Here is a 111064-nt window from a genome sequence, read left to right as displayed (position 1 = left end):
CTGCATCATCGGCAACACGGTACGCAACAACCTGTTTCAGGGAAGCGATCCCACAGGCAAGCGCCTGCGCATCAAGGGGGTTTCCTGTCAGGTCATCGGCGCTTTGGCGACACGTGGCCAGGGGGGCTTTGGCGATCAGGACGATGTCGTCGTCATGCCGATCAAGTTCGTCCAGCGCCGCTTCACCGGCGACCGCGACATCAGCCAGATCATGATCGCGGTGGACGACGCTTATGACACCTCCACGGTGCAGGCGAGCCTGGAGGAACTGATGCGCGAACGGCGCAAGGTGAAGCCGGGGGCGGACGATAATTTCAACGTCTTCGATACCAAGCAGATCAGCGACACGCTGACCGGCACGACCACCATCCTGACGCAGATCGTCGCGGCGGTTGCGGCCATTTCCCTGCTGGTGGGCGGGATCGGCATCATGAACATCATGCTGGTTTCGGTGACTGAGCGCACGCGAGAAATTGGCATCCGCCTCGCCATCGGCGCTGTCGCGCGGGAGGTGCTGATGCAGTTCCTGGTGGAAGCCATCGTTCTCTCCTGCCTGGGCGGGCTGATCGGCCTGATCCTCGCGCTGATCGCGTCGATTGTCATTGCGCCGCTGATGCAGGTGCCTTTCATCTTCGATGTGAAGGTGAACATGATCGCCTTCCTCTTTTCAGCGGCGATCGGCGTCGTGTTCGGCTATTTCCCGGCGCGGCGGGCAGCGGCGCTCAATCCGATCGACGCGCTGCGGCACGAATAGGCGCTGTTACAATTTCAGACAGTTGAACCGTCTCACCGGCACAAGCTTGCGACAAGTCCGGCCTAAATCTGTCTTCAACGCCGAAGAAGGCGCGACAGATCAAGAGCAAAGGAGCAAGTGAGATGATCAAGAAACTGCTGATGAGCCTGGCCGCAACGGCGATGGTCGCAAGCCCCATGGTCGCCGCGCAGGCGCAGGCCGCGCCGCATCGCGAAGTGACCCGCGTCGTCCATCAAGGTCCGCACGGCCGCACCATAGTCAAGCATAAGGTGGTCAAGCACAAGACGGTCGTGCGCAAGAACGACTATCGCCGCTGGGGCAAGGGCCAGCGCTTCGACCGCCGCTATGCCCGCGATTATCGCGTGATCAACAATTATCGCGACTACCGCCTGAACGCCCCGCCGCGCGGTTATCACTGGGTCCGTTCCGGCAATGATGCGGTGCTGGTCGCGATCACCAGCGGCATCATCGGCGCGGTTATAGGCAGCGCCATCCGCTAAGGCTTCGACCGAGCGGCCAGAAAGCGCCCCGGGGACCTCTCTCCCTCCGGGGCGCTTCATGATCCATATCAAACATAATGTTTAAACCGTTGAGGGTTAGAAACCGGGCAAGGGGCTCGATATTTTCCGGGAAGCAACATGTCCTTGTATCAGATCATGTATATCAGCAGCGCAACAGGCGCCGTCTCACCCAGCCAGTGCGCGACGATCGCACAAGCTGCCTCGCAAAGGAACAGTGGCGAGGACGTGACCGGATTGCTGCTCTACAACGGCAAGCGCTTTCTCCAGGTGCTTGAAGGGCCAAAGGACAATGTCGAGCGGATCTATAACCGGATCGGGCTTGATGCCCGCCACCGGGGGCTCGTGATGCTGCGCAAGCAGGAAATCGATGCCCGTGAGTTCGGTGAATGGGGCATGGCCTATGACGACCCCTTCCGTCCTTCCGAGCCTTTGAAGCACAAGGTCGCCGCGTTGCTCGACAGGGCGGGAGCCTCCACGCGGGCGCATTTTATCGGCACTGCCGAGATGCATCGCAACTGAGAAGTCTTCCTTGCCAACCCGGCGCATTTCCGCCATAGGCGCCGCTTCGCGTGGGCCGGGGTGACTCGGATGCCGCGCGGATGAATGCTTGAGACGACAGCCGGAGGGGCGTTCCACATGGGGTGGGCGTCAGCGATCGGCCAACAGATGAGGCAATACCCATGGCTCTTTATGAGCATGTGTTCCTTGCGCGCCAGGACCTGGCACAGGCGCAGGTGGACGCGCTGGCGGAAACCGCCACCAAGATCGTCGAGGATAATGCTGGCAAGGTGACCAAGGTGGAAACCTGGGGCCTGCGCAGCCTCGCCTACAAGATCGCCAAGAACCGCAAGGCTCACTATGTGATGCTGAACATCGACGCCCCTGCTGGTGTCGTCGCGGAACTGGAGCGCCAGACGCAGATCAACGAAGACATCATCCGCTACATGACCGTCAAGGTCGATGAGCTGGAAACCGGCCCGTCGGTGATGATGCGCAAGCAGGAACGCGCCGAGCGCGGTCCGCGCGGTGATCGTGGTGACCGTGGTCCTCGCGAAGATCGTGGCCCGCGCCGCGACCGCGATGAAGCCCCGGCTGGCGAATAAGGAGATCTGAACAATGGCACGCCCGTTTTTCCGCCGCCGCAAGAGCTGCCCCTTCGCCGCCAAGGATGCGCCGAAGATCGATTATAAGGACGTCCGTCTGCTGCAGGGCTTCGTGTCCGAGCGCGGCAAGATCGTCCCCAGCCGCATCACTGCGGTGTCCGCCAAGAAGCAGCGTGAGTTGGCCCAGGCCATCAAGCGCGCCCGTCACCTGGGCCTGCTGCCCTACATCGTGAAGTGAGGGAGTAAGACTCATGGAAATCATTCTCCTCGAACGGATCGAGAAGCTGGGCGCCATCGGTGACATCGTCACCGTGAAGGACGGTTACGCGCGTAACTTCCTGCTGCCCAACAAGAAGGCGCTGCGCTCCAACAACGCCAACAAGAAGGTCTTCGAAGCCAACCGCGCGAAGATCGAAGCCGACAACGCCGCCCGCCGCGGCGACGCTGAAAAGGCTGCCGAAGGCGTCAATGGCAAGCAGATCGTCCTGATCCGCCAGTCGTCGAACGCTGGGCACCTCTACGGCTCGGTCGCGGTTCGCGACGTCGTCGAGGCGCTGCAGGCCGATGGCATCACCAACGTCACCAAGGCGATGGTCGTGCTGGAACGTCCGATCAAGACGCTCGGCGTATTCGACGTCAAGGTCGCGCTGCACCCCGAAGTCGCCGTCACCATTCAGGTGAACGTTGCCCGCTCGCCGGAAGAAGCTGATCTGCAGGCGCAGGGCGTCGACGTGATGGCCGACCTGTTCGAAAAGGACGAGGCTGGCTTCACCGAAGAGTATGATCCGAACGCGGAACCCGGCGAAATCGCCGTGGAAGCGGAAGAAGCTCCGGCTGAAGAAGCCTGAGTTTTTCTCACCGGACCAAAAAGAAAGCCGCCCCTCACCGGGCGGCTTTTTTGTTAGGTAGTTGATTGCTGGATGTTGCGATCCTGCTGGCGCGTCACGCCTATTATTTACATAACTAAACCCGTTCGGGCAGGCTCAAGGCCAACGATCGCATGGGAGAAAATTCAACCCACGCGCCCGCCTGATAGCGCTTCAATAATCGATGCGGATCTGCACCTGCGAGACATCGACGCCTGCGTGTTTCGCGACTTCCCGCTTCGCTGAGTCGATGACATCATGAAGCTGCTGACCCAGACGGGCATTGCCCGCCCCTGCGGGACCATGCGACGGCGCGACCGCCTCACCCAAAAGCAATTGCTGCTCGGTCAGGCCGAATGCCTGGGCGAGGGCAATCAGGCTCCTTCGCCGGGGCATGGTTTTGCCCACTTCCCACGCCCACAGCGACGGCTTACTGAAACCCGTCAACTTGGACAACGCTTCCCGGCTAAGGCCGCGTTCGCGGCGCAACCGGCGCAGACGCGCAGGAAACATTTCAGGACCTTGCGCATCGGCGGCATGGTCGATCGGCCTGCCATTGCTGCGCACCGTGCTGCGAAGCCGGGTCGCACTGACAGCGGCTTGGGGGAGCGCCTCATCGAAACGGCATCCAAATAGCGGTTCATCCTGCCAAACGACGCGGGCGGAGACGGAACCCGCTTCGGGCAGGGACAAAAGCACGCCTTGGCCAAGTTGCAGTTTTGAGCTGGTTTCAATCAGCATCCCCGCCGTGGAGATATCGTGAACCACGACGTCGGCTGATCCCTCACCCAGTGCTTCGGCCACCTCAAGGCGAATGGGCCAACGAATATCGGCGCGCTTGTCGCCGGGTTCGGGGGATTGCTCCATGATCGGATCGATAGCCATGCTATGATACTCGCATTTAATGGGTTTAAAGCAAGTTAATGCCTGAAGCGGGGTTGGACCGATCCGGGCCATTCTTCCCTGCCCCGTTCTGTTCAATCGTCATTCCGTACCCGGATGAAAATAAGCCCCCTTTCCTCCTTACCCTATCCTGCTCTATGGCGAAGGCCATATTTCCGAAGGGGACCGACAACTTGATCCTAGACCTTGCCGCCGCGGCTTCGGGCGCCATTCGTTTCGATCAGCTGGGGCTGAGCCCGGTCGCGCTCGACCTCGGCTTCTTCACGCTCAAATGGTACAGCCTCGCCTATCTGGCAGGCATATTGATCGGCTACTGGTATCTGCTGAAACTCATCGCCCAGCCGGGTTCCCCCATGGCGCGGCGGCATGCCGACGACATGATATTCTATGCAACGCTCGGCATCATCATCGGCGGGCGGCTGGCCTATGTCTTCTTCTACCAGCCCGAAATCCTGCGCAATCCGCTCGACATCTTCAAACTGTGGAACGGCGGCATGTCCTTCCATGGCGGGGCGGCTGGCGTGTCGCTGGGCATCCTCTACATGGCGCGGAAGGAAAAGCTGTCATGGCTGCGCATCCATGATTTCGTCGCCTGCTGCGTACCCTTCGGGCTGTTTTTCGGCCGCCTCGCCAACTTCGTGAATGGCGAGCTGTGGGGCAAGGAGACGGACGTGCCGTGGGCGATGATCTTCCCGACCGGCGGCCCCTTCCCCCGCCATCCGAGCCAGCTTTACGAAGCCTTTTTCGAAGGCATCATACTCTTCCTCATCCTTGCCTTCGCCTTCTGGAAGACGCGCGCCCGCTACAAGCCGGGAATGCTCGTGGGGATTTTCCTGCTCGGTTACGGCATATTCCGTTTCGGCGTGGAATATTTCCGCGAAGCTGACGCGCAGCTGATGGAATTTGCAGCGCGCACCGGCCTTCACATGGGCCAGTGGCTGTGCGTGCCGATGATCCTCGGCGGACTGTACCTGATCGCAACCGCGAAGGGCCGCCGCGTTCGCGTGGAGCCAATCGCGGGGAGCGCGAGTGTCAGCTGAACCGCTGACCCTCGCCCAGCGGCTGGCACGGCAGATTGATGCCGGGGGGCCGATCTCGGTCGCGCATTATATGGCCGAGGCGAACCAGCATTATTACGGCACGCGCGATCCTCTGGGTGCGGCAGGCGATTTCACCACCGCGCCGGAGATCAGCCAGATGTTCGGCGAACTGGTCGGCCTGTGCCTGGCAGACCTGTGGATGCGATCCGGCAGCCGCCCCAACGCACTTTATGTTGAGCTTGGTCCGGGGCGCGGCACCCTGGCGTCCGATGCACTGCGCGCCATGGGCAGCGCGGGATTAACGCCCCAACCGCATTTCGTCGAAACCAGCCCAACACTGCGCGAGCGGCAACGCGCGCTCGTCCCGAACGCCTTCCACCATGACAGCGTCGGCGCCTTGCCGGACAATGCGCCGCTGCTCGTCGTTGCGAACGAGTTTTTCGACGCCCTGCCTGTCCGCCAGATCATCCGTTCGGGCGAAGAATGGCGCGAGCGTGTCGTCATCTGCCCTGATGACACCGACTCGAACCGTTTTGAGGCCGTGCCGGGCTATCGGCGGGTCGAATCGAGCATTCCCGCCATCGCGGCGGACGCTCCCGACGGGGCGATCATTGAAATACCGCTGGCTGGGACCGCTATCGCGCTGGAACTGGCGCAGCGGATCGCGCGGCAGGGCGGCGCCGCGATCATCATCGACTATGGCTATGAAGGTCCAGCGATCGGCGACACCTTGCAGGCCGTGCGCGAACACCAGTTTGCGGACCCTTTCCTGGAACCGGGCGAAAGCGATCTTACCACCCATGTCGATTTCACCATGATCGGCAATATGGCGCGGCAGGCGGGCCTGCGAGTGTTGGGGCCGGTGAACCAGGGTGAGTTGCTGCGAAAGCTAGGCATTGACGCGCGGGCGGATCAGCTCGCGCGCACATCCCCCGCACGGGCGGCAGAGGTGGAGGCTGCGCGGCTGCGGCTGACTGCCGATGACGCCATGGGGACGCTGTTCAAAGCGATGGCCTGGGTGCATCCGGATTGGGCGGAACCGGCGGGATTTGAGAGGTAAGATCCGTCGCTCGGCTTCGATCGAAACCGGCGAAGGCTGGAAAACCACTCTTCCTCAATCTTCCTGATGATAACGGCTCAACCGGCGGATGAAGCCGATAAGGCCTGTCTGGCGGCTGCGTTTCATGCGCTCTGCATGAAGGATCGTCTGGACCCGCCTGAAGCAATCCTCCGCATCGACATTGCAGAGAACATAATCATAGCCGTCCCAATGCGCGATTTCATTGGCGGCGCGGGACATGCGGCCTTCGATTACTTCCTCACTGTCGGTCGCACGGCCACGCAGGCGGCGTTCCAGCTCTTCCATCGAGGGAGGAAGGATGAACACGCGCACGACATCGCCCCCGGCGATCTGGTGCAGCTGCTGAGCGCCCTGCCAGTCAATGTCGAAAAGTACGTCGCGGCCGCTCTTCAACATCGCCTCGACAGGCGCGCGCGGCGTACCGTAGCGCTGACCAAAGACGTGCGCCCATTCGAGAAATTCATGCTCCGCCGTCATCCGGCGAAATTCCTCCAGATCGACGAAATGATAGTCCTTGCCGTCCACTTCGCCCGGACGCATCGGCCGCGTGGTAGCGGAAACGGACATGGCAAGGTCCGACTCAGCAGCCAGAAGCTTGCGCGCGATGGTGGATTTGCCCGCGCCAGAAGGCGAGGAAAGAACGAAGAGCACGCCACGCCGCTTGAAATCGGGCGCCTCAATAGGGATGCTGTCGGCCATGGCCGCTAGTGACGCCGTGGAACGCGTTTGGCAAGAGGCCGTGAAGGGGGACGATCGTTGAGACGAAAGGCACTACGCAACCGCCGGGGCTTCATTGCCGCCGGGATCATCCTACTGCTGACCTGCGCGCTGCTGTTCCTGATGGCGCGGCCACCCATCTGCACTTGCGGCCATGTCGAGCTATGGCATGGCGCACTGGACAGCGGCAACAGCCAGCATATCGCCGATTGGTACAGCCTCAGCCACGTAATCCACGGCTTCCTCTTCTACGCAGGGGCGTGGGCGTTGATGCGGCGGCAACCGATTGGTCCACGTTTTGCGCTGGCGGTGCTGGTCGAATCCGTGTGGGAGATATTGGAGAACTCGCCGATCATCATCGACCGCTACCGCGCGGCGACGATCGCTTTGGGCTATAGCGGCGACACCATCCTGAATTCGATGAGCGATATAGGCATGATGGCGCTCGGCTTCCTCTTCGCGGCCCGCGCGCCGGTCGCCGTGACGATATGCGCTGGCATCGCATTGGAAATCATCGCGCTAGTGGCGATCCGCGACAATCTGACGCTCAACGTGCTGATGCTGGCTTGGCCGATTGAAGCGATAAAAAGCTGGCAGTTGGCCCTTTAGGCCTTTTTCGTGCGGGCTTCGGTGATCGGCACCGGTTCGTTGCTAAGATCAGGCAGCGCCTTCACCGCACGTTTGCGATCGACTTCGCGCTTCGTCTCATAGGCTTTGCCCGCCAGATAAGCGCCGGTGACGAACAGCGCGCCCATCGGATAGCGCATGATCAACCGCTTGGCGCCCATGCCCGCGATAAGTCCGACCACGCCCTTCTTTCCGGTAGCCGCAGCGACGCGCGCAGCGACGACGGCCGCGCCCAGGCGTGCCGTCTTTCGCAGCAGCCCTGCCTTGCGCGGCGGGCGGACGGTGACAAGCGGCTGTTTGGACGTGATCTTCTTCATATGGCGATCAATGTATCGCAGGACGGGCGGTTCCGCCAGTTCACACCATATTTTCCGGCCGGACCAGCCGATCAAAACTTTCCTCATCGATCAGGCCAAGCGCAAGGCCCGCTTCCTTGAGCGTGAGCCCTTCTGCATGCGCATGCTTCGCGATCTTCGCGGCGTTGTCATAGCCGATCTCGGGCGCGAGGGCGGTGACCAGCATCAGCGACCTGTCGACCAGTTCGGCAATACGCTTCTCGTTCGCCTCCAGCCCCTCGACACAGCGTTCGGCAAAGCTGTCCATGCCCACGCTCAGCAGATGGATCGAACGCAGGACGGCAGCGCCGATCATCGGTTTGAAGACATTCAATTCCAGATGTCCCTGAAGGCCGCCGACCGTGATGGCCTGATGATTGCCGATCACTTGGCTCGCCACCATGGTCAGCATCTCGCACTGGGTCGGATTGACCTTGCCGGGCATGATCGAACTGCCCGGTTCATTGGCGGGAAGGTCGAGTTCGCCAAGCCCGGAACGCGGCCCGCTGCCAAGCAGGCGAATGTCGTTCGCGATCTTGGTGAGTGCGACGGCCAGCGTGGCGAGGGTCGAGGAGAGATGGACCAGCGGATCGTTGGAGGCAAGCGCTTCGAACTTGTTATCCGCCGTGCGAAACGGCAGGCCGGTGATCGCCGCAATCTCCCTTGCCATGGCGACGTCAAAGCCCTCGGGCGCGTTCAACCCCGTGCCCACGGCGGTTCCCCCCTGAGCCAGCGCCATCATCCCGTGCATGACGGCAGGCTCGATCCGATTGCGACAGCGGTACAGCTGATGCGCGTAGCCCGAAAATTCCTGCCCCAGCGTCAGCGGTGTCGCATCCTGAAGATGGGTCCGGCCGATCTTCACGATGCCATCCCAGGCCCGCGCTTTATCCTCCAGAGCCTTATGGAGCCGGTCGATCGCGGGGAAGAGTTGCTCCATCGCGGCGCGCGCGGCGGCGATGTGAAGCGCGGTGGGAAAGCTATCGTTGGACGACTGCCTCATATTTACATGATCGTTCGGATGAACGGGTGACTTGCCCCCCCGCTTGCCTGTCAGCGCTTCATTGGCGATGCCCGCGATCACCTCATTGACGTTCATGTTCGATTGAGTGCCGCTGCCCGTCTGCCAGATGACGAGCGGGAATTGGTCGTCATGATCCCCCGCGATCACTCGGGCGGAGGCCGCCTCTATCGCCTCGGCCAGTTCCGGCGCCAATCCTTCCGCGCGATTGACCCGCGCAGCAGCCTGTTTGACGATGGCGAGAGCGTGGATAATCCCGATCGGCATGCGCTCCATCGCGCCGAAGGGAAAATTTTCGATGCTGCGCTGGGTCTGCGCGCCCCAATAGGCGCTTGCGGGCACCTCTATGGCGCCGATGCTGTCGGTTTCCGTGCGGCTTTCCATGCAAAGGCTCCCGGAACATAAGGTCAGGTAGCCAATCTGGGAGGTCGGGCGGCTGTCCGCCAGCCCTTATTTCTTCTTGCCGAAATCCACCGTCACGACGTTGGAGCCGTCTTCGGTCGTGACCAGCGGCGCGTCATTCTCCGCTTCCTCATGCGGTTCGGGCAATCCGTCCGACTGCACCTGGAACTGGAGCGCGAAATTCACCGCAGGATCCACGAAGGCCGTGATGGCGGCAAAGGGTATGACAAGATGCGACGCAACCTGATTGAATGTCAGGCTGACTTCGAACCCGTCGCTGCTGACTTTCAGATCCCAGAATTTATTCTGAAGGACGATCGTCATCTCATCCGGGAACCGTTCCACCAATTGCTTGGGGATCACGACTCCGGGAGCCTGCGTTTTGAACGTGATGTAGAAATGATGCGAACCCGGCAGACCGCCGGAATGCTCGACCTCGCCCAGCACGCGGCCGACCACGGCACGCAGCGCCTCCTGCACGATTTCGTCGTAGGGAATCAGGCTGTCAGGCAAGTCGTCGCTCATCCCCCATTGTCCTAACGGCGCGGCGCGGCTGGTCAAGTGCGCCCCGCACATGCAACGCCACATTGCATGCCACCACCACTTCGGTATAGGGCGCAGCCATGCGCACGGCCGAAATTCACCGCAACACTGCGGAAACGCAGATCGACGTGACCGTCAATCTCGACGGAACGGGGATCTATACCGTCTCCACCGGCATCGGCTTCCTCGATCACATGATCGAGCAGCTGTCGCGCCACTCGCTGATCGACATGACGGTCAGCACGGTCGGCGACCTGCATGTCGATCAGCATCACACGACCGAGGATACGGCAATCGCCATCGGCGAGGCTGTGGCTAAGGCCTTGGGCGACAAGCGCGGCATCACCCGTTATGGCAGCGTCTATTCGCCGATGGACGAGACGCTTTCGCGCGTGTCACTCGACATTTCTGGCCGTCCCTGGCTGGTGTTCAACGCGCCCTTCACGGTCCAGCGCCTCGGCGAATGGGATACCGAGATGATCGAACACTGGTTCCACAGCTTCGCGCAGGCTGCCGGGATCACGCTGCACGTCGAAAATCTCTATGGCAGCAACAATCACCACATCGTCGAAAGCTGCTTCAAGGGCCTCGCCCGCGCGCTGCGGCAGGCGGTGGAGATCGACCCACGCAAGGCGGACGCCATCCCGTCCACCAAGGGGATGTTGTGACTGCGCTAGCCCTCATCGATTACGGCGCAGGCAACCTTCATTCGGTCCACAATGCCCTGCGCAAGGCGGGGGCGGAGGATGCCGTCATCACCGCTGATCCTGAGGTAGTGGCGAAGGCGGACCGCATCGTCCTGCCGGGCGTAGGCGCCTTTCGCGCGTGTATGGATGCGCTGTCCGCCATTCCGGGCATGATCGGCGCGATGAACGAGGCAGTGGGCCAGCGCGGCACGCCTTTCCTTGGCGTGTGCGTGGGTATGCAGTTGCTCGCAGACGCGGGCGAGGAGTTCGGACGGCATGAAGGTCTGGGCTGGATTCCCGGGACTGTTCGGCGGATCGAGCCGACCGATCCCGCGATCAAAGTGCCACATATGGGCTGGAACAAGGTCGTGCTGAACGGGACGCCGCCGCTGTTGGAAACCGGCGAGGCCTATTTCCTGCACAGCTATCATTTCGAAGCGGACAATCCCGCCCATGTCGCCGCCACCACCGATCATGGCGGCCCGCTGGTGGCCGCCGTCGCTCGCGACACGATCATCGGTTGCCAATTCCATCCGGAAAAGAGCCAGACCTATGGCCTTTCCTTCCTTTCCCGTTTCCTGAAGTGGCGTCCGTGACCCCGCTTCGTCGCCCGTTCGGATATTGATATGAGCCTGATCGTCTTTCCCGCAATCGACCTCAAAGGCGGACAGGTCGTCCGCCTGGCCGAAGGCGACATGAACCGCGCCACCGTCTATGGCGACGACCCCGCCGCGCAGGCGCTGATCTTCGCGGAGGCAGGGGCCGAGCATCTGCATGTCGTGGACCTCGACGGCAGCTTTGCTGGCCATGCGGTCAATGCCGAAGCGGTAGAGCGCATCGTCGAAGCCTTTCCCGGCCATGTCCAGCTAGGCGGCGGCATCCGCAATCGCGAGGCTGTGGAGCGCTGGTTCGACCTTGGCGTATCACGCATCGTCATCGGCACCGCTGCGCTCAAGGACCCGGCCTTCGTCAAGGCGGCCGCGCGCGACTTCCCCGGCGGCATCGTGGTTGCCGTCGATGCACGGGATGGTTTCGTCGCGACGGACGGCTGGGCGGAAAAGTCCGACATGCCCGTCGCGGACCTTGCTCGCCGGTTCGAGGATGCGGGCGTCGCCAGCCTGCTCTTCACGGACGTAGGCCGCGACGGCTTGCTCAAGGGCTGCAACATCGACGCGACCGTCGAGTTGGCGCGCGGCACGGACATACCCGTCATCGCCAGCGGAGGCGTGGCGGGAATCGCGGACATTCGCGTACTTAGCCTGCATGCAGACGAAGGCATCGAAGGCGTTATCACCGGCCGCGCGCTTTATGACGGACGGCTGGACCTGAAGGCAGCACTGGCGATCGCGAAGGCGGCGGCGTGACCGTCTGCACCCGCGTCATCCCTTGCCTGGACGTCGCCAATGGCCGCGTGGTCAAGGGCGTGAACTTTGTCGACCTGCGCGACGCGGGTGATCCGGTGGAACAGGCGCGGGTCTATGACGCGGCTGGCGCGGACGAGCTGTGCTTCCTAGACATCACCGCCACCCATGAGGCGCGCGGCACCATATTGGACGTGGTGCGCCGGACCGCCGAAGTCTGCTTCATGCCCGTCACCGTCGGCGGCGGCGTGCGCAGCCCGGAAGATGCGCGAGCCCTGCTGCTCGCGGGCGCAGACAAGGTGGCCGTAAACAGCGCCGCAGTGGCGCGCCCCGAAGTGGTGGCCGACATCGCCGACCGCTTCGGCAGTCAGTGCATCGTCGGATCGGTCGACGCCCGGCGCGTCGGCAACAACCGCTGGGAAATCTTCACCCATGGCGGTCGCAAGCCGACCGGCATCGACGCGGTCGAACATGCGGTAAGGCTGGCGCAACTCGGTGCGGGCGAACTGCTCGTCACTTCCATGGACGGGGACGGCACGAAACAGGGCTATGACCTCGCCCTCACCCGCACCATCGCCGATGCCGTGTCCGTTCCCGTTATCGCCAGCGGCGGTGTCGGCACGCTCCAGCATCTGGTCGAAGGCGTGATCGAAGGTCATGCCAGCGCGGTGCTGGCCGCCTCCATCTTCCACTTTGGCCAGCATACCGTAGCCGAAGCGCACCAGGCGCTTGCCGCTGCGGGCGTGCCCGTCCGTTCGCGATGAACAACTTTTCATTGACGCATCAGGCGGTGAAGGCTTGATGGACAGCATGCGCTCGACACTCTTCGATCTTGAAAAGACCATCCGGCAACGGCGGACAGCTGACCCGTCCCAATCCTATGTGGCGAAACTGACCGCACGAGGCCGGGGCAAGATCGCGCAGAAGGTCGGTGAAGAAGCCGTGGAGACGGTGATTGCCGCCATGGCATCCGATCGCGAAGGCGTGATCGGCGAAAGCGCGGATTTGCTGTTCCACCTGATGGTTCTGCTGGCGGACCTCGACATTCCGCTGGACGCCGTGTTCGACGAACTGGACCGCCGAGAAGGCGTATCCGGGATCGCGGAAAAGGCTGCCCGCCCGCGAGATTGATACATAGCCGGAAAGAAATCCTTCCATCGGCGTTTCCTGATCTGCCTCAAGGCAAACAGGGAGGACGACGGCATGGTAAGGACGATCGCGGGCGGCATATTGGGCGGCTTCGCTCTTTTCGTGATCCGCTTCCTCTTTTGGCAGACGCCGCTTAGCGCCCTCGCCTTTCACCGCACAGGTGAAGCCCCGGGGGCGAACCTTCAGGCAGCGCTCGCCCAATCTCTGACGCAGACCGGAACCGGCGTCTATATCGTCCCCGACCCGGCGACCGCGCAGGGCACGATCCTGTATGGCAAGGGACCGATTGCGACCATCTTCTACAACAATAGTGGCTTTCCGGTGACGGATAGTGCCGCGCTGATCGGCGGGCTCGTCCTGGCCCTGATCGCCGGGGTACTTATCGCCCTGGCGCTGAGATTCGCGGCGGCGGACTTCGGCAACCGGGCGCGCATTGCCCTGCTTTCCGCGCTCGCGGCCGTGCTGTGGTTGGACATAGGCCAAGCCGTCTTCAACCACGCGCATTGGGGATATAGTCTCTACCTCGCCTTCAGCGACTTCATCGCGCTGGCCGCTGCCGGACTAATCGCGGCTCGGCTGATCGTGACGGCTCCCGCCGCATCGGTTAACACTACGACGATGCACTAAGCCTCGTTTCCGCCTCTTCCGCCAGCCGGATCATGCAGGCGGCGTGACGCTCTGCCACCGCCATCCTGTCCTCACCATAGCCCCCACCCATGGTGCTGGCGAGCGGGATGCCCCGGCTACGGGCTTCCCGCATGACTGTGCGGTCCCGCTCTTGCAACCCCGCATCGCTCAGCGCCAATCGCCCCAGCCTGTCGTCAGCATGCGGATCGACACCGGCCTGGTACAGAATCAGGTCCGGGCCGAAGCTATCAAGCGTCTGGGGCAGCACCTCCATCAACGCCGCGAGATATTCGCCATCGCCCGCGCCGTCGGGAAGCGCCACGTCCAGCGACGATCGCATCTTGCGCACGGGGAAATTCTTCTCCGCATGGACGGACAGCGTGAAAACATCGTCCCGCCCCTCCATCAACTGCGCGGTGCCATCGCCCTGATGTACGTCGAGATCGAGAATCAACACCCGCCGCGCGTCCCCTTCCCCGATCAGGCGATTCGCCGCGATGGCCAGGTCATTGAACACGCAATAACCCGCCCCGCTGTCATAAAGCGCATGATGACTGCCGCCAGCCGCGTTGGCGGCATAGCCATGAACCATCGCCAGCTTTGCCGCGGCCCAGGTTCCACCGGGAGACAGCATCGACCGCCGCATCACCCGTTCATTCACCGCAAAACCGATCCGTCGTTCCTTTTCGGGCGGCACATTCAGACTGGCAACCTCTTCGACATAGGCGGCGGCGTGCACTGCTTCGATCCAGTCGCGGGGCATGATCGCGGGTTCATGGATGGTAAAGGCGGCGCCACTTACCCCAAGTGCTTCCATAACCAGCCCATATTTATCAAAACGAAAGCGGCTGCCGCCTGTGGCAGGGGAAACATAGGCAGGATGGTGAACGACGTGGAGCATCATCTTTTTTCCGCGATCATAAGTTTGAACGATGAGGGCTTTGCGCTATCTGGTCCAGCATGAACCGTCCCAATTTGATCCGTCTCAGCCTCAGTTCCCTCATGGGACTTGCCGCGACACCTGTGCTCGCGCAGCCGCCCGCTGTTGTGCCGACGCTGCCCGCGCCCGCTCCGCCGGTCATCGCGCCGCCCGCCGTGGTGACGCCGCCCCCGGTGCCGATCCCGGCTCCATCGGCCGCGCAGCAGGCTTGGCTCAACAACTGGCTGAAGGGCGGCGCTGAACAGGGCCTGATGGCGCGCAGCAAGGCGACCGGCGTTCTGAGTGGCGACGCGTTGGTCACCGCCGTTCTGGACAGGGCCAAGGCGCTCAGCACCGGCAGGGTCGATACCGCCGACTTCCTGGACATCTGGGCCTTGCGCCCGGCGGCCGTCGATCCGCGCCCCGGCCTTGCCCGCGCCATTGCCGAAGACCGCCTGCCGCAATGGGCGGCCACTCTCACGCCGCCCTATTCGGGTTATGAGGGACTGCGCCGGGGTCTTGCCACCTATGAGCAAATTCGTGACGCCGGGGGCTGGCCGGTTCTCGGCGCGAAATCCGCGCCCGACGCGGTGCGCAAACGCCTCGCCATCGAGGACAAGAGCGTTCAGCCCGACGAAAAGCTGTCCGACGCACTTCAGCGGGCGCAGCGCCGCTATGGGTTGAACCCCACCGGCCTGCTGGACGCCCGCACGCTGAAGGAACTCAACGTTCCAGTGGAGGAGCGCATCGCCGCCATCATGGCGAATATGGAACGCTGGCGCTGGATGCCGCGCCAGTTGCCGGTCAACCGCGTGCAGGTGAACATCGCCGCCGCCGTCCTCACGGTGTTCGAAGGCGACCAGCCCGTCACATCCATGCGAGCGGTCACCGGATCGCCGGACAATGCGACCCCGATGCTGACATCCAGCATCCATTCGATCGTCGTCAATCCGCCATGGAACGTCCCCTCCTCCATCGCAAAGAAGGAATTGTGGCCCAAGGGTCGCGCGGCTCTGCTGCGCCAGGGCTACAAGATCGTCGGCACGCCGGAGACGGGGGAGCGGATCGTTCAGCCAGCGGGTCCCGGCAGCGCGCTTGGGCGGTTGAAGTTCGACTTCAACAATCCCTTCGCCGTCTATCTGCACGACACGCCTGCCCGCGCGAAATTCTCAAGCTATGACCGGCTCGCCAGCCATGGCTGCATCCGGCTTGAAAAGCCCGTTCCGCTCGCGGAATTGATGCTGCAAAGCGACCCCAACCTCGCTGGCAAGGTGCAATCGCTGATCGACACCGGCAAGACGCAGCGCGTGCAATTGCCCAAGGAAGTCGCCGTTTACCTGCTTTACTGGACCGCCTTTGCCAGCAGCAACGGCACAATGAATTTCCGGTCTGACCCTTATGGCTGGGACAAGCTGCTCGCCCAGAAGATCGAGGCATCCAGCCGTCGGCTCGATCCCACTGCCGCCCCGGCGCCCACCATCGCATCGAAGGACTAAGACCCCATGCGCAAGATTGCCCTCGCCGCTCTCGTCGGCGCACTCGCCCTCTCCGCTTGCGGGAAAAAGGAAGAGCCAACGCCCGCGACCAACAACATGGTCGAACCTCCGGTTGAAAATGTGATCATCGAGGAACCGGAAGCTCCGCTGCCGCCAGCCAACAATGCTGCGCAAGCGCCGGAACCCGCGCCGCCGCCAAGCATTTCCGAGCAGCAGCAGATCCAGGACGATGCTGAAGCGACTGGCATGACCGCACGGCTGGACCAGTCGGCCGAGGGAAGCAATTCGACCAATTGAGCCGAAGGCTGGCCGCCTTCGGACGAATGGCGGCCGCCCATCTGTGCTCTGCCCTTTAAGCGGGCAAAGAGCTTTGCTATACTGCGATTCATGGATCGCCGTAGTTTTACGAAGGCCGCTTTAAGCGGACTCGCCTTTTCATTCCTAGCAGACAGCGCTGGACGCGCGGCCGTGACGGCCATGCCACAGCCTGCCGCGCCAGTGCCGCCCCCTGTCACCCCGCATCCGGTTACGCCTTTGGCGCAGCAACCCTATGCGCGGCTGCTGGACCGGGCAAAGGCAGCGCTGGACGAACATGCGCATATGTTCGAACTGCGCGACCGGATCGCGCTGGCCGATTTCAACGCCCCGTCGCGTGAGTTGCGCTTCCACATCGTCGATCTCGTCGGCGGTCATTCCAGTTCCTATCTGGTGGCTCACGGTCGCGGGTCCGATCCGGGACATTCCGGTTGGCTCCAGACTTTCTCCAACGAGCCCAATTCGCTCGCCAGTTCGGCTGGCGCCTACAAGACCGGACAAATTTACGAAGGACAGCATGGCCGCGCCATGCGGCTGGCAGGCCTCGATTCGCAGAACAACAATGCCGAGATGCGCGCCATCGTGATCCACGGCGCCGACTATGTGAGCGAAGACCATATCGCTTCATGGGGCAAGATTGGGCGCAGCGAAGGCTGCTTCGCCGTCGCCCGCCACATGTTGCCGCAACTGCTCGGGCTGCTTGGCCCGGGCCGCATGGTTTATGCGAACAAGCTCACGGCGATGGGGGCTTGAAGAGCCCCCCGCTCTATTCAATCAGCTTTTCCTAACCCCGTTCGCCCTGAGCCGGTCGAAGGGCTTTATTTCTTTTAAGAAAATGGAGGGCTTCGACAAGCTCAGCCCGAACGGGATTAAAAGGTGGTGCTGGTTAAATCCAACTCTGGTCTACCGCGCCACCAACTCGCAAAAGCGTCGGGCCATGGCGAACTCTTCCCGCCGTCTGGCTGATCGGGCGGCGGCTTCGGCATCCTCGCCCCACTGTTCGACTTCCCAGGCCTCATCTATTTCCGACGCGGTCCAGATCATATCCGCATCATGCCCGCCCTCGACGATCGCCAGGCCGCAGACCAGCGAACCCGAAAGGGCCACGAGCGTGGACAATCCCGCTAGCGTGAAAGGATCATAGGCTTTCACCGCCGCATCCAGCCGCTCCAAAGTCTCTGGCGGCTGATCGACCGGAATGATGCCTTGGGTCACGCGAAAGGTGACGTCATAACGCCGCCGCGCCCAGTCCAGCAGCGGGTCCCACGCCGCCGCCTCCCGCGACACCAGTTCCGCAGGCCCTTCGGCGCGGTAGCACAGCAGGTCGCTGGTCCCATAATTGGCAATGCCCGAAGCGAAGCTCTCGCGATTGGGCGCAATCTGGTCGATGGCCCCGTTGGCAAGGCCGGTGAACGGCATCGAGCGCGGATCGACCGTATCACCCTGCCCGCGCCACTCCTCGGCCACCGCCTCCGCCAACCCCACGGTCGGCAGGGCCAGCGCCGCGCGCGCGGGCGTTCGCACCGGACGCCCGTCCAGCTGTATCTCATGCCCAGCCTCGCCGGGAATCACCGCGACATCCTTATAGAAGCGCCTCATTGCGGAGGCCTCCGGAACAGGGCCAGCAGCAGACGCGGCACGATGATGAACTGGAACAGGCCGGCCAGCACGAATATCATGCCCATCGCCTTGGCCTTGCTGCCCTGCACCCAGCTAAAACGCTCCATCAGGATGAGGAAGCCGAACATCACAAGCAGGGCACCCGAAAGGCGGAACATGCCAAGCGCGAAGTGACGCTGGCGCGCGACCTTTTCAGGATCGACGGGAGGGGGAGGAAAATCGGTCATGCTGCGCGGATATGGTTCCTGAGTTCATCGCTGTCCATCGCCACGGCATGCGCGCCAGCCGCGATGAGATCGGCGGGCAGATGATAGCCCCAGCCGACCCCCAACGCCCTCGCTCCCGCGCTCAGCGCCATGTCGATGTCATAGCTGGTGTCGCCGATCATCACCGTCGTTTCCGGACTCGCGCCCGCTTCCGCCATGGCGGTCAGCAGCATGGACGGATGCGGCTTGGACGGATGCCGGTCCGCGGTCTGAAGCGTTACGAAATGCGCGTCGATGCCATGATGCGCCATGCAGAGGTTCAGCCCCCGATCCGACTTGCCCGTCGCCACGCCCAGCAGCCATCCGTCGGCATCCAGTTCCCGGATCAACGCGGCTATCCCCGGATACAGCGGCTCCGACACCGCATTATCGCGGCGCATCTGCTGGAAAGCGCGCTTGTAGCTTTCCGACAGATGGTCGTGGAAATCGGCCTCCGCTTCCGGCAGCAGCCGCGCGATCGCCAGCGGCAGTGACAGACCTACCACGGACAGGATGCTTGTGCGGTCGGGCGCTGTCAGCTTCTCGCCTTCAAAGGCCAGCGTCATCGCGGCACAGATGCTGTGCTGGCTATCGACCAGAGTGCCGTCGCAATCGAAAACGGCAAGGCGGTTGCTCATTTCTTGCGGGGACTCCCGCTACCGCCCGATCCGCGCGACCGCCGTTCCCCACGACGCTCCTTGCGCACTTGCTTGGCATGGGCGCGCGCCGCCTTCTTCTCATCCTCGCGGGTTGGTGCGCGGGCGATTTCCTCGTCCAGCGGCAGGTCGCCTGCGTTGATGTCGAAGCCCAGTGAGATCAAGCTCGCCGCGAAATGCTCGGGCAGGTCGGCACGCACATCGACCCGCCCACCATCGGGATGATCGACACGGATGCGGCGGGCGTGCAAATGCATCTTCCGACTGATCGAGCCAGACAGAAACGCTTCCTTGCCGCCATATTTGCCGTCGCCGACAATCGGATGCCCGATAGCCGCCATATGCACGCGCAACTGGTGCGTGCGGCCCGTATGCGGTTGCAGTTCGACCCAGGCGGCCCGGTTCCCCGCGCGTTCGATCACGCGGTAGCGCGAGCGGGCGGGCAGCCCCTCTTCCTCATCAACATGCATTTTCTCGCCGCCGGTGCCGGGCTGCTTGGCGATGGGCAGTTCGATCATGCCGTCATTGATTGAGGGCACGCCCATGACGATCGCCCAATAGACCTTGCGCGCGGTGCGGCTGGAAAAAGCCTTCGCGAAATAGGCCGCCGACCGAGCCGTGCGGGCAACCAGCAACGCGCCGGAGGTGTCCTTGTCCAACCGATGGACCAGCTTGGGCCGCTGATCCAGCTCATATTCCAAAGCATCGAGCAGGCCGTCGACATGCTCGTCGGTTTTGGTGCCGCCCTGCGTCGCCAGGCCCGGCGGCTTGTTGATGACGATCGCCTGCGCGTCGCGATGGATCACCATATTCTGTGCGAAACTGATCTGATCTTCGCTCAACTCCGGCCGGACGCGGCGCGGCTTGGTGGTCTCTACGGCTTTGGGTTCGGCAGGAGGGACGCGGATCAGCTGGCCCTCGGCCACGCGATCGCCGGGCGCAGCGCGCGCGCCATCGACCCGCAACTGGCCCGTGCGAGACCAGCGCGACACGCTGTTGAACCCGATGTCGGGCAAATGCCGTTGGAACCAGCGATCCAGCCGGATGCCGTCATCATCCGCCCCAACGCGGAACTGACGCACGTCCAGCGAAACGCCTTTCCCCGCAGCAGCAGCCTTGGGCGCAGCAACCTTGGGCGTTGCGGCCTTGGCCGGAGCAGGCTTGGCGGCCGTTTTCGCCAGTGACCTCGGCGCATCAGGCTTGCGCGCCCGCGCCGCCTTTGCGCCACCACGAGCGCGGCCGGGCGCGCCACCGCCGGGCTTGCCCCCACGCGAGGGACCGGAAGGCTTGCCGGGAGGACGCCCCTTCATGCCACGCTCCGCATCATGCCAAGGCCAAGGACCAGCGCGCCGACCGCCGCGATGACTGACAGGGCGGCATAGCTCATCGCCATGCCCAGCTGCCCGCGCTCGATCATCAGCACGGTTTCCAGGCTGAAGGAGGAGAAGGTAGTAAACCCGCCAAGCAGTCCCACCGCCAGCAACAGCCGCAGGGCCTCCCCCGATGCGCTGCCGAACCGCGCCAGCCAGCCCGCAAGCAGACCCATGGCAAAACCGCCCAGCACATTGGCGGCAAAGGTGCCCCAGGGCCACTGCACACCCGGCAGCATGTGACCGGCAAAGCGGCCCAGCTGGTAGCGTGCCAGCGCGCCAACCGCGCCGCCGCCCATGACAAGGAGGATATTGTTCATCCCGCCCGCCCTAGAGGCAAATCGCAGTAAAGAAAATGGCGGCGCGCGCCTTTCTGCGCGCTTACCGTCCCTTGTCGGCGATTATATCGACATTCGTCCGCCCGCCCGGCGCATCGGTGAAGACCAGCAGGAAGGCGGCGCCATCATCGGCGCGCGTGCCGCCAAGCACATGATCGCCGCCCATAACCGTGTGTTCAGCGTCAAACCCGGAACGCCGCGCCTGCGTATAATAGTAATCCATGACGTTCTGGCGGGGCACCGGCGTCACAAAAGTGGCCGCGCGCAGCGTGCAACCATTTTTGTCCGCGCCCGCCGCCTCCGTCAGTTTAGCGCCCGGATACACACCGAAGGGATCGGGCAGGCGGCTGGCCCACTGCATGCCATAGGCCAGCTGCTTGCGGCAGAAGACATTGCCGCCGGGCTTGTCCTGATCCTGCGCGGCGGCGGCCAGCGCAGCCGCCGGTTCCTTACCCTCACCTGCCGTTGGAGCAGGGGTCGCGAGCAGCTTGCCGCCCGCCAGCTTGACCGATTCGGCCAGTGCCTTGGCCGCGTCGCCCGTGAGCTTCGGCAAACCCGCAATGGCAGGGCGTCCGGATTGACCCATCAATTTGGGATCGACCGTGATCTTCCCACCCAATGCTTCCTGCAAGGCAGGGTCCACCGCATTGTTGGTCAGCTGGGCGTCGAGGGCGTTGAGATCAGCCTCCTTGCCCCCCTTCCCGCAACTCGCCAATGGCAGCGCGAGCAGCACGGCAAGGGTATAGACAGAACGGAAAGGCGGCATGGCTTAACTCCTTTGTAAACAAGAGGTGAATGTCAGGAGTTAATTTTTCGTTAGTGATTTTGGTAAATCGCTAATTTTTCCCATGCCATTAAGATAGGAATGGCATCCGCGCCCATCTTGCCTCCGGGCGGAACAAGGCCCATTTCATCGCGATGCTAAACGTCCTCTCGGTCCTGATCGGCCTTTTCGCCCTCCTGCTGATGATCCCGGCTTTCCTGCCGCTTCTGGGGATCGCCAATTGGCTGCTGGTGCCGATCGCACTGTTTGGCGCCGTGATCGGGATATTATCGACCCGTAACAGCGGCCGCAACCTGTGTCTCATCGTCGCGGCCATCGGCGCATTCCGCCTTTTCCTGGGCGGAGGCATTTTCTGAACCCGCATGATCAGCAGCTAAGGACTGGCCTGATCGCTGCGGTGGCGGCCTATGGCCTCTGGGGCCTGCTGCCCATCTTTTTCAAGCTGCTCCACGCCGTGACCCCGGTCGAGGTGGTGGCGCAGCGGGTCATATGGTCGCTCGTCCTGATCATCGGCGTACTCGCGGCACGGCGGAACCTGGGCGCGCTTGGGGCAGCATTGCGCGACAGGCGGATCGTCCTGCCCCTCGCCGCTTCCGCGCTGTTCATCGGCTTCAACTGGCTGGTCTATGTTTGGTCGGTCAATAACGGCCACGTCATCGCTGCCAGCCTTGGCTATTTCCTCAATCCACTGGTCAATGTGGCCCTTGGCGTTCTGGTGCTGAAGGAAAGACTGCGGCGTGGGCAGGCCATCGCCATCACGATCGCTGCGGTGGGTGTCGCCATCATGGCGGCGGCGGCCTTGACCACCCTGTGGATCAGCGTCGGTCTGGCGGTCAGCTTTGCCTTGTACGGCCTCGTCCGTAAATTGACCCCGGTTGCGCCGATGGTCGGGCTGGGCGCGGAAACGCTGCTGCTCGCGCCGCTCGCTCTTGCATATCTGCTATGGCTGTGGGGCCATGGTGGCATCAGCTTTGGGCAGGACAGCTATACCAGCAGCCTTCTGATCTTCTCGGGCGCCTTGACGACGGTGCCGCTGATCCTGTTCGCCATGGCTGCGCAGCGCCTGCCGCTTACGACGCTCGGCCTCATCCAATATCTCGCGCCCACGCTGCAATTCCTGTGCGGCGTACTGCTCTATGGCGAGAAACTGACGCAGGGCCAGATGATCAGCTTCGCGCTGATCTGGCTGGGCCTTATCCTGTTCGCAACCGACAGCCTCGCCGCCGCCCGCAAGAACAGGCTGGCGGCGGCGTAGGCCGGGGCGTTCAGGCGAACTCGGTCGCCTCGAAACGCACGGCTTCGCCCACCGCTTCATTGGCCAGCGTATCTTCCCACATGACCCGATTCCCGCGCACGATCGTCCCCACGGCCTTGCCGGTGAGGTCCATGCCTTCAAAGGGTGACCAATTGCAGCGTGAGGAGAGCCAATCGCTGCCCACCGTCCACCGCTTCTTGAGGTCCACCACTGTAAAGTCGGCATCATAGCCAAGCGCGATCCGCCCCTTGCCGACAAGCCCGAACACCCGCTGCGGCCCGGAAGAGGTCAGCTCGATAAACCGCCGCAGTGATAAACGCCCTTCCGCCACATGGTTGAGCAGCAACGGCACCAGCGTCTGGACGCCCGGCATGCCGCTGGGCGATCCGGGATAGGCTTTCGCTTTCTCCTCGATCGTATGCGGCGCATGGTCGCTGCCCAGCACATCGGGCACGCCCTGATTGAGCCAGTGCCACAGGCCGTCCCGGTGCGAGGCCGATCGGATCGGCGGGTTCATCTGCGCATAGGTGCCAAGCCGGGGATAGGCATCCTCCGCCGCCAGCGTCAGATGCTGCGGCGTCACTTCGCAAGTGGCGATATCCTTATGCCCGGCGATATATTCCAGCTCCGCAGGCGTCGTCACATGCAGGATATGGATGCGCCGACGCGCCTGACGGGCAAGACCAATGATCCGCTTCGTCGCGATCATTGCGCTTTCATCATCGCGCCACACAGGATGGGAGGAAGGATCGCCATCGACCCGCAAATCCTTGCGCGCATTCATCCGCGCCTCATCCTCGGCATGGATGGCGACGCGCCGCGTGCCGCTTGCCAATACACGCGACAGCGCCGCGTCATCATCCACCAGCAAACTGCCGGTCGATGCGCCCATGAAGATCTTCACCCCCGCTGTGCCGGGAATACGCTCCAGTTCCTTCAGCGCTTCGGCATTGTCCGCCGTCGCGCCGACATAAAAAGCATGGTCGCACCACATGCGATGGTGGGCGCGGGCCAGCTTGTCATGCACGCGTTCGGCGCTGTCCGTATTGGGGTTGGTGTTCGGCATCTCGAACACAGAAGTGATCCCGCCCAGCACGGCGGATCGGCTGCCTGATTCAAGGTCTTCCTTATGTTCAAGGCCCGGCTCGCGGAAATGCACCTGGCTGTCGATGCAGCCGGGCAGCACGTCCAGCCCCGTGCAGTCGATCACCTCGCCCGCATCGCCTAGCGAAGACCCGATCGCCACAACCTTGCCGCCGCGCACGCCGACATCGGTCTGCTCGGACCCCCCGGGCGTGTGGACAGTGCCGTTCTTCAGGATCAGGTCGAAATTCTGGGACATGATTGCTCGCCGCTTGGATATGATCGGCGTCTGTCCTACCTAAAGCCGATGACCGGCACCACCCTAACCGACCGCGCGCTACTCAGAATTTCAGGTGAGGAGGCGCGGTCCTTCCTGCAAGGCCTGCTGACCCGCGACGTCCTGACGCTCAAGGCGGACGAACCACGCTGGACCGGCCTGCTCACGCCGCAGGGCAAGGCACTGTACGACTTCATTCTATGGGCGGACGGCGACGATGTGCTGATCGATTGCGAGGTGGCACAGGCCGACGCGCTGGCCAAGCGGCTCACCCTCTACCGCCTGCGCCGTAAGGTGACGATTGCACGGGAGGATTCACTCGCGGTCCACTGGTCGCTCGCAGCCACTGACAAGCCCCTCGACCCGCGCCTCGCTAACCTCGGCCATCGCTGGCTCGCTCCGCCCGCGTCGGACGACGCCTCCGCCGCCTTCCGCGCGCACCGCCTGTCGCTCGGCGTTTTCGAAGGCGCGGATGAACTCGGCCAGGACCAAACGCTATGGCTGGAAACCAATGCAGGCGAACTGCATGGCGTCGACTTCGACAAGGGCTGCTATGTCGGTCAGGAAAACACCGCCCGCATGCATTATCGCAGCAAGGTGAACCGCCGCCTTGTCGCCGTGCCCTTGGCCAACGCTGACGAGAAACGCCAACGCGCCGCCCTCCCCGACCTTAACCTGTCCATCGAACTGCGCCGCGTCGAAGACATCGATCCCGCGACCCTGCCCCCATGGCTCGCCGCCGCGATCGCGGAGCAAGCTGCCGAATGAAGCACTTCCTGCTCGCCCTGCTCGGGGCTTTCGGCATCGCCGTACCCGCATGGGCCGACACTCCCTGGACGCTGGTCAAAGCCTATCCTCACGATCCCAAAGCCTTTACCGAGGGCCTCTTCTTCCATGACGGCGCCCTCTACGAAAGCACCGGGCTTGAAGGCCAATCGGAAATCCGCAAGGTCTCGCTTGAGGACGGCAAGGTCCTCGAAAGCCGCACCCTCGCGCCGCAATATTTCGGCGAAGGCATCGTCAACTGGAAAGACCGGCTGATCAGCCTGACCTGGCGCCATCGTCAGGGCTTCGTCTGGAAACTCAATGACTTCTCGCCCATTTCCCAGTTTCGCTATGAAGGCGAAGGCTGGGGCCTGACCCAGGACGGCCACCACCTCATCATGAGCGACGGCACATCGCAGCTTCGCTTCATCGACCCCGAAACGCTTGGCGAAACGCGCCGCATCACCGTGACCCTCCACGGACGTCCGATCGAGCGCCTGAACGAACTGGAATATGTGAAGGGCGAGCTATGGGCGAACATCTGGTATGACACGCGCATCGCCCGGATCGATCCCGCGACCGGCAATGTCATAGACTGGATCGACATAGCCCCCCTCATCCGGGAAAGCGGCGTCGCTGATAGCGAAGCTGTGCCCAACGGCATCGCCTATGACCAAAAGCGCGACCGCATCTTCGTCACGGGGAAATATTGGCCAAAGCTGTTTGAGATACGCCTGCAAAAGCAAAGCAGGGACGCGCGCTAACCGGCCGCCTTCTTGCGCCGCGTTTCCCATCCCTTCTTCGCCGCCGCAGATCGATCCGCCGCCGACCGCCCAGCCGAAGCGGCACCGCCCTTCCGACCGCCTTTGCGTGAAGAAACATGCGTGTCAGGCTTCCCGCGCCCCGACCCGGACTTGTTTCCGCCGCCAGATTCCTTGTTCACCGTCGCCCAGGCCCGCCGCTCCGCCTCCTTGCGGGAAACGCCGCGATCCTCATAGCCTTCCTCGATATGTTCGGCCTTACGCTTTTGCTTGTCGGTATAACTGCCCTTATCACCACGCGGCATGATCCATCTCCTGTCAGCAGTCCCCACACTGCCTTCCAACGATCATCCGGCCATCGCGTTCACAACGCTGCGCTTGCGTCACGAAACTGGCGGAACGGAAGCTGATGGGCGGGCGTTCCCCGGCTATGGAACAGCGCACCCTTATCGAACGGCTGGCCCGCCATCTCGCCGCGCAGGACCCCGATCAGTGGCAAGCGCACGTAGCCGACGCAGCCAGCATCCTCGCCATCATGAAGGACCCTGACCCTGCCATGCGCGAGGCGGGAGACGAAGCCCAATGGCGCGCTATGATCAACGCCGCGCTTCGGGAGCGTTGGGCGGTCACGACCCATCCCGGCGGCGACCATGCCGAACCCGGCACCGATGAAGAGGGCGAATTTTCCCTTCATCCCCATGGCGTTACCCAGGACCGTGCCGACTGGGTCCATGTTCATGACAGGCAGGAGACATCATCATGAAGGGGTTGCTGAAACTGGCATTTCTTGGCGGGCTGGGCGCTGTGGCTTGGCGTAGCTGGAAAGACCGGAAGGTCCAGGCCGGAATTGACGATCGCGCTCCGGTGGGATCGTCGGGGATCATCCGGGACGCCGGTCCCGCAGAACAGCATATCGCGCCAGGCGACTGGGACATGATTGACGAGCAGGTGGACGAATCCTTCCCGGCAAGCGATCCACCCGGCAACTATCGCGGCATCGCCTGACCTGCTCTGACCGGCGCGGTTGCTCCTGACCGGCCCGCACTCTATGAGGCGGGCCGGTAATCGGCCGGGTCGGCATTGACCTACAAAAGGGGAAATCCAGCAAATGCCTTCGGGTCTCATCGCGCTGCTCGACGACGTAGCGGGAATAGCCAAGCTCACAGCCACCTCCCTAGACGATGTTGCCGCAGCCGCAGGCAAGGCCGGGTCCAAGGCGGCCGGGGTGGTCATTGACGATGCGGCGGTGACGCCCCGCTATGTCATGGGGCTGACGCCGGATCGCGAGCTTCCGATCATCTGGAAGATCGCGCGCGGGTCGCTGCGCAACAAGCTGCTGTTCCTGCTGCCCGCCGCCCTGCTGCTGAGCGCTTTCGCTCCTTGGCTTCTCCCACCATTGCTGATGCTCGGCGGCGCATTCCTCTGCTTTGAGGCCGTCGAAAAGCTGCTGGAGGCAATTGAGGGCGGGCATGACGTCGCGCAGGAAGCGCTCGCCACCCACAGTTCACAGGAGCTGGAGGACCAGAAGGTCTCGGGCGCCATCCGCACCGACTTCATCCTTTCGGGCGAGATCATGGCGATCGCGCTCGGCACCGTGGCGGCAGAACCGCTTTGGGAACAGGCGCTGATCCTGATCGTGGTCGCGATCCTCATCACTGTAGGCGTCTATGGCGTCGTCGGCTTTATCGTAAAGATGGACGACATCGGCCTGCACCTCACCGACCGCCCGTCGCCAACAGCGCGCAGCGTGGGACGCGGGCTGGTTCATGCCATGCCGATCCTGATGAAGATCCTGTCCGTGGTTGGTACGGCCGCCATGTTGTGGGTCGGCGGCGGCCTGATCGTTCACGGGTTGCATGAGTTCCACTGGGATCTGATCCCCGGCGCCATCCACCATGTTGCGCAAAGCGTTGCGGCCACTGCCCCAGCCATCGGGCCTTTCCTGGATTGGACCATAACCGCGATCGGCGGCGCCATCGTCGGGCTGGTGATCGGCGGGATCATCGTTGCGGTGCTGCACCTGTTCAAAAAGCATTGAAGGACGCGACACGCCGGGCATTCGGCCAATGCAGAACTTAAGAACGCCCCAAACCCATTCCCCCTGGCGTGTAGAGGCCGTCGCCCTGCTCGCCCTTGCGCTGCCGATGATCGCGGGGAATGTCGCCTGGGCAGGGATAGCCGCGACCGACCTATTGCTGATCGGCCGTCTGGGCGCGCAAAGTGTGGCGGCGGGCGCGCTCGCCATCAACCTGTTCCAGACCCTGCTCATATTCGGCATGGGCCTTGTCACCGCCGCCGCGCCGCTGATCGCCAATGAACGTGGCCGCCGTCGCCATTCCGTCCGCGACGTGCGCCGCACGGTCCAACAGACGCTGCGCGCCGCCTTTTTCTTCGTACTGCCCGCCTGGGCACTGCTCTGGCATAGCGAAGCCATCCTTCTGGCCATGGGGCAACAGCCTGACCTTGCCCATCAGGCCGGAGTCATGATGCGCGGGCTGCAATGGGCGCTGCTTCCCTTCCTCGCCTTCTCGACGCTGCGCAATTTCATGTCGGCGCTGGAGCGGCCGGTCTGGGCCGTGGTCGTCATGCTGCTTGCCATACCCTTCAACCTCTTGGCGGGCTGGGTTCTGATCTTTGGCAAGCTGGGCATGCCAGCCCTTGGCCTACTGGGCGCGGGCCTCGCCAGCACCCTCTCCTCCTGTTTCCTTTTCTTGAGCCTTCTGGCGGTGATCCTGATCGACCGGCGCTTCCGCCGCTATCGGGTGATGGGTCGCTTCTGGACCGGCGACAGGGACCGGCATCGCGCCGTCTGGGCGCTCGGCCTGCCTATCGCGATCACAGTCGGTTTTGAAACCACCGTCTTCAACGCCTCGGCCATCCTCATGGGCCTCATCGGCCGCGATTCCCTCGCCGCGCATGCCGTCGCGATTCAGATCGCCGCGCTTCTATTCATGGTGCCCATGGGCATAGGTCAGGCGGCCACGGTACGAGTCGGCCTCGCTCAGGGGCGCGGCGATGCTGCCGAAATCGGACGCGCTGGCTGGCTCGCCCTCCTGCTGGGCTTCGGGTTCGCGCTGGCCGCCGCCATCCTGCTTATCACCGTGCCCCGTCTGCTGATCGGCGCCTTCCTCGACCTCACCGATCCCGCAAACGCTCGAACGGCGGCGCTGGCCGTCAGCTTCCTCGCCGTAGCCGCGCTGTTTCAACTGGTGGATGCCACACAGGCGGTCGCCGCCGGTGTTTTACGCGGCCTGCACGATACGAAGGTGCCGATGATCTTCGCGCTGATCGGCTACTGGATCATCGGCATGGGCGTGGGAACAGTCCTCGCTTTCCCGCTCGGGATGAATGGCCTCGGCATATGGTTGGGCCTCGCCAGCGGCCTTGGTGCGGTTGCGATGCTACTGCTCATACGCTGGACGATGCGGGAACGGCTGGGCCTCGTCAGCTCATCCTGAAAAGCGCCCGGATGCACTTTACGCCGATATTGCGGCGCACAAAGCAATTGAAGACAGCCTGCGAATCGGTAATGACGAAAATCATGACTGCCCCGACGACCATTTTCGAAGCCATCGCGCTTCAGAAATGCCTGAAGGCGACCTATAATAAATTGGTCGTCAAGCTGGCGCCCCACATCCTTTACACGCGCCATGATGAGATGTTCATCGACGCGGTGACGGTGGAACGCGAAGGCGGTCCACCGCGCGAACTGAAGCTTGGCACATTCAAGCTGGCGGGCCTCAACGACGTCACCGTGCTCGATGAGACGTTCGAGGCGATGTACGGCCTCTATAATGAAACCGACGACAAATATAAGGGCGTGACCCTCTTCGCCGTCGCGCCCGAAAGCGCAGTCGCCTGAGAGCCGACGGAGCGGCCCCGGCAGGCCGCTCCCTTCATTTCTTCAGCCGATAGCCGGTACGGAATACCCATCCGATAACCGCCAGGCACACCGCCAGCATCGCGGCGATGAACAACAGGCTGAACTCGATCCCCACGTCACCCCGGCCGAAAAAGGTCCAGCGGAAGCCCGACACCAGATAGACGATCGGGTTGAACAGCGTCACCGTACGCCACGGCTCGGGCAGCATATGCACCGAATAGAAAGCGCCGCCCAGAAAGGTCATGGGCATGATCAGCAGCAGCGGGATAACCTGCAATTGCTCAAAGCTCTGCGCCCAGATGCCCAGGATGAACCCGAACAGGCAGAAACTGATCGCGATCAGCACCATGAATGCCACCATGGCAATCGGATGCTCGACATGGACATCCACGAAAAGATGCGCCGTCACGAATATGATCATGCCCACGCTCAACGCCTTGGTCGCCGCCGCGCCGACATAGGCGATCACCGTTTCCGTCGCCGATACCGGGGCGGAAAGCAGCTCGTAAATGGTGCCCGCGAATTTGGGCATGTAGATGCCGAAGCTCGCGTTGAAGATGCTTTCAGTGAACATCGACATCATGATGAGGCCGGGCACGATGAACGCCGCATAGTCGATGCCGTCAATCTGCGTCATCCGCGACCCGATCGCGCCGCCGAATACTACAAAATACAGCGATGTCGTGATCACCGGCACCAGCAACCCGGTCAGCAATGTGCGGCTGAACCGGTGCAGTTCGAATTTGTAGATCGACCAGATCGCCCGATAATTAAAGCCGCTCATGCCGCCTTCTCCTGATGGACCAGGCTGACGAAAATATCCTCCAGGCTGCTCTGCTGCGTGTTGAGGTCCTTATAGCCTATGCCCAGGTCGCCCAGCGTCCGCAGTAATGACGAAACGCCGGTTCGCTCCGCTCGCGTATCGAAAATATACTCGATCTCGTGGCCATCGGACTTGAGCGACAAATCCCATTGGCCCAGTTCCGCCGGAAGCCGGTGCAGCGGCTGGTTAAGCGCCACGGTCAGGCTCTTCTTGCCCAGCTTCTTCATCAGCGCCGTCTTTTCCTCGACCAGGATCAGCTCCCCATTGTTGATCACGCCCACCCGGTCGGCCATTTCCTCGGCTTCCTCGATATAATGGGTGGTCAGAATGATGGTCACCCCGGTCTGCCGCAGCTCGCCGATCAGCTTCCACATGTCCCGGCGCAGTTCGACGTCCACGCCAGCGGTCGGCTCGTCCAGAAACAGCACGCGCGGTTCATGGCTCAGTGCCTTGGCGATCATAACGCGCCGCTTCATACCGCCGGACAGTTCCAGCATCTTATTGTTGCGCTTGTCCCAAAGCGACAGGTCGCGCAGCACCTTTTCGATATGCGCATCGTCGCGCGGCTTGCCGAACAGTCCACGGGAAAAGCGCACCGTGTCGATCACCCGCTCGAACGCGTCGGTGTGCAACTCCTGCGGAACCAGTCCGATCGCGGAGCGCGACCCGCGGTAGTCGCGCACGATGTCATGTCCGGCGACGGTCACTGTCCCACCGCTGGGCCGCACATTGCCGCAGATGATGGAGATCATCGTCGTCTTGCCCGCGCCATTGGGGCCTAGCAGGGCGAAAATCTCGCCCTCCTCAATCTCCAGATTGATGCCCTTAAGTGCCTGAAAACCCGATGCGTAGCTTTTCTTCAGCCCGGATACGGTAATGATGGACGCCATGCGCGCAAAAGCCCCTTTTTATCTGCACGCCAAGATAGGGGCGCCGGGTCCAAGCGCAACCGGCCTATTCGCCCTGGCGATGAAAGCGGAACACTGTTGCGGGTGGAAAATTGCGCACCGTCTGTCCCACGCGTGCGACTTCCAGATCCAGCGCATGCAGCACATCGCGGCTTACCGGCGGCCGCGTCGAATAGGTAAACTGGATAAAGCTGCCACCCGGCCGCAGCATGCGGAATGCTTCGGACAGAATGTCGGCGTGCATGTGGCGGTCCATCGCCAGCAGCGGCAGACCGCTTATCACCGTCTGATATTGTCCCGGCTCACCCGCCGCCGCCGTCGATACGATCTGCGCTGGCGTTTCCAGCACCGACACATGCGGAAAGTGCCGCCGCAACCCGCGCGCAAAGGCAGGGTTGATCTCCACCACCTCCAGTTTTTCAGGCGGCAGGCCAGTTTGAAGGATCGCACGGGTGAACACACCCGTGCCGCCACCCAATTCCATCACCCGGCCATCCAGCGGGTCGATATGGGCCACCATCAACCGGGCAAGATAGCGGCTGCTCGGCACCACCGAAGCGGTTTGGCGCGGCTTTTTCACCCAAGCGGCCAGGAAATCCAGATATTCCGTCGCCCGCGCCCGGAATTCGCTCCGGGGCATAGCGACTGCCCGGCCACGTTTGGACTTGTCATGCATGAGCGAAAGGTGACCAGGAACATGTCATCGCGACTCCCCTTAGCGAGCCTGAAGCGCGCCGTCGATTGGCTTTAACATGCCTTTAGATGGCAAATTTTTCACTTGTGCGGCGCGCATCGCGATTCCGGCTGGACCCGCCCTACAGTCTTGCGTGAACAAATATGTGATATCAGCCTGAAGGTGATCGGCTCAACATCCTGCTTCAGATCATTAAAGTCGAAAATACGCATTTATAATCAACATATTAGCTTGTTGCCGCAGGTTCATGCAACCTCCTCCAATATTAGCGGGTTGAGCAGCAAATCATTGTTTCGGAGGAGAATTATGCGCAAAGCCATTATCGCCCTGTCGGCCCTCTCGATGGCCATCCCTGTGTCCATGGCGGTCCCGACCGACGGGGTCAGCGCGCGGGAACATTACCGCTATCGTGAATGGCGTGGACGCGATGGCCGCACTTATTGCCGCAAGTCCAACGGCACGACCGGCCTTATCGTCGGCGGCGTTGGCGGTGCACTGCTCGGCCGCGCGATCGACACCCGCGGGGATCGCGCTACCGGCACGATTCTGGGCGCTGCTGGCGGCGCGCTCCTTGGCAAGGAAATCGATAGCAAGCGCCGCTGCCGCTAATCTGCCGATACACAAAAAGGGCGGCCTCAAAACAGAGGCCGCCCTTTTTCATATCCCTAAGAAACGGTCGGCTTATTCCGAAGCAGCTCCGCGAGCCTCTTCCACCTTGAACGCAACCGGCTGGCCGCCAGACACGCCGGACACCTTGCCGTTTTTGATCGCCAGGTTAAACGCAACGGCATCTGGATAACGACGGCCTGACACGAGCCGACCCGTCTTTGTGTCCTTCACCTGATAGACATAGGTGTAGCCTTCGTGGGTGAAGCGCTGCTTGCCTTCTTCCGCATGGGCGGGGGCAAGGGCAGCGGCGAGGGTGCCGACTGCACCGGTAAGAATGAATTTCGACAGCATTCGCATAGGTTTTCTCCTTGTGAATGCCGATCAAACACCTCTGCATTTCTGTTCTGTTGGTGTCGAACCTATGGGCCAGACACATGCGCGCAATCGCAAAAGGCGGATCACCAGTTGCACCCGACGCAACCGGCCATGCATCAAGCCTGCGACATCGCCACGATGTGACGGAACTGCGCCTCGGTCAGGGGGGACACTGACAGGCGCGACTGCCGCAGCATCACCATATCGGCCAACGCCGGGTCCGCCTTCATCGCCTTCAGCGTAACGGGCTTTTTCAGCTTTTCCTTCGGCGCGACATGCACCGCGATCCACTTGCCGCTATCGTCAGTGCTGTCGGGCGCGGCTTCCTCGACAATCTCCATGATACCGACTGCCTCCACACCAATATTGCTGTGGTAAAAGAGGGACAGGTCGCCCTTGCGCATCGCCTTCATGTGAAGCTGGGCGGCGTGGTTGCGAACACCATCCCACTCGGCCTTCCCTTTCCTGACCAGGTCGTCATAGGAAAAGGCATCGGGTTCCGATTTCATGAGCCAATAGTTCATGATCGCCTCCTTGCATCAGCCGCTTGGGCCGATCAAGGATCGGACGGCGCCAATTGACAGAAGGAAAGCCGAAACTTGCCGCACGCACCGCTGGAACAGGTTCCCCTGCTGTCCCTCACCGCGATGGCAAGGCAGAATTTTGCAACGGCGCTCGGCGATTCGTTCCGGCAATTCGGCTTCGCCATGGTGAAGGACCACGGCATGGATGCCACCCTGATCGATGATGGCTGGAGGCTCGCCCGCGCCTTCTTCGCCCTGCCGGAAGATGTAAAGCGCCGCTACGATGCCAGCAACAATGGCGGCCAGCGGGGCTACACAGCGTTCGGCCGGGAAATCGCCAAGGACGCGAGCGAGAATGACCTCAAAGAATTCTGGCATGTCGGCCGCGACTTACCCGCCGGACACCCCCTTGGCGCCACCATGCCGCCAAATATCTGGCCCCAAGAGATACCGGAATTTCAATCCACTTTAAGCCGTCTTTATGCAGAGTTCGACCGCATAGGCGCCCAACTTCTCGCCGCGATCGCCCTCTATCTCGACTTGCCCGAACATTGGTTCGACGACGCCATCGAAAACGGCAATTCGATCCTGCGCCTGCTGCACTACCCGCCAGTGTCGCCCGAAGCCCCCGGCATCCGCGCAGGCGCGCATGAGGATATAAACCTTATCACCCTGCTACTGGGCGCCGAGGAAGGCGGGCTGGAGATAAAGGACCGCCAGGGCAACTGGCTCCCCGTCGTACCGCCACCCGGCGCGCTGGCGATCAATGTCGGCGACATGCTCCAACGCCTGACCAACCACCGCCTGCGATCAACCAGCCACCGCGTCGTCAATCCTCCGCCGGAGCGGCGCGGCGTCGCGCGCTATTCCATGCCCTTCTTCCTGCACCTGCGGCCGGATTTCCTGATCGAACCGCTGCCGCAATGCGTGGACGCGGACCACCCGCGCCGAGACCCGCCGATAACCGCGCACGACTATCTGATCGAGCGCCTTCGCGAGATCGGGCTGGTGAAGGGCTGAACGCCCGTCAGCTCACTTACGCCACCGGCCCAGAGTAATGCCGATTTCCTCACCCTTCTCGCTCAACGCCAGCTTGATGATCTTAACTTCGACATGCAGCACCTTGTCATCCTGAAGGAAGATGGTGTCGATGATATGGTCCGCCACCGCTTCGATCAGCGTGAAATGCTGTCCTTCCGGCAATGCGCTCGTGGCGGCATGCTTCAGGTCCATATAATTTTTCGAACGGGATAACGGCGTATCCAGTTCATAATGATCGGCGACCTTCAACTGCGCGCGGATGGATATGCGCAGCGGTTGCGGCAGGTGGGTTTCTTCCGAATAGATGCCCGTCAGGACATCGACGTCCAGATGGTTAACCTCCAGCGTCAGAAAATCGTCAAATCCGCGGTCCATGGCTTTCCTGCTGCTGGCGATGGCCAGAATAGACTTTAATTTTGCGGAACAGGCGTTAATCCCGCCGCTCCGGCGCGGTCCATGCGCCATTGACGGCGGATCGGCAAGACGTGTCTCATATTGTGCCCCTCAACATCGTGGCGGAAGAGGCGATTGAGCAACTGCTCGACGCCGCCTTTGGCCCCGACAGGCACGGCCGCACCGCCTATCTGATCCGCGACGGCATGCCCTGGGTGCCTGAGTTGTCCTTCGGCATGATGGATGAACATGGCGAGCTGGCCGGTTCGCTCCAAAGCTGGCCGGTCGCGCTCACCCATGCCGACGGAACCCAGACACCGCTCATCATGGTCGGCCCGGTCGCCGTCTCCCCCACCCTTCAACGCACCGGTCATGGCCGCGCACTTATGGACGCGGTCGTCAATGCCGCTCGCGCCCACCATAGCGATCCGCTGATGATGATCGGCGATCCCGAATATTATGGCCGCTTCTGGGGCTTTTCCGCTGCATCCACGGGTGGCTGGACCTGCCCCGGCCCCTATGAGGCGCGCCGACTGCTCGCTCTTTCGGTCGATGGAGCCGCGATCGGTGGCGAAGGGATGCTTGGGCCGCGAATCACCACTCCGATGTGATTTCCCTTTTGCCTTCGGCGCCGCGCGATCCTATCTCGACGCCATGCCGATGGACCCGCCACCTGATCTTGCCAACCTGTCGCTGGCCGACATAGCCCGTCTGGCCGAGGAAAAGCGGCTGCCGCCCGTCGAAAAGTGGAATCCCGACCATTGCGGCGACAGCGAAATGCGCATCGCCCGCGACGGCACATGGTTTCATCAGGGTTCGCCGATCGGCCGCGAAGCCATGGTGCGCCTCTTCTCGACGATCCTGCGGCGTGAAAAGGACGGCTCTTATGTCCTTGTAACACCAGTTGAAAAACTCTCGATCGAAGTCGAGGACGCCCCCTTCCTCGCCGTCGAGCTGAAGAGCGAGAGTGAAGGCCGCGACCGCGCCCTCGCCTTTCGTCTCAACACGGGCGACCTTATCCCCGCAGGCCCCAAAAACCCGCTCGTCATTCGGGAAACGGCCGATGGCCCGCACCCCTATCTGCACGTGCGTGGCGGGCTTGAGGCGCTGGTCAATCGCAGCGTCTATTATGAGCTGATGAACCTCGCGCTGGACGAAGCAAGCGACCCGGTTGGCCTCTGGAGCAATGGCGCCTTCTACCCGCTGGACGGTTCCGCATGACCTTGGCCGACCGCGTCCGCGCCGCGCTTGCCGAAGGACATGCGCGCGAAGTCGGGATCATGCTATCGGACACACGCGATCCCCGCATCGACGGCGAACTCGTCCTTGCGCCCGCCGCCGTGCTCGTGGCCATCACTGACCGACCGGAACCCGGCCTTATCCTTACCGAGCGTGCGGCTTCCCTGCGCAAACATGCGGGGCAGATCGCCTTCCCCGGCGGCCGCGTCGATCAGGAAGACGCCAGCGAGATCGCCGGAGCGCTTCGGGAGGCGCACGAAGAAATCGGGCTACGCCCTGACATCGTGGATGTCATCGGCACGACCGACCGCTACCACACCTTCACCGGCTTCGACATTGTGCCCGTGCTGGGCGTCATCCCGGCCGACCTGCCGCTCACGCCCCAAGCGGACGAGGTCGCTGACTGGTTCGAACTGCCCCTATCCTTTGCGCTCGATCCGGCAAACCGCGTCAGCCATTCCGCCCATTATCAGGGTGTTGAACGACATTATTATGAAATAATGTGGAATGGCCGCCGTATCTGGGGCATCACCGCCGCCATACTCGCCAACCTGTCGCGGAGGCTTGATCTTGACCGCCTTATTGCCTGACGCCGATTGGCGCCACCGGCCGGGCCTTGACGGCCTGCTCGCCGCGTTGGGGGCGGAACAGGGTCTTGCCCGCTATGTCGGCGGCGCGGTGCGTGACGGACTGCTGGGGCTTCCCGTCAACGATCTCGACATCGCCACGGCGCTGGAGCCGCAAGAGGTGATGGAACGCCTGAAGGCCGCCGGGATCAAGGCTGTGCCCACCGGCATAGACCATGGCACGATCACGGCGGTGATCGGGGGCTGGCCGGTCGAAATCACCACCTTGCGCCGCGACGTCAGCACGGATGGCCGCCGTGCGACCATCGCCTACACCACCGACTGGCGAGAGGATGCTGCCCGTCGCGATTTCACCATCAATGCGCTGTACGCCGATCCCTATACCCATGAAGTGACCGACTTTTTCGGTGGCGTTGATGACCTGGCAGCAGGCCGCGTCCGCTTCATTGGCAGCGCGGCCGAGCGGATCGCGGAGGATCATCTGCGCATCCTGCGCTATTTCCGCTTCCTTGCCCGCTTCGGCCGCGACACACCGGATGAGCAGGCTTATGCCGCCTGCCGCACTGCCGCCAACAGCCTGATGGCCCTTTCGCGGGAGCGTATCGCTGATGAGCTGATGAAGCTCCTCGCCCTCCCCGATCCTTTCGCCTCGCTCCAATTGATGATCGAAGGCGGCATCCTCGTTCCCGTTCTTCCGGAGATCGACAGGGACGGACTTGCTCGACTAGCTCAGTTGATCGCGCGTGAAGCCGACGCTGGCATTCCGTACGCAGCGCTGCGCCGCCTGGCAGCCCTGCTTCCCCCCGACGCGCGCACCGCTGATGCCGTGGGCGCCCGCCTCAAACTGTCGAACAAGGCGCGAAAACGCCTCGTCCTCGCGCTGGAGCCCCATAAGGCGGCCCCATCGCTCAAGGCGCTCGCCTTCACCATCGGCGTCGAAGGTGCAATCGATCGTATCCTGCTCGATCCCATGGCCCCCCTCGACAGCATCGCCTCGCTCGAAGGCTGGACGCCGCCGCAACTCCCGATCGGCGGAGGCGCCCTGATCGCGCGCGGCCTTCCGCCCGGCCCCGAAGTCGCCAAGGCGCTGGGCGAGGTGCAGCGTATCTGGGTAGAAGAAGGTTTCCCGGAGGCAGGCCGGGTCGATCAGATCGCGGATCAGACCGTTTCGAAATTCCAACGCGCGCGCCAATAATCGAACGCGTCATTTTCGGGCATGGGGCGCGCGAAGTAAAAGCCCTGCCCGTGGCTGCATCCCATGGATTGCAGCGCATGGGCCAGTTCCTGCGTCTCCACGCCTTCAGCCGTGACATGCAGGTTCAGCGATTCGGCCAGCGACAGGATGGTGCGGACGATCGCCTGCTTGTCCTTGTCATCCAACATGTTGGACACAAAGCTGCGGTCGATCTTCAAAATGTCGATCGGCAGGCTGTGCAAGCTGGCAAGGTTGGAATAGCCCGTGCCGAAATCGTCCATGGCGATCGGCATTTGCAGGTCCTTCAACGCGACCAGCAGTTTCCGGGCCTTGTCCGGATCGGCGATGATCGCGCTTTCCGTCAGTTCGACGGTCAACCGCTTGCCCGACACGCCTGAATAGCGCAGCGCTTCCTCGAACATCGACGCCACATCATCGCGCGCCATCTGGATCGGCGACAGGTTCACATTGACCCCGACCGGCATTGCCTGTCCGAATTTCGCATCCCACCGGCTCAGCGCCTGCGCCGCCTCATAGGCCGCCCACCGGCCGAGAGGGGTGATGAGGCCGCTTTCCTCGGCCACGGCAATGAATTCGCACGGGGAAACATGGCCCAGTTCGGGGTCATTCCAGCGGGCGAGCGCTTCAAATCCGGTAATCTCCCCCGTCTGCAACTGGATGAGTGGCTGGTACGCCAAGGTAAGATCACCGTGTGTCAATGCGGTGCGCAGGCGGCTTTCGATGGAAAAGCGCCGCTGCGCTTCCTTCAGCACGCCGTTGCGATAGATTTCCACCTTGCCGCTACGCTTGGCGATCTTCACCGCCGCCTGTGCCTTGCGGATTATATCGTCGGGGTCATCGTCCAGGCTGGTCGCCAGAGCACATCCGATCGCACAGTCGACTCGAATTTGCAGATCGCTGAGGCGGATCGGCGAATTCAGCGCATCCCTTACCCTCTGTACGATATGAAGACAGTCGGACAAGCCATTGTTCAATCGAGCGAATATCGCAAAATCATTGCCGCCGATCCGCGCCAGCACATCGCCCTGCCGCAGGCTCGACTTCAAGCGCTTGGCAACCGTGATCAGCAGTTCATCGCCGGCCATCGGCCCCAGCGATTCGTTAACCCGGCTAAATCGGCTGAGATCGATCGCGATGATCCCGAACTGCGAATTTCTCGGCCATGGGGAATTGCGCAGCCGGTCATCGATCTCTTCGCCAAAACCCGTACGGTTTGGCAGCGCGGTCAGCCCGTCGGACAACAGCTCGCGACGCAGATTGCGTTCGGTCACGCGATCGCTAGTACGGTCCAGCGCTGTGAAGAGAATGAGGTGCGCCGCTTCGTCAGTCGAGGGCAGCAGCCCGGCGGTGCAGGAGAAATATTCCGGCCCTAAAGGACCATCACGCCGCAATTCAAACGTGGCGGAGACGCTTTCCGAAAGCGCAACCTTGATGATCCGTTCGCGCCAGTCCTTGCAATAAGGCGACTCGGCGCCGGTATCGCCCCTGTCCAGGAAACTGTGATAAAAAGTCTTGTTAACAGCAACGATCGACAAGTCATTGTCTTTTAAACACAACATGGCTGCGGCGTGGGGCACCGCCTCCAACCAATGCTCCATCTCCGCCAGGCAACGCAGATGCGTACGCTCGAACCTCGCGAGGAGGTTGTCGTCCAGCCTTTGACTTGGCCGAATACGCGCTGGCACCGTTTTCATGCCACCGGATTAGATACCAGTGGTAAATTTTCAGGAAATGACCCGATGTAATTTCAAGAAGATATCCGGCTTGTTATGCGATCGTCAAAATCGGTTGTCTCGCGGGAAGCCGACCGGCGGCATCCGCCCTGCCGCCCCGCGCGCCACACGCCACGGCGTCATGTCGGCCTCGGTTCGGATGCGCCCGCTCCCTCCGCCCATCGCCCAGCTCAGGCCATCGCTCATCCGGAAAGTGACGGCGTCCGACAGACCGCCATCGCGATAACGCTGCATCTGCACGCCCTGCCCGCGCGACATGCGCGGCATTTCGACCAGCGGGAACACCAGCAGCTTGCGATTCTCACCGACCACGGCGACGCTGTCCGCCTCTGCCCCGATGACGTGAACCACCGTCAAGCGCGAGCCCGGACGCACGTTCACCACCTGCTTGCCCTTGCGCGTCTCGGCAATGACATCCGCGACCGCCGCGACAAAGCCCCTGCCGTCCGACGCCGCCAGCAACAATTCGCTTCCTGTCTTCGCAGGGAACAGCGCCACGATGTCGCCTTGATCATCCATATCGACCAGCGACCGCACCGGATCGCCAAATCCGCGCCCGCCCGGCAACTTGTCCGCCCCCAGCGTGAATATGCGCCCGCTCGCCGTCGCCAGCAGCAGCTTGTCGGTCGTTTGCGCATGGAAAGCGATTTTCGGCCCGTCGCCTTCCTTAAACTTCAACGTGTCCGCCGAAGAAAGGTCGCGATGACCGCTCATCGCCCGTATCCAGCCGCGCTCCGACAGGATCACGGTGATCGGCTCGCGCTCGATCATCGCCTCCAGCGGAATTTCGCGCGCGGGCGCTGCTTCCTCCACCAAAGTCCGCCGCCTGCCGATATCGCTCTCTGGCGAATAGCGCTTGCGTAGTTCCGCCAGATCCTTTTTCAGCCGGTTGCGCTGACGGGTAGGACTCTCGACCAGCTTGGTAAGCTCATCCCGTTCCTTGAGCAGCCCCGCATGCTCGCGCCGCAGCTCCATCTCCTCCAGCTTGCGCAGCGAACGCAGCCGCATGTTGAGGATTGCTTCGGCCTGCCGGTCGTTCAGCCCAAACTCCTCCATCATCACTGCCTTGGGCTCATCCTCTGTCCGGATGATTTCGATCACCCGATCGAGGTTCAGATAGGCGATGATATAGCCGTCGAGCAGTTCGACCCGCGCGGCGATCTTGTCCAGCCGATGCTGCGCCCGCCGCACCAGCACGTCGATCTGGTGCTTCAGCCACTCGATCAACACCGGCTTCAGCCCCAGAACGCGCGGCGTCCGGCTCGCGTCCAGCACGTTGAGGTTCAGCGGAAAGCGGTTCTCCAGGTCAGTCAGCCGGAACAGGCTGTCCATCAGCACATCGGAATCGACCGTCCGTGCCCGCGGTTCCAGGACAATGCGGATCTCCGCGTCGCTCTCATCCCGTACATCCGCCAGTATCGGCAGCTTCTTGTCGTTGATCAGCGCCGCGATCTGCTCGATCAGCTTGGACTTCTGCACCTGGAAGGGGATTTGCGTGACCACTGCCACCCAGGTCCCGCGCCCGCCATCTTCCTTGTGCCAGCGCGCCCGCGTGCGGAACGATCCCCGCCCCGTCGCATAGGCTTCCGAAATGATGGAAGCGTTATCCACCAGCACGCCGCCGGTCGGGAAATCCGGCCCGCGCACGATCTGCATCAGCTCTGCATGTTCAGCGTCCGGATTTTCGATCAGCAGGCTCGCCGCATCGATCAGCTCTGCGACATTGTGCGGCGGAATGCTCGTCGCCATGCCGACCGCGATCCCGCTTGCGCCATTTGCCAGCAGGTTGGGGAAAAGGCCGGGGAAAACCTCCGGCTCTTCATCCTCGCCATTATAAGTGGGCCTGAACTCGACGGTCCCCTCGTCCAGCCCGGCCATCAAATCGGCCGCCGCCTGCGTCAGCCGCGCCTCGGTGTAGCGCATGGCGGCCGCATTATCGCCGTCGATATTGCCGAAATTGCCCTGCCCATCGACCAGAGGGGTGCGCAGCGAGAAATCCTGCGCCAACCGCACCATGGCGTCATAGACCGACGTATCGCCATGCGGGTGATATTTACCGATCACATCGCCCACGACGCGCGCGCATTTCTTATAAGAAGTCGTGTTACGCGCCGGATTGGCGACCAGCACATCCGGCGACGCCCCGCCCGGCTCCATCTTGAGCAGCCGCATCGCCCACAACAGACGCCGGTGCACCGGCTTCAATCCATCGCGCAGGTCAGGCAGCGACCGCGCCGTGATCGTGGAAAGCGCATAGACGAGGTAGCGCTGGGACAGCGCTTCGTCGAACGGGTGATCCTTGATAGCGTCGAACGGGTCGCGAAAATCGGTCATCGCGATCGGAATAGCAGCGCAACGACAAAACGGAAACGGGGATTACAGCCCCGAAAAATTCACCTCCTTCGCCCTCCGGGGCTTGCACATTCCCCGCCACGGGCCAATTTGCGCCCGTGTCCGATTCCAACCCACCTCCTGTCATCGCCCTCCCGCCGCCGCCTGCCTCGCTGCTGACCGGCGCGGCGCTGTTTCTCGACTTTGACGGCACCCTCGCGCCGATCGCCGCCACACCTGACGGCGTAGTCGTGGATGGCGACCTCCTCACCCTGCTCGGCGAATTGCGCGATGTGCTGCAAGGCCGTCTGGCAATCGTCAGCGGCCGGTCGATCGTCACCCTGCGCGATCTGGGGTTCGCCGACTTCCTGCTCGCCGGAACACACGGGCTGGAATTTGCCCAGCCCGGCGAACAGGTCGAAGCCGCCCCTCGTCGCCCGGCGGTCGATGATGCCGAAGCGGCCTTCCACAGCTTTGCGGAGGGCAAGCCCGGCATATTGGTCGAACGCAAATCGATCAGCGTCGGCCTGCACTTCCGCGGCGCCCCTCAATGGGGTGAGCAGGCGGGCGAACTGGCCCGCGACCTCGCCGCCAAACTTGGTCTCGCCGTGCAACCGGGCAAGATGCTGTTCGAACTGCGCCCCGGCGGCGCGGACAAGGGCAGCGCGGTCCACACGCTGATGGCGCGCACCCCCATGGCAGGTGGCCGCCCGCTCTTCATCGGCGACGATGTCACGGATGAGGAAGGCTTTGCCGCCGCCACCGAACTGGGCGGCGCGGGCATTCTGGTCGGCCCGCCCCGGACGACACTCGCCGCATTCTCTTTGGAACAGGTTGCCGCCGTCAGGCATTATCTCGCGCGGGGGGTCGTCCGGCCCGGCTGAGCCATGGCTGGCGCCCCCTTCGTTTGAACGAGCCAGGGGGGCAGACCGATAGTCAGGACCAGTACAACGCATTCCGCCGGAAACGAACGCACTCTCGATCTCTGGCCCATCGGCAATTGCCAGGCATCCGCGCTGATCGATCGCGCAGGGCGGATGATATGGGCGTGCGTGCCCCGCGTGGACGGGGACCCCGTCTTTTCCGCCCTACTCGACGACAAGAGCTGGGACGCGCCGGAAGCGCGCGGCTTCTGGGCGATTGAGCTGGAAAACTGCGTCAGCGTCGAACAACATTATATCCGTAACACGCCCATCCTCGTGACCCGCCTGACCGATGATCACGGCAATGCCATAGAGCTTTACGACTTCTGCCCGCGCCATCGCCATATGGGCCGCATGTACCGCCCGGTGGCGTTTGCTCGGATCGTCCGGCCTGTGGCTGGCAGCCCCCGCATCCGCGTGCGGCTCCGCCCGACCACGTCCTGGAATTCAGAAAGCGTGCCGATCAGCTATGGCTCAAACCATATTCGCCTAGTCCTGTCCTACATGGCGATGCGCATGTCGACCAACGCGCCCATCGGCCTCATTTCTCAGGAAAGCTGGTTCCGGCTCGAACATGACATGCACTTTTTCCTCGGGCCGGACGAAAGCTTTTCGGATGCGCTTCGCCCCGAAGTGGAGCGCATGCTGGACGACACCATCCATGAATGGCAGGTCTGGGTGCGCGGCCTCGCCATTCCCGCCGAATGGCAGGAAGCGGTCATTCGCTCGGCCATCACGCTAAAGCTTTGCCAGCATGAGGAAACCGGCGCGATCGTCGCGGCGCTGACCACCAGCATCCCGGAACATGCCGATTCAGGCCGCAACTGGGACTATCGCTACTGCTGGATACGCGACGCTTATTACACGGTGGAAGCGCTCAACCGCCTCGGCGCGCTCGACGTATTGGAAAGCTACCTCGTCTACCTTCGCAACATCGTCGATGGCGCAAAGGGCGGCCATATCCAGCCGCTCTATGACGTGCGCGGCAACGCCACGCTGGAGGAACGCGAGGCGCAGAACCTTCCGGGCTATCGCGGCATGGGGCCGGTTCGCGTCGGCAACGCCGCCTATTCCCAGATTCAGCATGATGCCTATGGCCAGATCGTCCTGTCCTCGGTTCAGGGCTTCATTGATCAGCGCCTGCTCCGCATGGCGGGCATGTCCGACTTCGAATCCTTGGAAGCAGTCGGCGAACGCGCATGGTCGGTCTATGACCAGCCCGACGCTGGCCTGTGGGAACTGCGCACCCGCGCTCATGTGCACAGCTATAGCGCGGTGATGTGCTGGGCCGCCTGCGACCGCCTCGCCCATGCCGCCGCCGCGTTGGACCTGCCCGAGCGGGAGGTTTATTGGCGCGAACGGGCCGAGATCATGAAGGCCCGCATCCTGCAATCGGCCTGGCGCAGCGGCAGCAACGCCATCTCCGCCAATTTCGAGGATGATGCCCGCGACGCCTCGCTGCTTCAGCTTCTGGACCTGCGCTTCCTGACCGCCGACAATCCGATGTTCGTCGGTACGTTGAAGGCACTGGAAAAGGATCTCCGCCGGGGCAACGACATGCTTCGTTACAGCACACCGGATGATTTCGGGGAGCCCGTCACCGCCTTCAACGTGTGCACCTTCTGGCTGATAGAGGCCCTGCACCGCACCGGCCGCACGGAAGAAGCACGGCTGCTGTTTGAAGAAATGCTGTCCCGCCGCACCGCCGCCGGGCTGCTGTCGGAGGATATCGATCCCGCGACAGGGGAATTGTGGGGCAATTATCCCCAGACCTACTCATTGGTCGGCATCATCAACTGCGCCGTTCTGCTGAGCAAGCCGTGGAGCGTGATGCGATGAGCCGCCTGATAGTCATTTCCAACCGAGTCAGCAGACCCAACAAATCCGGCAATCAGGGCGGCCTTGCCGTCGCCTTGTCGCAAGCGCTGCGGGAAAGCCGGGGCATCTGGGTAGGCTGGTCCGGCGAAATCACCGAAAATTTCACCGGCCATATCGGCTTCTCCGAAGATGAAGGCGTCAAGACGGCAACGATCGACCTCGAAGAACAGGACGTCGATGAATATTATAACGGCTATGCCAACAAGACGCTCTGGCCGCTTTTCCATTTCCGCATCGATCTGGCCGAATATGCCCGTGATTTCGAAGGCGGCTATAACCGCGTCAACCACCGCTTCGCCGACACGACCAGCCCGTTGATCGAGCCCGAAGACATCATCTGGGTGCAGGATTATCACATGATCCCGCTCGGCCAGATGTTGCGGGACAAGGGGCATAACAACCGGATGGGCTTCTTCCTCCACATCCCATGGCCGCCCACCCGCCTACTCGTGTCCCTGCCCCATCATACCAAGTTGGTGCAGACATTGTTCGCCTATGACGTCATCGGTTTCCATACGGAAGAATGGCTCGAATCCTTCCGCCACTATGTAGAGCGGGAGATGAACGGGACGGTAAATGGCGACTTCGTCACGCTGGGCGACCGCACGATTCAGGCGATCGCCTGCCCCATAGGCATCAACGCGCAGGAATTTTCCAACGCCGCCGTCAGTGAACCCGCGAAAAAGATGTTCGAACAGGTCCGCCGCTCATTGCAGGACCGCGCGATGATCGTGGGCGTGGACCGGCTCGACTACAGCAAGGGGCTGGAGGAAAGATTCAGCGGCTATGCCCGCTTCCTCAAGGACCATCCCGAACATCATCGCAAGGTGGTCCTGACGCAAATCGCCCCGCCGTCGCGGGGGGAAGTGGAAAGCTACCAGCACATTCGCTCGACGCTCGACGCCACCGCCGGGCGCATCAACGGCGAATATAGCGACGTGGACTGGACCCCGATCCGCTATGTGAATCAGGGCTATCCGCGCGACAAGCTGGCGGGCATCTACCGCGCCGCCCGCATCGGCCTCGTCACCCCCTTGCGCGACGGCATGAACCTCGTCGCGAAGGAATATGTCGCCGCGCAGGACCCCAATGATCCGGGCGTCCTCATCCTCTCCCGCTTCGCTGGCGCCGCGACCCAGCTCAAGGACGCGCTGCTCATCAACCCCTACAGCCCGGAGGAGATGTCCGACGCGATCAACCGCGCCCTCGCCATGCCACTCGATGAACGCAAGCGCCGCTGGCGTTCGATGATGGACTGTGTCGAGGAACAGGACATCAGCTGGTGGCGCCGCTGCTTCACCGAACGGCTGACGGCGGTCCACCGCGACGATGAGCAGACGGCGGACGTCGAAATCGCGCACTGAACCGACCTCGCCGGACGAAGCCATTGAACCCATGTCGGTTCGCGGCCAGATCAGCGCGCTAATTGCACCCCCGCCTGCTTTGGTCTATGGGCCACGCCAGCAGCCCCGGCACCCGCTGATCCTCTTCGATTCGCGTTGCCGGGGCACATTCTTTTCTTGGGAAGACAGGAACGCGCATGGCCCGTCGCCGCCAGATCTACGAAGGCAAGGCAAAGATCCTTTACGAAGGCCCTGAGCCCGGCACGATCATCCAATATTTCAAGGACGACGCGACCGCCTTCAACGCGCAGAAGAAGGGCACGATTTCCGGCAAGGGCGTGCTCAACAACCGCATTTCCGAACATATCTTCACCCTGCTCGGCCAGATTGGCGTGCCCACCCACTTCATCCGCCGCCTCAACATGCGCGAGCAGCTGGTCCGCCAGGTCGAAATCGTGCCGATCGAGGTCGTGGTGCGCAACGTCGCCGCCGGTTCCTTGAGCAAGAAGCTGGGGATTGAGGAAGGCACGCAGCTGCCCCGCACCCTCATCGAATATTGCTACAAGGATGACGCGCTGGGCGACCCGCTCGTATCCGAAGAACATATCGCCTGCTTCGGCTGGGCCACGCAGGAAGAGATGCACGACATCGCCGACATGGCAATCCGCATCAACGACTTCATGTGCGGCCTCTTCGCGGCCATCGGCATCCGCCTTGTCGACTTCAAGCTGGAGTTTGGCCGCTTGTGGGACGGCGACTTCAGCCGCATCATCCTGGCCGACGAAATCAGCCCGGACGGCTGTCGCCTGTGGGACATGAACACCGGCGAAAAGCTGGACAAGGACCGCTTCCGCCGCGACCTTGGCGGCGAAGTCGAAGCCTATCAGGAAGTCGCCCGCCGCTTGGGCCTCCTGCCCGAAGGCGCGGACACGACCGTCCTCGACCTCGACACCCACCGCAAAAAGCGCAGCAAAGACTGACTCCCAAATCCTCCCCATCGATAGATGGGGAGGGGGACCGCTCGCAAAGCGAGTGGTGGAGGGGAAAATCCCCTATCCCACCACCGCATCCACCATCAACTTCACCCCCAACAGCACCATCAACACATAAATCAGCGTGTAAAACCGCGCCGGATCAACCTTCCGCGCCAACACCACCCCCGCATAGGTCGCTCCAATGGCCACCGGCGCCAGCATCGCGGTCGCCATCAAATTAGCCCGCGTAAATTGCCCCAACGCCGCATAAGCGGGCACCTTGATCCAGTTCATGATGGCAAAGGCAATCGCCGTAGTGCCGATCAGCACGTCACGCGCCAGCCGCTTGGGCATCACCCACATCTGGAATGGCGGCGCGCCCGCATGCGCGATTTGGCTGGTAAATCCGCTCGCAACGCCGAGCAATGTGCCCACCCAATCCGGCGAACTGGACGGCAGAACGACCTTCCCGCCCCGCTCAACCCACAGCCTCTGCGCGCCGAACAGCGTCGAAATGAAACCGAGCGCCCCCAACACAGCCGTCTCAGGCACCCGCGCAGCGAACAGATAACCCAGCCCCACGCCGACAACCATGCCCGGCATCATCACCTTCAATATATGCCGATCCCAGCTATGCCGGAACGACCAGACGCTCACCGCATCCTGCAATATTAGGATAGGCAGCATGATCGCCGCCGCCCGCACCGGATCGATGCCCAGCGCCATGATCGGCATGGCCAGCGCCCCGGCCCCGGCAAAACCACCCTTGGCGAGCCCGGAAAGGACAACCGCCACGATCGCGCATGCATAATAAAGATAATCGCCGCTCATCGCCCCGCCCTAAAACAGAGGACCGCTGAAACGAACAACTTTTCCAGTTAAGCTCAAGCGCTAGCCCGGTATCCGATCAGAACACCGAAGGCGAAGGTAGCCAGCAGGGCCAGCTGAACACGCCCATGCGGATCGTCATAGCCGACGATCTGCTGCCCAAAGGCAAAAAGCCCCACAAACATCGCCAGCGCAAGACCAGCCATATTCAAAACCCTCTGTCCCGTCCCCGCAACCATAGCGTCGGCCCACTAATAAAGGGATAATGCCTTGCCTGGCGCGGCGCAGGGGACTAGGGGGTGCGCCATAGCAATCCACGGAGTTTTTGGCCTCATGAAAGCCCGCATCTTCGTCACCCTCAAGGGCGGCGTCCTCGACCCGCAGGGCAAGGCGATCCACCACGCACTCGACGGCCTCGGCTTCTCGGGCGTCAACGACGTGCGCGCGGGCAAGCTCATTGAGCTGGACCTTGCCGACGGCACCAGCGACGAAGATATTGACGCCATGTGCCGCAAGCTGCTCGCCAACACGGTGATCGAAAACTACCGCATCGAAAAGGTGGCCTGAGCCATGAAGAGCGCCGTCATCGTCTTCCCCGGCAGCAATTGCGACCGCGACCTCGCCGTGGCTTTCGAGGCGGTGAGCGGTGAAAAGCCGGTCATGGTCTGGCATCGCGACACCGAATTGCCCGAAGGCATCGACCTGATCGGCGTACCCGGCGGCTTCTCCTACGGCGACTATCTGCGCTCCGGCGCGATGGCCGCCCGCTCGCCCGTCATGCAGGCCGTCGCCAAGGCGGCCGAGCGCGGCACCTATGTGCTCGGCATCTGCAACGGCTTCCAGGTACTGACCGAAAGCGGCCTGCTCCCCGGCGCGCTGCTACGCAACGCAGGCGGCCATTTCGTCTGCCGCGATGTCGCGTTGACCGTCGAAAACGCCCAGAGCGCCTTCACCAGCCGCTATGCCGCTGGAGAGACAGTGACCTATCCCGTCGCCCATCATGACGGCAACTATTTCGCCGACGCCGCCACGCTCGACCGCCTCGAAGGCGAAGGCCGCGTCGCGCTACGCTATGACGAAGCCGTCAACGGCTCCGCCCGCAACATTGCCGGCATCCTCAACGAAGCTGGCAATGTGCTGGGCATGATGCCCCACCCCGAACGCGTCATCGAACCCGCCCACGGCAAAACCGACGGCCGCCGCCTGTTCGAAGGCTTGGTAGAGGGCCTACTGACCCGCGCCTGACCCGGCGCGCGCCACCCTCCCACGCCCCCCAAGTCCCTGATCCACCCCAACACCCGTCATCCAGCGGAGGCTGGGATCTCAGGAGGCTGGGCAGCGCGCCATCAACTTACGCTGGCATGACGAGATCGGGGACGGCAGCAAGCGACCATTTCCCGCCGTTCAGCGCCAATTTTCGATCGCCAGGTGCGGAAGGGCTGCTTTTCGATCTTGGGCACCCAGAATGGCCGATTACGGAATGGCGCCTTTCTCGCATCGATTGGAGAAAACCAGTCACTCGCCGGGCTGACCACAAGGCTGGACGCGCCAACTGGATTTGCGGCATCTTTCACACGGCCCTGTCTCGGAGCGCGATGAAAATTGAGGGGCGCTTATTCAGATGACAGTGGGCGCAGTTATGCCATTATCCGGGCCGGATGTCGCCGGGGGGCGACTGCTTTTCGGGTTCCAGTTGTCTTATTTGAACGGCCGCCGACGTAGGGTTATGAACGAACAGCCATTTCCAAAACTGACTCCTGAGCTGCTGCGGGCCTACGCGGATGCGGCGCTGAACAACAGTGAGGAGTTGCTCGCCGAAGCGGCACTGCTGTTGGAGCACGACCACATGGCGCGCGCCTACTTCCTTGCGTTCTCATCCGTGGAAGAGGCTGGAAAGGCGTTGCTCGCGTTCCACGCTCAGCTCCGCAACTTGGCAGACCCAGCGGTCTGTGCGCGGCTGAAAGCTCACATGGCGGATCACCGGCAGAAGATCACCTACGCCCTGAGCATGTGGGCTCTGAACGACTCCGATCAACGGGCTGGACTGGAGAAGGCCTTGGATCTTGCTCTCCATCTAGCGCATGGGCGCGAACCGTCGATGTACAGCGACCTTCGAGCAGATCCCGACCGAGTGCAAACGCCTCGCGAGGTCGTGCGGGACGTGGCGGCGCGGGACTGCGTGAAGCTCGCGGAGGCCTGCCTTGCGAACGCTCGACGGCACCTCAGCGAGAAGACACCTACCGAGACTACAGCCGCGCAGGACAGTTTGCTCACGATGAAGTCGAAGAAGTTCCATGAGCTGATGAGTACGGAAGAATTTTATTGGTACTACCTCGGCCAGATGGAGGCTGGGCAATCCGACTTTGCCGAGGCAGTGATCGGGTACGAGCGCGACCACATCAATACAGGCGTGCCATTCCGCACGGAGTAGAGCATTTAACGCTTGTAGCTGCCGCCGGTCACCCCGCCTGCGAAACGGTCCTCGCCCCCTCCCTGCTGTGGCTAACGGTGTCGCAAGCAGCAGCAACGCCGATATGGCGTCCGCATTTAAGCGCCACGGTTTGGCTCCAGAAAGTCAAAAATTGGCGCACCGCGGTCGAGGATGCTCAGCCGTCAAGCGGCCGCTATCCCGCTAAAGCGCGCTTCAGAACTGACCGCTCGCTCACCACCATCCAAGACATCCCCCTCCCGCAAGCGGGAGGTGTTAGGGGTGGGCGCGAGCGCAGCGAGCTTCCGCGTCAGCCCCCCTCAACAATGCCGATGTTGCGCGACTACAGCCCCCGCACAAACGCAGGCAGATGCGCAACCCCGCTAGGATTAGGCCCCGCCATATACAGCGCCATCACCGTCCCCAGAGCAATCGCCACACCATAAGGGATCGGCCCGCCCGGCGCGAAGATCGACAGTGAAGACCCTTCCCGCACCGCTTTCGGCACCATCCGCCGCCCAGCGATGATCAGCAACGCCAGCATGCCGCCACCGACCGTCACATAAACAAACCAGGGCAGCGCCGCACCCCAATCGAACCACAGCGCGCAGGCCGCCAGCAGCTTGACGTCACCCCCGCCCATCCATCGCAGCGCGAACATCAGGCATCCGAGCGCAAACACGGCCAGAAACAGCGTGCCATTCTGCCAGATGTCATTTTCCCATCCGGCCAAGGCAACCCAGGGCACGAACAGCCCCATCACCAGCAATGGAAAGATGTTGGATATCCGCAACCGCGCAATATCCTCGATCGCCGCGCCCAGCAGAACCAACGACAGCGCAATCAGGACAAGGTCCTTCGTCATGGCCTTGCCCCCATGCCAGCTAAAGCCGCAGTCGCCTCCGGCTGAAAACTCTCGGACTCCGTGACCGCGCGGCTCAGATAGGCCCGCGCCTTCACCGCATCCCCCATGCGCAACGCCACCTGACCCGCATCGCTCAGCCGCCTGGCCCAGCTATTGGCGTCATCGGCGGCGCGCCTTTCTATATCGCGTCCAGCCATCACCTGCGCGGCATCGCTATGCGCGATGAGGCGCGCGTCATCGGGCGCCATGTCCCGCGCCTTGTCGAATATGGCGATCGCCTTGTCCGCCTGTCCCTGCGCCATCAGCGAAAGCCCATAATTGTTCAGCACCTGCACCGGCCTGTCGGTCAACTGAAAGGCCCGCTCATAGGCGTCGGCACTCAGCGCCCAGGACTTTGCCTTGTCATAAGCGACGCCCAGCGCGTTCCACGCCCGCCAGCGCGACGCACATTGATCGACCGCGCGGCGCAGCGCTTCGACCGCCTGATCCGCCCGGCCTAGCCGCAACCTTGCGATGCCCAGCCCTTCATCGATCCGGCAATCCGCCGTTCCCGCCTCGCCGATTGCGGAAAAGCGCGCCTCCGCCTCCGCATCCTGCCCCTTGGCCAGCGCCATTTGCGCGACCGTGATGTCAATGCCCCGCTTGTCCTGCGCCTGCGCCCCGTCGCGCCATTGGCTCAGCATTAGCTCGGCCTGTACGATCCGCCCGCCTTCGATCGCGTCATCGATCAATCGGCCATAGTCCAGAGCCGCTGCGGGCGTCGTCTCGGCTAGTGTCGCGCCGGGCGAGATGGCCCCAGCCGCCAGCAGCAGCAGGATGCTCATCCCCGGCCCCCGCTCCACGCCCATAGCTTCTGGAACAGGCTGTCGGGCTCATCCCCCCCCGCCATCGTCGCGCAGGGGCGTGACGCTCCCGCACCGGAGCCATCCTTGGGCTCACCACAGCCTGCCGCCGTCACTTGAACAGGCGTCGGCCGGGTCATGATCGGCGCCGCCAACGACCGCGAGAGCGTGATGGCTGGCGCCGCGCCAACCCCATCCGCAACAGTCACGATCGCGGTATTCAATTGCGCAATGGCCCGCCCCGGCAGCGCAGCCTGTGTGACGCCCGTTGACACTGTGCGCAGCCGCACCTCGCCCATCGAAACCCGCTCCAGCTCCAGCCCGACCGCCCGCACGGGTGCCGCCGGACGCTTGCCACCGTCCATCGCGATCTGCGCCAGCGTCGGGCGGCGCGCACCACCAGCTTGCACGCCCTGCCCGATCTCAGCCAGTAAAGCGTTTGCTTCTCCCTGCAAACCCTGCGCGTTCAGGCTTCGCGCGAAGTTGCGATGGATGCGCTCGTCCATCGGTGCACGCGCCAGAGCCAGCTCGAAATAATCCCGCGCCAGATCATGCCGCCCGATCGCCGCATAGCTGATCGCAACGCCGTTCAGCGCGTTCGCATCGGCCGGGTCCTGCCGCATCGCCCGCCGGTAGGCATCCAGTGCCAGCGCATATTCTCCCCGCGAAAACAGCAACTGCCCCCGCGCGATGGCGTCCTTCCCCGCCGCCGCCGCCGCCTCGGCATTTACAGGCCGGATCGCCACTTCCCGGTTGGCCGAACTGCATGCCGCGCACGCCAGCATCAGCGATATCGCCACTGCCTGTCTCATCATGCCCCGTCCCCCTTCTTGCTTTCCGCTACCGGGTCATCACCGGCAGGATATCCCGCACCACCCGCACCACGGCGGGCAGCATCAGCACCCCGATCATCACTGGCAGCATGCACGCGACCAGCGGCACCGACAGCAACACCGGCAGCCGATGCGCCTTCTCCTCTGCCCGCATCCGCCGCTTCTCGCGCATTTCCGCCGCATAGACGCGCAGCGTCTGACCGACGCTCGATCCCAGCTGGTCCGACTGGATCAGCAGCGTGGCAAAAGACCGGATTTCGTCCACATCCACATCATCCGCCATCCGCCGCAGAGCATCCGCCCGGCTCATCCCCGCGCGCAGTTCCAGCACGACCTTGCCCAGCGCCTGCGACACCAGCGGGTGCGAGATGGCGAGTTCGCGCCCCACCCGATCCATCGCCGCTTCCAGCCCCAGCCCCGCCTCGACGCACACCAGCATCAGGTCCAGCGCATCGGGGAAGCCATGAACGATCGCCTCCTGCCGCCGCGCCGCCTTGGCCGAAATGAAAAGGTTCGGCAGATACAGCCCCAGCACCGCAATGGCGGTCGCCATGAAATACAGCTTCACCGGGCTCGGCGGCTCCGGCTTGTTGAGCGACATCAGCACCAGCACCGCAGGCAGCGCCAGCGTCAGCACCAGCCGAATGAAGGTAAATATCTTCGGCGCCTCGGGCGAAGGATAGCCTGCCGCGATCAGCCGCTTGCGCAAGCTGTCATTCTTCGTATCCGCCAGCGAAATACCCAGCTTCTCGATCCGATCGACCAGCTTCTTCCATTCGCTATTGTTGCGCTCGTTACGCAGCGACTGCCCACCGCCCTGCACCGCGCCACCGACGTCGCTAACGACATCCAGCCGACTCCGCACCCGGGACGTACGCGCGACCGCCTCCGTCACACCATAGACAATGGCCACGATCGCGACGAACAGCAGGATCAGCAACATCGGCCGAAGCTGTGAAATGAGGGCGAAGTCCAGCATCAGGTCACACTTTCAAATCAACCATGCGGCGTATCGTGACGAAGCCGATGATGTAGAGGATGATGAGCCCGGAAAAGCCGAAGATGAACATCGGGTCCTGCGCGATATCCAGGTAGAAGGCGGGGTTGAGCAGGAACAGCGCCACAAACGCCAGGATCGGCAAAGCCGTCAGCATGACCGCCGTCATCCGCCCCTCGGAACTCAGCGCCCGCACCTTCAGGAACAGGCTCGCCCGCTCCCGGATCACCAGCGACAGATTTTCCAATATCTCGGCCAGGTTGCCGCCCGTCTCCGCCTGCACCGACAGCGACGTCACGAACATGTGCATCTCGTTCATATCCCACCGCTCGGCCATGCGCTGCAAAGCATCGCGCAGGTCCGACCCATAGGTCACCTCATCGACCACGATCCCGAACTCACTGCCGATCGGGTCGCGCATCTCCTTGGTCAGCAGGTCCAGCGCCGCCGCGATCGGATGCCCCGCGCGCAAGCCCCGCACGAAAGTATCGAGCGCGACCGGAAACTGCTCTTCCATCTTCTTGCGCCGCCGCTGGCTCAACCGGCTCAGCACCATGATCGGCAGCAGCACGCCCAGCGACACGGCAAAAGCCCCCGCCATCACGATCATCCCAGCCGTCATGCCATAGCCCGCCGCCAGCGCGCCGATCACCACGATCAGGAACAGCACCCCCGTCGCAATCGCCATGAACGTCAGCACGACGCGCGCAGGCACGCTCAGCCCCGCGCCATGCAGCGACCGCACGACGCCCAGAGCCATCCGCCCAAACACACTGTCATGGTTGAAGTTCAGGCTGTCGTCATTACGCCGCAGCTTCGACAGCACCGTGCTGCGCTCAAAGCCCGCCGCGATCATCTTCAGCCGCTTGTTGACGACCCGCTCAGTCCCTGCCCGTGCCCGGAACCAGCTATGCACCCCCTCGATCGTCAGGATCACCGCCGCGAACAGCAGGACCAGCACAAAGGCGCGGATGTAGAGCGGATTGATCATTGCACCACCGCATCAGGACGGAAAAGTTCGGCGGGCAGATGGATGCCCCGGTCGGCCAGCTCGCCCATGAATTTGGGCCGGATGCCGGTCGCCTCGAAATGGCCCCGCACCATGTCATTCTCGTCCCGGCCGGTCATCTTGAAGCGGAAGATTTCCTGCATGGTGATGACCTCGCCCTCCATGCCGGTAATTTCCGAAATGCTCAGCAACCGCCGCCGCCCATCCGACAAACGCCCGACCTGCACGATGACGTTCAGCGCCGAAGCAATCTGCGCCCGCGCCGACCGCGGCGAAATATCGATCCCGCTCATGCCGATCATCTGCTCTACACGCGACAGCGCATCGCGCGGCGTATTCGCATGAACCGTCGTCATCGACCCGTCATGCCCCGTATTCATCGCCTGAAGCATGTCGAAAGCCTCCCCGGCGCGCACTTCGCCCACGATGATACGATCCGGACGCATACGCAGCGCATTCTTGACGAGATCGCGCTGCGTAACCTCGCCCCGCCCCTCGATGTTGGGCGGCCGCGTCTCCAGCCGCACCACATGCCGCTGCTGCAACTGAAGTTCCGCCGAGTCCTCGATCGTCACGATCCGCTCGGCCTCATCGATGCTTGCCGACATGGCATTGAGCAGCGTCGTCTTGCCCGACCCCGTGCCCCCGGAAATCAGCACATTGCGCCGCGAAGCCACCACCGCCGACAGCACCTGCGCCATCGGCGCGGGCACGCTGCCCAGCTCCGAAAGCCGCGCCATGCTGATCGGCACCTTGGCGAACTTACGAATGGACAGCAGCGATCCATCGACAGCCAGCGGCGGCACCACCGCATTGACACGCGAGCCATCCGCCAAACGCGCATCGACAAAGGGCGAAGCCTCGTCCACGCGCCGTCCCACCGCCGCCACGATCTTCTGGATGATGCGCAGCAGATGCTTCTCATCCTTGAAGCGCGTCGCCGTCTCCACCAGCCGCCCGCCGCGCTCGACAAAGACGATCTTGTGCCCGTTCACCAAAATGTCGGTGACGCTATTATCCTTCAGCAGCGGCTCCAACGGCCCCAGCCCCAGCAGCTCGTCCAAAATATCCGAAACCAGCCGCTTGCGCTCTTCCAGGTTCAGCGCATGCTTCTGCAACGCCAGCTGCTCATGGACGATCTCGCCCACTTCCGCTTCCACCTGCGCGCGCGACATATTCTCCAGCGCCGACAGGTTGATCAGGTCAATCAGCTTCTGGTGCAGCGCGACCTTCAGCTCGGTATGCCGGTCCTCTTCCCAATGGACCAGCTCGGTATCGGTCGGCCCCACCTCATCGCGAGGATCACCAAAGCGGCTGTCGCCCTTCCGGATCTGCCACATCACCCTTTCTCCGCCTGACGCCGCGCTTCGACCGCCTGCATCGTGCAATCGACGATATCCTGCATGTCCTTGCAAATACGGCTGCGCGCCTTCAATTCCTGGATCAGCACCCCCTGATCCAGCGCAGAGCTGACCAGCGGGAAGTCGTTCGCGATGCTAAGGTTCACCGGATGATCCAGCGCCGCCGCCGCATCCTCCAGCCCGATCGCGCGGAACAGCTTCTTCTCGACCCGATTAGCGATCACATGAATCCGCGCCGGATCGATATCCTGATCGCGCAGCAGAGCGATCTGCCGCCGCGCCTGCCGCAGGCTGGCGATCGTCAGTTCGCACACCAGGAAGATAACTTCCGACCGCGCCACCAGCGACATCGACCAGTTGGTCCAGTTGCCCGGCAGGTCCAGATAGATGGTATCATAATTGCGCTGCGCCAGTTCGACCACGCGGAACACCTGATCGGCGTTCACCGCCTCCAGCGGCATGATGTCCGTCGGCGCCGTCACGACATGCAGCCCGGTCGGCGTCTCGACGGTGACAGAAGCCAGCAGCTCCCGGTCCACCCGATTGCCACCCTGCAACAGGTCCGCCAGCGTCAACGGCGAAGTGATGCTCAGGAACGTCCCCGCATTGCCGAATTGCACATCGAAATCGAACAGGCAAACCCGCTCGACCGTCTGTTTGGCATTGCGCGCATGCAGGCTGGCCGCCTGCGTCGCGATCGTCGTCGCCCCCACGCCGCCGACGCTCTTGATGATCGACACCAGCGCGCCAGTCTTGACGTCACGCCCGCCCTTGGCCGCGATTTCACCCCGCAGTTGGTCGATGATCGACGACAGCTCGCTCGCCTGCAAAGGCAGCGCCACCACATCGTTGATCCCACTGCGCAGCAAGGCGCGCACCAACGGAATCTCCGCATTGCGCACGGCGGCCACCACCAGCAGCGCCGGATGAGCCGCCCGCAAAGCCGCCAGCCGCCGCGTCGACGCATCGTCGTCCGGCTGCACCTCCAATATAACGGCCTTCGCCTCCGCCACCAACGACTGCGGCAATGGCGCCCCGGCAGGCAGCATGGACAAGGCCAACGACTGCCCGCTCAACTGATCCCCAAGAATATCGGAAGCCGCCACCTCCTGCTCCGAAAGGATCAGATGTATCCCCTCATCCCCCACATTGAGTGTCCAGCTCTCGGCCGCTTCCGCTGTGTTCGTCACGATGCCCAAGATCTTGTTCCTCAATTTGATACCGTGCCCTGACCGTCTTCCATGGTGAGGGCGGCGCTGAAGCTGGGTAGGTTGAACGTCGTCTTGAAGAGAGCGAAGGTTATCGGCCGGAATGTAACCGTATTTGGCCTGATACTGACAGTTATCAATGGCGCGACATCCGATCCATTCGGATCGCCCGCATAACCGAGGCCCGAATTGGCGTAACTCACCTGCACGCCCGCAGCAGTCAGTTCCGGCAGGAACTTCTGCATACGCACCACGATAGCATTGAACGCGGTCGTATTCGGGCTTGTTGTCCATGACGCAGGACAATTGCTCCCCGAGCAAGTGCAACTCGTCGATGTGCAGGTCACGCCGCCAAAAGATGAGAGCGGGATGGCGTCACCTTGCGTCAACCCACCCGACACGACAAAGCTGTAATTCTGCAGACCAGATGGCACCATGTCGGTAGCTACCGCATAGCGAACTCCCATCTGCGTTGCCTTTTCAGCCTTGTTCCATGTCCACAACAGACGGCCCACATCGATTGTGCCCAGCAAAAACACAATGAGCAGCGGTAGCACCAAAGCGAACTCCGCTGAAGAGGAGGCGCTCCCATCTCGGACAAGTCGGCGGATAGCCAAAATCATAAGCCCTGCACCGCCGCTTCCGACTCCGACACAAGTTGGGGTGATGATTGGGTGAAACCCAACGTATAGAATAGCGATGTGTACGGCACCGTCGCCGACACCTTCACCTTAGGTACATTACTCATCCCCTGATATATGCCGGAGTAATTGCCTCCACTGATTGCAGCGCAAGTCAATGTGACAGAAACAGTGGCAGGGTTTGTCCAACCCGCTAGCCGTGCCGGGCCGCCGCTGGCGACTTGGCCTGTGCGCGTCACATTCTGCGTGTTGGTGACAACACTGCTGTCAACGCCCGCAGGGCAGGTGAAATAGTTGAATGATTGTCGGGCGGCATAGCGTGCGCCATCTCTTACGGCCTTTGCGACCACATGCTCGCTCAGGAAATAATTACCCACTTCGAAGGAACCGAACATCAGTACGATCAATATGGGCGTTACCAGCGCCATCTCGGCCGCGGCTGCGGCATCATTGCTCGATGCAAGACGAGATAGAAAAACGCGTGCCATCGTTGTCACTCGATCAAATAGGGCACATTGCGCTGGATGACCTGACCTGCAGTCGTTCCCACCGTGCCGTTGGGCGTTTCACCAATGATTTCCGCATAAATGTCTGTTTTATTAGTATATTTTTCGTTGCAACCGCTTCCGCTCTTGCATTTGCTTCGGTCTATTGATGGTTCGACCAGAAACAAATCCACCCATTTGACCACGGGTTGATTGACCTCATGTCCGTTGATGCCCAGCGCGTTACAGTTGAGTACGGCAGCCGATATACGTCGGCGATCAGCAGTCGTGCCGCCGGGTTGAATTCCATACGGTGCTGTCGGCGTTGCAAGACACATTCCAGCGACGGGTTTGCTATACGCCGTTTTACCCCCCGTTCCGGCTTTTGGCGTGCTGATCCGGCTTAGATCATCCATCTCCCACTGATAAACCTGATACCGGGTCGGATAGCCCTGCGGCTGAGAGCCGTAAGTTGCGGCGCTGACCTCTCCCGCATAATTCGCACCATAATTCGATCGCCAATATGCGTTGATGTCCCACTGACCATTGCCAATCCGGCCGTTTCCGCCACCTGTGCAGTTCCCACTCAGGCTCCAAGCGTGACACATATCCCTGGGGAGTCCCATGATCTCCGGAGTTTCAGTTATCGCCCCAGCAGAATCCGGGCGGTAGCGCTTGTCCCTGTAATTGCTTGGGGTCGCATCATTCTCTTCCCAGCCGTTGCCGGTGATGCCGCAGGCATTACCACGAACCAAGTCTTTACGAACGTTTACCGATGGCGAGCATGTTCCTGTAACGCCGTTCACCGTCGTGCAGGTGTTCCCATTGGCGTCGATGTCAAAGCGGGTGTTCAATCCATCGATGACGGACGCGTTCAGGCCCGTCTTTGTACTGACCCCGTTCAAAGGCGAACAGTCGCCCGGCGGCGCGTTCCAACCCAAGGCAGCCAGAAGTGCATTGGCGCCGCTTCCATAGCCTGTATCGAGATATCCGAAATTCCCTGGCGCGTACGAACCATCGCCAGATAATCGCAACCCAAACCCTTTCCGCCCGTTCGCATTAAAGTCGTAATATGCGTTGCCATTACCCGTCGGCTCGTCCGGATTGCAAATCATGACGGGCGGCACCTTGCAGATAGCAGACCCTACGCCCGCATATGCCGCTGCAGATAAACCGCCCGATGAAAAGGCACTGACGATCGGAGTTAATGCGAAAAACGCAGTACGGGAATTAACCGTGACTTCGACGAAATTGGCGTTCGAGTCAGCCGTTGCCAATGTGGTCTTCGGCTTGTCTTGGTAGAATGTTATTGTGCCGGCGTTGTTACAGCCTGGCGACACAGTACCTCCAACCTTGACCGCTCTTCCGCAGCTGTCATTGGCAAATCTGGTATCGTTCTGAATCAGATTATTGACCGCGTCCGTTGCACGCTGGCGAGCATTACTTTTCCCATCCAATTGGGTCGCCGCCGCCAACGCCGCCTGATCAGCTGCCGTCTGCAATTCCGTATCCAGGCTCGCCATCCGCGCATAGTCAAACGCGATGCCGCCCGCCGCGATCAACCCGAAAAGCGACAGGGCCACAGTCGGCGCCACCGCACCGCTGGTTGACCTTAGCAGGCTGTTCCGACGGGCAGACATGGATCGAAGCCCTCCCCGCTTACCGGCCGCCCGAGCCACCGCCGCCGCCGCCAGACCCGCCGCCAGTGCCGGAGGTCGTGCTGATCGTCGCGGGCTTCTTCACCTTGTCGGTGCGATAGCGTTCCACCGCCGCCGCGCTGCGCTTGCCCTCGCCCCCTTCGACGAGCGTGCCCTCATAGCGCGGCTCCGGGTTGATCACCTGCTGCGCATAGTTATTCCGCACCGCCCCGCCAAAGGTCGGGTCGTTCGCCGTACATCCCGCCAGCGCCGGTACGGCAAGCATCGCGGCCAGGGACAGTCTGCGCATGGTCTCACTCCCGCTCATAGTTCATACCCGCTCTGGCTCGCCCCTGCCGGAGCCTGAGCCGGAGCCGGAGCCGGAGCAGCCGCCGCCGGAGCAGCAGGAGCAGGCACGGCCTGGCGCTTTTCCGGAGGCATCGCGTCGGGGTTGAGCGGATTGATCCCCACCGCCTTGTCCGTCCGCCCCATCAGGAACAGGTCCAGCTCGTTGGGATTGCCCACCCGGTCGGTCGGCAAGCTCACATCCTCCGCTCGCATCGGCTTCACCAGCCGCGGCGTCACGATCATGACCAGTTCGGTCTGCTGCTTCTGAAAGCCCGTCGAGCGGAACAGCGACCCGATAATCGGGATCGAACCCAGTATCGGCAACTGCCGCACAGTATCCTGAAAGTCGTTGCGCAACAGCCCGGCAATGGCAAAGGACTGCCCATCGCGCAGTTCCACCACCGTCTTGGCCCGCCGCGTCAGCAACCCCGGCACCACCAGCCCGTTGATCGTCACCGATGCGGACGGATCGATCGAACTCACTTCCGGCTCGACCACCAGGTTGATGATTCCGTCGCTCAACACCGTAGGCGTAAAGCCCAGGCTGACACCGAACGGCTTGAACTCGACGGTAATGCCATTATTGCCACTGCCGCCCCCGCCGCCGCCATTTTGCACCACGGGAATCGGAAACTCCCCGCCCGCCAGGAACGACGCCGTCTCACCCGAAAGCGCCACCAGCGTCGGTTCGGCCAGCGTCTTCACCAGCCCCTTCCTCTCCAGCGCATCCAGCGCGGAAAACAGGTTCAGGCTGCCGATCTTATACGCCCACGTCCCCACACCGAATGCATCGGACAAACCGTCCAGCTTGATCGTGGGAATGCGGTCATTATTGGTCGGGATGATCGAATCCCCGGCCAGATTGCCGATGCTGCCCGCCGTCCGATTGCCCGTAAAGCTGTGGTTCAACCCGATCTGCTTCGCCGCCTGCCGGTTCACCTCCGAAAAGCGCACTTCCAGCATCACCTGCTGCGAAGCACCCACCGACAGCATGTTGACGACCTTCTCGTCACCGCCCGCATAGGTCCTGGCGATCTGCACCGCCCGATCCACAGCCGAAGCACTCGACACCGTGCCCGTCAGCACCACCGCATCGTTGGAGATGCGCGCGCCGATCTGCTCGCCGGGGATCAGCTCCGCCAGCTGCCGCTTCAGCGTCACGACATCCGGCCCCACCGCCACATCGACCACCGCAATCAGCATGTTGCGGCTGTCATAGAGGGTAAGGCTCGTCGTCCCCACCTTCTTGCCCAGCACATAGAGCGACCGGTTGGTCAGCGGCAATATGTCCGCAACCTCCTGATTACCCACCAGCGCCTTGGAAAAAGCGCGATCAACCGTCAGCACCTGGCTCTTGTTGAGCGGCACGTCCAGCTGCCCTGCATGATCCACATTGCTGGCGGTCAGCGAGGCGATCTGGGCCGGGGCAGGCGTCGCCGCCCCTGCGACCAGCGCTGCCCCCAGCGCCAGCGCCCTCATGGACTTACCGCGAACCATAGCGCTTCACCTCATAGCTGGTGCCGGTCGTGCCGCGCACGATTTCGACCGATGCGGTCGCGGGCAGGGCGGAAACATTTTTCGGAACGCTGCGCCGGGGCGCACCCATCCTGGGCATCGGGGCAGGCGCGAAGCCAGCCTCCGCGATCCGGGCGCGCGGGCCGGAGAACCCTCCGACATAGGCGCCGTCACGCAAATCCTCGATCCCCACGGTCTGCACCGCCGGGTTGGGCTGGTCCGTCACATTGCGCAGCACCAGCGTCAGCTGGCCGACCTGCTGGCCCAGGACCAGCTTCTGCGCATCGACCTGATTGACCTCCAGCGTCGCTGTCTTGCCGACCGCCGGGTCCTTCGAACTGTCATTGGCATTCTGGTCGATGGCGATGATACGGATGTTTTGCAACAGCACGTCGGTGATCTGCTGGCTACCGCCCGCGCCGTCCTGCGCCGTGCGCGTGACGAAGACATCGACCGTATCACCCGGCAGCACGAAGCCGCCAGCCGCCGCCACATCGCTCACGCGAACCGCGACCGCACGCATTTCGGGCCGCAACACACCGGACATGGTGGCACGGCCCCCTTCTGCGGACAGCTTGGATGTCAGAATCGGCTCACCCGGCTCGATCTGGCGCAGCACAACCCGCTGCTTGCCAAGGGAGGTGAGCTGAACCGGATCGCGGAAAGCGCCCGGCGGCACCGACGCCGCAGGCCAATCGACCACCCTAATCTTTTCCGGAGTAACCGCCGTGCCAAAGGCCAAAGGCATCGATGCAACGACAACCTTGACCATGCCCCCTTGCGGAGTAGCCTGCGCCTGCTCGGCCTTGCTCAAATAGGCATTGGCCACGAAAACTGCCGCCAGACCAAGAAAGATCGCAAAGCCAAGAATTATAAGAGATCTGCGCTGCCCCACGACTCCCCCCTTTTTGGATGTCCATGCCAAGGCATGGACATCCAATATTTATTTAGCAGTTCAACCTTATTGGCATTTCGCCAAGGCGCCAGTTCCAACCACCGCATTAGAAATACAGGTGGACGACTGATCCATGGCGCCCTTAATTGAACCGCCTAGATTAAACGCCGCCACTGCAATGCCAGTCCCCACAATCGCTAGGATCAAGGCATATTCGGCCGCCGAGGCGCCGCTCTGATCGTTCCAAAGCGTTTTGACGAAAATCATTGCTCGATCCTTTAACTCAACAGGCACCACTAGTGCTGCCGTTGGAAATGCAATTGGTTGCCTTGAACATGGCGCCTTTGATCGCACCACCAAGATTGAAGGCCGCCAGCGCAATGCCGGTGCCAACAATGGCGAGGATCAACGCATATTCGGCCGCCGAAGCACCGCTCTGGTCGCACCAGATTGTCTTGAAGAAAGTCATGTCTTTTACCCCTATTTAACCGGAAACCATTTTCCCGGCTGCTCTCGCATCAGTTCTGCGGAGGGGCCTTTGCCACCTGGCGACCCTAGCGGTGTTTTTCCACTCACCAGGCAGTTGGGCAGTTTCCCGTAGAACTTGTCCCCAAATTGGCTCAAAGACGGGGCAAGTCAACATGGTAAAAAAAGACTATATTTTACAATATCTTACGCCAATTTTTTGTTAACCATTTTTGATTTCCATACCTGTCCCTGCAAGTAATACTGCCGAATTTTTTAATATATCTTTGGTTATATATCACTCGAAATTGACAGAATCGCACCCATTTACTGTCAGGAATTTTTGCATCTCGGCCAGTATAACTTGTGAAGCTAATAGTAAAAACGCGAATAACGGAAATCTATACTTTTACTTCTTAACAGTATAAAGGCCTAATTAACGATATATATCCATCGCTCTTGGCGATCCGGCGCGCCTCGAGCTCACCGCAGATAGCTCGGCCGACCATTCCACCCCGTCACCTTTTAAGGGCACAGTCTCGCACCACCGCCCGGCGTCGCACCTCACGCTCCATCGCGAATCAGCAACAACCCGCCGCGCGTTACAGCCCGCGAATCACCAGCATTTTTTGGAGAACGACTCGGCCCGGCTCCCCGCCCTGCCGAACCACGCGATCAGTTCGGGATCACGCCGAACGCTTTCAGGCGCTCACCCGGTTGCGAAAAGTGATGTTCACCCGCTCCGACAACAGCAAATAGGGCAACCATAGCGCCGCGCTGATCAGCACCTTCTTGATATTGCCGCTCAGCAAATCGACCAGCGCCAGCTCAACGGCATGAGGCACATCGCCGATGCGCGCCACCAACTGGGCAATGCCCAACTGCGCCATCAGGTCCACGCCCCACACCATCACCAGAAACCGGGGGAACAGCGGCACCATGCGCAACGCCATGGCAAAGGCGAACATGTAAAGGCAGGACAGCAACACCACATCCGCCAGCATCACCGCATACAGGCTGACGAACCAGCCCGGCGCATAGCTGCCCAGTGCAGGCATGGCAGTCAAAAACTCCAGCGTCCGCACCGGCACGTTGAGCGCGATGCCCAGCAACAGCGACGCCATCACGCCATACAGCCCGAACTGCGACATCTCGCGCGCCTTCAGGCAGTCGATCTTGCGCCACCGCCCGACCTTGGCCAAACGAATGCTCGGCTGCGCATGCACGCGCCCGGCCGGAAACAGCTTGAGGCCCAGCAGCAGCGTGGCCACCGGCGCGCCTACAACCGGCAGATAGGGCAACAGCCCCGCTTCGCTCGCCCAGGGTACTCCCGCATAGGGTGTAGCCGGAAACGCCAGCCGCACCCCGCAAGCAAAGGCCGCGATCACGACCCAGGCGGCAATGATACGCTCCATGTTCAGCTGCAACGACAGCACCAGTGCCACGCTCTTGCGGTAAAGATGATCCTGAACCAATCGCACCATCGAAACCCGGACCTCCGCCCCGCCACCTAGAAGGGCCGACTATCAATCATTCTGGTTAACCCCCGGTAAAACGTCCCGCCCCCGAATAGTTCTGCCTTCGAAATCCTCCCGATCGAAAGATGGGGAGGGGGACCGGCGAAGCCGGTGGAGGGGAAAACACGCAACATTCCCTAAATGCCCGCCCTAACCTCAACTCCCCCAACACCAACCCCACCCCCTCACTTCCGAGGCACAGTAATCTGAATCATCGTCCGCCCGCCCAGATTGTGCAAATACACCTCGCCCCCCAATCCCTGTATCCGCCGCATCAACGATCGCGACTGCACCGCGCCGGTCGACCCCAGCCTTGCCAGATTGGGCACACCATCATCCGTCACATGCAGCGCGATCCGGTTGCCCGCCGGTCGCAGGGAAAATTCCATCGTCCGCGCTCCGGCATGGCGCACCGCATTGGCGACGATCTCGCGCACGGCAAAGCTCAGTTCGCGGCCGATCATCGCGCTGGTGGCACAATTGCCCTCCTCCACCCGCAGGTCACACTGGATTCCCCATTGCTGCGCCAGTGACCGGACGACCATCGACAGCGTTTCGGGCAGATAGGCAAAATCATCCTCATCCTGAACCGGATTGATGATCCACCTTATGGTGCCGATCTGATCCTTCGCGATCTGATCAATAGTGCGCAGCACGGGAATAGCGTCCTCTGCCGTCCCGTTCAGCACCGGCGCCGCCTGATAGCGAATGCTGGCCAGCGCCTGCAGCACGCTGTCATGCAACTCCCGCTGCAACCGTTCACGCTCCCGCGCGCCTGCGATAACATGAGCCAGGTCCAGGCTGTTGCGGACCATCAATTCCTCGCACGCGCTTTCGAACACGCGCTGCGCGATCGCGGCCACATCCTCATGCGTCGGATCGTCCAGTTGTACCGCGCCCACTGCCTCGAACGTGCCCAGCGATACGTGCAACGTCATCACCGTTTCGGCATCCAGCAGAGCTGCCCAGCCCCGGCCACTCCGCGTCAGGGGCTCGATCTGGCTGACACCATCCTGCGAAAGGCTGATCGACGCGCCACGGCGGCGGTCATGCCATCCCGTCTCAACCGCCAGCAATGCGTCGCTGCCCTCCGGCACCCTCTCTCCGAAGCGGCTTGATGCAAAACGATAGGCTTCCGTGCTGGCGGTACGGAACAGCAGCGCGCCATTTTCACCGCCCGTCGCGATCTTCAGCGCCTGCAACAGGAAAGCGCCAGCGCTGCCCTTCACCAGTTGCAGGCCGCCTTCCGTCAGCTTTCTTGCCCGCTCCTGCTGAAGCAGCTTTTCGCGGCGCGGGCCTAGCAACATGCCCGTCACCGTGATCACCACCGCAAGGTAGAGGACGCGCAAGGCCACCCGCTCGGCATCCGGTTCGGATGGAACCACGACCACGTCATTCACCCAAATGATCAGGATCGCGGTTATCGCTGCAAACGCCCCCACAAACAGGTGGAAGCGCCGCCGGACGATCAGCGCGATCTCGACCACGACGAACAGACTGCCAGGAAAATAGGGGCTGGTCGATGCGTTGGTGACGACCAGCAGCGCCAGGAACAGCAGAGCATCCAGGCACACCACCGGCTTGCGAATGCGCAATTCCGTGACCCAGGACCGCCCGGACAGGATCAACGCACCCACCGCCAGCAGCAGCATGGCGGCGATGATGCCGTTCTCCGCGACCTCGGCCCAGGATCGGGGCGTCGCAAAGGCGAAACTTACAAAGCCATAGACGCTGGCGAGCACAAGCCGCGTGACGTCCAGCATGCGCCAGGGCCGAAGCGCGGACGGGGCGAACGAACGCCACCCGCCCAAGGTCCGCAGCAGTTCGGCATGTCTTCGGATCATGCTCTCACGACTCCGCCCGCCTATCTTATAGGACTGGATATATGTCTTTGGATAAGTATCTGTTGATTTCACTTAATAAGGATGAAGTGAATCTAAATGATATATCCGGGCAAGAGCAATCATAGATTGCAACGGACGTAGTAAATTAGCGGAATCACTCCGCGACGATGAACGAAAGCTAATCTTCCTCACACCCCCTTCTCCCGAACCCGCGCCATGATTGTAAGCGTCTGACCGGACCATCGCAGGACCGCCTCCATTACGCAAGGGCGACAGGAAAAATCGGGCGCAAAGTCAATCACATGCCCCGCTCATTGTTTCGACCCCGAAACAAGATTTCAGAAGATGGTTCTTCTCACCATCTCATCCATGAAAATAATCAAAAATCTGCTGCGCCACAGCTTTCGAAACGCCCGGCGCTTTCAGCAAATCTTCCAGCGCCGCGCTTTTCACCGCTTTCGCCGTTCCAAAATGCATCAACAGCGCCCTCTTCCGCGACGGACCAATTCCCGGCACCTCATCCAGCGAACTGGTCGAAATCGCCTTGCTCCGCTTCTGCCGGTGCGCCCCGATCGCAAAACGATGCGCCTCATCCCGCAATCGCTGCAGGTAGAACAGGACGGGATGATTGATCGGAAAACTGATCTCCCGACCATCGGGCATATGGAACACTTCCCGTCCATCACGCCCATGATGCGGCCCCTTCGCGATGCCGATCATGCAGATATCCTCGATTCCCAAATCTTCCAGGATCGCACGCGCCGCCGACAATTGCCCCTTGCCGCCATCGATCAGCACCAGGTCGGGCCATTCCCCGCTATCGCGATCGGGATCTTCCCGCGCTGCCCGGCCAAAGCGCCGCTCGAACATTTCCCGCATCATCGCGAAGTCATCGTTCGACGTCTCCGGGTTCTTCATATTGAACTTGCGATAGGCATTCTTGCGAAATCCTTCCGGCCCCGCGACCACCATCGCTCCCAATGCGTGACTCCCCTGGATATGGCTGTTGTCGTAAATCTCGATCCGGTCAGGCACGCCATCCAGCCCGAATGTCTCGACCATCTCTTCCAGAATTTTAGCCTGCGTCGTCGTCTCGGCCAGCCGCCGGTCGAGCGCCTCAACCGCATTGCGCTGCGCCTGCTTGATCAGCCGCGTCCGATCACCGCGCTGTGGAACCTCGATCCGCACCTTGGAGCCGATGCGCTCCGTCAGAGCCTGCGCCATCAGTTCACATTCCATCGGCGCGCGATCGGACAGAATCAATTTAGGCGGCGGCACTTCCTCATAAAATTGCGCCATGAAGCTCGCCAGCACCTCATCCTCCGCGACTTCAGCCGTGTGGACAGGGAAGAAGCTGCGATGTCCCCAATTCTGTCCGCCCCGAATGAAGAAGGCCTGGATGCACATCGACCCACCCTTCGTCGCCAGCGCAAAGATGTCCGCATCGCCCAGCCCTTCGGCGTTGATCGCCTGGCTACCCTGAATGAAGGTCAGCGCCTTCAGCCGGTCGCGCAGAACAGCAGCCTGCTCGAAATCCATCGCTTCCGAAGCGGCCTGCATCGCCTCGCCCAGCTTCTTCTGCACGGCGGTCGATTTGCCGCCCAGGAAATCCTGCGCATCCTTCACCAGCTCTGCATAGCCCGCCTCGTCGATCCGCTGGACACAGGGCGCCGAACAACGCTTGATCTGAAACAGCAGGCAGGGACGCGAGCGATTGGCAAAGAAGCTGTCCGTGCAACTTCGCAGCAGGAACAGCTTTTGCAGCGCATTGATAGTCCGCGTCACCGACCCCGCGCTGGCGAAAGGTCCATAATAGCGCCCCTTATATTTGCGCGCGCCACGATGTTTCTGGACCCGAGGAAAATCATGATCCTCCCGCAGAAGGATAAAGGGGAAGCTTTTGTCGTCCCGCAGCAGCACATTATAAGGCGGCCGGAACCGTTTGATCAGTTGCGCTTCCAACAGTAGCGCCTCGGCCTCGCTGTTAGTCGTCACGATCGTCATCGACCGCGTTTGCGCTACCATGCGCTGCAACCGCTTTGGCAGGCGATCGACCTGCGTATAATTCGCCACCCGATTGCGCAGCGCCCGCGCTTTGCCGACATAGAGAACGTCACCGCGAGCGTCCTGCATCCGGTAAACACCGGGCCGCGTCGGCAGAGTCTTCAGCGTGGTACGGATCGCCTCAACCCCTGCCTCGATATCCGGCGTGCCTGCTCCGCGTACGGTGAAGCTGGCCTTGTCCTCATGAAAACGGTCGGGAGATTGGGGATGCGACATGGGTGCAGAGATAGCGGTGACACAGACAAGCGCAATGGCTGGGCGCCGCTTCCTGAACCTTGGAGTCTAATTCAGCGCGAACCACCTTGACCATCTTTGGCCTTGTTCACGCGTAATTATGCGACCGCAACATCCGGCCCCCTTTCCAACATCGGAGCGCGGATGGCCGGAAAGAATCGTAGAGACTTTGATCCTCGGCAACCCGGAGACACTCGACATCTCCGCGGAAGGGAATCGTTTACGAGAGTGGGATCGTCGCTGGGCACGATATTCAACTGCTAACCGGACGCAGAGGAGCGACACCCAATGCCGCATGGCCATCGACAACAGCAGGCTTTCAGATCGATCTTCTCTGGCTAGCGCAGCGCGCGAAATATTAGAGCATTTTCGAAGCAGATGGCATCATCTGCTGGCTCGGAAAATGCGGGAAAAAAACAAATAGAGCATGATCCGATCCAGTCTGATCGGATCATGCTCTAGCTGGGAACAGACAAGGCCGATCCACATCCAGACATAAAAAAGGGCCGGTGCGACAAACCGCATCGACCCCTTTCAAGACGAAATCGTCAGCTTCAGATGCTAGGGCCAAGACCCTTGATCGCGCTATCAACCAACTGCCGATCCGCGCCCGCGTCATGGTTCTGCGCGATTAGCGTTGCAGCCGCGCTGGTGGCAGCGTTGACGGCCTTTGTACGGATGCCCGCAATGGCAGCGCGTTCCGCTGCACCGATCTTGTCCTCGGCCATCTTCTGGCGACGGGCGACCAGCGCAACCGCATTGGCCTTGGCATCTTCAAGCAGCGTTGCCGCTTCGCTCTCGGCCGACTTGCGCATCGCTTCGGCTTCACCAGCCGCATTGGCCAGCTTCGCCTCATATTCAGCCTTCAGCGCGTCAGCCTCGGCGCGCAGCTTCGCAGCTTCCGCCAATTGTTCCTTGATTTGGGCGATCCGGCCATCGAGCACATTGCCGATCAGCGCGGGCACCTTCTTGATCAGGAGGATGAGGATGAAGACCGCCATTGCCAGGCTGACCCAGGCGGTCGCGTCCATGCCGACTGCCTTCGGGTCAGTGTGAGGCGCCACGCCTTCATGCGCGACGGTGCCTACCGGCTCCATTCCTTCGGAGTGAATTGCGTCGTCAAGATGCGGAGGCGTACCTTCGCTATGCTGTGCTGCTGCCTCAGCCATGGGCCAGTGCCGCCTTTACTGCGTTGCGGGCCGCTTCGTCCGACGCGCTCACGCCGGAAATACGAGCCACCATGTCGCGCGCCGCTTCGGCGGCGACGGTTTCAATCTCTGCCATAGCTGCCTGACTGGCCGTCTGGATGCGGGCTTCAGCAGCGCCGATCCGCGTGGCGATTTCAGCGTCGGCGGCAGCAAGCTGCACTTCGGAAGCCTTCGCCGCTTCCGCTTTCGCACGGGCCAGCGTTGCCTGGGCCGCAGCCCTGCTTTCCGCATCGCGGGTGCGATAATCAGCCTCTGCCTCATCGGCGCGGGCGAAGGCAGCCTTGGCCGCGTCCAGATCACCTGTGATCTTCGCGTCGCGCGCGTCGGCCGTCGCCTGAACCTTAGGGACCATACCCTGGCCGATGACGAAGAAGACAAAGCCGAATGTCAGCAGCATCCAGAAAATCTGCGATGCATAGGTTTCGGCAATTTGCGCGATTTGAGGCATTATAGGTCCGTCCGATCAGGGCGCCGTCAATTCATGCGTGCGGGCGGGACGGCGACAGCCGCCCTGCCCGCACGCCAAGTGCTTGTCAGGCCACGAACACCAGGATCATGGCGATAACGAACGCCAGCAGACCCAGAAGTTCGGCTGCGGCGAAACCGATGAACAGGCGGCCCTGCTGGCCGTCAGCGGCGCCCGGATTGCGCAGCGCGCCTTCCAGGAACGATGCGAACACGTTGCCCACACCGAGCGAGGCGAGGCCCGCACCAATCGCGGCCAGGCCAGCACCGAGCAGCTTTGCGGCTTCTGCGTCCATGTCGTAAACTCCCTTTTCTAAACTCGAACAAATGGTTGGAAAAATAGTGGAAACTTAATGCAGGTTCTCGGCGTCGTTCAGATAGACCGAAGTCAGCAGCGCGAACACATAGGCCTGGATCACCGCGACCAGCACTTCCAGGGCGCTGATGCCGATCATCAGGATGAAGCTGGCGGACCCGACGGTCAGGCCATATCCGGCACCCGCGTTGGAGCTGTTGATGACGAACCCGGCCAGCACCTTGAGCAGAACGTGCCCGGCGGTCATCGCCACGAACAGTCGCAGGCCAAGGCTGAACGGCCGCACCATGAACGATACCAACTCGATCGGGAAGATCACCGGGATCATGGGCAGCGGCGTACCATGGGGCACGAACAGCGAGAAGAAGTGCAAGCCATGCTTCCAGAAGCCAACGATCAGCACGATCGAGAAACTCAGAATCGCGAGAACGCCGGTAGCCGTGAAGTGGCTGGTAAAGGTGAAGGGATGCAGGCCGATCAAACCAAGCGGCAGCAGGCCAAGCAGGTTTGCCAACAGGATGAACATGAACAGCGAGAAGACATAAGGAATATACTTCTTGCCGCCTTCACCCACATTGGCGATCAGCAGGCTTTTGATGAAGCCGGTCATATATTCGACCGCCATCTGCCAGCGGCCGGGCACCAACTCACGCTTCATGCCGCCGATCACGAAAATCCACAGCACCACAGCAGCAGCCACCATGTAGAGCGCGCTGTTGGTGAAAGCGATGTTGAAGCCGCCAAGCGACAAGTGATCCGTACCGAACAGCGGTTCGATCGCAAACTGGTGCATCGGATCGATTTTGCCGGATTCTGCCACGTTGACCCCTGTAACGTCTGGTATTCGGACTAAGATAAAAGCGCCCCTATTCGCCGGGACGCTTCGTCGTCGTCAATCTGATGATGTTCCTGAAAGCAACCACGATCCCAAGACCGAGGAACGCCAGCAGGAGCCATGGGGATGTTCGCAGAAAGTAGTCCAAAGTCCCACCAACCACGGCACCACCGGCAAGACCGCCGATCAGTTCTGCGAGAACCCTGTTGCCCAGGCGCGATCCATCATCGCCCTGTTGCTTGGTGGTCCCCTGTCTGACCTTTTCGGCTCGTTCGGCCTTCGCGATCCGCTCCTCAAGGGAAGTGATGCGCTCGTCCTCATCTACCGGGTCTTGCCCGGGCACATCCTGCGTCATGGCCGTTCCTTTTCGTTCAGGCAGATAAGCCAACGTCAGGCGGCATGGCGCGTGCGGTTGCACCCGTCAAGGCGCGGCCCGTTTAGAAAGGGCTTTCGGGATAGTCAACCGTAGTTGGACAGGAGAATTGCGCTTCCGCCGGGTGCGGCGGCGAAACTCCCCGCAGTCGCGTAATTACCCTGCAGTTGCGCAATAGGTCGGCAGGGCGATCGGCCCGGCACCCTTGGTTTGCCAGGGTCCCGCCCCCACGCGATAAACCTGGCCTTGCTTCACGCGGTTGCTCAATGTCTGGCAACCCGTGGCTGCCGCCACATCCTGAACCGTGACGCCTCGCTTGCTGGCAAGGTCGGTGTAGGCCGCGCGCCGCTTGATGTTGATCGATTCGACTTCCGATCGCACCGCCGCGCTCACCGATCCAGCAATGCCCAAATAGCCGTCCGCCTGCTCGCCCACCGCGCCCTCCGCCATAGCAGCGGCAACCGCGCCCGACTGCGCGCGAGCGGGCGCGCTCGCGACAAGGCCCGTGCCCAGCACGACGGCGGCACCTGCGACGATCATCAAAAGCTTGCGTGTCATTGCGGGAACAACTCCGGGTTATTCTGGATAAGATCCTGTGCATCACGCTGAAGGCGTACGACGACCTCCTGCTGCACCTTTACATTCAGGTTGATTTCGATCGGCTTGTCCGGTGCCTTCACCTGGATGCAGCCCGTCAGGGCCAAACCGGCGAAACCCGCCGCAAAGATAGCTTGTGTTTTCATTTCTGTTCCCTGTTTCTCACAGTGTCGCTTTCCGCAGGGTTAACTGCAATCCCTTGGCGAATCTTCTCCTGCACCTGATCCCCTATGCTGTTCTGGATAAGCATAGTGGGATCGATGAAGGACTTTGCCGTGCCCAGCAGGCCGCGAAATGGCGCCGCGATGCGCACATTGAAGATGAAGGGCAATCCGGTCAGGTTTCGCGCCATGCCCGCCGGAACATCGCCCAGCTTCCCCCGGTTGACGCCGTTGAACACGACATTGGTCACCATCTCTCCATCAAGCGCGCCGTCCATCAGGATCGTGAGGCATTTATATTGCAGATTCTTGAGCGCATCGAAGGCCAGCTTGCCCATCACGCCCAATTGCTCGTTCGAAACCGGCCCAACATAGGACAGCGTCCCCGACTGGCGGTTGGGATCGCACGGCACCGTGGGCAGCACCCCTTCGGGCATGATGAGCGGCGGCATGCCCTGCTGCCTTGCGGTCAGCACGCCCCCCGCGACGCGCCCGCCCTGGGCATTGAAGATCAGCGGCATGATCCCGTCGAACGTGCCTGTGGCCGATATATTCTCAAGCTCCATCGTCTGGATGAAGGCACCCGCATCTATGCCGATGACGCGGAACGTCAGATAGCGGTCCACATCGGCACTGAAGTCCATCGTCGTGGGCAACAGAACCAGTTGCCCTCCGGAAAAGGGCCAGCCGCCGCCCTCGATGCGAACCTTCTGCCCAGGCTCCAGCCTGTAGCGGACAAGGCCATCGCGCACTTCGACGCCGGGATTGACGGTCCTCATCCGCACTTCCTGCCCCGGCGCGCTCACCAGCCCCAGCAAATCGGTAAAGCGCAATTCGCCGGTCATTCCCTCGACGGGACCGAACGCCGCCGCCAACTTGGCGTTGTCGGTGCGGAACACGCCATCGCTGGTCACATCCGTGCCGTTCCATCGGATATGCCCTTCGCCCGTTACCGTCGCATCGACGTTGGCGACAACCCCCAACGCCAGGCGGGTTACCTCCTCGGGCTGCAAATTGGGACCGAACACCAACCCCGGCACGGTCAGGTCGGCCTTGCCCCGGCCAGAACCCAGATCATGCGCAATGTCCGCACGTGCGACCAAAGCATCGTTGCGCGGAGCCCGCAGCGTCCCTGTCGCCAGGATTCGGCCGTCCCGCAAGCTGAGGGCGAAGTCCGGCACCTTCAACGGCTCGAACCGTCCCGGGGTCTGGGCATCGCGCACCATAACCGCTGCGGCGAGCTTCAACGCTCCTTGGGCGAAGCTCCATTCGCCCGCGCCATCCTCCACGATCAGCGGAACGGAACCGATTCGCGTGTTGGTCCCTGCCAGCTTTCCCGTCAAACCCTGCGCCGCAGCCCTGCCGGTCAGCGTTTGCGCGACCAGCCGCACCGGAGATGCTTCAGGCCCTATCGCCAGTTCCGCCCGAGATAGCGAAAAGCCCTCCTGACCGATGGCGACCCTTGCCCGCTCCGCCGACAGCCGCATTGGACTCTGGCCGCTATGTCCTCGCAGGTCGAGATTGCGAATCTCGGCCCCCGCGCTCACCCCGCCCGGCCCCGTCGCCACCAGAGCGCCACCGCCGATTGGACACAGCGTCTGCCGGGTGCGCCCGAGCGAAAAGCTGCCGTAGCGCGCCTCCTCCAACACCAACGGCACGCAGCGCCGGTTGATAGCGATCGACCCATCAGCATTCAGCTGTCCCGCAACCGGCACCACAAGCCCGCGTAGCCGCCCGCCGGGCAGTGGGCCGTCCAGCCTTGCCACCGTTGAAAAGAGCGTATCTCCCCGAGGTCCGGCGGTGAAACGCACCGGGTCGAGCGTCAGCCTGGCGTCACGAGCCGCATAGGGGTCGATAAAAAGCTGTCCACCCAATCCGCCACCCGGACGCCGTGCCAGCCGCAGTGCAGCCTTCGGCAATCCACCCCCGTCCGTCGTGAGCGCGCCATCCAGCGCCCAGTCGACAGCCGCTCCCGCCTTGCCCGGCCAGGCAATGGTCACCCTGCCCTCGCCCGGAATCGTCACGCGCGCGCCGCTGCGTGATTCGAATCTACTGTTCGTCAGCACCACGCTTCCACCCTGGCCGCTTTGCGCGAAGGCCAGGCTGGTTCGCAGCACATTATCCTCCCCCGCGCGGCGCACCGCATCGGCCAACCGTTCGGCCAGCGGCGCCAAAGGCGTGCCCGCCGCAGACCGCTTCAACCCCGCCAGAGGATCGCGTCCGGGAAGGCTCAGTTGATGCGCCGACAAACGCCCGCTGGCCTGTGACTTACCTTTTGCGACGCTCCAAGCGCCGACAATCTCCGACTGACCTGCCTTGAGGCCCGCCATAGCCAGTGCCGCCGCGCCGATTCGCGCGCGGCCAGCCGTCGCCGTCGCATTGCCATCAAAGTCGATCCGCGCGACGGGCTTCGCCAGCACCATGCCAGAGGACTTCAACGCCTCGGCTCCCAGCACGACATGGCCATTCCACCGATCCAGCGCCTTGCCGATCCAGACGTCCATGTCCGCCCTCGGCTTCGCCGCGCCGGTGGCGCTGTTCCTGCATCCAAGAGCTGTCGCCTGCGCCGGTCCAACCAAATGCGGTCGCTCATTCCTTATGGCGACATCCAGCAAGGCGGTCATGTCGGCCAGCTTGCACCCCGCGAACGCCGCCCGTGGCATGGCGGCGGCAAGACGGCCGTCGAAGCCCGATCTCAGATTACCCTTGCCGTCGATCTGCACGCCGACCACTCCGGCGTCGGTATCAAGCCGCATGCGCGCATCACGCAGCGCAAGCGCGATGTCCGGCAGACTGAACGGTGCTTTGGACGCTGGATCGCGAAACTTGTCCAATTCCCCCAGCCGGAGCACCCCATCACGATAAGAACCGCGCAGCCGCACGCCGCCTGCCCTCACAGCCGCCACATGCGGGGACAGGCCGGTGAAGCCCAGATCCACTTCCACCCACCGGGCAGTCAGATCCGGATTCGCGGGATCGCCAAGGACAATATTCTCGATACGTTGAGTGCGCAGGCCGATGTCCTTCAGGTCATAGCTTGCCTGGACGCCGCGCCGGTTCATCTCCCGCCCAATGAAATTTTCCGCGATCGGCGCTCGCTGGGTCCACAACGCAACAAGGATCAGCGCCAGGGATCCCGTCCCTACGCCCAGCCAGCGTAACCAGCCGCGGCGAATTCCCTCTTCGCCGTCCTCTACTTCCATGCTTATGGCCAACCCCGGCTTTCACACTTGATCCGTAACGCCTGCATAACGTCTGACGCTCCCTAAATATCCTTGCCCGATATTTGCGCAACGCATAGGTCCATTTCTCTGAACGGGGGATTATAAGGCATTGGCGGACAGGGAAGTTGTGGTCAGCCATGACGGCGTGGGTCATCGCGCCCGACTTCGGCAAAAGCTGGCGGAAAGCGGCGGTGATGCGCTGCACGATCATGAGCTTATCGAATATCTGTTAGCTCTCGCCATTCCCCGCCGCGACACCAAGCCGCTTGCGAAGGCGTTGCTGCGTGAATTTGGCGGCATCGGCGGCCTGATGACCGCCGATTGGCAGGCGATCGCGCGCGTTCCCGGCATGGGCGACACCAGCATTGCCGCCGTCAAGATCGTGCATGCCACCCTGCTGCGCATGCTCCGCAACGAGGTCGCACAACGCCCGGTCCTTGCAAGCTGGCAGGCCCTGCTAGACTATCTGCGCGCCGACATGGCCTATCTGCCCGTAGAGCGCGTCCGCGTGCTTCACCTCAACAGCCGCAACATGCTGATCCGCGATGAACATATGGGCGACGGGTCGATCGACCAGGCCGCCATCTACACACGTGAAGTCATTCGCCGCGCCATCGACCTCGGTTCGTCAGCGCTGATCCTGGTGCACAACCACCCCAGCGGTTCTCCCGAACCCAGCCGTCAGGACATTGAAATCACGCGCCAGATCGCCGAAGCGGGCAAGCGCCTCAACATCGCGGTGCATGATCATATCATCATTGGATCGCAGGGGCACAGCAGCCTGCGCGCGATGGGGCTATTGTAAAGCAACCCTTCAGGCGTCAAACCCGACGGAGAGAAATTCGGGCACAGGTCCATTCCAGCCCTCGTCCGGCCCCTCGTCCACAACCTCGTTCCGGCGTGGACGCGCAGCATTGCCCTGCTGCCGTGCGACGCGCGGTTCTTCGCGGCGTTCCTCGTCACGCCGCTTACTGGGCCTACGCTCCGCTTTCCGCTCACTCTCGCGGCGCGGCTCTTCGGCCTTATCCGCCTTTGCAGCGGCAGCAGCGGGCATGTCGATCGTTTCGATCTTCTGCCCGATCAGCTTCTGGATATTGTCGATCGCCTCGGCATCTTCCGGGGTCACGAAGGTATAGGCGACACCCGACGCCCCCGCGCGCCCGGTACGGCCAATACGATGGACATAATCGTCCGGATGCCAGGGCGCATCGAAATTGAAGACGTGGCTGACACCCTTGATATCCAGCCCGCGCGCAGCGACATCGGACGCTACCAGGATATTCACCGATCCCGCGCGGAACCGCTCCAGTTCGGCAATTCGCGACGACTGGTCGATGTCGCCATGGATTTCGCCCGACTTGAAACCGTAGCGCTGCAAGCTCTTGTTCAGTTCACGAACCGTCGTCTTACGATTGCAGAAGATTACCGCGCTTTGCACTTCTTCATGCTCAAGCATCGCTCGCAAGGCTTCGCGCTTCTTGCGCGAGTCAACTTTCACCAGCCTTTGGGTGATGTTCGTGGAGGCCGTCGCAGGCCGCGCCACCTCAATCGACTTGGGATTGCTGAGGAACCGATCCGCCAGCTTCTTGATCGGCGCGGGCATGGTCGCTGAAAACAGCAGTGTCTGCCGCTGCGAGGGCAATTTGGTGCAAATTTCCTCGATATCCGGGATGAACCCCATGTCCAGCATGCGATCCGCTTCATCGATGACCAGCATCGAACAGCCGTTCAGCAATATCTTGCCGCGCTGGAACAGGTCCATCAGGCGGCCCGGCGTGGCGATCAGCACATCGACGCCCTTTTCCAGGGCTTTGAGCTGATCGCCCATCTGCACGCCGCCGATCAGCAGCGCCATGTTGAGCTTGTGATATTTTCCGTACTTCTCGAAATTCTCGGCAACCTGCGCCGCGAGTTCGCGCGTCGGCTCCAGAATGAGCGAACGCGGCATCAACGCACGAGCCCGGCCATGAGCCAGAATGTCGATCATCGGCAACACGAAGCTGGCGGTCTTGCCCGTCCCCGTCTGCGCGATGCCGATAATGTCCTTCATCATCAGGACAGGGGGGATCGCCTGCGCCTGAATCGGCGTGGGCGTATCGTATCCGGCCTCGTTAACGGCCTTCAACAGTTCATCGGAAAGGCCGAGATCGGCAAAAGTCATTCAATTGTCCGGGACAGAGGCTCTCCGCAACGCGCTCATGCATCACGGAAATCGCGCGCGCCTTGCGGAAATATTGGCATCTTGTCAAGAAAATCGCGCATCGGAGCGCGTTTCGACAAGGGTCAATCGTCCCCGTCCGCCTCTTCCAAACGCCGGAAACTGTCGATCACACAACTAAGCCCGCTTCGCGCCTGCAATTCATCGCGCCCTGAACAAAGCGACCCATCCTCATCCGGCTCGACATAAAAGCCCGAGTAGAAGCCCGTCGAACTGCACCCCCGCTCCAGCCGAGCCCTGTAGCGGTGATTATCTGCCAGCAGCAAATCGACGCCATTATCCACAATGACGCTGGCCGACCGGATCGACCGCAAGGCGATGCAGCGCGGCCCCTTCTTTTCCTTCCACGCACGCCGCGCCTGCGGAGCGATGCGCGCGGGCGCTCGTCCCTTTTTCGCCATCGGCACGCGAATGATGATCCGTTGCTCGATCGACATCTGCGCCAATTGCACGGGCTCACTCACGGGCGCGACAAGGAGCAACAGGACGGAATGAAGCAAATCGAACCCCTTTTGGGGCGGCACGCTATGGGCCGGTGGTTGAACCGTCGATGAATTCCGGGGCATAGCATTGCAGTATGATAGGGCAAGACATCATCGACAGGTTTATAACCTTGCTTGGACCGAAGGGCGTCGTCACCGATGCGGACGACATCGCTCCCTGGCTCACTGATTGGCGGGGACGTTTTCACGGCGCCGCTGCCGCCATTCTCCAGCCCTCCAATACGGACGAAGTTGCCGCGACCGTCGCACTCGCGGCTGATCTTCACGTGCCCCTGGTTCCTCAGGGAGGAAATACATCGATGGTCGGCGGCGCAACCCCTCCGGACGACGGGTCAGCGCTCATCCTGTCGCTGCGCCGGATGAACCGCATCCGCTCCCTTTCTCCCGACGACAATCTCGCAATATGCGAGGCAGGGGTCATCCTCGAGACTCTGCACGATGCTGCGGAGCAAGCCGGGCGCCGCTTCCCGCTCAGCCTCGGCGCGAAGGGGTCGGCCACGATCGGCGGTCTCATATCGACCAACGCAGGCGGCACTCAGGTGCTGCGCCATGGCACGATGCGCGCACTTGTCGAGGGGTTGGAGGCAGTCCTCCCCGACGGCACCATCCTGCATGGCCTCGATGCACTAAAAAAAGACAATCGCGGCTATGACCTCAAACAATTGCTGATCGGCGCGGAAGGAACGCTCGGCATCATCACCGCCGCCTCGCTGCGCCTAGTCCCTGCGATCGCGATCCGCGCAGTCGGTTGGGTGGGCGTCCGATCGCCCGCCGACGCGCTTGCCCTGCTCCGCCTGACCGAAAGGCAATTGGGCGACAGCGTCGAGGGGTTCGAAATTATCGCCGACGATGGCCTGGGCCATGTCCTCTCCCACATTCCCGGCACCCGCTGCCCGATCGAGACGCGCACGCCCTGGCATGTGCTGATCGAAGTCGATCATGCCGACCTGTCCAGCCCATCCCCCGCCGAGCGTCTTGAGGGAGCGCTGGCTCAAGCTCTCGAACAAGGCCTCGCTGTCGATGCCACGGTCGCCGCCAATGATGCTCAGGCAGCGGCGTTCTGGCGCCTGCGCGAATCATTGTCCGAAGCGGAGAGGGCGCAGGGACCGGCGCTGCAATATGACATCAGCGTGCCCGTGGCCCGCATGCCCGCCTTCATGATCGACATGGCCGCGGCGACCGAACGCACCTTCGCGGGCACCACCGCCTCCTCCTTCGGTCATCTTGGCGATGGCAACGTCCACTTCCATGTTCGCGCGCCCAAGGGAACGACAGACGGCCCCGCCTGGATCGCGGCAGAAGGGAAGTCGATCAACGCCTTCGTCCATGATGCCGTCGTCGCGGCGGGCGGCTCCATTTCGGCGGAGCATGGCATCGGCCAGATGAAACGGGCCGAACTCGGCCGCTTGGCCAGTCCCGCCCGGCTACATGCCCTGCGCGCGATCAAGGCTGCGCTTGACCCCCTTGGCCTCATGAACCCGGACAAGCTGATCCCCCGTCCCGAAGAGAGCTAGAGGCGGCGGGCGGCTCGACAAAGCAATTGCCTCCCACCAACAAGGTCTTTATCGCCCACACCCAGTTTTTAGGAAAGGTAGCGCAGCCAACATGCGCTGCTTCGATAGGATGGAAGAACAGCATCATGGCTAGCGCGCCCGCCAATAATCTCCCCGTGTTTTACAACGACCTGCTCCCGCTCAGCAGCGTCGATCATGCGAGCTATCGCAGCCGCTCGGTGGAGTCCGCGCCCTTCCTCACGAAGCAGCATGCCGTTCCCCTGACCGTCGATGAATTCGTCGCGGCCCAACGGTTCGTGCCGATCATCTTCTCGGCCGGTGACGAAGCGGTGCCGCTGGCGCTGATGGGCCTGAACGAAGGCGTCAACACCTTCCTCGACGATGAAGGCAAGCTGCGCGGACCCGCCTATGTCCCCGCCTATGTCCGCCGCTACCCCTGGATGCTGGCAAAGCTGCGCCCCGACACCGACGAGCTTTCGCTCTGCTTCGATCCGACCAGCGAGGCGGTCGGCGAATTCGAGGAGGGCCAGCCCCTTTTTGAAGATGGCAAGCCGACCGAACTCACCCAGGGCGTCCTCAAATTCTGCGAGGATTTCGAACAGGCCGCCGCGCGTACTGGCCAGTTCATGAAGGACCTGAAGGAACTGGACCTGCTGATGGACGGTGAAGTCGCCATCCAGGTGCCCGGCAACGATCAGCCTTTCGTCTATCGCGGCTTCCGCATGGTGAACGAGGAAAAGCTGCGCGACATGCGTGGCGACCAGCTGCGGAAGATCAGCCAGAACGGCATGCTGCCCCTTATCTACGCGCATCTTTTCTCGCTGCAGCTCATCCGCGAAGTTTTCGAGTCGCAGGTCACGCAGGGCAAAGGCCCCATTTCCGTCCCGGCGGCGCCCCAGACCGCCGACGCATAACGCTGAAAATTAACCTGCATCAATAATGCGATAGAAAAGGTTTCTGCTCGCCACTTGAAAGTGAGCGGGACCTTCTTTATCTTCCAAACATACGGCGCACCTGCCCCCCTTTCGGGTGTGTCGTATGGGCGCCTCCCCCTTTTGGAGGCGTCTCCTCCCTGAACCTTGGCCACCCCATGTAATACATGGGGTGGTTTTTTATGGGCCGAACAGGGCAATTGGTTTCGCTTGACGGCGAACCCCTCTCCCCCTAAACGCCACCGCCTGCCTGCCGCCCGTGCGGCCAAGGCCCCTTCGTCTAGCGGTTAGGACGCGGCCCTCTCACGGCTGAAACACGGGTTCGATTCCCGTAGGGGTCACCACTCTCTCATAGATAATTTGCACCGCGAATGTGTCCCGCGATCTCTGGTTGCGGTCGCCACCCGCACATCGAGCGCTCGTAATTTCAGCGCCGTTCGGCACGTTTGTGACATATGGATCGAACTAACTTGCGTCTCTGTCGTTTGACGTTGGCAATTGTGGAGACGAACCATGCGTAACACATTCTTATTGGTGGCAGGATTGGCAGCCGCTGCCAGCGTTGGCGGCTGTTCTCGTGAAACGACGCGCGATGGACTGCGGGGTGCAGGCATCGGCGCGGTCGGTGGTGCAGTAGCAGGTGCGATCGTGCCCGGGCTTGGCGTTGCCGAAGGCGCGGCGATCGGCGCTGCGGGTGGTGCTGTCGTAGGCGCGGCCACGTCCGATGGACAACGCCGGTGGGAACGTGACCGTCGCGGCCGCGAATATTATATCGATCGCAACGGCAACCGCGTTTACCGCTGACGCCATATCGCCGCGCGTCGCACGCGGCATTCAATGACATGACAGCATCTTGGGCGCAGCGATGGCAGGGCCGGGACAGAATCGTCCCCGCTATTGCGGCGCTCTTGGTCAATGTCGTGATCGGCTATGCGTTGATAATCGGCCTTCGAGCGCCTTCGCTGTTACGCTCTGCGATAGATAGCACCCCTTTGGCGTTGTTCAATCTGAAGCCCCCCACGCCGGACCAATCCAAACCTCCCCCGCCTGAAGAAGCTCGCAAATCCAAACGCGAAGGCGGCGCTGCGTCCGGATCTCCTCCACGCGCCGAGAAGGTGCGAGATCAACCGCCACCCCGTCCCAGCGTTGTCGCACTGTCGCCCGTGATAAATACCTCCGCTCCTACCCTGCCCACCGCGCCGACAGCCTCCATAACGAGCGGTGCAGGCGGCGCGGGTAGTGGCGCTACTCCCGGCTTTGGCAGCGGGTCCGGCGGCACTGGAACCGGCACTGGTCGGGAGGATGGCGAGGGAGGCGATTTCTCGCGAGCGCGCCAAACCGGTGGTCGCTTTCGCAATTCGGATTTCCCTGGCTCCTTACGCGGCGTAGGCCGCGTGACGATCGGCGTGCGATACGCCATCGGTCCTTCGGGACAAGTCGATAGATGCGAAGTTATCGAAGGAAGCGGCTATCCGGAGATTGACGCGATGACTTGCCGGGTCATCATGGAACGATACCGCTTTCGCCCTGCTCGCGATCCCGAAGGATATGCCGTTACCGAGGTGCGGGAAGAGGATTACCGCTGGCGTGTGCGCTAGGCAGTCCCTTAACGAACCAGCATCGACACCCACCACCCAGGAAACGCCGCGACCGCCAGACATGTGCCCAGCGGCACCCGCGTCGCTGCACTCACCTTCCGGCCCAACGCGACGCTGGCCAGTACGGCCACCAGGCCAGTCCCCGCAGCCATCAGCAGGATGAACGGCAGCGCCTGCCATCCAAACCAGGCCCCAAGGCTGCCCATCAGCTTCGCATCGCCCAGGCCCAATCCTTCGCGCCCCCGCGCCATCCGATAGCTGACCGCCACCGCCAGCAGAACGCCATATCCTCCTGCTGCCCCGATCACGCGATCGGACAGCGCCGCATCCGTCACCCACAGGCCCAATGTCAGTCCAAGGAATGCCAACGGCAACGTCAGCGCATCGGGCAACCAGAAATGCTGCCAATCCAGGATCGCCAATGTCAGCAGCAGCCATCCCAGCAATGCCCATCCAGCCCCCGCCAGCCCCGGCGCCAGACCGCAGGCGAGCGCCCCGATCACCGCGCACCCTGCCTCCATGCGCCCGTGCAGCGGTGCGATCTTCCCGCCGCAAGTCCTGCACCTCCCCCGCAACAGCAGCGCGCTTATCATCGGGACAAGATCGACCGCGCTCAGCACCCGCCCGCAGCTATCGCAGGCCGAACGTCCACGCATGACGCCGCGACCCTCGGGCCAACGCAATATCAGCGTCCCCAAAAAGCTGCCCGCGATCGCCCCTGCAACCGCGCCCAGCCCCGCCCACAGCGGATCGATCACAGCGTTCCTTCAACCTTCAGCACCCGCGCGCCGCCTGTCCCGGCAAAGCCAGCCTTCGCCAGCGCATCGCCGAGCGCCGCGTCCGCCGTCTCCACCCGCATCTCGGCGACATAGCGCCCCGACCGCCATATCCGCAGGTTGATCTTCTCCAGCCCGGACTGGCTCACCAGCGGCAGCAACAACGCCTCGCCATCACAACTCGCCACACCCGACAGCCCTTGCGTCAGGTTGAGACCCGGAAATTGCCCTGCCATCTGCGCCCGCACCCGACCCTCGGCATGACCGCAACGGTCACCGGAAAAATAAGCTGTCACATCCTCCATCGCCAAACTCGCGATTGGCAGTGGCGCAAAGCTTCCTCCGATCGGCACAGTCCCCGTCACATCATCAATGCCCACGCGCCCAAAACCCACGGTCAGCGCGCCACTCAGATCATCCGCCGCGCCCTGCCGCCGCCAAATGTCGAACCGCACCCGCCCCATCAGCAAAGACACCGGCGACAAAGCGGCATTCACCGACCCAACCGGCATCGTGCCCAGCATCAGCTGATCTATCCGCCCGCTCCAAAGCGTCCCCCGCACCTCCCGCGCGGCGACGCCCAACCGCTCCACCCCGGACAGCCCCAGCGCAATTCGCATCGGCATGAACAGGATGAGCCCGAAAGCAAACAGCAGGACCAGCGCGATCCGCATCCTCCGCGACCAATTGAGCCGCATCATTGCCCCGCCCCTCGCACCAACACCGCCTGCACCGAAACGCTGCCCGCCGTCGGCGACGGCCGCGCGCTCATCGTCTCCACGCGGACGCCCTGCGCCTCCAGCGCCGCCAGCCACGAAAAGAGCGCCACCGGCCGCACCGACGCCATCGCAATCTCGATCCGCGCCGCGCCCTGCGCCTCCGCCCGCTCCAGCGTCAGCCCAGCCTCGCCCGCGCTCTGGCTCACCAGTTGATCGATCGCCATCCCGGAACTCGTCGCAACCCCTCGCGGCAATGCCTTGAGCAACTTCACCTTCGCCCGCATCGCCGCATTGCGATCGGTCGCGGCGAGCAGCCCCTCACGCGCTGATCGCTGCGCCGAAGCCAACGGCCCCACCACGCCCAGCCACAGCAGCACCACCGCCAGCAGCGCGAACATCACGCCCAGCATCCATTGCTCGCGCGGCGACCTTTCGCCCCACATCGTCTTCACCGCATCCATCATGATCGCACCGTAATGTCAGCCAGCGCCCGCCCGCCGGGGTCTTGGGAAGGGGTCGCCGTGATGGTGAAGCCCGCGCTCTGCAACGCCAGCAACACAGTGTTGATCTCTTCCACCTTTGCCGCCGCCAGTGTCGCCCGGATCATCCCGTCGGGATCACGCGACAGCGCCGTCATCGACACGCCCGGCGCCTCCTGCAAGGCGCTCAGCAAGCCCGCAACCGGCGCCGTAAAGGCATAGGCGCCCGCTCCCCGCGCTGCCAACTGCCGCTCAATTTCGGCTTCTGCCTGCGTCAAGTCACTCGCACCCGGCACCACCTGCCGCGCCAGCGCCAGGCTCTCCGCATCCAGGCCCCGCGCCGCCACATGCTGTCGTACCATCACAGTCAGCGAAATCAGCAGGCTGATCAGCAAAATCAACCCGCTCCACAGCAGGATCCGCCGAAGCACCGCCTTGTCCGCCACCCGCCGCACGCGCCTGGCAAAGTCGCCCTGCCGCAGGTCCAGCGGAGGCAGCTCCAGCGCCTCGACGGCCCTCGCCTGCAACAGATCGGCGGGCACATCCTCGATCGCCGCATCGGCCGCCAGCACCGAAGCCAGATCGCCGCCAAAAGCAACGCCACTCCCTCGCAACACCGCCTCGCCATCCAGCGCGCCACGCACGAAACCCTCAACAGGCTCCGGCAGCAACAAATGCGCAGGCACGATAATATCCGGGTCCAACCCATGATGCTGCGCCCAGAGCAGCCAATGCTGCATGTCACTCCTTGCAGCGACAGCGACCACATGCGGCCGCGCCGGATCATCATTCTCATCAGCCGCCGCAAACAGCTGATCAGCAGGCACGATCCCGCCCGCCAGCGCCGCCAGCCGCGCCGCCGCCCTCCCCTGCCGGGGCGCCAGCTCAGGATAGGCCGCCCAGTGCAACGTCACCATCGCAGCAGGCGGCACCAGCATCACCACCGTATCGGCAGGCAACGCCGTCAGGCCACAAGCGGCCAGCCAGTTTGCCCCCCTGCCGCTCTGCGCCACAGCGCCATCGACAACGCGCATCCACAGCGGCTCGCCCTCTTCAAGCAGCGCCACGATCAATCCATCACGCACGCTCACGCGCCGGTCCCCCAGCTACGGCGGATCAACCTCGCCGGGTTCTGCCGGGCATCGATCAGCGCCCGCTCCACCACCTGCGTTCCCCCAACGTCCACCGTCACGTCCACCCCGAAAAATCCTGTGGTCAACTTGACCTGATTGGCCGCTTCCTCAAGCGGATTGATACCTTGGGCAGCAAGCGGCGCCCAGAATTGCACCGTGCTGCCGTAACCCTCGGCGGGCCGCTGCGCCAGATATTGCCGTGCCTGCGCCACGCTGACCTGCCCCTGCAACAGCATCGCGAACAGCACCGCCTGATCGGGCAGCAGCGTGTTGACGTTGATCGGCGACAAATCCGCGGTCGGCAGCGCACAAACCCACGGCCGCGCCAGATCATAAATGGCGGGCGTCACGCCATGGACCGCGCGCAACTCACTCGCATCCACCATGAAGCGATTTGCCGTACGATAGGGCCGCGCCGCCTGCGCATAGACCTCATCCTCCGCCCCGCCGGGCTGCGGCACGCTATCGCTGTCGATCCAGTCGGCCAGAGACGCCGCCGCCACCTGCGCCTGCCGCGCATCGACGCCCAGCGCCTGCAACAGCGCCTGAAATTGCGAAACCCCAACCGGCCGCACCTTCAAATTGGACTCATTCTCGCCAGCCACCACGCTGTTGAGGTTGAAGCAGTTCCCCGCATCGCTCACCCGTGCACTCGCCACACCACCGGGAACAGCGACCGGCTGCGGCGTCCCCATCCAGTTTCCCGCCAGCGTCGTCTTGCCCGGATTGGCCGCGACCAGATCACCGATCCGCAGCCGCGCCATCTCCGCCCCGGCATCGGCAAAGGCTCGCGCCTGATCCACCGCGCCGCTATTGCCCGTCATCCGCGTCGCCAGCGCCAGCCGCTCCAGCGCCGTGGAAGCAACCACCGCCATCACCGCGACCAGCAGCAATACGGTCAGCAACGCCGCACCCCGCTCGCCCTTTTTCCCGGGATCAGGCACCGGCCATCTCCCCTTCCAGCTTCTCCGCAGGCCCCGGCCCCACCAGGAAGCGCAGCGTCACGGGCGGCTCCCCCGTGCGCGTGATCGTCATCTCAACTGCGCGCGGCATCAGGTCGGGCTGCGTCGGTATCCACTCGCCACGCCACTCCCCCTGCGCATCCCGAAAGCGCAGCGCGACATCATCGACATGGTCCAGCAGGGTAGCTGGCTCATCACCCGCCGCGCCATCCACCTGCGCATAGGTCCGCCGCTCCAGCCTACCCTGCCGCACCCAATATTCCACCTTCTGGAGCGAGGGCCTTGGCAAATCGCCCAGATTGTCCCAGCCGCCCCGCACGAACTGCATCACCGGCACGGCCTCACCCTCAGGATGCGACCAGAATGCTGGCGCCAGCGTCCCCGTCTCCGTGCGGCTGATGCGCGGCACCGCCTGCCCAAGATCGGCAGCCAGCGCGCCACCTGCTCGCTGCACGGCCGCCATGTCATCCAGCCGCGCCTTGACCTGCGCCTGCGCCGACACGCTATTCCCCAGCAAGAGCACACCCGCCGCCGCCAGCATCGCAAAAATCATCAACGCGACGAGCAATTCGATCAGCGTGAAGCCCGCCTGCGCATGCCTTTCCCCGTATGCGCGCGCCATCACTGCACCACCCGCACAAAGCTCAACACAACCGGCAAAGCCCCAGTCTGCCCATTCACCGTCAGATCAACCTGCAACAACCGCTTGTCGTTCGTAGCTTTGACCGCCCGCTTCCAGTGCCAGCGCCGCCCGCCATTATCGACATCGCCCTCTTCGCTGCCCAGCGAAGGCGGTGCAGGATCGGTCTGCACCTCCACCATCAGGTTACGCGCGACAATCTGCCCCAGCGCCTTGCTGTCGAGATCCGCCGCCGTCCGCAACGTCACCCCCTGCAACCGCACCAGCGCCAGCGCAGCCAGACTGAACACGGCCAACGCGACCAGCATCTCCAACAGCGTAAAGCCCGCTTCACCTATTGGAGCCGTCCTCTCACCCGTTCGGGCTGAGCCTGTCGAAGCCCCCTCCTTCTTTCTCGCATAACAATCGAGAATGCCGACCCTACCCACCGACCATGACCTTGCCAGCCATATCGACAGTCACGGAAACCCGCTCCGCCTCCCGCGCCAAAGTCACCGTCATCGCATCCGTGGGCAAACCCGTCCCATCAAAGCCGATCTGTTGCCGCCCATCCTTGCCGACCAGCGCCCGCGTCCCCGATTTCCAGTTCGCCGTCACGAATGGCTTCTCCTCCACCGGCACCCACTGCGCCCCATCACGACGCTGAAAGCCATAGCCTGAAGCCGAAACCCAAACCCCCATTGGCCGCGCGGTGACGACCGCTTCGTCGCGCGCGGCAGCAACGCGCGCGGCAAAGCGATCGGCATCCTCGACAACCCGCCCGCGCGGGTCAGGCATGGCCAGCACCACCGCAGCGGAAATGAAACCGATGATCGTCAACACGACCATCAGCTCGATCAGGGTAAAGCCGTTAACCGGGGGAGGCGAGGCACTTTGCTTCACCCCGCCTGTAACGTCCAGCTGAACAAGCCGGAAATCAAAGCTCGCTGGAATAAATATCCGCATTCTCGCTCTCGCCGCCCGGCTGGCCGTCCGCGCCCAGCGAACTGATATCAAACGCGCCCTTGCGCCCCGGCACCGCATAATTATAGGCCCGGCCCCACGGATCATCCGGCAGCTTCTTGATATAGCCGCCCCGGCGATAACGCTGCGGCTGCGCCAACGATGCGGGCGGATTGATCAGCGCCTGCAACCCATCCGTCTGCGAAGGATAGCTCAGATTATCGAGCCGATACTGCTCCAGCGCCTGCTCGATCGTCGCAATATCCGCCTTCGCCTTCTCCACCCGCGCCGTGTCGGTCGCCGGAATCACGTTGATCGCCACGATCGTCGCCAACAGCCCGATGATGACGATCACCACCATCAGCTCGACCAGCGTGAAGCCGTGTTCGGCGGAACGCCTCGAGAAGGTGAAGCCATTTTCGACCGGCCGACGGTCCACCCCGTTCGCGCTGAGCTTGTCGAAGTGCCTTTCTTCTTTCTGGAAAAAGCGCATGGCTTTCGAAATAAACATAATCACTCCTCAAGCCCCCGTAAGGCTCTGCAATTGCAGGATAGGCAACAGGATCGACAAGATGATCACCGCCACGATCCCACCCATCAATATGATGATCACCGGCTCCAGCATGGCGAGCGCGGCGGAGGTGAAGCTGTCAAACTCCCGCTCCAGATAATCGGCCGCCCGCTCCAGCATCGTGTCCAGCCGCCCCGCACTCTCGCCGCTCGCTGCCAGATAGACCAGCAGCGGCGGAAACACCCCTGCCCGCCGCAGCGCCGCCGACAGACTCCCGCCCCCACGAATGGCCTCGACAATCTGCTCGGAAGCCTGCCGCAACACCCGATTGTGCACGGTCTGGGTGGTCAGCGTCAGCCCCTCCATCAGCGGCAGCCGGCTCGCCACCATCGTGGACAACGTCCGCGCCATCCGCGCCGCATGCAGGTCGCGGATCAGTCGCCCCAGCAGCGGCAACCACAACATCATGCCATCGAACCGATACCGAAAACTCTCAACCTTCAACGCCCGCCAGAACCCAACAGCACCAAGCCCGATCAGGATCGCCAGCAGCCACCAATAGCCAGCCAGAAACGCGGAAATCCCCATCACCATCCGCGTCAGCAGCGGCAGGTCCTGCCCCACCGTGTCAAACTGCTCCACAACCTTGGGCACCACAAAGATCATCAGCGCCGCCACAACGCAAACGGCAAAGACCGCCAGCACGCTAGGATAAGCGATCGCCGTCAGCACCTTCGACCGGATCACCGCCTGCCGCTCCATCAGGTCGGACAATCGCTCCATGATCGTCGGCAAGCTGCCGGAACTTTCACCCGCCGAAATCATCGCCCGATACAGCGCCGGAAAGCTCTTCTGCTCCGCGCCCAGGGCATCCGCCAGCCGTCGCCCTTCCAGCACCCCCGAATGCACCTTGCTGACGATCGCGCGCACATGCTCCTGCTCGCTCTGCCGCCCGATCGTCCGCAGCGATTCCTCCAGCGGGCTGACCTGGATCAACGTCGATAGCTGGCGCGTGAACAGCGTCAATTCCTTCGCCGACAGGCGCGGCGCGCGCAGGGAAAAGGCCGCCCGCCTGGCCACCTTCTCCACCACGTTCGGCTCGATCCGCACGATGAACAGCTTGCGCGCGTCCAGCTTCGCCCGCGCCTCCTCGCCCGTCTCGGCCTTCACCTTGCCGCTGCGTTCCTTGCCCGCCGGATCGATGACCAGATAGTCGAACTCAGCCATCGGCGATGGTTTCCACCTCCGCCGCATCGCGCCGCGACACGCGGATGGCTTCTTCCGCCGTGGTCTGCCCGTCCCGTACCAGCGCCCGCGCCGCCGACCCCAAATTGGGCGCATTCAGGAAGGCATGGCGCGCGATCAGGGATTCATCGCCCCCGTCATTGATCAACCGGCGGATGGTATCGTCCACCCGGATCGCCTCGAACACGCCGATCCTGCCCTTGTATCCGCTACCGTTGCACTCCTCGCACCCCCGCGCGCGATAGATAATCGTTCCGGGATCGAAACCAAGCAGCGCGCTTGCCGACTTGTCCGCCTGCACCGGCTCGCGGCAATGCTGGCAAAGCCGCCGAACCAGCCGCTGCGCGATCACCGCGCGCAGGGTCGAGGCTAGCAGGAACGGCTCCACCCGCATATCCCGCATCCGCGTGATCGCGCCCACCGCATCATTGGTATGCACGGTCGACAGCACCAGATGCCCCGTCAGCGACGCCTGCACCGCGATCTCCGCCGTCTCGCGATCCCGGATCTCACCGACCATCACCACATCGGGATCCTGCCGCAGGATCGCCCGCAACCCGGCGGCAAAGGTCAGGCCCACTTTCGCATTCACCTGAGTCTGCCCGACACCCTCAACCGCATATTCGACCGGGTCCTCCACGGTCAGAATATTACGGGTCCCGTCATTCAACTGCCGCAGCCCCGCATAGAGCGTCGTCGTCTTACCCGACCCCGTCGGCCCCGTGACCAAAATAATCCCGTTCGGTTCATGCAATCCTTCACGGAAAATCCGGTCAGCGGCCCCCGCCATACCCAGCAGGTCCAGGTTCATGCCCGCATTCTCCTTGTCGAGAATACGCAGCACCACCCGCTCCCCCGCCCGGCTCGGCAGCGTCGATACACGTACGTCGAGCAGTTTCCCGCCCAACGTCAGCCCAATCCGTCCATCCTGCGGCACCCGCCGCTCGGCAATGTCCAGCCGCGCCATCACCTTGATGCGGCTCACCACGACCGGCGCGACATGCGGCGGCATGCGCAGCGTCTCGCGCAGCACCCCGTCGATCCGCATTCGCACGATCAGGCCCGTCTCATACGGTTCGATATGAATGTCCGAAACGCCCTGCCGCGCTGCTTCGGCGATGATCCCGTTGATCAGCCGGATAGCCGGCGCATCATCGGCGCTGTCGAGCAAGTCGTCAGCAGTCGGAATGTCTGCGGCAAGAATATCAAGCTCGTCCGCACCCACTTCCAAAGACCCTGCCATGGCGGCAGCGCTGCCCTCCATCGCATAGTGATCGGACAAGTGCCGGTCGAACTGCACGCCATCAACGAACCGTACATCAAAACTGCGCGCCAGATGCCGCCGCACCTCCAGCAATATACGCGGATCGCTCCCCTCCCGAACTGCGATCGTGAGCCGGTCTCCGTCCAGCGGCAGCATGACCACGCCATGCTTGCGCGCAAAGACATAGGGAATATCGACCGCCCGTGGCGCGCTATGCGGCACGTCGAAATCGGAGTGCGGCTCGCTCACCTTAACCTCCGTTCGGGCCAAGCCTGTCGAAGCCCACTCTCGGAAAAGCGGTTCACCGCCGATCTCCGTTCGCCGCACCGTCCACCGGCCGCACCACCCCGCTCGATTGCCGCACCGTCGGTTCAATCACCTGCGCCGGAGCCGCCGCGTTCGGCTGCACCACCGCATCATTCGGCTGTATCGGCGCTGGCGGCTCCGCCCCCATATAGTCGCGCACCAGCTCGTCGATGCTCGGTTCCTGATCGGGGTTCCGCGCCAACTGCATGTCCCGAACATAGCCATAGCGTTGCTGCGTCAGGCGCTGCGCATCCTCCTTCGACCGCAGGATCGTCGGACGGATGAAGACCATGAGGTTGGTCTTGCTCCGGCTCTTGCTGCGCGACTTGAACAGCTCGCCCAGCCCCGGAATATCGGACAGCAGCGGAATACGCTCGATCGTCTTGCGCTCATTATCGTCCAGCAGGCCGCCCAGCGCCAAAATCTCGCCATCATCCACCGTGACCGTCGTCTCGATCTCGCGCTTGTTGATGATCAGGTCGCTATTATTGTTGGACACCGGCCCGGCGACGCTCGACACTTCCTGCCTCAGGAACAGCTTGATCGCGCCGCCCGTGTTGATCTGCGGCTTCACCTCCAGCTTGATGCCGACATCCTGCCGCTGCACGGTGCGGAACTGATTATCGAAATTCTGGCTGAGCGCCTCCCCCGTTGTGATCGGCACTTGCTGCCCGACAAGGATCGACGCCTTCTGATTGTCCAGCGTCATGACCGAAGGCGTGGAAAGGATATTGCTGTCTGTATCGGACCTCACCGCATTGATGATCGCCCCGAAAATCCCGTTCCGCCCGATCTGCGTTGCGACCCCGCCAAAGCCGCCCGTCGCGTTCATCAGGCTATCGACCGCCGCCTGCTGCAAGGTGTTAGCAAGTTGGCTGTTCTCGGTCGTCGTGGTGGTCGTCGTCACGCCTCCGTTCACGGTCGTGGTGGTCGTCTTCCCCAATTCATTCGCGCCAATAGCCCCGGCCAACGTCAACAGATTGGGCGAAGCGTTCGAATAATTGGTCGCAGCAAAGCCCGTCTTGGTGCTGCCGATCAGGAACTGCACGCCCAGCTTCTTGGCGGCGGCATCGCTGATCTCGACGATAATCGCCTCCACCAGTACCTGCTCCCGCCTGGTATCAAGTTGCCGGACGGTCTCGCCAAGCATGCGCTGCACGTCGCTGTTGGCCGCCACGATGATCGCATTGGCACCCTCATAGCGCGTCACGATCGCAGGACCCCGCGTCGAAATGCCGCCACCCGAAGAACCGACCGAACTCACCGCAGGCGCTGCAACCGGAGCAGCACCATTTCCCGCCGTCGGAACCGAGGACGTCACGGCAGAGCTGGACGATTGTCCAACCAACTGCTGCAACACAGGCAACAGCTTTTCGGCATCCGCATGTTCCAACCAATAGACGCGGATCTCCGTCCCGCTTGCCGCCTGCCGATCAAGATCGCGTGCCATCTGCGCCAGTCGCGTCACCGTCCCGGCATCGCCCCGGATCGCGACCGAATTGCTGCTGTCGATCGGCACGATAGTCGCCGCCCGCTGCGCCCCTTCGCCGCTGCTCTGCACCAGCGCCTGAAGCGAGGTCGCTATTTCTCGCGCGCCAGCATTCCGCAGCATCACCGTCTGCGTCGCCGCCGTATCGCGATCGATCCGCGCCAGCACCTGCCGGATGCGTCCGATATTGTCGGCATAGTCGGCAACGACCACGCTGTTTCCGGCGCGATTGGCCGTCACCGAACCATCCTTGCTGACCAGCGGCCGCAATGTCTCCAGCGCACTGGCCGCATCGATCGATCGCAGGCGGAAAACCTCAGTTACGAACTGGTTGCGATTGGCGCCCCGTCCAACGACGCTTGGCTGCCCGGCTGCCCCATCGGCAGGCTGAATGCGATAAGCACCGCCCGGCGCTGGAACCGCCACCAGCCCGTTCGCCCGCAGGGTCGACAGGAAGATCTCGAAATATTCCGATCGCGACAGCGGCCGGTCGGTCACGACCGAAACCTTACCCTGCACCCGATTGTCGATGATGAAGGTCCGCCCCGTCACCCGCGCGGCGTCCTGTATGAAGGCGCGAATATCAGCATCGCGCACATTCAGCGTCTGCTGCGCCATGACGGGCGAACCAACAGGCGTGGCCAGAGCGAGGGCCGTCGCGGCGGAAAGAAGGAATTTTCTGGTCATTGGCCTTGCAGAGTAAGGTTGATCGTCGAAAGGCTAGCGCCCCGCTCGACGGTCAGGGAAATGCGCGCGCCGGGCATGATTTTGCCTTGCAGCACCTGAAGGTCGCTAGGCGAGCCGACCGGCTGCCCATCGACCTGGGTGACAATGTCGCCGGGCTGAAACCCGGCATTTTGGAAGGTTGGCCCCTTGGCGGTCAGGATCAGCCCCGTGATCCGGCCATTCTGCATACGCGGCGCAAAGCCGATATCGCGCTTCAGCCCGTCCGCCGTCGGATTGTCGATCCCGGCCACAGGGCTTACAGCGCCCCCCTCTCCTGGCGCTACGGCCGCAGGCGCGGGCTGTGACTGATCAAGAAATATCTGCTCTTCCGATCCACCCCGGTCGATAGTGACATGATCGAACGCCACACCCTTCAACAACACGCCCGGCAATATCTCGTCACCCACGGCAAAGCTGTTTTGCACCCCGTCGGGTCCGGCAATGATGGCCGATCCCAAGCCCGATCCTTCGTTCAACCGAATGCCGTAGACGGTCAGCGCCAGCGAGGTCACGACCCCACCGCTCACCGCCTGCTGCGGTCCAGCCCGGTAAAAGGGGTCAAAGCTTGAAAACAATGCCTGCCGCGCCGCGAAATTCGGAAACTGCGCCTGCCGCCCTTCCCACGGCCCAAAACTGCCGACCGGCGTCAGGACGGCCCAGATCAGCCTCGCACATTGCAGCACCAACAGGCCCAGCAACAGCTTTTCGGCAACCCGCGCCCAGTCGATCGGCGCGAGGCGGCTGCTAAGGTCCTGAAAATTACTGCGAAACGCCACGCGCATGAACCTGGTAATCCCCCTTGATACCCGCGCTGCTAGGCAATTGTTTTTACTGCCGGATGACAGAAATGTGACCTATCCATGACAACCGCAATCCGCAAGCGATGACACTTGCATTTCGAGCGCCGAGCGATAGCAGAAAGGCTGCTTTCTCGCCCTCAAAGGCCGTCCATGCCTAACCAACCCATTGTGAAATCAGCCGATGCCGATCCGGCCTGGATCGCATCCCATCCACGTGTCCAGCGCGTGCCCAGCCGCGATCTGACGCTCTTCATCCAGCGCGATTTCCTGACAGCGGAAGAATGCGATGGCCTGATCGCACGGATCGAGGCGCGCCGACGCCCTTCCACCATCGCCGATGCCAATGGCGACACAGGCTTCCGCACTAGCGAGACCTGCGATCTCGATAGCGCCGATCCCTTCATCGCGGCGATAGATGAAAAGCTGGCCGCCTTCGCCGGGATCGACCCATGTTTCGGAGAACCGATACAGGGGCAGCGTTACGCCGTGGGTCAGGAGTTCAAGGCGCATACCGACTATTTTGATCCTGCTGGCCTCGACTTCGCCCGCTACTGCTCCGTCTCGGGCAACCGCACATGGACGCTGATGGTCTATCTGAACCAGCCCCCCGCGGGCGGCGCGACCCGCTTCGTGAAGATCGGCAAAACGGTACAGCCCGAGCGCGGGAAGCTGCTCGCCTGGAACAATCGCCTTGAACCCGGACGCTATAATGGCGCCAGTCTGCACCACGGCATGAAGGTACGCAGCGGCGTCAAACATATCATAACCAAATGGTTCCGGGAAAAGCCCTGGGCCTGAGCTTCAGCGCCAAAATCGCTTTCTATTCGCTAATTCATCATGGGCTTTGCGAGCCGCCGCCAGCAGCTTCTTCTTGCCCCGGCCACCCTTCACCAGATCGGCATCGACCGGCAGTCCATGCCGCGCCAACAGGGCGCCCATATTGACCAGATCATTGAGCGCGCCCAGTTCATCCTGCAAACCCTCCAGCGCATCGATATAGCGCGCGTGCCGCCGCCGCTGTTTCTTGGCGTCAAACAGACCCGCGAAAAATTCGGCCGCGTAGCGCAGCTTCTTCGCCTTCTTGCGCACTTCGTGACGGTGCGCGTCATCCAGCTTCGCCAGATGCCGTGCATGCTTCATCTGCCAGCGATGAAAATGCTGCAAACGACGCGCGGCAAACGCCTCCGCAGCCTCATCGCGTAACCTGCGGCCCTCAGCATCCGGCTCGCCCATGCCGAGCGTCAGCCATTCCACCATATCGATCATCAAGCCTCGTGCCCGATCGGATTCCAGCGCATCGATCACCCTCGCATGGATCGCCGCGCGGACGGCGGCCAATTGCTCGTGCAGTTCGCCCAACTTCATCCGTTCGATCAGCACATCCAGATCACGCGCCTCTCCCAGCAGCTGCGCCAGCCAGCGAAGCTCATCCTGAAATCGGATGACGTCTTGCGCCGCCAGCATTGACCTGAACAGCGTCAGTGCAGAACGCAGCCGCCGCACAGCTACACGCGCCTGATGCACGGCCTGGGGATTATAATGGTCGAGCAGCAAATCTTCATTCAGGCGGTATTGCCGCACACAGTTGCGAATAATCGCCGCGAACGCCACTTGCGCACTGATGCCCGGCTTCAACGCCAGTCTTTCCGCCTTGAAGCAAGCGGGCGCTGGAGCCAGCAGCTGATAACCTCGTTCCGACTTTGCCGCGACGCCCAGCCGCACCGGCACCGCCGCCTCTATCCGCCTCGCGAGCGCAAACAAGGCGGCGGACTCTCCTGCCTTCAGCTCCAGTTCGACTTCACAGATGGGCGACTGCCGCTCTCCCGCGCGGACCCATCCCCTGTCGAGCACCAATTCGATCTCCGCGCGCCCCTCGACAATCTGCCATGTGCGCCGCTCGACCTCCACCCTGAACGCGGGCTCGATCATCTCCGCTGCATCGCTCAGAATGCCCGCAATGGGTGTGCGACTATCGATCACCGGCTCGTCCTGCCTGACCGGCATTTCCCATTCCGCCCGCGAGAACAGCGCTCCGCCCCGATCTTCACTACCGGCCTTGACGGTCTGGACGCGCTCCTCCCCTGATCTGCGGATGCGCAGCGTATATCCTCGCGCTTCCAACTGCCTGTCGGGCGTGTCGAAATAGACGGCCTGAAGTTGCGCCCGGCCTCCCTCAGCGGGCAGCAGCGCCAATTGCTCAAAAGCCTCCGCCGCCTGCTGCGACAGCTCCATTTTCAGCTCGACTTCCTGCTTCACCGCCTGCCTCCGCTTCAGGCCAATCCCTAACACGGCGCAGGAAAGCGTGCGAATCACAGATGGCAAAGCGGCCGATCCGCACGAAGCAGACCGGCCGCCAAGCCTCATCACAGAAAGTTAAATCAGAGCGCCACGGTCAGTGAAGCCGCAAAGGTCGTCCCGATCTTGTAGCGATTGTAGAACACCTTGTTGCCGCCCAGTTCCTGGAATTCCTGGAACTTGCGCCCCGTGATGTTCCGCGCCTCGAACTTGAACTCGCTCTTCACCCCGCCCGGCAGGGTCACGCCCTGCCGCGCCACAAAGTCCAACGTCAGGCCCGGCTTTTCCTTGATGTCGGGCTGAAGGTTGGGGCCACGGCTGGTGACGCGCGGGCTGGCATAGGTCAGCAGCAGCGTCTGCTGCGACAGCCTGTCCGTATCCTCAAGGCCCAGTTGCAGGTTCACGAGATGGTCCGACTGGCCGGTCAGCGGCACCCCATCCTGGAAATAGTCGGACGCAGCGGGCAACGGGCCGGTCGTATAGCTGTAGGGCGTGGTCGTGTCGCCCGCGCTCACCTTCAGCTTCGACTGCGTATAGGTGTAGTTGCCGATCAGCACGATCCTGCGGCTCTGGAAGAAGGGGCTGCTCCAGTTATCGAGCGGCAGATATTTCTGCGCTTCGAATTCGACGCCATAAAGCGTGGCTTCGGGCGCATTGGCGAAGCTGGTGGTCACGTCATATTTGTCGTTGATGGTCGTGTAAGTCTCGATCGGATTATCGATCTTCTTCCAGAATGCCGCCGCCGTGAGGCGCTCGTCCCGACCCATATACCATTCCGCGCGCAAGTCGGCGTTCCACAGCTCGCTGTCCTGCAAGAAAGGATTGCCGCGATAGAAGCGGTTGGAATCGGTATCGATATAGGGCTGGGCGATCAGCTCGCGGAACTGCGGGCGCGCGATTGTCTTGGAACCGCTCAGGCGGAACTGCAGACCCTTGGCCGCTTCGACGGTGATCGTCGCGGCGGGCAGCCAATATTCCTTGTTGATGCGGTTCACCGGCTCAACGCCTGTATTATAGACGTCCACGCCCGTCACCGACTGGCGGCCCTTCTCATACCGCACGCCCGCGTCCACGGTCACGCCAGCGAGAGGCTGCACCTTCAGCTGCGCATATCCGGCATGCGTCCGCAGCGCCGCATCATAAACGGGATAGTTGCCCGAAAAGTCCAGCAGCGGCATGTCGAACAACTGGATCGACGCATCCGACAGAAGATAATCGGGCCGCAACTGCTGCACCGCGATCGGCAGGTTGGTCGCGTCGAAATGCAGCTCATAGCGCGAGGACGTGCGCTTCGTGTCGCTGAACGCATAACCGACCGTCGCCGTCAGGTCGGGCGAGAATTTATAGCTGAGGTCCCAGCCCGCCGACCACAGGTCTTCATTAAGGTCGCTAAAGGTGATCGATGCATCGCCCCGCTGGCGGTTCAGCGCATTGACGAAGCGATCGCCGACGGGATCGACTGCCAGGTCGCGATTGGTCCGCACATATTCAAACTCGCGCTCATAGGGCGCTTCCCGCTGCGAATTGGCATAGCCGCCGCGCAGGTCGAGGCTCAGGCCCTCCATCAGCTTGAACTCGCCCACCATCTGCGTGTCGATCAGCTGCCGCTCATACCAGGCGGTATTCTGCTTCATATAATCCGCGCCCACGATCGCGCCGTCATTCTGCCCCAGCGTCAGGGAACCGCGCTTCAGCGTGTCGCGGATATAAACATTGGTCCAGCGGATCTTCTGATCACCCAGTTCCAGGCCAACCCCGAACAGGCTGTTGAACGTCACCTCATTGTCCGTCGATACCTGAACGCCGTTCTTGCCCGGCGCCTGCTCAAGGTTGATCGACGCCTGCTGTAGCGAGGAGCGTGTGCGCCACTTGTTGCTGTAGGACGCGGTGAACAGCACGCCCAACCGACCGTCACTGCCCACATCCATCGCCGTCCCGGCATTCAGCGATCCGGAAAAGTTGAACGGCAGGCTGTTGGTGCGCTGGAGCACGGAAGTCTTCGCATTCAGCAACTGCATCGAAATCGCCTGCAGGTCGCCGCGCGTCATGTTGGAAAATGGCACGCCGCTACCGAATGCCTGCGCCAGCAATGGCGGAACGTCGCGCGAACCGTCGTCAAAGCCGGTCCAGTCCGACTTTGATCCATAATAAGTGTAGCCCATATTGCCCGACGTCTCGGTATTGGCCGAACTTCCGATTCCCAGCTCAAGATAGCTTTCAACCGGAATAGCCTTGGTCGTCAGGTTGATGACGCCACCGCCAAACTCGCCGGGGAAATTGGCCGAATAGCTTTTCTGCACCATCGTGGATGCGATGACGCTGGTCGGGAATATGTCGAGCGGCACGACGCGCTTCAACGGTTCCGGGCTCGGCAGCGGCGATCCGTTGAGGAGCGCCAGCGAATAGCGATCGCCAAGACCACGCACATAGACATATCCGCCCGACACGACCGAAAGGCCGGTCACACGCTGCAAGGACCCGGCGATATCGCCTTCGCCCGTGCGCTTGATGTCGGCGGCCGACAGGACGTTCACTACCTGCGGCGCGGCCTGAGATATGTTGCTGGTGCGGCGTCCCGTAACAATGATGTCCGATCCGGGAACGGAAACGTCGACATTGCCGGTCTGCGCATCGGCTTCTTCGGACGCACTCGGCACGCCTGATGTGGGCGCGCTATCGGTCGTGGTCTGCGCCATCACCGCCGGAGCGGAAAGAGCGGTCGAAATCAGGAGCATGCGCGCCAGGCTGAGCGGCTTCGACATGGCTTGGGGTCCCCCTTGGGAAAATTCTTTTGCAAAGAGAGCGGGGAAGCGGCTGTGCACGCTCCCCCGCCCTGTTCAGGGTTCAGGTCGATCAGGTGGTCGGAATGGCGGTGCAGTTCTTGCTGCTGCTGCCAAAACTCGCCGTGACCGAGTTACAGGTCCAGCCTGCATACCAAGTGTCGTTGCTGTCCTTCACCGCGCCGACATAGTTGGTGGTGGTGAAGTTGCTGTCGATCGTCTTGGGGTCGATCGCGGTGCGGGCCGTTTCCGTCGCGCCGTTGATGAACAGGCTGGTCAGCGACGGCGTATACGCAAAGCTGCTGTTCGGATCGGTGGAGAAGATCGACTGGACCGTCGTGGCATCGACGCCGCCAGTGCCCTTGAACGGGGTGGCGTTGCACTGCATCACGACCGACAGGTAACGCGGCTTGCCCGCATCCTGCAGCGCCGCATCAGCGTCACGCACCGTCGCCGCGCTGTTGATGCGCAGGCAGCTCTGATCGGGGCTGACGATGATGCCGTTCACCATGGCCAGGTCGGCACCACCGCGCAACAGCATGGCCGCGCCGTCATCACCGGTATTTGACCGCTGGATGTGCGTGAAGTTCGCGACCTTCAGATATTGGCGTGGCAGCGCGTCTTCGGAGAAGCTGGTGCCGGTCGTCGAACCATTCGAGTCCGTTTCGGTGAAGGTGTCACCGATATTGTTGTTCGCACGCTGGACCGAGATGACGAACTGCGCCGTGCCGCGGAAGCCTACGTCCGTATCCAGATTGTCGTCCTCATTGCCGGTCAGGACCAGATATTTCATGTGGGTCGAACCACCGAAAGCCTCGATGCCGTCGTCCGAACTGTTGTGGACCTGAATATGGTCAAGCTGCGTGCCGGTGCCGACGCCCGAAGGGGTCAGGCCCTGCAGTTCCTTGCCATTCGCCAACACGAAGCCGGAATAGCGGATCTGGACATAGCTCATGCGGCCCGAATTGTCGGCGTCATTGTCGCCGCCATAGAGCGCGCCAGTCGTGCCCTCAGTGTCGCGCTGGCAGGCGGTGGTGCCCGGAGCCGCGTTAGGCGCCTGATCGCAGTCCGTGATCTTGGCGCGTCCCAGCAGCACGATGCCGCCCCACTGACCCGAAGACTGGTCGGTCGCCGATCCGGTGACGTTCTCGCGGCTGGTGAAGACGATCGGCTGCGTAGCCGTGCCAACAGCGTTAATCTTGTTCCCGCGATTGACGGCCAGGAACGCGCTGCCAGTGCCAGCGAACACCACAACGCCCGGATCGATCGTCAGCGTGACGTTGCTCCCGGTGCTCGCAGCGCCCTGATCGGTGCCGACATCGACGCGGCCGGGGAGCGAATAGATGACGCCAGCCGTCTTGGCGATCGCGGTCGAGCTGTTGAAACGTGCGGGGAAGCCGCAGTTACGCCATGTGTTGGTGCCATCGCTGATGGTGCCAAGGTTGGTCAGCTGATCTGCACCCGAAATGGTCGGACAGTCGGCGGCAGCAGTCACATTGCCCGGCGTTGGAGTCGGCGTCGGGCTTGGCGTAGGCGTCGGCGCGGGCAGGACGATGGTCCCCTCGCCCGGCGAAGCGATGTCATCGGCACCGCAGGCGCTCAGAGCAGCGCAAGCGCAACCCGCCATCAGGATGGTAGTGATACGATTAGTCTTGACCATGTCGTCTCCGCTCCGGTCATGCCGGTTTGTGGTAGGATGCGGAGCGAAGGGGATTCACGAATCGGACAACGCCCCCTGCCGCCCTCAGTCGCCGCAGCTAGGCGCGCCAGATGACAGAGACATTTTGCTTCCGTGACGGGAGAGTGACTTTAAAATGACAGTTCAAAGACTCTTGTTGCACTTTGATGATTGCGAGGGCCGCGAACGCAACAAGAAGGGCGCCGTCACACCGACGACGCCCCACTGTTCAATGACTTAACGCTTCAAAGTCAGCGCATGGCGTAGCTCGCCTCCAGACGGCCAAGCGCGCGGCGCGCAATATCCCGTGACGACGCTTCCTCACCATTCGCAAGCAGCAAAGTCGATTCCGGCGCAAAGCGGGCAGCGCCATAAGCCTCTCGCGCATCCTTCATCCGCCCCAGGCCTGCATAGGCGTTGCCAAGATTGATCAACCGAGCTGGGTCGTTCGCCCCGTCTGGCCACATAGGCGCAAGCCGACGGATGGCCTTTTCATAATCTTTTGCCACCAAGGCCGGAGCGGCCAATCGCCCATCGGGAACACCAACCACAACCACCTCATCGGATGCAGCCACGGCCGCGCCCGACATGCCCCCCGCCAGCACCAGCCCGATGATCGCCGCTACCTTCATCATCCAATTTCTCCCAAAAAAACTTTCTACAATAGCCGGGATTATTTCATCTTGATGACAGTTGAACAAGCAGCGAACCGTACACAAAAAAGGATTTTTACTCCTTACGATTCAACATGTTATAATATTTTCTTCTAAATGTCATAAAACTGTAATTGAACCGTCTTGGTTCTGAGCGACCGATTCGCGGTGGTAGATTTACCCACGCATTCGATAATGCGGCCACCCGCGACGCAGGACGACCACAAAAATCTCTCGAATGAAGGAAGTCCGGAGGATTCTGTTGCCCGGCTCCTCCGGAAGCCGCTGAATTCCCTTCTGTTGCCCGGTGGGTTCAACCGCGTTCTTTTTGGGTAATGTCAGGCCGTGAGGCCATCAATTACGCAGCAAGAGCAAGAGCCTCGTTATCGTTGGCACTTACGTGTTTTGAACATTTTTACGGCTTACTCAGGCCGGGTGAAGACATCGCCTTTCAACACACGTCGATCCTAGTTCGGCCCCGTCAGACACCCCGTGCAAGCCGGGATATGTGGTGGAGCCGCCGGGTACTGCCCCCGGGTCCGCTGCGCCTATTACACGACACGATTTATCACCATAGCCGGGCGAACCCGGCAGAACCCATATGGGGCAGCGCTCCCCATTTATCAACCTTTTCGGTCAGGCCGGGACCAGATGAACGGCCTTGGGCTTGGCGACCGGCAATCCGCTCGCTTTCGCCTGTGCCATCAATTCCTGCTTGCGCGCCAACATCCTGTCGCGGAGGTCGACCAGATCGACATCCGCCTTCCGGCACTGGGCGAACATGCCGTCCGACTGCCTTTCCTCTTCCTTCACATGGTGCTTGATCTCTTCGGACAGCACCTTGACCTTGGCATCGTAGAAATCATCTTCGGGCGACCCGGCCTCGATATCATTTACCAGCACCTTCGCACCGTCATGCTCGACATAGGCTTCGTCCAGCGTGTCGTCCTCGATCTTGCCACGGAAGGCGGGGTAGAAAATCTCCTCCTCGATCATCGTGTGGATCTTCAGTTCGGTGCAGATCTGATACGCGATGTCCTGCTTCCGGTTCGCGGCCCTTGCCTTCTCATACTGGTCGAACAACTCCTCGACCTTGCGGTGATCAGCTTTCAACAGGGCGATCGCATCGGTAAACTCAGCTTTGGCCATTTCCGTCCTCCTCACGAACACATATCGTCAAGAAGCGGCTGACAAGCTTCCGGGTTCCGTCCCGCTGTCATTCATAGCCCAGATCATGACCGTGCGGCTTCGCGTGCCCCCCGGCGCGCAGATAACGGCTGTCGATTTCGCGGATCAACTGCTCGGCATCCTTGCCCCCCGCCATTTTCAGCAGCTCGTCCACCTTCACTTCCAACCGATCGTCATTTTCCTTGGAGGCTGGCGAGCCGACATAGAGGAAATAGGCCAGGCCCACGACTTGCCAGATCAGCTGGAGAAATTCCGACTGCCAATTCTCGAACGTATCCCGGCCCATCTCGATGGCATAGGCCGCCAGTTCAGGCACCTGCCCGTGCGTCTTTGCGTCATCCACATAGGCCCACCAGCCAAACACCCAATGACCCACGATCGACACCAGGAAGAACAGGGCCGTGATCCAACCATAGGCATAGCGCTTCATACCATCCTCCCTCATGTCGCTCCGGAAGGACAACGCAGAAGCATGTAGCCGGTTCAGCCAGCGCCAAGCGCCGATTCCGATTGGCCCGGCGCGCTTCGCTCTCTATAGCCATGCTCCCATGATCCTCGTCATCGACAATTATGACAGCTTCACCTGGAACCTGGTCCATTACCTCATGGAACTGGGCGCAGAGGTGGAGGTCGTCCGCAACGACGCCATTTCGGCAGGCCAGGCCCTCTCCAGCGGCGCCAGCGCCTTCCTGCTTTCACCCGGTCCCTGCACGCCCAATGAGGCGGGCGTCAGCCTAGACCTCGTCGCCGCCGCCGCCGACGCAGGCGCGCCCTTGCTGGGCGTATGCCTCGGCCATCAGGCGATCGGCCAGCATTTCGGCGGGCAAGTCGTTCGGGGCGGCCTGATGCATGGTAAGACCTCCCCTGTCACTCATGACGGCACAGGGCTTTTCGCGGGCATCCCATCGCCCTTCACCGCGACCCGCTATCATTCGCTCATCGTGGATGACATTCCGCAGAGCCTCATCGTGAATGCGACCAGCGAGGATGGCTCGGTCATGGGCTTCCGCCATCAGAGCCTTCCGATCCACTCGGTCCAGTTCCATCCGGAAAGCATCGCCACCGAATATGGGCATGAGATGCTGGCAAACTTCATGCGGATCGCCGGGATTCCGGTGAAGGAGCGCGCGGCGGCCTGATTCGGTCAGACTTTCCCGCACCCCACCCTCGACTCCTGCGGCCCGTCATGATTAAGGCAAGGGCGATGACCCGCCTGCCCGATCCCGCAGCGCCGCTGAGCGCCACCCAGGCCGCCGCCGCCTTTGACCTGTTGTTCGACGGCGACCTGCCAGAGGCGGAGATCGCCGCCTTCCTCGTCACCATGGCTCAGCGCGGCGAGTCCGCGACGGAGATCGCCGCCGCCGCCCGCGCCATGCGCGCGCGCATGATCCCTATCGCCGCCCCCGCAGGCGCAATCGACGTCTGCGGCACAGGCGGAGATGGCCACCACACGCTCAACGTCTCGACCGCCGTCAGCCTCGTAGTAGCCGCCGCCGGAGTGCCCGTCGCCAAGCATGGCAACCGCGCCGCGTCATCCAAGGCCGGGGCCGCCGATACGCTCGAAGCGCTCGGCCTCGATCTCGATCGGGTCGCCGATACGGCGGAGGCAACGCTGGCCGATCTCGGCATCTGCTTCCTGTTCGCACAGAAACATCACCCCGCGCTCAAACGCTTCGGCCCCATCCGCAAGGCCATCGGCCAGCGCACCATCTTCAACCTGATGGGTCCGCTCGCCAATCCTGCCGGCGTGCGCCGTCAGCTAGTCGGCATCGCCCGCCCCGCCTATGTTCCCATCTATGCCGAGGCGCTGGCGGAACTCGGCGTCGATCGCGCCATGATTGTCTCAGGGGATGAAGGCCTTGACGAGCTCTCCCTCGCGGGCGGCAACGACGTCGCCGAAGTCACCGCGCAGGGCATCGTCGCCATGCGCCGCCTCACCCCGGCCGACGCTGGACTACCGACCCACCCGGTTGAGGCGATACGCGGCGGTGACCCCTCGCATAATGCCGCCGCCCTGCGCGCCTTGCTTCAGGGTGAGCCGGGCGCCTATCGCGACGCCGTACTGCTGAACGCAGCCGCTGCCCTTGTCGTCGCGGACGCCGTTGCCGATCTGCGCGAGGGTGTCGAGGAAGCTGCCGAAACCATCGACCGCGGGCTTGCCAATGCGTTGCTCAATTGCTGGATTGCCTATAAATGACGAACAAGCTGATCGAAATCTGCGATACGAAGCGTGAGGAAGTGGCCCGCCGCAAGGCAGCGATCACCGTCTCGACGCTCCACGCCCGCGCCGCCGAACAGACGCCGCCGCGCGGCTTCCGTCAGGCGCTCGACAGCGCCGCCCGTTCCGGCTTCGGCCTGATTGCGGAGATTAAGAAGGCCAGCCCGTCGAAAGGCCTGATCCGAGAGAATTTCGACCCGCCCGCCCATGCTCAGGCCTATGCAGCCGCTGGTGCCGCCTGTCTCTCGGTCCTCACGGACGAACCTTATTTTCAGGGCCATGACGACTATCTCATGGCCGCCCGCTCTGCCTGCGCCTTGCCCGTCCTGCGCAAGGATTTCATGGTCGATCCCTGGCAGGTGCTGGAAAGCCGCTCGCTCGGAGCCGACGCCATCCTCATCATCGCCGCCGCGCTGGACGATAATCAGATGGCCGAGATAGAAGATGCCGCGCTTGGTCTCGGCATGGACGCGCTCGTCGAAGTCCATGACGCCCATGAACTGGAACGCGCGCTGAAGCTCCGCTCGCGGCTGATCGGCGTCAACAATCGCGACCTGCGCGACTTCAGCGTCGACTTCGCCCGCACCTACGAACTGGTCGGTCAGGCTCCGGAAGGCTGCACCTTCGTTGCGGAGAGCGGCCTTGGCAGCCATGCCGATCTGGTCGCCATGTCCGAACATGGCGTCCGTTGCTTCCTGGTGGGCGAAAGCCTGATGCGCCAGCCCGATGTCGAAGCCGCCACCCACGCGCTGCTGAACGGCGAATGAGCAAGCTCACTCATCTCGACGAAGATGGCTCGGCCCATATGGTCGATGTCTCCGCCAAGGCGGTGACTGCCCGTGAAGCCATCGCCACCGGCCATATCGGCATGAGCGCTGAAGCTGCGGCCGCCATCGCGCAAGGACTGGTGAAGAAAGGCGATGTCCTCGCGGTAGCGCGCGTGGCGGGCATCATGGCGGCAAAGCGGACCGCTGATCTCATCCCATTATGTCATCCCGTCGCCCTGACCTCTGTCACGATCGACTTCGATCTGGGAACAGAGGGCGTCAGCGTCACCGCCACGGCCAGAAGCGCGGGCCAGACCGGCGTCGAGATGGAGGCGCTCACCGCCACCTCCGTTGCGCTGCTAACCATCTACGACATGGCAAAGGCGCTCGATAAGGGCATGATCATCGGTAAGGTCCGGCTGCTCGCAAAGTCGGGCGGCAAGTCGGGCGACTGGCGCGCCGCATGAGCCTGCTCCCGGTCGCGGAGGCTCAGGCGCGCCTGCTCGCGCTGGGCCGCCGCTTGCCGGAAGAGGACGCCCCGGTTTCCAACTGTGCAGGCCGATGGCTCGCACGTGACATCTTCGCCCTGCGCGATCAGCCTTGGGCAGATCTATCGGCCATGGACGGTTACGCTATTCGCGCGGAAGAATGGCCTGGCCCCTGGCGCCTAACCGCTGAAAGCACGGCGGGCGGCTCCCTTCCCTCCGCTTTGGCTCCGGGGGAATGCTGTCGCATCTTCACCGGCGCACCACTGCCGCCCGGCGCCGATACGGTCCTTATCCAGGAAGATGCGCAGCTGGACGGCCAGCTCGTGCACCCCCTCGGCGCTCCACTACCCACAGGACGAAATGTGCGCCCAGCGGCAAGCGACTTTGGCGCAAATCATCTATTGCTCGCTGCCGGTGCCGCATTGGGTCCCGCGCAGATTGCTCTCGCCGTTCTTGGGGGCCACGGAACCCTTCCGGTCGGCGGCCGCCCGCGCATCGCCCTGATCTCAACCGGCAATGAACTCGTCCCTCCCGGAGCGCCCACGCCCTCTGGCCGCTTGCCGTCCTCCAACGCGCCCATGCTTGCGGCCATGCTCGGCCAGACAGGCGCAGAGGTTATCGACGTCGGCATCGTTCCCGACGATCTCGACGCAATGGTCCGGTCCCTCAAAGAAGCCGCCGGGGCCGACATCATTGTCTCGACCGGAGGTGCCTCGGTCGGCGATCACGACTTGGTGCGGCCAGCTTTCCAGGCGGCAGGCGGCACTCTGGATTTCTGGAAGATTCGCATGCGCCCCGGTAAGCCGCTCATGGCGGGAAAGCTGGGTGATACCCTATTCCTCGGCCTCCCCGGCAACCCCGTATCCGCCTTCGTGACGGCAACGCTGTTCCTGATGCCGCTCGTCCGCCACATGGCCGGAGCCGCCAACCCGCTCCCGCGTACGACGATCGCGGAACTCGCTGCCGCACTTCCTGCGACCGGATCGCGCGACGACTATCTTCGCGCCTATCTCACTGATGCTGGTTTGGTCTCGGTTACTTCGCAAGACAGCGCGGCGACCGCAGCCCTGGCTCAAGCGGGGTGCCTGATCCTTCGACCGGCCGACTCACCCCCGGCCGCCGTAGGTGACAAAGCAACCATCGTACCGCTCTCACAATGAGAAAGGGGCCGCAAAGCGGCCCCTCCCCGTGATCTAACCGAACGTAGATCAGCGCTGCTGCTTGCTGTGATCGCTTTTGTCTTTGCGGCTTTCGCCCATTTGACCCTGGCGATTTTCCTGCTGCTGCTGACGCCCGCCCTGGCTTGAGCGGTCACCACCTTGCTGGCGGCGCTGTTTGTCCTGATCGTTCTGGTTGGCCATCTTACTCTCCTATTCACCCTCTTTGGGAAGGCCGCTATTGAACGGCCGTGACGCAGGTCCGTTCCTTTCGTTACGCTTGGCGCAACCTGCTTGGTTATTATCCCCTTGAAACAAGTAGGCGGATATGGCATATAATGGGCATGAGCAACAAAGCCCCTACGCTGCGCCAGTTCCAAGACCGCTTCCCGACCGAGGATAGCTGCCTCGATCACCTGATGCGCGTCCGCTACGGGGATCGCCACGATTGCGAGAAGTGCGGCAAGTCGGCCAATTTCTACCGCGTGAAGGGCCGTCGCTCCTACGCTTGCGAATATTGCGGCGCGCAGGTTTATCCGACTGCCGGAACGCCTTTTGATCGCACCCGCACCAGCCTGCGCGATTGGTTCTTCGTCATGTTCCAGTTCTGCGCCTCGCGGAACGGCGTTGCCGCCAAGGAAGTCGAGCGCCAACTAGGAGTGACCTACAAGACCGCTTGGCGCATGTGTCACATGATCCGCGAATATATGGGCCAGGTTGACGGCGACGATCCAGTGGGCGGCTTCGGCAAGATCGTGGAAGTCGATGAAACATACATCGGCGGGAAGGTTGAGAATAAGGGAACCGGCAACTACCGCGCCAACAAAACCATCGTGATCGGCATGCGTGAGCGCAACGGCGACGTTATCACCCGCGTGGTGCCGAACCGGAAGAAGGCCACGCTAGAGCCGCACGTGTTCGCCAATGTGAAGCCGCATAGCGAAATCCACACGGACGAACTGGTCAGCTACCGCGATCTGGGCGAGTTCAAGGGCTACTGGCACAAGACCGTGAACCACAGCGCGGAACAGTATGTTGGGCCAACCGGAACGACCGTGAACGGCATTGAAGGCTTTTGGGCGCAGCTAAAGCGCGGGATCAACGGCACCCATATTCATGTCAGCGAGAAGCATCTTCCGAAGTATCTCGCGGAGTTCGAGTTTCGTCACAATATGCGCGACGTTCCGCATCTGATGCTTGATCACCTGATGGTTTCTTTTTCCCGCTAACAGGCGCGTGGCCGTGGGCCATCGCGTCTAGCAGGCGGTCAAAGCGCTTATTTGGGTCCAATATACTTCTCCTCATTAATCTAACGCGCCAGATAGCGAATCCGACCCATCCCAAGACTCCCACGCCCCACAAAGTTGCTGCTATACCCCACCCCCATCGAGGGGGAATGTCTATGTGGAATTCGGCAGCGCTGCTTTCGGGAATAGCATGGTACTCATTGATGGCTACCGCAGTTTTCGGAGGTTTGGCGGTAATAACAGGGTTGGTCGGCGGTGTAGCCGCGACGAGATCAGCAGACATCAAAAGCGCCGAAGACGCCACGAAAATCGCAGAAGCGGATGCGCGCGCCGCAGATGCTAATGCACGGGCAGAAGAGGCGAAGGCCGATGCCGCCAAGGCGCACCAGCGAGCCGAAGAGGCTAGCGCAGAGGCCGAAAAAGTAAGAGAGCGCCTCCAAAAATCCCAGGAAATGCGGCAACTTACTAAGTCCCAGGCAGATGCAATGTTGCCTCTCCTAAAGTCTGATCTTTTCCAGAAAGAGCCTCTCCCATGGATTACGGTCGCCCATGTGCCGGATGCTGAGGCCCAAGCCTTCGCATACCAACTTTGCGACTTCTTCAAATCATGCGGCGTCCAGCAAGGGCCATTCGGCGAAGCGTTCCAAAAAGTGCCAAGCAAATCGGATTTAGCCTTTGCAGTTAAAACTAGCGAACCGACCCCAGAAAACCAGCCTTTCACTCGCCTTTCCCACGTCATGCAAGAGTCTGGAATTTCAATCGGTGTCATAGAGGACAAGGGTTTGAAGCCGAACGAGTTGACCATCATCGTACTCCGCAAACCAGAGGCGCGTGATAACTTACTTGTCGGAAAGGGATAATAACCACCTGCTTGACTTGCCTCCTTACGTTTCCTATGCGTTCTCCATCCGTTCCATGGAGGATAAGTCGGCATGCTGACGCCCAAGCAACAGGAATTGCTCAGCTTCATTCAAACTCGGCTCGATGAAGGCGGGGTTTCGCCTTCGTTCGAGGAGATGAAGGAAGCGCTCGATCTGCGGTCGAAATCCGGGATTCACCGGTTGATTAATGCGCTGGAAGAACGCGGGTTCATCCGTCGCCTGCCGAACCGGGCGCGCGCGCTGGAGGTTCTGAAACTTCCTGAAGCAATGCATCGCGCCCCCAAGGTCGCAGCGACACCCAAGCCGCAACTGTCGGCCAAGCCCCCGGTCGCAGCCAACGACGTGATCGACATTCCCCTTCACGGGCGGATTGCCGCAGGCGTTCCGATCGAAGCCATGGAAGGACAGAATATGCTGTCCGTTCCTGCCGCTCTACTGGGCGCCGGAGACCATTATGCTCTTGAGGTTTCTGGCGATTCGATGATCGACGCGGGCATCCTTGACGGCGACTTTGCACTGATCCAGCGCACTGAAGTCGCGCGCGAGGGGCAAATCGTGGTTGCACTGATCGAGGATAGCGAGGCGACGCTGAAATATTATCATCGCCAGGGGCCTAAGGTCAGGCTCGATCCTGCCAACAATGCTTATGAGCCGCAAATCTACGAT

126 protein-coding genes, 1 tRNA gene and 1 other RNA gene (2 of these 128 running past the window's edge) are annotated in these 111064 nt (G+C 62.3%); 55 read left to right on the top strand and 73 right to left on the bottom strand.

Annotation, left to right across the window (positions count from 1 at the left end; genetic code table 11):
• From IZV00_RS04010 to rplI, 6 genes are all read left to right on the top strand, one after another.
• Nucleotides 1-754 carry the 3' portion of an ABC transporter permease gene (locus IZV00_RS04010; RefSeq protein ID WP_196226497.1) on the top strand. The gene continues 452 nt to the left of window position 1, outside the view, so only the last 754 of its 1206 coding nucleotides appear in the window; the start codon falls outside the window, past its left edge; its stop codon occupies nt 752-754.
• Nucleotides 755-876: 122 nt separating this feature from the next.
• Nucleotides 877-1254, top strand: a complete 378-nt coding sequence (locus IZV00_RS04005; RefSeq protein WP_196225884.1) for an RcnB family protein — start codon at nt 877-879, stop codon at nt 1252-1254.
• A gap of 138 nt (nt 1255-1392) precedes the next feature.
• Complete coding sequence (locus IZV00_RS04000; RefSeq protein ID WP_230463296.1) at nt 1393-1794, top strand: BLUF domain-containing protein; 402 nt, start codon at nt 1393-1395, stop codon at nt 1792-1794.
• Nucleotides 1795-1955: 161 nt separating this feature from the next.
• Nucleotides 1956-2378, top strand: a complete 423-nt coding sequence (gene rpsF / locus IZV00_RS03995) for a 30S ribosomal protein S6 (protein WP_196225883.1) — start codon at nt 1956-1958, stop codon at nt 2376-2378.
• A gap of 13 nt (nt 2379-2391) precedes the next feature.
• On the top strand, nt 2392-2616 hold the full coding sequence (gene rpsR / locus IZV00_RS03990; RefSeq protein WP_004212076.1) for a 30S ribosomal protein S18: 225 nt from the start codon (nt 2392-2394) through the stop codon (nt 2614-2616).
• Nucleotides 2617-2629: 13 nt separating this feature from the next.
• The gene (rplI, locus tag IZV00_RS03985) at nt 2630-3226 is read left to right on the top strand and encodes a 50S ribosomal protein L9 (RefSeq protein ID WP_196225882.1); all 597 of its coding nucleotides are present in this window, start codon (nt 2630-2632) and stop codon (nt 3224-3226) included.
• Between the two features lie 192 nt (nt 3227-3418).
• Here rplI and IZV00_RS03980 read toward each other — a convergent pair whose 3' ends face one another.
• Nucleotides 3419-4129, bottom strand: a complete 711-nt coding sequence (locus tag IZV00_RS03980) for a helix-turn-helix domain-containing protein (protein ID WP_230463295.1) — start codon at nt 4127-4129, stop codon at nt 3419-3421.
• Nucleotides 4130-4284: 155 nt separating this feature from the next.
• Here IZV00_RS03980 and lgt point away from each other — a divergent pair, with 155 nt between their 5' ends.
• Together lgt and IZV00_RS03970 are read left to right on the top strand one after the other, a co-directional pair.
• Nucleotides 4285-5187, top strand: coding sequence for a prolipoprotein diacylglyceryl transferase (gene lgt / locus IZV00_RS03975; RefSeq protein WP_196225880.1), 903 nt, complete (start codon nt 4285-4287; stop codon nt 5185-5187).
• Nucleotides 5177-6247 carry a class I SAM-dependent methyltransferase gene (locus tag IZV00_RS03970; protein ID WP_196225879.1) on the top strand — a complete coding sequence of 357 codons (1071 nt, stop codon included), beginning with the start codon at nt 5177-5179 and terminating at the stop codon, nt 6245-6247. The genes lgt and IZV00_RS03970 overlap by 11 nt, the downstream gene beginning before the upstream one ends.
• A gap of 54 nt (nt 6248-6301) precedes the next feature.
• Here the strand turns inward: IZV00_RS03970 and gmk are convergent, their stop codons facing one another.
• A complete protein-coding gene (gene gmk, locus IZV00_RS03965; RefSeq protein WP_196225878.1) occupies nt 6302-6967 on the bottom strand; it encodes a guanylate kinase in 666 nt (221 codons plus the stop codon).
• Between the two features lie 57 nt (nt 6968-7024).
• Here gmk and IZV00_RS03960 point away from each other — a divergent pair, with 57 nt between their 5' ends.
• Nucleotides 7025-7594: a DUF2585 domain-containing protein gene (locus IZV00_RS03960; RefSeq protein WP_196225877.1), complete on the top strand. Its 570-nt coding sequence runs from the start codon at nt 7025-7027 to the stop codon at nt 7592-7594.
• On the opposite strand, the gene IZV00_RS03955 is transcribed toward IZV00_RS03960, so the two are convergent.
• The 3 genes from IZV00_RS03955 to IZV00_RS03945 all read right to left on the bottom strand — a co-directional run bounded on the left by IZV00_RS03955 (nt 7591) and on the right by IZV00_RS03945 (nt 9895).
• On the bottom strand, nt 7591-7929 hold the full coding sequence (locus tag IZV00_RS03955) for a hypothetical protein (RefSeq protein WP_196225876.1): 339 nt from the start codon (nt 7927-7929) through the stop codon (nt 7591-7593). The genes IZV00_RS03960 and IZV00_RS03955 overlap by 4 nt on opposite strands.
• 40 nt (nt 7930-7969) lie before the next feature.
• Nucleotides 7970-9352 carry a class II fumarate hydratase gene (gene fumC, locus IZV00_RS03950; RefSeq protein WP_196225875.1) on the bottom strand — a complete coding sequence of 461 codons (1383 nt, stop codon included), beginning with the start codon at nt 9350-9352 and terminating at the stop codon, nt 7970-7972.
• Nucleotides 9353-9418: 66 nt separating this feature from the next.
• Complete coding sequence (locus IZV00_RS03945; protein WP_196225874.1) at nt 9419-9895, bottom strand: SspB family protein; 477 nt, start codon at nt 9893-9895, stop codon at nt 9419-9421.
• Between the two features lie 98 nt (nt 9896-9993).
• Here IZV00_RS03945 and hisB point away from each other — a divergent pair, with 98 nt between their 5' ends.
• The 6 genes from hisB to IZV00_RS03915 all read left to right on the top strand — a co-directional run bounded on the left by hisB (nt 9994) and on the right by IZV00_RS03915 (nt 13736).
• The gene (hisB, locus tag IZV00_RS03940) at nt 9994-10581 is read left to right on the top strand and encodes an imidazoleglycerol-phosphate dehydratase HisB (RefSeq protein WP_196225873.1); all 588 of its coding nucleotides are present in this window, start codon (nt 9994-9996) and stop codon (nt 10579-10581) included.
• Nucleotides 10578-11195, top strand: coding sequence for an imidazole glycerol phosphate synthase subunit HisH (gene hisH, locus IZV00_RS03935; protein ID WP_196225872.1), 618 nt, complete (start codon nt 10578-10580; stop codon nt 11193-11195). Before hisB ends, hisH begins: the two co-directional genes overlap by 4 nt.
• 30 nt (nt 11196-11225) lie before the next feature.
• Complete coding sequence (gene hisA, locus IZV00_RS03930; protein WP_196225871.1) at nt 11226-11963, top strand: 1-(5-phosphoribosyl)-5-[(5-phosphoribosylamino)methylideneamino]imidazole-4-carboxamide isomerase; 738 nt, start codon at nt 11226-11228, stop codon at nt 11961-11963.
• On the top strand, nt 11960-12724 hold the full coding sequence (hisF, locus tag IZV00_RS03925; RefSeq protein WP_196225870.1) for an imidazole glycerol phosphate synthase subunit HisF: 765 nt from the start codon (nt 11960-11962) through the stop codon (nt 12722-12724). Before hisA ends, hisF begins: the two co-directional genes overlap by 4 nt.
• A gap of 46 nt (nt 12725-12770) precedes the next feature.
• Nucleotides 12771-13091 (top strand): phosphoribosyl-ATP diphosphatase, encoded by a 321-nt coding sequence (locus IZV00_RS03920; RefSeq protein ID WP_196225869.1) that lies wholly within the window; start codon nt 12771-12773, stop codon nt 13089-13091.
• 72 nt (nt 13092-13163) lie between these two features.
• Nucleotides 13164-13736, top strand: a complete 573-nt coding sequence (locus tag IZV00_RS03915; protein WP_196225868.1) for a hypothetical protein — start codon at nt 13164-13166, stop codon at nt 13734-13736.
• Here the strand turns inward: IZV00_RS03915 and IZV00_RS03910 are convergent.
• Nucleotides 13720-14637, bottom strand: coding sequence for a histone deacetylase family protein (locus IZV00_RS03910; RefSeq protein WP_196226495.1), 918 nt, complete (start codon nt 14635-14637; stop codon nt 13720-13722). The genes IZV00_RS03915 and IZV00_RS03910 overlap by 17 nt on opposite strands.
• A gap of 59 nt (nt 14638-14696) precedes the next feature.
• Here IZV00_RS03910 and IZV00_RS03905 point away from each other — a divergent pair, with 59 nt between their 5' ends.
• The 3 genes from IZV00_RS03905 to IZV00_RS03895 all read left to right on the top strand — a co-directional run bounded on the left by IZV00_RS03905 (nt 14697) and on the right by IZV00_RS03895 (nt 17219).
• A complete protein-coding gene (locus IZV00_RS03905) occupies nt 14697-16151 on the top strand; it encodes a L,D-transpeptidase family protein (RefSeq protein ID WP_196225867.1) in 1455 nt (484 codons plus the stop codon).
• 6 nt (nt 16152-16157) lie between these two features.
• The gene (locus tag IZV00_RS03900; RefSeq protein WP_196225866.1) at nt 16158-16448 is read left to right on the top strand and encodes a hypothetical protein; all 291 of its coding nucleotides are present in this window, start codon (nt 16158-16160) and stop codon (nt 16446-16448) included.
• A 90-nt stretch (nt 16449-16538) separates the two neighbouring features.
• On the top strand, nt 16539-17219 hold the full coding sequence (locus IZV00_RS03895) for a murein L,D-transpeptidase catalytic domain-containing protein (protein WP_196225865.1): 681 nt from the start codon (nt 16539-16541) through the stop codon (nt 17217-17219).
• Between the two features lie 150 nt (nt 17220-17369).
• Here IZV00_RS03895 and IZV00_RS03890 read toward each other — a convergent pair whose 3' ends face one another.
• The 6 genes from IZV00_RS03890 to IZV00_RS03865 form a co-directional block, all read right to left on the bottom strand.
• Nucleotides 17370-18065, bottom strand: coding sequence for an ATP12 family chaperone protein (locus IZV00_RS03890; protein ID WP_196225864.1), 696 nt, complete (start codon nt 18063-18065; stop codon nt 17370-17372).
• A complete protein-coding gene (locus tag IZV00_RS03885) occupies nt 18062-18313 on the bottom strand; it encodes a hypothetical protein (protein ID WP_196225863.1) in 252 nt (83 codons plus the stop codon). The genes IZV00_RS03890 and IZV00_RS03885 overlap by 4 nt, the downstream gene beginning before the upstream one ends.
• Nucleotides 18310-18969: an HAD-IA family hydrolase gene (locus tag IZV00_RS03880; RefSeq protein WP_196225862.1), complete on the bottom strand. Its 660-nt coding sequence runs from the start codon at nt 18967-18969 to the stop codon at nt 18310-18312. The genes IZV00_RS03885 and IZV00_RS03880 overlap by 4 nt, the downstream gene beginning before the upstream one ends.
• On the bottom strand, nt 18966-20297 hold the full coding sequence (locus IZV00_RS03875; protein WP_196225861.1) for an RluA family pseudouridine synthase: 1332 nt from the start codon (nt 20295-20297) through the stop codon (nt 18966-18968). The genes IZV00_RS03880 and IZV00_RS03875 overlap by 4 nt, the downstream gene beginning before the upstream one ends.
• A complete protein-coding gene (crcB, locus tag IZV00_RS03870) occupies nt 20294-20677 on the bottom strand; it encodes a fluoride efflux transporter CrcB (protein WP_196225860.1) in 384 nt (127 codons plus the stop codon). Before crcB ends, IZV00_RS03875 begins: the two co-directional genes overlap by 4 nt.
• 61 nt (nt 20678-20738) lie before the next feature.
• Nucleotides 20739-21461, bottom strand: a complete 723-nt coding sequence (locus IZV00_RS03865; RefSeq protein ID WP_196225859.1) for a hypothetical protein — start codon at nt 21459-21461, stop codon at nt 20739-20741.
• Nucleotides 21462-21613: 152 nt separating this feature from the next.
• On the opposite strand from IZV00_RS03865, the gene IZV00_RS03860 reads away from it, so the two are divergent.
• Together IZV00_RS03860 and rarD are read left to right on the top strand one after the other, a co-directional pair.
• Nucleotides 21614-21835, top strand: a complete 222-nt coding sequence (locus tag IZV00_RS03860; RefSeq protein ID WP_196225858.1) for a hypothetical protein — start codon at nt 21614-21616, stop codon at nt 21833-21835.
• A complete protein-coding gene (rarD, locus tag IZV00_RS03855) occupies nt 21832-22734 on the top strand; it encodes an EamA family transporter RarD (protein ID WP_196226494.1) in 903 nt (300 codons plus the stop codon). Before IZV00_RS03860 ends, rarD begins: the two co-directional genes overlap by 4 nt.
• A gap of 10 nt (nt 22735-22744) precedes the next feature.
• Here rarD and IZV00_RS03850 read toward each other — a convergent pair whose 3' ends face one another.
• Nucleotides 22745-24076 carry a dihydroorotase gene (locus IZV00_RS03850; RefSeq protein WP_196225857.1) on the bottom strand — a complete coding sequence of 444 codons (1332 nt, stop codon included), beginning with the start codon at nt 24074-24076 and terminating at the stop codon, nt 22745-22747.
• Nucleotides 24077-24124: 48 nt separating this feature from the next.
• Between IZV00_RS03850 and ygfZ the strand changes: the two genes are divergently transcribed.
• Nucleotides 24125-24862 (top strand): CAF17-like 4Fe-4S cluster assembly/insertion protein YgfZ, encoded by a 738-nt coding sequence (ygfZ, locus tag IZV00_RS03845; protein ID WP_196225856.1) that lies wholly within the window; start codon nt 24125-24127, stop codon nt 24860-24862.
• Nucleotides 24859-25623: a glutaminyl-peptide cyclotransferase gene (locus tag IZV00_RS03840; protein ID WP_196225855.1), complete on the top strand. Its 765-nt coding sequence runs from the start codon at nt 24859-24861 to the stop codon at nt 25621-25623. Before ygfZ ends, IZV00_RS03840 begins: the two co-directional genes overlap by 4 nt.
• Here the strand turns inward: IZV00_RS03840 and IZV00_RS03835 are convergent.
• Nucleotides 25620-25925, bottom strand: coding sequence for a plasmid stabilization protein (locus tag IZV00_RS03835; protein ID WP_196225854.1), 306 nt, complete (start codon nt 25923-25925; stop codon nt 25620-25622). The genes IZV00_RS03840 and IZV00_RS03835 overlap by 4 nt on opposite strands.
• A gap of 125 nt (nt 25926-26050) precedes the next feature.
• On the opposite strand from IZV00_RS03835, the gene IZV00_RS03830 reads away from it, so the two are divergent.
• The 5 genes from IZV00_RS03830 to IZV00_RS03810 all read left to right on the top strand — a co-directional run bounded on the left by IZV00_RS03830 (nt 26051) and on the right by IZV00_RS03810 (nt 29482).
• On the top strand, nt 26051-26383 hold the full coding sequence (locus IZV00_RS03830) for a hypothetical protein (RefSeq protein WP_196226493.1): 333 nt from the start codon (nt 26051-26053) through the stop codon (nt 26381-26383).
• Nucleotides 26380-26625, top strand: coding sequence for a hypothetical protein (locus IZV00_RS03825; protein WP_196225853.1), 246 nt, complete (start codon nt 26380-26382; stop codon nt 26623-26625). The genes IZV00_RS03830 and IZV00_RS03825 overlap by 4 nt, the downstream gene beginning before the upstream one ends.
• A 103-nt stretch (nt 26626-26728) precedes the next feature.
• Nucleotides 26729-27658 carry a DUF808 domain-containing protein gene (locus IZV00_RS03820; protein ID WP_196225852.1) on the top strand — a complete coding sequence of 310 codons (930 nt, stop codon included), beginning with the start codon at nt 26729-26731 and terminating at the stop codon, nt 27656-27658.
• 28 nt (nt 27659-27686) lie between these two features.
• A complete protein-coding gene (locus IZV00_RS03815) occupies nt 27687-29078 on the top strand; it encodes an MATE family efflux transporter (RefSeq protein WP_196225851.1) in 1392 nt (463 codons plus the stop codon).
• Between the two features lie 83 nt (nt 29079-29161).
• Nucleotides 29162-29482 (top strand): hypothetical protein, encoded by a 321-nt coding sequence (locus tag IZV00_RS03810; RefSeq protein ID WP_196225850.1) that lies wholly within the window; start codon nt 29162-29164, stop codon nt 29480-29482.
• Between the two features lie 34 nt (nt 29483-29516).
• On the opposite strand, the gene IZV00_RS03805 is transcribed toward IZV00_RS03810, so the two are convergent.
• From IZV00_RS03805 to IZV00_RS03795, 3 genes are all read right to left on the bottom strand, one after another.
• Nucleotides 29517-30287: an ABC transporter permease gene (locus tag IZV00_RS03805; RefSeq protein ID WP_196225849.1), complete on the bottom strand. Its 771-nt coding sequence runs from the start codon at nt 30285-30287 to the stop codon at nt 29517-29519.
• Entirely contained in the window at nt 30284-31216 is a 933-nt protein-coding gene (locus tag IZV00_RS03800) for an ABC transporter ATP-binding protein (protein ID WP_196225848.1), read from the bottom strand. The genes IZV00_RS03805 and IZV00_RS03800 overlap by 4 nt, the downstream gene beginning before the upstream one ends.
• Nucleotides 31217-31280: 64 nt before the next feature.
• On the bottom strand, nt 31281-31910 hold the full coding sequence (locus IZV00_RS03795; RefSeq protein ID WP_196225847.1) for a class I SAM-dependent methyltransferase: 630 nt from the start codon (nt 31908-31910) through the stop codon (nt 31281-31283).
• 324 nt (nt 31911-32234) lie between these two features.
• Here IZV00_RS03795 and IZV00_RS03790 point away from each other — a divergent pair, with 324 nt between their 5' ends.
• Nucleotides 32235-32537: a glycine zipper 2TM domain-containing protein gene (locus IZV00_RS03790; RefSeq protein WP_196225846.1), complete on the top strand. Its 303-nt coding sequence runs from the start codon at nt 32235-32237 to the stop codon at nt 32535-32537.
• A 72-nt stretch (nt 32538-32609) separates the two neighbouring features.
• Here IZV00_RS03790 and IZV00_RS03785 read toward each other — a convergent pair whose 3' ends face one another.
• The gene (locus tag IZV00_RS03785; RefSeq protein WP_196225845.1) at nt 32610-32894 is read right to left on the bottom strand and encodes a hypothetical protein; all 285 of its coding nucleotides are present in this window, start codon (nt 32892-32894) and stop codon (nt 32610-32612) included.
• 134 nt (nt 32895-33028) lie between these two features.
• Nucleotides 33029-33436 (bottom strand): EVE domain-containing protein, encoded by a 408-nt coding sequence (locus tag IZV00_RS03780; RefSeq protein ID WP_196225844.1) that lies wholly within the window; start codon nt 33434-33436, stop codon nt 33029-33031.
• Nucleotides 33437-33511: 75 nt separating this feature from the next.
• Here IZV00_RS03780 and IZV00_RS03775 point away from each other — a divergent pair, with 75 nt between their 5' ends.
• Entirely contained in the window at nt 33512-34456 is a 945-nt protein-coding gene (locus IZV00_RS03775; protein WP_196225843.1) for an isopenicillin N synthase family dioxygenase, read from the top strand.
• A 12-nt stretch (nt 34457-34468) separates the two neighbouring features.
• On the opposite strand, the gene IZV00_RS03770 is transcribed toward IZV00_RS03775, so the two are convergent.
• Entirely contained in the window at nt 34469-34852 is a 384-nt protein-coding gene (locus IZV00_RS03770) for a dihydroneopterin aldolase (protein WP_196225842.1), read from the bottom strand.
• A 110-nt stretch (nt 34853-34962) separates the two neighbouring features.
• Between IZV00_RS03770 and IZV00_RS03765 the strand changes: the two genes are divergently transcribed.
• Genes IZV00_RS03765 through IZV00_RS03750 form a run of 4 tightly spaced genes read left to right on the top strand, consistent with a single transcriptional unit; the run spans nt 34963 to nt 37891 of the window.
• Complete coding sequence (locus IZV00_RS03765) at nt 34963-35481, top strand: GNAT family N-acetyltransferase (RefSeq protein ID WP_196225841.1); 519 nt, start codon at nt 34963-34965, stop codon at nt 35479-35481.
• Between the two features lie 43 nt (nt 35482-35524).
• A complete protein-coding gene (locus IZV00_RS03760; RefSeq protein ID WP_196225840.1) occupies nt 35525-36091 on the top strand; it encodes a DUF1285 domain-containing protein in 567 nt (188 codons plus the stop codon).
• A complete protein-coding gene (locus IZV00_RS03755; protein WP_196225839.1) occupies nt 36088-36699 on the top strand; it encodes a CoA pyrophosphatase in 612 nt (203 codons plus the stop codon). The genes IZV00_RS03760 and IZV00_RS03755 overlap by 4 nt, the downstream gene beginning before the upstream one ends.
• Nucleotides 36680-37891 (top strand): CCA tRNA nucleotidyltransferase, encoded by a 1212-nt coding sequence (locus IZV00_RS03750; RefSeq protein ID WP_196225838.1) that lies wholly within the window; start codon nt 36680-36682, stop codon nt 37889-37891. The genes IZV00_RS03755 and IZV00_RS03750 overlap by 20 nt, the downstream gene beginning before the upstream one ends.
• On the opposite strand, the gene IZV00_RS03745 is transcribed toward IZV00_RS03750, so the two are convergent.
• Together IZV00_RS03745 and parC are read right to left on the bottom strand one after the other, a co-directional pair.
• Complete coding sequence (locus IZV00_RS03745; protein ID WP_196225837.1) at nt 37855-39606, bottom strand: putative bifunctional diguanylate cyclase/phosphodiesterase; 1752 nt, start codon at nt 39604-39606, stop codon at nt 37855-37857. The two genes, IZV00_RS03750 and IZV00_RS03745, sit on opposite strands and share 37 nt — an antisense overlap.
• 84 nt (nt 39607-39690) lie before the next feature.
• Entirely contained in the window at nt 39691-41979 is a 2289-nt protein-coding gene (gene parC / locus IZV00_RS03740) for a DNA topoisomerase IV subunit A (RefSeq protein ID WP_196225836.1), read from the bottom strand.
• Between the two features lie 116 nt (nt 41980-42095).
• Here parC and otsB point away from each other — a divergent pair, with 116 nt between their 5' ends.
• The 4 genes from otsB (at nt 42096) to purC (ending at nt 47100) form a co-directional block, all read left to right on the top strand.
• On the top strand, nt 42096-42860 hold the full coding sequence (otsB, locus tag IZV00_RS03735) for a trehalose-phosphatase (protein ID WP_196225835.1): 765 nt from the start codon (nt 42096-42098) through the stop codon (nt 42858-42860).
• 108 nt (nt 42861-42968) lie between these two features.
• Entirely contained in the window at nt 42969-44738 is a 1770-nt protein-coding gene (locus IZV00_RS03730) for a glycoside hydrolase family 15 protein (RefSeq protein WP_268934783.1), read from the top strand.
• Nucleotides 44735-46141 (top strand): alpha,alpha-trehalose-phosphate synthase (UDP-forming), encoded by a 1407-nt coding sequence (gene otsA, locus IZV00_RS03725; RefSeq protein ID WP_196225833.1) that lies wholly within the window; start codon nt 44735-44737, stop codon nt 46139-46141. The genes IZV00_RS03730 and otsA overlap by 4 nt, the downstream gene beginning before the upstream one ends.
• Nucleotides 46142-46317: 176 nt before the next feature.
• Nucleotides 46318-47100: a phosphoribosylaminoimidazolesuccinocarboxamide synthase gene (gene purC, locus IZV00_RS03720; RefSeq protein ID WP_196225832.1), complete on the top strand. Its 783-nt coding sequence runs from the start codon at nt 46318-46320 to the stop codon at nt 47098-47100.
• A gap of 72 nt (nt 47101-47172) precedes the next feature.
• Here purC and IZV00_RS03715 read toward each other — a convergent pair whose 3' ends face one another.
• The gene (locus tag IZV00_RS03715) at nt 47173-47925 is read right to left on the bottom strand and encodes a sulfite exporter TauE/SafE family protein (RefSeq protein ID WP_196225831.1); all 753 of its coding nucleotides are present in this window, start codon (nt 47923-47925) and stop codon (nt 47173-47175) included.
• A 53-nt stretch (nt 47926-47978) separates the two neighbouring features.
• Nucleotides 47979-48128 carry a hypothetical protein gene (locus IZV00_RS03710; RefSeq protein WP_176502204.1) on the bottom strand — a complete coding sequence of 50 codons (150 nt, stop codon included), beginning with the start codon at nt 48126-48128 and terminating at the stop codon, nt 47979-47981.
• Nucleotides 48129-48255: 127 nt separating this feature from the next.
• Here IZV00_RS03710 and purS point away from each other — a divergent pair, with 127 nt between their 5' ends.
• The 3 genes from purS to IZV00_RS03695 all read left to right on the top strand — a co-directional run bounded on the left by purS (nt 48256) and on the right by IZV00_RS03695 (nt 50353).
• A complete protein-coding gene (purS, locus tag IZV00_RS03705; RefSeq protein ID WP_022683267.1) occupies nt 48256-48489 on the top strand; it encodes a phosphoribosylformylglycinamidine synthase subunit PurS in 234 nt (77 codons plus the stop codon).
• 3 nt (nt 48490-48492) lie between these two features.
• A complete protein-coding gene (purQ, locus tag IZV00_RS03700; RefSeq protein ID WP_196225830.1) occupies nt 48493-49167 on the top strand; it encodes a phosphoribosylformylglycinamidine synthase subunit PurQ in 675 nt (224 codons plus the stop codon).
• A 481-nt stretch (nt 49168-49648) separates the two neighbouring features.
• Nucleotides 49649-50353: an AbiV family abortive infection protein gene (locus IZV00_RS03695; protein ID WP_196225829.1), complete on the top strand. Its 705-nt coding sequence runs from the start codon at nt 49649-49651 to the stop codon at nt 50351-50353.
• Between the two features lie 340 nt (nt 50354-50693).
• Here the strand turns inward: IZV00_RS03695 and IZV00_RS03690 are convergent, their stop codons facing one another.
• The 26 genes from IZV00_RS03690 to IZV00_RS03565 form a co-directional block, all read right to left on the bottom strand.
• Complete coding sequence (locus tag IZV00_RS03690) at nt 50694-51215, bottom strand: A24 family peptidase (RefSeq protein WP_196225828.1); 522 nt, start codon at nt 51213-51215, stop codon at nt 50694-50696.
• Complete coding sequence (locus IZV00_RS03685; protein ID WP_196225827.1) at nt 51212-52039, bottom strand: tetratricopeptide repeat protein; 828 nt, start codon at nt 52037-52039, stop codon at nt 51212-51214. Before IZV00_RS03685 ends, IZV00_RS03690 begins: the two co-directional genes overlap by 4 nt.
• Entirely contained in the window at nt 52036-52872 is an 837-nt protein-coding gene (locus IZV00_RS03680) for a tetratricopeptide repeat protein (RefSeq protein ID WP_196225826.1), read from the bottom strand. Before IZV00_RS03680 ends, IZV00_RS03685 begins: the two co-directional genes overlap by 4 nt.
• Before the next feature lie 25 nt (nt 52873-52897).
• Nucleotides 52898-53869: a type II secretion system F family protein gene (locus IZV00_RS03675; protein WP_196225825.1), complete on the bottom strand. Its 972-nt coding sequence runs from the start codon at nt 53867-53869 to the stop codon at nt 52898-52900.
• Nucleotides 53870-53873: 4 nt separating this feature from the next.
• On the bottom strand, nt 53874-54878 hold the full coding sequence (locus IZV00_RS03670) for a type II secretion system F family protein (protein ID WP_230463293.1): 1005 nt from the start codon (nt 54876-54878) through the stop codon (nt 53874-53876).
• A complete protein-coding gene (locus IZV00_RS03665; RefSeq protein ID WP_196225824.1) occupies nt 54875-56236 on the bottom strand; it encodes a CpaF family protein in 1362 nt (453 codons plus the stop codon). The genes IZV00_RS03670 and IZV00_RS03665 overlap by 4 nt, the downstream gene beginning before the upstream one ends.
• On the bottom strand, nt 56236-57447 hold the full coding sequence (locus IZV00_RS03660; RefSeq protein WP_230463292.1) for an AAA family ATPase: 1212 nt from the start codon (nt 57445-57447) through the stop codon (nt 56236-56238). Before IZV00_RS03660 ends, IZV00_RS03665 begins: the two co-directional genes overlap by 1 nt.
• Before the next feature lie 20 nt (nt 57448-57467).
• Nucleotides 57468-58088 (bottom strand): TadE/TadG family type IV pilus assembly protein, encoded by a 621-nt coding sequence (locus tag IZV00_RS03655; RefSeq protein WP_196225822.1) that lies wholly within the window; start codon nt 58086-58088, stop codon nt 57468-57470.
• Entirely contained in the window at nt 58085-58594 is a 510-nt protein-coding gene (locus IZV00_RS03650; RefSeq protein ID WP_196225821.1) for a TadE/TadG family type IV pilus assembly protein, read from the bottom strand. Before IZV00_RS03650 ends, IZV00_RS03655 begins: the two co-directional genes overlap by 4 nt.
• A 5-nt stretch (nt 58595-58599) precedes the next feature.
• Nucleotides 58600-60231 (bottom strand): pilus assembly protein TadG-related protein, encoded by a 1632-nt coding sequence (locus IZV00_RS03645; protein ID WP_196225820.1) that lies wholly within the window; start codon nt 60229-60231, stop codon nt 58600-58602.
• Nucleotides 60232-60250: 19 nt separating this feature from the next.
• Nucleotides 60251-60538 (bottom strand): hypothetical protein, encoded by a 288-nt coding sequence (locus IZV00_RS03640; RefSeq protein ID WP_196225819.1) that lies wholly within the window; start codon nt 60536-60538, stop codon nt 60251-60253.
• A 14-nt stretch (nt 60539-60552) separates the two neighbouring features.
• Nucleotides 60553-62073, bottom strand: coding sequence for a type II and III secretion system protein family protein (locus IZV00_RS03635; RefSeq protein ID WP_196225818.1), 1521 nt, complete (start codon nt 62071-62073; stop codon nt 60553-60555).
• Nucleotides 62060-62986 (bottom strand): Flp pilus assembly protein CpaB, encoded by a 927-nt coding sequence (gene cpaB, locus IZV00_RS03630; protein WP_196225817.1) that lies wholly within the window; start codon nt 62984-62986, stop codon nt 62060-62062. The genes IZV00_RS03635 and cpaB overlap by 14 nt, the downstream gene beginning before the upstream one ends.
• Nucleotides 62987-63052: 66 nt before the next feature.
• Entirely contained in the window at nt 63053-63253 is a 201-nt protein-coding gene (locus tag IZV00_RS03625) for a Flp family type IVb pilin (protein WP_196225816.1), read from the bottom strand.
• Nucleotides 63254-63269: 16 nt separating this feature from the next.
• Nucleotides 63270-63455, bottom strand: a complete 186-nt coding sequence (locus IZV00_RS03620) for a Flp family type IVb pilin (protein ID WP_196225815.1) — start codon at nt 63453-63455, stop codon at nt 63270-63272.
• Between the two features lie 697 nt (nt 63456-64152).
• Entirely contained in the window at nt 64153-64935 is a 783-nt protein-coding gene (locus IZV00_RS03615; RefSeq protein WP_196225814.1) for a DUF2569 domain-containing protein, read from the bottom strand.
• Nucleotides 64936-65153: 218 nt separating this feature from the next.
• Entirely contained in the window at nt 65154-66812 is a 1659-nt protein-coding gene (locus IZV00_RS03610) for a sensor histidine kinase (protein WP_196225813.1), read from the bottom strand.
• Nucleotides 66813-67175: 363 nt separating this feature from the next.
• Complete coding sequence (gene uvrC, locus IZV00_RS03605) at nt 67176-69092, bottom strand: excinuclease ABC subunit UvrC (RefSeq protein WP_196225812.1); 1917 nt, start codon at nt 69090-69092, stop codon at nt 67176-67178.
• A 572-nt stretch (nt 69093-69664) separates the two neighbouring features.
• The gene (locus tag IZV00_RS03600) at nt 69665-70279 is read right to left on the bottom strand and encodes a F0F1 ATP synthase subunit B family protein (RefSeq protein ID WP_196225811.1); all 615 of its coding nucleotides are present in this window, start codon (nt 70277-70279) and stop codon (nt 69665-69667) included.
• The gene (locus tag IZV00_RS03595; RefSeq protein ID WP_196225810.1) at nt 70272-70766 is read right to left on the bottom strand and encodes a F0F1 ATP synthase subunit B family protein; all 495 of its coding nucleotides are present in this window, start codon (nt 70764-70766) and stop codon (nt 70272-70274) included. Before IZV00_RS03595 ends, IZV00_RS03600 begins: the two co-directional genes overlap by 8 nt.
• 85 nt (nt 70767-70851) lie before the next feature.
• Nucleotides 70852-71079 (bottom strand): F0F1 ATP synthase subunit C, encoded by a 228-nt coding sequence (locus IZV00_RS03590; RefSeq protein WP_021240110.1) that lies wholly within the window; start codon nt 71077-71079, stop codon nt 70852-70854.
• A gap of 54 nt (nt 71080-71133) precedes the next feature.
• On the bottom strand, nt 71134-71919 hold the full coding sequence (locus tag IZV00_RS03585; RefSeq protein ID WP_196225809.1) for a F0F1 ATP synthase subunit A: 786 nt from the start codon (nt 71917-71919) through the stop codon (nt 71134-71136).
• Between the two features lie 46 nt (nt 71920-71965).
• Nucleotides 71966-72289 (bottom strand): AtpZ/AtpI family protein, encoded by a 324-nt coding sequence (locus IZV00_RS03580; RefSeq protein WP_196225808.1) that lies wholly within the window; start codon nt 72287-72289, stop codon nt 71966-71968.
• Nucleotides 72290-72463: 174 nt separating this feature from the next.
• Entirely contained in the window at nt 72464-72865 is a 402-nt protein-coding gene (locus IZV00_RS03575; protein ID WP_196225807.1) for a YdbL family protein, read from the bottom strand.
• On the bottom strand, nt 72862-73050 hold the full coding sequence (locus IZV00_RS03570; RefSeq protein WP_196225806.1) for a YnbE family lipoprotein: 189 nt from the start codon (nt 73048-73050) through the stop codon (nt 72862-72864). The genes IZV00_RS03575 and IZV00_RS03570 overlap by 4 nt, the downstream gene beginning before the upstream one ends.
• Complete coding sequence (locus IZV00_RS03565) at nt 73047-76268, bottom strand: intermembrane phospholipid transport protein YdbH family protein (RefSeq protein ID WP_196225805.1); 3222 nt, start codon at nt 76266-76268, stop codon at nt 73047-73049. The genes IZV00_RS03570 and IZV00_RS03565 overlap by 4 nt, the downstream gene beginning before the upstream one ends.
• A gap of 130 nt (nt 76269-76398) precedes the next feature.
• Between IZV00_RS03565 and radC the strand changes: the two genes are divergently transcribed.
• Nucleotides 76399-77094: a RadC family protein gene (radC, locus tag IZV00_RS03560; protein ID WP_196225804.1), complete on the top strand. Its 696-nt coding sequence runs from the start codon at nt 76399-76401 to the stop codon at nt 77092-77094.
• Nucleotides 77095-77103: 9 nt separating this feature from the next.
• Here radC and IZV00_RS03555 read toward each other — a convergent pair whose 3' ends face one another.
• Both IZV00_RS03555 and IZV00_RS03550 read right to left on the bottom strand, forming a co-directional pair.
• On the bottom strand, nt 77104-78450 hold the full coding sequence (locus tag IZV00_RS03555; RefSeq protein ID WP_196225803.1) for a DEAD/DEAH box helicase: 1347 nt from the start codon (nt 78448-78450) through the stop codon (nt 77104-77106).
• A gap of 122 nt (nt 78451-78572) precedes the next feature.
• The gene (locus IZV00_RS03550) at nt 78573-79007 is read right to left on the bottom strand and encodes a hypothetical protein (protein ID WP_196225802.1); all 435 of its coding nucleotides are present in this window, start codon (nt 79005-79007) and stop codon (nt 78573-78575) included.
• A 77-nt stretch (nt 79008-79084) separates the two neighbouring features.
• Between IZV00_RS03550 and IZV00_RS03545 the strand changes: the two genes are divergently transcribed.
• From IZV00_RS03545 to IZV00_RS03525, 5 genes are all read left to right on the top strand, one after another.
• The gene (locus tag IZV00_RS03545) at nt 79085-80524 is read left to right on the top strand and encodes an FAD-binding oxidoreductase (protein ID WP_196225801.1); all 1440 of its coding nucleotides are present in this window, start codon (nt 79085-79087) and stop codon (nt 80522-80524) included.
• Nucleotides 80525-80649: 125 nt separating this feature from the next.
• Nucleotides 80650-81438, top strand: a complete 789-nt coding sequence (locus IZV00_RS03540) for a SapC family protein (protein WP_196225800.1) — start codon at nt 80650-80652, stop codon at nt 81436-81438.
• Between the two features lie 287 nt (nt 81439-81725).
• Nucleotides 81726-81800: transfer RNA gene (locus IZV00_RS03535), tRNA-Glu, on the top strand.
• A 169-nt stretch (nt 81801-81969) separates the two neighbouring features.
• Nucleotides 81970-82260 carry a hypothetical protein gene (locus IZV00_RS03530; protein WP_196225799.1) on the top strand — a complete coding sequence of 97 codons (291 nt, stop codon included), beginning with the start codon at nt 81970-81972 and terminating at the stop codon, nt 82258-82260.
• A gap of 359 nt (nt 82261-82619) precedes the next feature.
• Nucleotides 82620-83054 (top strand): energy transducer TonB, encoded by a 435-nt coding sequence (locus IZV00_RS03525; protein WP_196225798.1) that lies wholly within the window; start codon nt 82620-82622, stop codon nt 83052-83054.
• An 8-nt stretch (nt 83055-83062) separates the two neighbouring features.
• Here the strand turns inward: IZV00_RS03525 and IZV00_RS03520 are convergent, their stop codons facing one another.
• The 13 genes from IZV00_RS03520 to IZV00_RS03460 form a co-directional block, all read right to left on the bottom strand.
• The gene (locus IZV00_RS03520; protein WP_196225797.1) at nt 83063-83812 is read right to left on the bottom strand and encodes a prepilin peptidase; all 750 of its coding nucleotides are present in this window, start codon (nt 83810-83812) and stop codon (nt 83063-83065) included.
• Nucleotides 83809-84531, bottom strand: coding sequence for a type II secretion system protein N (gene gspN, locus IZV00_RS03515; protein WP_443020060.1), 723 nt, complete (start codon nt 84529-84531; stop codon nt 83809-83811). Before gspN ends, IZV00_RS03520 begins: the two co-directional genes overlap by 4 nt.
• Nucleotides 84528-85013: a type II secretion system protein GspM gene (gene gspM, locus IZV00_RS03510; RefSeq protein ID WP_196225796.1), complete on the bottom strand. Its 486-nt coding sequence runs from the start codon at nt 85011-85013 to the stop codon at nt 84528-84530. Before gspM ends, gspN begins: the two co-directional genes overlap by 4 nt.
• Complete coding sequence (gene gspL / locus IZV00_RS03505) at nt 85010-86119, bottom strand: type II secretion system protein GspL (protein WP_196225795.1); 1110 nt, start codon at nt 86117-86119, stop codon at nt 85010-85012. Before gspL ends, gspM begins: the two co-directional genes overlap by 4 nt.
• On the bottom strand, nt 86116-87105 hold the full coding sequence (gspK, locus tag IZV00_RS03500) for a type II secretion system minor pseudopilin GspK (protein WP_196225794.1): 990 nt from the start codon (nt 87103-87105) through the stop codon (nt 86116-86118). The genes gspL and gspK overlap by 4 nt, the downstream gene beginning before the upstream one ends.
• Nucleotides 87098-87745: a type II secretion system minor pseudopilin GspJ gene (gene gspJ, locus IZV00_RS03495; RefSeq protein WP_196225793.1), complete on the bottom strand. Its 648-nt coding sequence runs from the start codon at nt 87743-87745 to the stop codon at nt 87098-87100. The genes gspK and gspJ overlap by 8 nt, the downstream gene beginning before the upstream one ends.
• A complete protein-coding gene (gspI, locus tag IZV00_RS03490; RefSeq protein ID WP_196226490.1) occupies nt 87745-88101 on the bottom strand; it encodes a type II secretion system minor pseudopilin GspI in 357 nt (118 codons plus the stop codon). The genes gspJ and gspI overlap by 1 nt, the downstream gene beginning before the upstream one ends.
• Before the next feature lie 82 nt (nt 88102-88183).
• Entirely contained in the window at nt 88184-88645 is a 462-nt protein-coding gene (locus tag IZV00_RS03485) for a GspH/FimT family pseudopilin (protein ID WP_329604495.1), read from the bottom strand.
• A gap of 34 nt (nt 88646-88679) precedes the next feature.
• Nucleotides 88680-89198, bottom strand: a complete 519-nt coding sequence (gspG, locus tag IZV00_RS03480) for a type II secretion system major pseudopilin GspG (RefSeq protein ID WP_443020072.1) — start codon at nt 89196-89198, stop codon at nt 88680-88682.
• A gap of 27 nt (nt 89199-89225) precedes the next feature.
• A complete protein-coding gene (gene gspF, locus IZV00_RS03475; protein WP_196225792.1) occupies nt 89226-90443 on the bottom strand; it encodes a type II secretion system inner membrane protein GspF in 1218 nt (405 codons plus the stop codon).
• Complete coding sequence (gene gspE, locus IZV00_RS03470; protein ID WP_196225791.1) at nt 90436-91974, bottom strand: type II secretion system ATPase GspE; 1539 nt, start codon at nt 91972-91974, stop codon at nt 90436-90438. The genes gspF and gspE overlap by 8 nt, the downstream gene beginning before the upstream one ends.
• Nucleotides 91975-92026: 52 nt before the next feature.
• Nucleotides 92027-94207, bottom strand: a complete 2181-nt coding sequence (gene gspD / locus IZV00_RS03465; RefSeq protein ID WP_196225790.1) for a type II secretion system secretin GspD — start codon at nt 94205-94207, stop codon at nt 92027-92029.
• Nucleotides 94204-95028, bottom strand: a complete 825-nt coding sequence (locus IZV00_RS03460) for a type II secretion system protein N (RefSeq protein ID WP_196225789.1) — start codon at nt 95026-95028, stop codon at nt 94204-94206. The genes gspD and IZV00_RS03460 overlap by 4 nt, the downstream gene beginning before the upstream one ends.
• A gap of 168 nt (nt 95029-95196) precedes the next feature.
• On the opposite strand from IZV00_RS03460, the gene IZV00_RS03455 reads away from it, so the two are divergent.
• Nucleotides 95197-95844 (top strand): prolyl hydroxylase family protein, encoded by a 648-nt coding sequence (locus IZV00_RS03455; RefSeq protein ID WP_196225788.1) that lies wholly within the window; start codon nt 95197-95199, stop codon nt 95842-95844.
• Nucleotides 95845-95847: 3 nt separating this feature from the next.
• Here the strand turns inward: IZV00_RS03455 and IZV00_RS03450 are convergent, their stop codons facing one another.
• The 7 genes from IZV00_RS03450 to IZV00_RS03420 form a co-directional block, all read right to left on the bottom strand.
• A complete protein-coding gene (locus tag IZV00_RS03450; RefSeq protein ID WP_196225787.1) occupies nt 95848-97302 on the bottom strand; it encodes a CYTH and CHAD domain-containing protein in 1455 nt (484 codons plus the stop codon).
• 122 nt (nt 97303-97424) lie between these two features.
• Complete coding sequence (locus tag IZV00_RS03445) at nt 97425-100103, bottom strand: TonB-dependent receptor domain-containing protein (protein ID WP_196225786.1); 2679 nt, start codon at nt 100101-100103, stop codon at nt 97425-97427.
• Nucleotides 100104-100194: 91 nt separating this feature from the next.
• Nucleotides 100195-101781 (bottom strand): hypothetical protein, encoded by a 1587-nt coding sequence (locus tag IZV00_RS03440; protein WP_196225785.1) that lies wholly within the window; start codon nt 101779-101781, stop codon nt 100195-100197.
• 269 nt (nt 101782-102050) lie between these two features.
• On the bottom strand, nt 102051-102434 hold the full coding sequence (locus tag IZV00_RS03435; RefSeq protein WP_196225784.1) for a tetratricopeptide repeat protein: 384 nt from the start codon (nt 102432-102434) through the stop codon (nt 102051-102053).
• A 304-nt stretch (nt 102435-102738) separates the two neighbouring features.
• Nucleotides 102739-103083: a transfer-messenger RNA gene (gene ssrA, locus IZV00_RS03430) on the bottom strand.
• Between the two features lie 5 nt (nt 103084-103088).
• Nucleotides 103089-103601 (bottom strand): hemerythrin domain-containing protein, encoded by a 513-nt coding sequence (locus IZV00_RS03425; RefSeq protein ID WP_196225783.1) that lies wholly within the window; start codon nt 103599-103601, stop codon nt 103089-103091.
• A 67-nt stretch (nt 103602-103668) separates the two neighbouring features.
• Nucleotides 103669-104070 (bottom strand): DUF6766 family protein, encoded by a 402-nt coding sequence (locus tag IZV00_RS03420; protein ID WP_196225782.1) that lies wholly within the window; start codon nt 104068-104070, stop codon nt 103669-103671.
• A 118-nt stretch (nt 104071-104188) separates the two neighbouring features.
• Here IZV00_RS03420 and IZV00_RS03415 point away from each other — a divergent pair, with 118 nt between their 5' ends.
• The 5 genes from IZV00_RS03415 (at nt 104189) to IZV00_RS03395 (ending at nt 108273) form a co-directional block, all read left to right on the top strand.
• Nucleotides 104189-104779, top strand: coding sequence for an anthranilate synthase component II (locus tag IZV00_RS03415; protein WP_196225781.1), 591 nt, complete (start codon nt 104189-104191; stop codon nt 104777-104779).
• A gap of 65 nt (nt 104780-104844) precedes the next feature.
• Nucleotides 104845-105837 carry an anthranilate phosphoribosyltransferase gene (trpD, locus tag IZV00_RS03410; protein ID WP_196226487.1) on the top strand — a complete coding sequence of 331 codons (993 nt, stop codon included), beginning with the start codon at nt 104845-104847 and terminating at the stop codon, nt 105835-105837.
• A complete protein-coding gene (trpC, locus tag IZV00_RS03405; RefSeq protein ID WP_196225780.1) occupies nt 105834-106625 on the top strand; it encodes an indole-3-glycerol phosphate synthase TrpC in 792 nt (263 codons plus the stop codon). Before trpD ends, trpC begins: the two co-directional genes overlap by 4 nt.
• The gene (gene moaC / locus IZV00_RS03400) at nt 106622-107092 is read left to right on the top strand and encodes a cyclic pyranopterin monophosphate synthase MoaC (protein WP_196225779.1); all 471 of its coding nucleotides are present in this window, start codon (nt 106622-106624) and stop codon (nt 107090-107092) included. The genes trpC and moaC overlap by 4 nt, the downstream gene beginning before the upstream one ends.
• The gene (locus tag IZV00_RS03395) at nt 107089-108273 is read left to right on the top strand and encodes a molybdopterin molybdotransferase MoeA (protein WP_196225778.1); all 1185 of its coding nucleotides are present in this window, start codon (nt 107089-107091) and stop codon (nt 108271-108273) included. Before moaC ends, IZV00_RS03395 begins: the two co-directional genes overlap by 4 nt.
• Nucleotides 108274-108321: 48 nt before the next feature.
• Here the strand turns inward: IZV00_RS03395 and IZV00_RS03390 are convergent, their stop codons facing one another.
• Nucleotides 108322-108474, bottom strand: coding sequence for a hypothetical protein (locus tag IZV00_RS03390; RefSeq protein ID WP_196225777.1), 153 nt, complete (start codon nt 108472-108474; stop codon nt 108322-108324).
• Nucleotides 108475-108614: 140 nt separating this feature from the next.
• Here IZV00_RS03390 and IZV00_RS03385 point away from each other — a divergent pair, with 140 nt between their 5' ends.
• The 3 genes from IZV00_RS03385 to lexA all read left to right on the top strand — a co-directional run.
• Nucleotides 108615-109499 (top strand): IS1595 family transposase, encoded by an 885-nt coding sequence (locus IZV00_RS03385; RefSeq protein WP_196225776.1) that lies wholly within the window; start codon nt 108615-108617, stop codon nt 109497-109499.
• Nucleotides 109500-109720: 221 nt separating this feature from the next.
• Complete coding sequence (locus IZV00_RS03380) at nt 109721-110377, top strand: hypothetical protein (protein WP_196225775.1); 657 nt, start codon at nt 109721-109723, stop codon at nt 110375-110377.
• 72 nt (nt 110378-110449) lie between these two features.
• A protein-coding gene (gene lexA, locus IZV00_RS03375) for a transcriptional repressor LexA (RefSeq protein WP_196225774.1) crosses the window boundary here: on the top strand, nt 110450-111064 show its 5' portion. The gene runs 57 nt beyond the window's last position; 615 of the gene's 672 nt are visible here — the first part of the coding sequence; its start codon is at nt 110450-110452; its stop codon lies off the right edge, out of view.

The sequence above is a fragment of the Sphingobium sp. Cam5-1 genome (genome assembly GCF_015693305.1).
Taxonomy (GTDB): domain Bacteria; phylum Pseudomonadota; class Alphaproteobacteria; order Sphingomonadales; family Sphingomonadaceae; genus Sphingobium.
This window is presented reverse-complemented; position numbering and strand designations above follow the sequence as displayed.

Coding starts and splice junctions, on each gene's coding strand:
- IZV00_RS03540 (WP_196225800.1), top strand. CDS start 80,650: ATGGCTAGCGCGCCCGCCAATAATCTCCCCGTGTTTTACAACGACCTG.
- IZV00_RS03920 (WP_196225869.1), top strand. CDS start 12,771: ATGCGCTCGACACTCTTCGATCTTGAAAAGACCATCCGGCAACGGCGG.
- rpsR (WP_004212076.1), top strand. CDS start 2,392: ATGGCACGCCCGTTTTTCCGCCGCCGCAAGAGCTGCCCCTTCGCCGCC.
- crcB (WP_196225860.1), bottom strand. CDS start 20,677: ATGAACAATATCCTCCTTGTCATGGGCGGCGGCGCGGTTGGCGCGCTG.
- IZV00_RS03570 (WP_196225806.1), bottom strand. CDS start 73,050: ATGAAAACACAAGCTATCTTTGCGGCGGGTTTCGCCGGTTTGGCCCTG.
- gspJ (WP_196225793.1), bottom strand. CDS start 87,745: ATGGCGCGCGCATACGGGGAAAGGCATGCGCAGGCGGGCTTCACGCTG.
- IZV00_RS03945 (WP_196225874.1), bottom strand. CDS start 9,895: ATGAGCGACGACTTGCCTGACAGCCTGATTCCCTACGACGAAATCGTG.
- IZV00_RS03580 (WP_196225808.1), bottom strand. CDS start 72,289: ATGACGCAGGATGTGCCCGGGCAAGACCCGGTAGATGAGGACGAGCGC.
- purQ (WP_196225830.1), top strand. CDS start 48,493: ATGAAGAGCGCCGTCATCGTCTTCCCCGGCAGCAATTGCGACCGCGAC.
- IZV00_RS03795 (WP_196225847.1), bottom strand. CDS start 31,910: ATGCATGACAAGTCCAAACGTGGCCGGGCAGTCGCTATGCCCCGGAGC.
- otsA (WP_196225833.1), top strand. CDS start 44,735: ATGAGCCGCCTGATAGTCATTTCCAACCGAGTCAGCAGACCCAACAAA.
- IZV00_RS03415 (WP_196225781.1), top strand. CDS start 104,189: ATGATCCTCGTCATCGACAATTATGACAGCTTCACCTGGAACCTGGTC.
- IZV00_RS03565 (WP_196225805.1), bottom strand. CDS start 76,268: ATGGAAGTAGAGGACGGCGAAGAGGGAATTCGCCGCGGCTGGTTACGC.
- IZV00_RS03545 (WP_196225801.1), top strand. CDS start 79,085: ATGATAGGGCAAGACATCATCGACAGGTTTATAACCTTGCTTGGACCG.
- IZV00_RS03395 (WP_196225778.1), top strand. CDS start 107,089: ATGAGCCTGCTCCCGGTCGCGGAGGCTCAGGCGCGCCTGCTCGCGCTG.
- IZV00_RS03835 (WP_196225854.1), bottom strand. CDS start 25,925: ATGCCGCGTGGTGATAAGGGCAGTTATACCGACAAGCAAAAGCGTAAG.
- gspF (WP_196225792.1), bottom strand. CDS start 90,443: ATGGCTGAGTTCGACTATCTGGTCATCGATCCGGCGGGCAAGGAACGC.
- IZV00_RS03615 (WP_196225814.1), bottom strand. CDS start 64,935: ATGGTGCGATTGGTTCAGGATCATCTTTACCGCAAGAGCGTGGCACTG.
- IZV00_RS03665 (WP_196225824.1), bottom strand. CDS start 56,236: ATGTGGCAGATCCGGAAGGGCGACAGCCGCTTTGGTGATCCTCGCGAT.
- IZV00_RS03875 (WP_196225861.1), bottom strand. CDS start 20,297: ATGAAGGGGCGTCCTCCCGGCAAGCCTTCCGGTCCCTCGCGTGGGGGC.
- IZV00_RS03840 (WP_196225855.1), top strand. CDS start 24,859: ATGAAGCACTTCCTGCTCGCCCTGCTCGGGGCTTTCGGCATCGCCGTA.
- IZV00_RS03610 (WP_196225813.1), bottom strand. CDS start 66,812: ATGATCCGAAGACATGCCGAACTGCTGCGGACCTTGGGCGGGTGGCGT.
- IZV00_RS03650 (WP_196225821.1), bottom strand. CDS start 58,594: ATGGCACGCGTTTTTCTATCTCGTCTTGCATCGAGCAATGATGCCGCA.
- IZV00_RS03675 (WP_196225825.1), bottom strand. CDS start 53,869: ATGCTGGACTTCGCCCTCATTTCACAGCTTCGGCCGATGTTGCTGATC.
- IZV00_RS03915 (WP_196225868.1), top strand. CDS start 13,164: ATGGTAAGGACGATCGCGGGCGGCATATTGGGCGGCTTCGCTCTTTTC.
- gspN (WP_443020060.1), bottom strand. CDS start 84,531: ATGATGCGGCTCAATTGGTCGCGGAGGATGCGGATCGCGCTGGTCCTG.
- uvrC (WP_196225812.1), bottom strand. CDS start 69,092: ATGTCGCATCCCCAATCTCCCGACCGTTTTCATGAGGACAAGGCCAGC.
- lgt (WP_196225880.1), top strand. CDS start 4,285: ATGGCGAAGGCCATATTTCCGAAGGGGACCGACAACTTGATCCTAGAC.
- IZV00_RS03435 (WP_196225784.1), bottom strand. CDS start 102,434: ATGATGAAGGTAGCGGCGATCATCGGGCTGGTGCTGGCGGGGGGCATG.
- IZV00_RS03640 (WP_196225819.1), bottom strand. CDS start 60,538: ATGCGCAGACTGTCCCTGGCCGCGATGCTTGCCGTACCGGCGCTGGCG.
- IZV00_RS03885 (WP_196225863.1), bottom strand. CDS start 18,313: ATGACCGATTTTCCTCCCCCTCCCGTCGATCCTGAAAAGGTCGCGCGC.
- IZV00_RS03825 (WP_196225853.1), top strand. CDS start 26,380: ATGAAGGGGTTGCTGAAACTGGCATTTCTTGGCGGGCTGGGCGCTGTG.
- IZV00_RS03895 (WP_196225865.1), top strand. CDS start 16,539: ATGGATCGCCGTAGTTTTACGAAGGCCGCTTTAAGCGGACTCGCCTTT.
- purS (WP_022683267.1), top strand. CDS start 48,256: ATGAAAGCCCGCATCTTCGTCACCCTCAAGGGCGGCGTCCTCGACCCG.
- IZV00_RS04005 (WP_196225884.1), top strand. CDS start 877: ATGATCAAGAAACTGCTGATGAGCCTGGCCGCAACGGCGATGGTCGCA.
- IZV00_RS03690 (WP_196225828.1), bottom strand. CDS start 51,215: ATGACGAAGGACCTTGTCCTGATTGCGCTGTCGTTGGTTCTGCTGGGC.
- trpC (WP_196225780.1), top strand. CDS start 105,834: ATGACGAACAAGCTGATCGAAATCTGCGATACGAAGCGTGAGGAAGTG.
- IZV00_RS03670 (WP_230463293.1), bottom strand. CDS start 54,878: ATGATCAATCCGCTCTACATCCGCGCCTTTGTGCTGGTCCTGCTGTTC.
- IZV00_RS03755 (WP_196225839.1), top strand. CDS start 36,088: ATGACCTTGGCCGACCGCGTCCGCGCCGCGCTTGCCGAAGGACATGCG.
- IZV00_RS03600 (WP_196225811.1), bottom strand. CDS start 70,279: ATGGCTGAGGCAGCAGCACAGCATAGCGAAGGTACGCCTCCGCATCTT.
- IZV00_RS03880 (WP_196225862.1), bottom strand. CDS start 18,969: ATGAGCAACCGCCTTGCCGTTTTCGATTGCGACGGCACTCTGGTCGAT.
- IZV00_RS03900 (WP_196225866.1), top strand. CDS start 16,158: ATGCGCAAGATTGCCCTCGCCGCTCTCGTCGGCGCACTCGCCCTCTCC.
- IZV00_RS03710 (WP_176502204.1), bottom strand. CDS start 48,128: ATGGCTGGTCTTGCGCTGGCGATGTTTGTGGGGCTTTTTGCCTTTGGG.
- IZV00_RS03645 (WP_196225820.1), bottom strand. CDS start 60,231: ATGTCTGCCCGTCGGAACAGCCTGCTAAGGTCAACCAGCGGTGCGGTG.
- hisA (WP_196225871.1), top strand. CDS start 11,226: ATGAGCCTGATCGTCTTTCCCGCAATCGACCTCAAAGGCGGACAGGTC.
- IZV00_RS03890 (WP_196225864.1), bottom strand. CDS start 18,065: ATGAGGCGCTTCTATAAGGATGTCGCGGTGATTCCCGGCGAGGCTGGG.
- IZV00_RS03555 (WP_196225803.1), bottom strand. CDS start 78,450: ATGACTTTTGCCGATCTCGGCCTTTCCGATGAACTGTTGAAGGCCGTT.
- IZV00_RS03625 (WP_196225816.1), bottom strand. CDS start 63,253: ATGATTTTCGTCAAAACGCTTTGGAACGATCAGAGCGGCGCCTCGGCG.
- IZV00_RS03590 (WP_021240110.1), bottom strand. CDS start 71,079: ATGGACGCAGAAGCCGCAAAGCTGCTCGGTGCTGGCCTGGCCGCGATT.
- IZV00_RS03575 (WP_196225807.1), bottom strand. CDS start 72,865: ATGACACGCAAGCTTTTGATGATCGTCGCAGGTGCCGCCGTCGTGCTG.
- trpD (WP_196226487.1), top strand. CDS start 104,845: ATGACCCGCCTGCCCGATCCCGCAGCGCCGCTGAGCGCCACCCAGGCC.
- IZV00_RS03955 (WP_196225876.1), bottom strand. CDS start 7,929: ATGAAGAAGATCACGTCCAAACAGCCGCTTGTCACCGTCCGCCCGCCG.
- IZV00_RS04000 (WP_230463296.1), top strand. CDS start 1,393: ATGTCCTTGTATCAGATCATGTATATCAGCAGCGCAACAGGCGCCGTC.
- ygfZ (WP_196225856.1), top strand. CDS start 24,125: ATGACCGGCACCACCCTAACCGACCGCGCGCTACTCAGAATTTCAGGT.
- IZV00_RS03810 (WP_196225850.1), top strand. CDS start 29,162: ATGACTGCCCCGACGACCATTTTCGAAGCCATCGCGCTTCAGAAATGC.
- IZV00_RS03425 (WP_196225783.1), bottom strand. CDS start 103,601: ATGGCCAAAGCTGAGTTTACCGATGCGATCGCCCTGTTGAAAGCTGAT.
- rpsF (WP_196225883.1), top strand. CDS start 1,956: ATGGCTCTTTATGAGCATGTGTTCCTTGCGCGCCAGGACCTGGCACAG.
- IZV00_RS03420 (WP_196225782.1), bottom strand. CDS start 104,070: ATGAAGCGCTATGCCTATGGTTGGATCACGGCCCTGTTCTTCCTGGTG.
- IZV00_RS03850 (WP_196225857.1), bottom strand. CDS start 24,076: ATGTCCCAGAATTTCGACCTGATCCTGAAGAACGGCACTGTCCACACG.
- IZV00_RS03530 (WP_196225799.1), top strand. CDS start 81,970: ATGCGTAACACATTCTTATTGGTGGCAGGATTGGCAGCCGCTGCCAGC.
- moaC (WP_196225779.1), top strand. CDS start 106,622: ATGAGCAAGCTCACTCATCTCGACGAAGATGGCTCGGCCCATATGGTC.
- gmk (WP_196225878.1), bottom strand. CDS start 6,967: ATGGCCGACAGCATCCCTATTGAGGCGCCCGATTTCAAGCGGCGTGGC.
- rplI (WP_196225882.1), top strand. CDS start 2,630: ATGGAAATCATTCTCCTCGAACGGATCGAGAAGCTGGGCGCCATCGGT.
- IZV00_RS03715 (WP_196225831.1), bottom strand. CDS start 47,925: ATGAGCGGCGATTATCTTTATTATGCATGCGCGATCGTGGCGGTTGTC.
- IZV00_RS03595 (WP_196225810.1), bottom strand. CDS start 70,766: ATGCCTCAAATCGCGCAAATTGCCGAAACCTATGCATCGCAGATTTTC.
- IZV00_RS03685 (WP_196225827.1), bottom strand. CDS start 52,039: ATGAGCATCCTGCTGCTGCTGGCGGCTGGGGCCATCTCGCCCGGCGCG.
- IZV00_RS03440 (WP_196225785.1), bottom strand. CDS start 101,781: ATGGTCAAGACTAATCGTATCACTACCATCCTGATGGCGGGTTGCGCT.
- IZV00_RS03980 (WP_230463295.1), bottom strand. CDS start 4,129: ATGGCTATCGATCCGATCATGGAGCAATCCCCCGAACCCGGCGACAAG.
- IZV00_RS03805 (WP_196225849.1), bottom strand. CDS start 30,287: ATGAGCGGCTTTAATTATCGGGCGATCTGGTCGATCTACAAATTCGAA.
- IZV00_RS03390 (WP_196225777.1), bottom strand. CDS start 108,474: ATGGCCAACCAGAACGATCAGGACAAACAGCGCCGCCAGCAAGGTGGT.
- IZV00_RS03865 (WP_196225859.1), bottom strand. CDS start 21,461: ATGCCGCCTTTCCGTTCTGTCTATACCCTTGCCGTGCTGCTCGCGCTG.
- IZV00_RS03770 (WP_196225842.1), bottom strand. CDS start 34,852: ATGGACCGCGGATTTGACGATTTTCTGACGCTGGAGGTTAACCATCTG.
- IZV00_RS03460 (WP_196225789.1), bottom strand. CDS start 95,028: ATGCGCGTGGCGTTTCGCAGTAATTTTCAGGACCTTAGCAGCCGCCTC.
- parC (WP_196225836.1), bottom strand. CDS start 41,979: ATGACCGATTTTCGCGACCCGTTCGACGCTATCAAGGATCACCCGTTC.
- IZV00_RS03820 (WP_196225852.1), top strand. CDS start 26,729: ATGCCTTCGGGTCTCATCGCGCTGCTCGACGACGTAGCGGGAATAGCC.
- fumC (WP_196225875.1), bottom strand. CDS start 9,352: ATGGAAAGCCGCACGGAAACCGACAGCATCGGCGCCATAGAGGTGCCC.
- IZV00_RS03385 (WP_196225776.1), top strand. CDS start 108,615: ATGAGCAACAAAGCCCCTACGCTGCGCCAGTTCCAAGACCGCTTCCCG.
- gspD (WP_196225790.1), bottom strand. CDS start 94,207: ATGACCAGAAAATTCCTTCTTTCCGCCGCGACGGCCCTCGCTCTGGCC.
- IZV00_RS03695 (WP_196225829.1), top strand. CDS start 49,649: ATGAACGAACAGCCATTTCCAAAACTGACTCCTGAGCTGCTGCGGGCC.
- IZV00_RS03785 (WP_196225845.1), bottom strand. CDS start 32,894: ATGCGAATGCTGTCGAAATTCATTCTTACCGGTGCAGTCGGCACCCTC.
- IZV00_RS03445 (WP_196225786.1), bottom strand. CDS start 100,103: ATGTCGAAGCCGCTCAGCCTGGCGCGCATGCTCCTGATTTCGACCGCT.
- IZV00_RS03815 (WP_196225851.1), top strand. CDS start 27,687: ATGCAGAACTTAAGAACGCCCCAAACCCATTCCCCCTGGCGTGTAGAG.
- IZV00_RS03455 (WP_196225788.1), top strand. CDS start 95,197: ATGCCTAACCAACCCATTGTGAAATCAGCCGATGCCGATCCGGCCTGG.
- IZV00_RS03830 (WP_196226493.1), top strand. CDS start 26,051: ATGGAACAGCGCACCCTTATCGAACGGCTGGCCCGCCATCTCGCCGCG.
- IZV00_RS03680 (WP_196225826.1), bottom strand. CDS start 52,872: ATGATGAGACAGGCAGTGGCGATATCGCTGATGCTGGCGTGCGCGGCA.
- IZV00_RS03790 (WP_196225846.1), top strand. CDS start 32,235: ATGCGCAAAGCCATTATCGCCCTGTCGGCCCTCTCGATGGCCATCCCT.
- IZV00_RS03800 (WP_196225848.1), bottom strand. CDS start 31,216: ATGGCGTCCATCATTACCGTATCCGGGCTGAAGAAAAGCTACGCATCG.
- IZV00_RS03860 (WP_196225858.1), top strand. CDS start 21,614: ATGCTAAACGTCCTCTCGGTCCTGATCGGCCTTTTCGCCCTCCTGCTG.
- IZV00_RS03635 (WP_196225818.1), bottom strand. CDS start 62,073: ATGGTTCGCGGTAAGTCCATGAGGGCGCTGGCGCTGGGGGCAGCGCTG.
- IZV00_RS03620 (WP_196225815.1), bottom strand. CDS start 63,455: ATGACTTTCTTCAAGACAATCTGGTGCGACCAGAGCGGTGCTTCGGCG.
- purC (WP_196225832.1), top strand. CDS start 46,318: ATGGCCCGTCGCCGCCAGATCTACGAAGGCAAGGCAAAGATCCTTTAC.
- IZV00_RS03745 (WP_196225837.1), bottom strand. CDS start 39,606: ATGAAAACGGTGCCAGCGCGTATTCGGCCAAGTCAAAGGCTGGACGAC.
- IZV00_RS03380 (WP_196225775.1), top strand. CDS start 109,721: ATGGCTACCGCAGTTTTCGGAGGTTTGGCGGTAATAACAGGGTTGGTC.
- gspM (WP_196225796.1), bottom strand. CDS start 85,013: ATGATGGATGCGGTGAAGACGATGTGGGGCGAAAGGTCGCCGCGCGAG.
- IZV00_RS03905 (WP_196225867.1), top strand. CDS start 14,697: ATGAACCGTCCCAATTTGATCCGTCTCAGCCTCAGTTCCCTCATGGGA.
- IZV00_RS03780 (WP_196225844.1), bottom strand. CDS start 33,436: ATGAACTATTGGCTCATGAAATCGGAACCCGATGCCTTTTCCTATGAC.
- IZV00_RS03760 (WP_196225840.1), top strand. CDS start 35,525: ATGCCGATGGACCCGCCACCTGATCTTGCCAACCTGTCGCTGGCCGAC.
- hisB (WP_196225873.1), top strand. CDS start 9,994: ATGCGCACGGCCGAAATTCACCGCAACACTGCGGAAACGCAGATCGAC.
- gspG (WP_443020072.1), bottom strand. CDS start 89,198: ATGCGCTTTTTCCAGAAAGAAGAAAGGCACTTCGACAAGCTCAGCGCG.
- IZV00_RS03655 (WP_196225822.1), bottom strand. CDS start 58,088: ATGATTTTGGCTATCCGCCGACTTGTCCGAGATGGGAGCGCCTCCTCT.
- IZV00_RS03910 (WP_196226495.1), bottom strand. CDS start 14,637: ATGCTCCACGTCGTTCACCATCCTGCCTATGTTTCCCCTGCCACAGGC.